At 70.6% G+C, this 115,343-nt stretch carries 93 protein-coding genes and 1 pseudogene (1 of these 94 running past the window's edge); 39 read left to right on the forward strand and 55 right to left on the reverse strand.

Annotated elements, in window-relative coordinates:
- Positions 1-85 precede the first annotated feature (85 nt).
- Both ACTMTJ_RS21565 and ACTMTJ_RS21570 read left to right on the forward strand, forming a co-directional pair.
- Complete coding sequence (locus tag ACTMTJ_RS21565) at positions 86-385, forward strand: GIY-YIG nuclease family protein (RefSeq protein WP_441219729.1); 300 nt, start codon at positions 86-88, stop codon at positions 383-385.
- Positions 386-771: 386 nt separating this feature from the next.
- Positions 772-885, forward strand: a pseudogene (locus ACTMTJ_RS21570) (transposase); the annotation flags it as partial.
- A gap of 6 nt (positions 886-891) precedes the next feature.
- Here ACTMTJ_RS21570 and ACTMTJ_RS21575 read toward each other — a convergent pair.
- From ACTMTJ_RS21575 to ACTMTJ_RS21605, 7 genes are all read right to left on the reverse strand, one after another.
- Entirely contained in the window at positions 892-1,146 is a 255-nt protein-coding gene (locus ACTMTJ_RS21575; protein WP_441219291.1) for a transposase, read from the reverse strand.
- A 536-nt stretch (positions 1,147-1,682) separates the two neighbouring features.
- On the reverse strand, positions 1,683-4,379 hold the full coding sequence (locus ACTMTJ_RS21580; protein ID WP_441219293.1) for an RICIN domain-containing protein: 2,697 nt from the start codon (positions 4,377-4,379) through the stop codon (positions 1,683-1,685).
- Positions 4,380-4,879: 500 nt separating this feature from the next.
- Complete coding sequence (locus ACTMTJ_RS21585; protein ID WP_441219295.1) at positions 4,880-6,331, reverse strand: leucine-rich repeat protein; 1,452 nt, start codon at positions 6,329-6,331, stop codon at positions 4,880-4,882.
- A 295-nt stretch (positions 6,332-6,626) separates the two neighbouring features.
- The gene (locus ACTMTJ_RS21590) at positions 6,627-7,529 is read right to left on the reverse strand and encodes an expansin EXLX1 family cellulose-binding protein (protein ID WP_441219297.1); all 903 of its coding nucleotides are present in this window, start codon (positions 7,527-7,529) and stop codon (positions 6,627-6,629) included.
- A gap of 91 nt (positions 7,530-7,620) precedes the next feature.
- Positions 7,621-7,908 (reverse strand): hypothetical protein, encoded by a 288-nt coding sequence (locus ACTMTJ_RS21595; RefSeq protein ID WP_441219299.1) that lies wholly within the window; start codon positions 7,906-7,908, stop codon positions 7,621-7,623.
- 490 nt (positions 7,909-8,398) lie between these two features.
- Positions 8,399-8,980, reverse strand: a complete 582-nt coding sequence (locus ACTMTJ_RS21600; protein WP_441219730.1) for a SigE family RNA polymerase sigma factor — start codon at positions 8,978-8,980, stop codon at positions 8,399-8,401.
- 609 nt (positions 8,981-9,589) lie between these two features.
- Positions 9,590-11,059, reverse strand: coding sequence for a carboxypeptidase regulatory-like domain-containing protein (locus ACTMTJ_RS21605; RefSeq protein WP_441219301.1), 1,470 nt, complete (start codon positions 11,057-11,059; stop codon positions 9,590-9,592).
- A 276-nt stretch (positions 11,060-11,335) separates the two neighbouring features.
- Here ACTMTJ_RS21605 and ACTMTJ_RS21610 point away from each other — a divergent pair, with 276 nt between their 5' ends.
- Together ACTMTJ_RS21610 and ACTMTJ_RS21615 are read left to right on the forward strand one after the other, a co-directional pair.
- Complete coding sequence (locus tag ACTMTJ_RS21610; RefSeq protein WP_441219303.1) at positions 11,336-11,623, forward strand: hypothetical protein; 288 nt, start codon at positions 11,336-11,338, stop codon at positions 11,621-11,623.
- Between the two features lie 135 nt (positions 11,624-11,758).
- The gene (locus ACTMTJ_RS21615) at positions 11,759-12,274 is read left to right on the forward strand and encodes a hypothetical protein (protein ID WP_441219305.1); all 516 of its coding nucleotides are present in this window, start codon (positions 11,759-11,761) and stop codon (positions 12,272-12,274) included.
- 530 nt (positions 12,275-12,804) lie between these two features.
- Here ACTMTJ_RS21615 and ACTMTJ_RS21620 read toward each other — a convergent pair.
- Both ACTMTJ_RS21620 and ACTMTJ_RS21625 read right to left on the reverse strand, forming a co-directional pair.
- Positions 12,805-13,521, reverse strand: a complete 717-nt coding sequence (locus ACTMTJ_RS21620; RefSeq protein WP_441219306.1) for a cation diffusion facilitator family transporter — start codon at positions 13,519-13,521, stop codon at positions 12,805-12,807.
- Entirely contained in the window at positions 13,518-13,835 is a 318-nt protein-coding gene (locus tag ACTMTJ_RS21625; protein WP_441219731.1) for an ArsR/SmtB family transcription factor, read from the reverse strand. Before ACTMTJ_RS21625 ends, ACTMTJ_RS21620 begins: the two co-directional genes overlap by 4 nt.
- A 183-nt stretch (positions 13,836-14,018) precedes the next feature.
- Here ACTMTJ_RS21625 and ACTMTJ_RS21630 point away from each other — a divergent pair, with 183 nt between their 5' ends.
- From ACTMTJ_RS21630 to ACTMTJ_RS21640, 3 genes are read left to right on the forward strand one after another with little or no spacing between them, the layout of a single operon-like run.
- Positions 14,019-14,354 (forward strand): hypothetical protein, encoded by a 336-nt coding sequence (locus ACTMTJ_RS21630; protein ID WP_441219308.1) that lies wholly within the window; start codon positions 14,019-14,021, stop codon positions 14,352-14,354.
- Positions 14,354-14,779 carry a MerR family transcriptional regulator gene (locus ACTMTJ_RS21635; RefSeq protein WP_441219310.1) on the forward strand — a complete coding sequence of 142 codons (426 nt, stop codon included), beginning with the start codon at positions 14,354-14,356 and terminating at the stop codon, positions 14,777-14,779. The genes ACTMTJ_RS21630 and ACTMTJ_RS21635 overlap by 1 nt, the downstream gene beginning before the upstream one ends.
- Positions 14,776-15,099 carry a hypothetical protein gene (locus ACTMTJ_RS21640; protein WP_441219312.1) on the forward strand — a complete coding sequence of 108 codons (324 nt, stop codon included), beginning with the start codon at positions 14,776-14,778 and terminating at the stop codon, positions 15,097-15,099. The genes ACTMTJ_RS21635 and ACTMTJ_RS21640 overlap by 4 nt, the downstream gene beginning before the upstream one ends.
- 150 nt (positions 15,100-15,249) lie before the next feature.
- Here the strand turns inward: ACTMTJ_RS21640 and ACTMTJ_RS21645 are convergent, their stop codons facing one another.
- Positions 15,250-17,025: a gamma-glutamyltransferase family protein gene (locus tag ACTMTJ_RS21645; RefSeq protein ID WP_441219314.1), complete on the reverse strand. Its 1,776-nt coding sequence runs from the start codon at positions 17,023-17,025 to the stop codon at positions 15,250-15,252.
- Between the two features lie 82 nt (positions 17,026-17,107).
- On the opposite strand from ACTMTJ_RS21645, the gene ACTMTJ_RS21650 reads away from it, so the two are divergent.
- Positions 17,108-18,223, forward strand: a complete 1,116-nt coding sequence (locus tag ACTMTJ_RS21650; protein WP_441219316.1) for a hypothetical protein — start codon at positions 17,108-17,110, stop codon at positions 18,221-18,223.
- A 134-nt stretch (positions 18,224-18,357) separates the two neighbouring features.
- Here the strand turns inward: ACTMTJ_RS21650 and ACTMTJ_RS21655 are convergent, their stop codons facing one another.
- The 3 genes from ACTMTJ_RS21655 to ACTMTJ_RS21665 form a co-directional block, all read right to left on the reverse strand.
- Entirely contained in the window at positions 18,358-20,088 is a 1,731-nt protein-coding gene (locus ACTMTJ_RS21655) for a carboxypeptidase regulatory-like domain-containing protein (protein WP_441219318.1), read from the reverse strand.
- A 1,098-nt stretch (positions 20,089-21,186) separates the two neighbouring features.
- Complete coding sequence (locus tag ACTMTJ_RS21660) at positions 21,187-23,901, reverse strand: hypothetical protein (RefSeq protein ID WP_441219320.1); 2,715 nt, start codon at positions 23,899-23,901, stop codon at positions 21,187-21,189.
- A 4-nt stretch (positions 23,902-23,905) separates the two neighbouring features.
- Positions 23,906-24,370 (reverse strand): hypothetical protein, encoded by a 465-nt coding sequence (locus ACTMTJ_RS21665; RefSeq protein WP_441219321.1) that lies wholly within the window; start codon positions 24,368-24,370, stop codon positions 23,906-23,908.
- Positions 24,371-24,567: 197 nt separating this feature from the next.
- On the opposite strand from ACTMTJ_RS21665, the gene ACTMTJ_RS21670 reads away from it, so the two are divergent.
- Positions 24,568-26,814 carry an EAL domain-containing protein gene (locus tag ACTMTJ_RS21670; protein ID WP_441219323.1) on the forward strand — a complete coding sequence of 749 codons (2,247 nt, stop codon included), beginning with the start codon at positions 24,568-24,570 and terminating at the stop codon, positions 26,812-26,814.
- Positions 26,777-27,070 (forward strand): hypothetical protein, encoded by a 294-nt coding sequence (locus ACTMTJ_RS21675; protein WP_441219325.1) that lies wholly within the window; start codon positions 26,777-26,779, stop codon positions 27,068-27,070. Before ACTMTJ_RS21670 ends, ACTMTJ_RS21675 begins: the two co-directional genes overlap by 38 nt.
- 93 nt (positions 27,071-27,163) lie before the next feature.
- On the opposite strand, the gene ACTMTJ_RS21680 is transcribed toward ACTMTJ_RS21675, so the two are convergent.
- From ACTMTJ_RS21680 to ACTMTJ_RS21690, 3 genes are all read right to left on the reverse strand, one after another.
- Positions 27,164-27,583, reverse strand: coding sequence for a hypothetical protein (locus ACTMTJ_RS21680; protein WP_441219327.1), 420 nt, complete (start codon positions 27,581-27,583; stop codon positions 27,164-27,166).
- Between the two features lie 163 nt (positions 27,584-27,746).
- A complete protein-coding gene (locus ACTMTJ_RS21685) occupies positions 27,747-29,360 on the reverse strand; it encodes a peroxidase family protein (protein ID WP_441219329.1) in 1,614 nt (537 codons plus the stop codon).
- 148 nt (positions 29,361-29,508) lie between these two features.
- Positions 29,509-30,492 (reverse strand): zinc-binding dehydrogenase, encoded by a 984-nt coding sequence (locus tag ACTMTJ_RS21690; protein ID WP_441219331.1) that lies wholly within the window; start codon positions 30,490-30,492, stop codon positions 29,509-29,511.
- 55 nt (positions 30,493-30,547) lie between these two features.
- Here ACTMTJ_RS21690 and ACTMTJ_RS21695 point away from each other — a divergent pair, with 55 nt between their 5' ends.
- On the forward strand, positions 30,548-31,309 hold the full coding sequence (locus ACTMTJ_RS21695; protein ID WP_441219332.1) for an AraC family transcriptional regulator: 762 nt from the start codon (positions 30,548-30,550) through the stop codon (positions 31,307-31,309).
- Here ACTMTJ_RS21695 and pdxR read toward each other — a convergent pair.
- The gene (pdxR, locus tag ACTMTJ_RS21700) at positions 31,287-32,678 is read right to left on the reverse strand and encodes a MocR-like pyridoxine biosynthesis transcription factor PdxR (RefSeq protein WP_441219334.1); all 1,392 of its coding nucleotides are present in this window, start codon (positions 32,676-32,678) and stop codon (positions 31,287-31,289) included. The two genes, ACTMTJ_RS21695 and pdxR, sit on opposite strands and share 23 nt — an antisense overlap.
- 46 nt (positions 32,679-32,724) lie before the next feature.
- Here pdxR and ACTMTJ_RS21705 point away from each other — a divergent pair, with 46 nt between their 5' ends.
- The gene (locus ACTMTJ_RS21705; protein ID WP_441219336.1) at positions 32,725-33,969 is read left to right on the forward strand and encodes an MDR family MFS transporter; all 1,245 of its coding nucleotides are present in this window, start codon (positions 32,725-32,727) and stop codon (positions 33,967-33,969) included.
- Here ACTMTJ_RS21705 and ACTMTJ_RS21710 read toward each other — a convergent pair.
- The 7 genes from ACTMTJ_RS21710 to ACTMTJ_RS21740 form a co-directional block, all read right to left on the reverse strand.
- Positions 33,962-34,570 carry a dihydrofolate reductase family protein gene (locus ACTMTJ_RS21710; RefSeq protein ID WP_441219338.1) on the reverse strand — a complete coding sequence of 203 codons (609 nt, stop codon included), beginning with the start codon at positions 34,568-34,570 and terminating at the stop codon, positions 33,962-33,964. The two genes, ACTMTJ_RS21705 and ACTMTJ_RS21710, sit on opposite strands and share 8 nt — an antisense overlap.
- A gap of 65 nt (positions 34,571-34,635) precedes the next feature.
- Entirely contained in the window at positions 34,636-35,457 is an 822-nt protein-coding gene (locus tag ACTMTJ_RS21715) for a helix-turn-helix domain-containing protein (RefSeq protein ID WP_441219340.1), read from the reverse strand.
- A 20-nt stretch (positions 35,458-35,477) separates the two neighbouring features.
- Positions 35,478-36,788, reverse strand: a complete 1,311-nt coding sequence (locus tag ACTMTJ_RS21720; protein WP_441219342.1) for an FAD-dependent oxidoreductase — start codon at positions 36,786-36,788, stop codon at positions 35,478-35,480.
- Positions 36,788-37,735: a phosphotriesterase family protein gene (locus tag ACTMTJ_RS21725; protein WP_441219344.1), complete on the reverse strand. Its 948-nt coding sequence runs from the start codon at positions 37,733-37,735 to the stop codon at positions 36,788-36,790. The genes ACTMTJ_RS21720 and ACTMTJ_RS21725 overlap by 1 nt, the downstream gene beginning before the upstream one ends.
- 10 nt (positions 37,736-37,745) lie before the next feature.
- Entirely contained in the window at positions 37,746-38,438 is a 693-nt protein-coding gene (locus ACTMTJ_RS21730; RefSeq protein WP_441219346.1) for an SDR family oxidoreductase, read from the reverse strand.
- A complete protein-coding gene (locus tag ACTMTJ_RS21735) occupies positions 38,438-39,211 on the reverse strand; it encodes a sugar isomerase domain-containing protein (RefSeq protein WP_441219348.1) in 774 nt (257 codons plus the stop codon). Before ACTMTJ_RS21735 ends, ACTMTJ_RS21730 begins: the two co-directional genes overlap by 1 nt.
- Positions 39,208-40,119: an ROK family protein gene (locus ACTMTJ_RS21740; protein ID WP_441219350.1), complete on the reverse strand. Its 912-nt coding sequence runs from the start codon at positions 40,117-40,119 to the stop codon at positions 39,208-39,210. Before ACTMTJ_RS21740 ends, ACTMTJ_RS21735 begins: the two co-directional genes overlap by 4 nt.
- Before the next feature lie 49 nt (positions 40,120-40,168).
- Here ACTMTJ_RS21740 and ACTMTJ_RS21745 point away from each other — a divergent pair, with 49 nt between their 5' ends.
- Positions 40,169-40,879: a GntR family transcriptional regulator gene (locus ACTMTJ_RS21745; protein ID WP_441219352.1), complete on the forward strand. Its 711-nt coding sequence runs from the start codon at positions 40,169-40,171 to the stop codon at positions 40,877-40,879.
- A 665-nt stretch (positions 40,880-41,544) separates the two neighbouring features.
- On the opposite strand, the gene ACTMTJ_RS21750 is transcribed toward ACTMTJ_RS21745, so the two are convergent.
- From ACTMTJ_RS21750 to ACTMTJ_RS21770, 5 genes are all read right to left on the reverse strand, one after another.
- Positions 41,545-43,491 carry a putative Ig domain-containing protein gene (locus ACTMTJ_RS21750; protein WP_441219354.1) on the reverse strand — a complete coding sequence of 649 codons (1,947 nt, stop codon included), beginning with the start codon at positions 43,489-43,491 and terminating at the stop codon, positions 41,545-41,547.
- Positions 43,492-43,499: 8 nt separating this feature from the next.
- Entirely contained in the window at positions 43,500-44,327 is an 828-nt protein-coding gene (locus ACTMTJ_RS21755; protein ID WP_441219356.1) for a carbohydrate ABC transporter permease, read from the reverse strand.
- Complete coding sequence (locus ACTMTJ_RS21760) at positions 44,324-45,295, reverse strand: carbohydrate ABC transporter permease (protein ID WP_441219358.1); 972 nt, start codon at positions 45,293-45,295, stop codon at positions 44,324-44,326. The genes ACTMTJ_RS21755 and ACTMTJ_RS21760 overlap by 4 nt, the downstream gene beginning before the upstream one ends.
- A gap of 4 nt (positions 45,296-45,299) precedes the next feature.
- The gene (locus ACTMTJ_RS21765) at positions 45,300-46,658 is read right to left on the reverse strand and encodes an extracellular solute-binding protein (protein WP_441219360.1); all 1,359 of its coding nucleotides are present in this window, start codon (positions 46,656-46,658) and stop codon (positions 45,300-45,302) included.
- 176 nt (positions 46,659-46,834) lie between these two features.
- Complete coding sequence (locus tag ACTMTJ_RS21770) at positions 46,835-47,494, reverse strand: DUF4360 domain-containing protein (protein ID WP_441219362.1); 660 nt, start codon at positions 47,492-47,494, stop codon at positions 46,835-46,837.
- Positions 47,495-47,964: 470 nt separating this feature from the next.
- Here ACTMTJ_RS21770 and ACTMTJ_RS21775 point away from each other — a divergent pair, with 470 nt between their 5' ends.
- The gene (locus ACTMTJ_RS21775; RefSeq protein WP_441219364.1) at positions 47,965-48,621 is read left to right on the forward strand and encodes a DUF4360 domain-containing protein; all 657 of its coding nucleotides are present in this window, start codon (positions 47,965-47,967) and stop codon (positions 48,619-48,621) included.
- 67 nt (positions 48,622-48,688) lie between these two features.
- Here the strand turns inward: ACTMTJ_RS21775 and ACTMTJ_RS21780 are convergent, their stop codons facing one another.
- Entirely contained in the window at positions 48,689-51,652 is a 2,964-nt protein-coding gene (locus ACTMTJ_RS21780) for a helix-turn-helix transcriptional regulator (protein WP_441219366.1), read from the reverse strand.
- Positions 51,653-51,781: 129 nt separating this feature from the next.
- Here ACTMTJ_RS21780 and ACTMTJ_RS21785 point away from each other — a divergent pair, with 129 nt between their 5' ends.
- The gene (locus tag ACTMTJ_RS21785) at positions 51,782-52,855 is read left to right on the forward strand and encodes an alpha-hydroxy acid oxidase (RefSeq protein ID WP_441219368.1); all 1,074 of its coding nucleotides are present in this window, start codon (positions 51,782-51,784) and stop codon (positions 52,853-52,855) included.
- 70 nt (positions 52,856-52,925) lie between these two features.
- Entirely contained in the window at positions 52,926-53,834 is a 909-nt protein-coding gene (locus ACTMTJ_RS21790) for a hypothetical protein (RefSeq protein WP_441219370.1), read from the forward strand.
- 361 nt (positions 53,835-54,195) lie between these two features.
- On the opposite strand, the gene ACTMTJ_RS21795 is transcribed toward ACTMTJ_RS21790, so the two are convergent.
- The gene (locus ACTMTJ_RS21795; protein WP_441219372.1) at positions 54,196-55,044 is read right to left on the reverse strand and encodes an alpha/beta fold hydrolase; all 849 of its coding nucleotides are present in this window, start codon (positions 55,042-55,044) and stop codon (positions 54,196-54,198) included.
- Positions 55,041-56,354: an FAD-dependent oxidoreductase gene (locus ACTMTJ_RS21800; RefSeq protein ID WP_441219374.1), complete on the reverse strand. Its 1,314-nt coding sequence runs from the start codon at positions 56,352-56,354 to the stop codon at positions 55,041-55,043. Before ACTMTJ_RS21800 ends, ACTMTJ_RS21795 begins: the two co-directional genes overlap by 4 nt.
- A 142-nt stretch (positions 56,355-56,496) precedes the next feature.
- On the opposite strand from ACTMTJ_RS21800, the gene ACTMTJ_RS21805 reads away from it, so the two are divergent.
- The 3 genes from ACTMTJ_RS21805 to ACTMTJ_RS21815 are packed head-to-tail and all read left to right on the forward strand — an operon-like array spanning position 56,497 to position 59,159.
- Positions 56,497-57,267 carry an FkbM family methyltransferase gene (locus ACTMTJ_RS21805; protein ID WP_441219376.1) on the forward strand — a complete coding sequence of 257 codons (771 nt, stop codon included), beginning with the start codon at positions 56,497-56,499 and terminating at the stop codon, positions 57,265-57,267.
- 21 nt (positions 57,268-57,288) lie between these two features.
- Entirely contained in the window at positions 57,289-58,539 is a 1,251-nt protein-coding gene (locus ACTMTJ_RS21810) for a cytochrome P450 family protein (protein ID WP_441219378.1), read from the forward strand.
- On the forward strand, positions 58,527-59,159 hold the full coding sequence (locus tag ACTMTJ_RS21815; protein ID WP_441219380.1) for a dihydrofolate reductase family protein: 633 nt from the start codon (positions 58,527-58,529) through the stop codon (positions 59,157-59,159). Before ACTMTJ_RS21810 ends, ACTMTJ_RS21815 begins: the two co-directional genes overlap by 13 nt.
- Here ACTMTJ_RS21815 and ACTMTJ_RS21820 read toward each other — a convergent pair.
- On the reverse strand, positions 59,143-60,387 hold the full coding sequence (locus tag ACTMTJ_RS21820) for an RNA polymerase sigma factor (protein ID WP_441219382.1): 1,245 nt from the start codon (positions 60,385-60,387) through the stop codon (positions 59,143-59,145). The two genes, ACTMTJ_RS21815 and ACTMTJ_RS21820, sit on opposite strands and share 17 nt — an antisense overlap.
- Before the next feature lie 146 nt (positions 60,388-60,533).
- Between ACTMTJ_RS21820 and ACTMTJ_RS21825 the strand changes: the two genes are divergently transcribed.
- Positions 60,534-61,907 (forward strand): FAD-binding oxidoreductase, encoded by a 1,374-nt coding sequence (locus ACTMTJ_RS21825; protein ID WP_441219384.1) that lies wholly within the window; start codon positions 60,534-60,536, stop codon positions 61,905-61,907.
- A 192-nt stretch (positions 61,908-62,099) separates the two neighbouring features.
- Positions 62,100-62,882 (forward strand): DUF2306 domain-containing protein, encoded by a 783-nt coding sequence (locus ACTMTJ_RS21830; RefSeq protein WP_441219385.1) that lies wholly within the window; start codon positions 62,100-62,102, stop codon positions 62,880-62,882.
- A gap of 1,062 nt (positions 62,883-63,944) precedes the next feature.
- On the opposite strand, the gene ACTMTJ_RS21835 is transcribed toward ACTMTJ_RS21830, so the two are convergent.
- Genes ACTMTJ_RS21835 through ACTMTJ_RS21845 form a run of 3 tightly spaced genes read right to left on the reverse strand, consistent with a single transcriptional unit; the run spans position 63,945 to position 67,606 of the window.
- Positions 63,945-65,168 (reverse strand): acyl-CoA dehydrogenase family protein, encoded by a 1,224-nt coding sequence (locus tag ACTMTJ_RS21835; protein ID WP_441219387.1) that lies wholly within the window; start codon positions 65,166-65,168, stop codon positions 63,945-63,947.
- Positions 65,169-65,181: 13 nt separating this feature from the next.
- Positions 65,182-66,006, reverse strand: coding sequence for a methyltransferase domain-containing protein (locus ACTMTJ_RS21840; protein ID WP_441219389.1), 825 nt, complete (start codon positions 66,004-66,006; stop codon positions 65,182-65,184).
- A 58-nt stretch (positions 66,007-66,064) separates the two neighbouring features.
- The gene (locus ACTMTJ_RS21845; protein WP_441219391.1) at positions 66,065-67,606 is read right to left on the reverse strand and encodes a methyltransferase domain-containing protein; all 1,542 of its coding nucleotides are present in this window, start codon (positions 67,604-67,606) and stop codon (positions 66,065-66,067) included.
- 243 nt (positions 67,607-67,849) lie between these two features.
- Here ACTMTJ_RS21845 and ACTMTJ_RS21850 point away from each other — a divergent pair, with 243 nt between their 5' ends.
- The 7 genes from ACTMTJ_RS21850 (at position 67,850) to ACTMTJ_RS21880 (ending at position 79,785) form a co-directional block, all read left to right on the forward strand.
- The gene (locus ACTMTJ_RS21850) at positions 67,850-69,217 is read left to right on the forward strand and encodes an acyltransferase family protein (RefSeq protein ID WP_441219393.1); all 1,368 of its coding nucleotides are present in this window, start codon (positions 67,850-67,852) and stop codon (positions 69,215-69,217) included.
- Positions 69,214-71,082, forward strand: coding sequence for a hypothetical protein (locus ACTMTJ_RS21855; RefSeq protein ID WP_441219394.1), 1,869 nt, complete (start codon positions 69,214-69,216; stop codon positions 71,080-71,082). The genes ACTMTJ_RS21850 and ACTMTJ_RS21855 overlap by 4 nt, the downstream gene beginning before the upstream one ends.
- A gap of 145 nt (positions 71,083-71,227) precedes the next feature.
- Positions 71,228-75,031: a type I polyketide synthase gene (locus ACTMTJ_RS21860; protein WP_441219396.1), complete on the forward strand. Its 3,804-nt coding sequence runs from the start codon at positions 71,228-71,230 to the stop codon at positions 75,029-75,031.
- Between the two features lie 17 nt (positions 75,032-75,048).
- Complete coding sequence (locus ACTMTJ_RS21865; protein WP_441219397.1) at positions 75,049-76,059, forward strand: methyltransferase; 1,011 nt, start codon at positions 75,049-75,051, stop codon at positions 76,057-76,059.
- Between the two features lie 15 nt (positions 76,060-76,074).
- On the forward strand, positions 76,075-77,769 hold the full coding sequence (locus ACTMTJ_RS21870) for an AMP-binding protein (protein ID WP_441219399.1): 1,695 nt from the start codon (positions 76,075-76,077) through the stop codon (positions 77,767-77,769).
- A gap of 439 nt (positions 77,770-78,208) precedes the next feature.
- Positions 78,209-79,318 carry a serine hydrolase domain-containing protein gene (locus tag ACTMTJ_RS21875; RefSeq protein WP_441219401.1) on the forward strand — a complete coding sequence of 370 codons (1,110 nt, stop codon included), beginning with the start codon at positions 78,209-78,211 and terminating at the stop codon, positions 79,316-79,318.
- A gap of 110 nt (positions 79,319-79,428) precedes the next feature.
- The gene (locus tag ACTMTJ_RS21880) at positions 79,429-79,785 is read left to right on the forward strand and encodes a YciI family protein (protein ID WP_441219732.1); all 357 of its coding nucleotides are present in this window, start codon (positions 79,429-79,431) and stop codon (positions 79,783-79,785) included.
- A gap of 50 nt (positions 79,786-79,835) precedes the next feature.
- Here ACTMTJ_RS21880 and ACTMTJ_RS21885 read toward each other — a convergent pair whose 3' ends face one another.
- The 4 genes from ACTMTJ_RS21885 to ACTMTJ_RS21900 are packed head-to-tail and all read right to left on the reverse strand — an operon-like array spanning position 79,836 to position 85,148.
- On the reverse strand, positions 79,836-80,996 hold the full coding sequence (locus ACTMTJ_RS21885; protein WP_441219403.1) for an epoxide hydrolase family protein: 1,161 nt from the start codon (positions 80,994-80,996) through the stop codon (positions 79,836-79,838).
- Positions 80,997-81,000: 4 nt separating this feature from the next.
- Positions 81,001-82,398 (reverse strand): NAD(P)/FAD-dependent oxidoreductase, encoded by a 1,398-nt coding sequence (locus ACTMTJ_RS21890; RefSeq protein ID WP_441219404.1) that lies wholly within the window; start codon positions 82,396-82,398, stop codon positions 81,001-81,003.
- A 2-nt stretch (positions 82,399-82,400) separates the two neighbouring features.
- Entirely contained in the window at positions 82,401-83,756 is a 1,356-nt protein-coding gene (locus ACTMTJ_RS21895) for a condensation domain-containing protein (RefSeq protein ID WP_441219405.1), read from the reverse strand.
- A gap of 30 nt (positions 83,757-83,786) precedes the next feature.
- The gene (locus ACTMTJ_RS21900; protein ID WP_441219407.1) at positions 83,787-85,148 is read right to left on the reverse strand and encodes an extracellular solute-binding protein; all 1,362 of its coding nucleotides are present in this window, start codon (positions 85,146-85,148) and stop codon (positions 83,787-83,789) included.
- A 196-nt stretch (positions 85,149-85,344) separates the two neighbouring features.
- On the opposite strand from ACTMTJ_RS21900, the gene ACTMTJ_RS21905 reads away from it, so the two are divergent.
- Complete coding sequence (locus tag ACTMTJ_RS21905) at positions 85,345-86,931, forward strand: MFS transporter (protein ID WP_441219409.1); 1,587 nt, start codon at positions 85,345-85,347, stop codon at positions 86,929-86,931.
- Positions 86,932-87,511: 580 nt separating this feature from the next.
- On the opposite strand, the gene ACTMTJ_RS21910 is transcribed toward ACTMTJ_RS21905, so the two are convergent.
- The 6 genes from ACTMTJ_RS21910 to ACTMTJ_RS21935 form a co-directional block, all read right to left on the reverse strand.
- On the reverse strand, positions 87,512-88,837 hold the full coding sequence (locus ACTMTJ_RS21910) for an FAD-binding oxidoreductase (protein WP_441219411.1): 1,326 nt from the start codon (positions 88,835-88,837) through the stop codon (positions 87,512-87,514).
- Between the two features lie 25 nt (positions 88,838-88,862).
- On the reverse strand, positions 88,863-90,353 hold the full coding sequence (locus ACTMTJ_RS21915) for an FAD-binding oxidoreductase (RefSeq protein WP_441219412.1): 1,491 nt from the start codon (positions 90,351-90,353) through the stop codon (positions 88,863-88,865).
- Positions 90,354-90,418: 65 nt separating this feature from the next.
- Entirely contained in the window at positions 90,419-90,838 is a 420-nt protein-coding gene (locus ACTMTJ_RS21920) for an SgcJ/EcaC family oxidoreductase (RefSeq protein WP_441219414.1), read from the reverse strand.
- Between the two features lie 21 nt (positions 90,839-90,859).
- Entirely contained in the window at positions 90,860-91,732 is an 873-nt protein-coding gene (locus ACTMTJ_RS21925) for a phytanoyl-CoA dioxygenase family protein (protein WP_441219416.1), read from the reverse strand.
- A gap of 5 nt (positions 91,733-91,737) precedes the next feature.
- The gene (locus tag ACTMTJ_RS21930; protein WP_441219418.1) at positions 91,738-92,007 is read right to left on the reverse strand and encodes a phosphopantetheine-binding protein; all 270 of its coding nucleotides are present in this window, start codon (positions 92,005-92,007) and stop codon (positions 91,738-91,740) included.
- Between the two features lie 177 nt (positions 92,008-92,184).
- Positions 92,185-93,366, reverse strand: coding sequence for an acyl-CoA dehydrogenase family protein (locus ACTMTJ_RS21935; RefSeq protein ID WP_441219419.1), 1,182 nt, complete (start codon positions 93,364-93,366; stop codon positions 92,185-92,187).
- A 239-nt stretch (positions 93,367-93,605) separates the two neighbouring features.
- On the opposite strand from ACTMTJ_RS21935, the gene ACTMTJ_RS21940 reads away from it, so the two are divergent.
- From ACTMTJ_RS21940 to ACTMTJ_RS21970, 7 genes are read left to right on the forward strand one after another with little or no spacing between them, the layout of a single operon-like run.
- Positions 93,606-94,754: an epoxide hydrolase family protein gene (locus ACTMTJ_RS21940; protein ID WP_441219421.1), complete on the forward strand. Its 1,149-nt coding sequence runs from the start codon at positions 93,606-93,608 to the stop codon at positions 94,752-94,754.
- Positions 94,755-94,756: 2 nt separating this feature from the next.
- A complete protein-coding gene (locus ACTMTJ_RS21945) occupies positions 94,757-95,674 on the forward strand; it encodes a cyclase family protein (protein ID WP_441219423.1) in 918 nt (305 codons plus the stop codon).
- Positions 95,675-95,687: 13 nt separating this feature from the next.
- Positions 95,688-96,845 carry a methionine adenosyltransferase gene (metK, locus tag ACTMTJ_RS21950; protein ID WP_441219425.1) on the forward strand — a complete coding sequence of 386 codons (1,158 nt, stop codon included), beginning with the start codon at positions 95,688-95,690 and terminating at the stop codon, positions 96,843-96,845.
- Between the two features lie 9 nt (positions 96,846-96,854).
- Entirely contained in the window at positions 96,855-99,971 is a 3,117-nt protein-coding gene (locus ACTMTJ_RS21955) for a non-ribosomal peptide synthetase (protein ID WP_441219427.1), read from the forward strand.
- A gap of 11 nt (positions 99,972-99,982) precedes the next feature.
- Positions 99,983-101,584 (forward strand): tyrosine 2,3-aminomutase, encoded by a 1,602-nt coding sequence (gene cmdF, locus ACTMTJ_RS21960; protein WP_441219429.1) that lies wholly within the window; start codon positions 99,983-99,985, stop codon positions 101,582-101,584.
- Positions 101,581-103,116: a 4-hydroxyphenylacetate 3-hydroxylase family protein gene (locus ACTMTJ_RS21965; RefSeq protein ID WP_441219431.1), complete on the forward strand. Its 1,536-nt coding sequence runs from the start codon at positions 101,581-101,583 to the stop codon at positions 103,114-103,116. Before cmdF ends, ACTMTJ_RS21965 begins: the two co-directional genes overlap by 4 nt.
- Positions 103,117-103,125: 9 nt before the next feature.
- Positions 103,126-103,899, forward strand: coding sequence for an SDR family oxidoreductase (locus ACTMTJ_RS21970; protein WP_441219433.1), 774 nt, complete (start codon positions 103,126-103,128; stop codon positions 103,897-103,899).
- An 84-nt stretch (positions 103,900-103,983) separates the two neighbouring features.
- On the opposite strand, the gene aroF is transcribed toward ACTMTJ_RS21970, so the two are convergent.
- Together aroF and aroH are read right to left on the reverse strand one after the other, a co-directional pair.
- The gene (gene aroF / locus ACTMTJ_RS21975) at positions 103,984-105,012 is read right to left on the reverse strand and encodes a 3-deoxy-7-phosphoheptulonate synthase (RefSeq protein WP_441219435.1); all 1,029 of its coding nucleotides are present in this window, start codon (positions 105,010-105,012) and stop codon (positions 103,984-103,986) included.
- Between the two features lie 44 nt (positions 105,013-105,056).
- Positions 105,057-105,446, reverse strand: coding sequence for a chorismate mutase (gene aroH / locus ACTMTJ_RS21980; RefSeq protein WP_441219437.1), 390 nt, complete (start codon positions 105,444-105,446; stop codon positions 105,057-105,059).
- Positions 105,447-105,634: 188 nt separating this feature from the next.
- On the opposite strand from aroH, the gene ACTMTJ_RS21985 reads away from it, so the two are divergent.
- Complete coding sequence (locus ACTMTJ_RS21985) at positions 105,635-106,438, forward strand: TIGR03084 family metal-binding protein (RefSeq protein ID WP_441219439.1); 804 nt, start codon at positions 105,635-105,637, stop codon at positions 106,436-106,438.
- A gap of 61 nt (positions 106,439-106,499) precedes the next feature.
- Here ACTMTJ_RS21985 and ACTMTJ_RS21990 read toward each other — a convergent pair whose 3' ends face one another.
- The 4 genes from ACTMTJ_RS21990 to ACTMTJ_RS22005 all read right to left on the reverse strand — a co-directional run bounded on the left by ACTMTJ_RS21990 (position 106,500) and on the right by ACTMTJ_RS22005 (position 110,741).
- Positions 106,500-107,138: a MerR family transcriptional regulator gene (locus ACTMTJ_RS21990; protein WP_441219441.1), complete on the reverse strand. Its 639-nt coding sequence runs from the start codon at positions 107,136-107,138 to the stop codon at positions 106,500-106,502.
- Between the two features lie 108 nt (positions 107,139-107,246).
- On the reverse strand, positions 107,247-108,089 hold the full coding sequence (locus tag ACTMTJ_RS21995) for a helix-turn-helix domain-containing protein (RefSeq protein ID WP_441219443.1): 843 nt from the start codon (positions 108,087-108,089) through the stop codon (positions 107,247-107,249).
- A gap of 448 nt (positions 108,090-108,537) precedes the next feature.
- On the reverse strand, positions 108,538-110,175 hold the full coding sequence (locus ACTMTJ_RS22000) for a GMC family oxidoreductase N-terminal domain-containing protein (protein WP_441219445.1): 1,638 nt from the start codon (positions 110,173-110,175) through the stop codon (positions 108,538-108,540).
- Positions 110,172-110,741, reverse strand: a complete 570-nt coding sequence (locus ACTMTJ_RS22005) for a DUF5987 family protein (protein WP_441219447.1) — start codon at positions 110,739-110,741, stop codon at positions 110,172-110,174. The genes ACTMTJ_RS22000 and ACTMTJ_RS22005 overlap by 4 nt, the downstream gene beginning before the upstream one ends.
- Positions 110,742-110,982: 241 nt before the next feature.
- Here ACTMTJ_RS22005 and ACTMTJ_RS22010 point away from each other — a divergent pair, with 241 nt between their 5' ends.
- Entirely contained in the window at positions 110,983-111,975 is a 993-nt protein-coding gene (locus ACTMTJ_RS22010; RefSeq protein ID WP_441219449.1) for a DUF1702 family protein, read from the forward strand.
- Positions 111,976-111,980: 5 nt separating this feature from the next.
- Here ACTMTJ_RS22010 and ACTMTJ_RS22015 read toward each other — a convergent pair whose 3' ends face one another.
- From ACTMTJ_RS22015 to ACTMTJ_RS22025, 3 genes are all read right to left on the reverse strand, one after another.
- Positions 111,981-112,739 (reverse strand): AraC family transcriptional regulator, encoded by a 759-nt coding sequence (locus ACTMTJ_RS22015; RefSeq protein ID WP_441219451.1) that lies wholly within the window; start codon positions 112,737-112,739, stop codon positions 111,981-111,983.
- 367 nt (positions 112,740-113,106) lie between these two features.
- Entirely contained in the window at positions 113,107-113,652 is a 546-nt protein-coding gene (locus ACTMTJ_RS22020) for a copper resistance CopC family protein (protein ID WP_441219453.1), read from the reverse strand.
- Between the two features lie 3 nt (positions 113,653-113,655).
- A complete protein-coding gene (locus ACTMTJ_RS22025; protein ID WP_441219455.1) occupies positions 113,656-114,246 on the reverse strand; it encodes a hypothetical protein in 591 nt (196 codons plus the stop codon).
- A gap of 231 nt (positions 114,247-114,477) precedes the next feature.
- Here ACTMTJ_RS22025 and ACTMTJ_RS22030 point away from each other — a divergent pair, with 231 nt between their 5' ends.
- A protein-coding gene (locus tag ACTMTJ_RS22030) for a hypothetical protein (protein ID WP_441219457.1) crosses the window boundary here: on the forward strand, positions 114,478-115,343 show its 5' portion. It continues 127 nt past the right edge of the window; 866 of the gene's 993 nt are visible here — the first part of the coding sequence; it begins with the start codon at positions 114,478-114,480; its stop codon lies beyond the right edge, outside the window.

Here is a 115,343-nt window from a genome sequence, read left to right on the forward strand (position 1 = left end):
CCTACTACGCTCAACACCAGCCTCGCGCGGTGGCTGGAGTCAACCACTGAAGTCTCCACAGAACCCGGGGCGGTTCAGCTCGACCCTGCGCCGTACCTTGGCCGGGCTTCTTGTGTCCGAGGGTTTTCGGACGACCTGGACCGATCGTGTTGTCCTGGTGGCTGAGGATGAGGCGCGGCTGACCGCGTGGATGTACGCGCACCTGCGCTTGACCTGGGCGGAGGACGCGGAGCCGGCAACCATCGAGGCCGAACTTGTCCGGCGTGTGCACCCGCCGCTCAACGTGCACGGTGTCGACCCCGAGCACGTCCAGGCGGCCGTGGTCGCCGCCAAGAACTCGTACAACTCCAGCAGCGACCCGGTCGAGCCCTTGCGAATGCCGTAACCTCGGTTGCCCGGTACGCGAACGGGTAGCCGATGCGCGCTCAGCCGCAATCCGCGCCCTGTTGGCCAAAGATCAGGCGCAGTGATCTGGCTCCCCTCTAGGTCAAGGGGTTGCGGCGAGGGATGTTTTAGGCTGGTGGGCAGCGGGTCCGGGTTGTGACTTGTCCGAAGAGTTGGCTGTTGGGATTGGGCTGGCCGCGGTGGATTGCAGAGTCGCTGCCTGGGGTCCTCCCGGGTCCGCCTCGCTGGTCTGGGTGCGTCGAGCGTCGAGGACCATTCGCTGGTAGACCACGTCGGACAGGTGGCGTTTGAGGGCGCGAAGGGCTTCCATCGTGGTCTTGCCTTCGGCGACGCGGCGGCGGTAGTAGGCGCGGCCGGGAGTGTCGTGCCGCTTTCGCCGCGCTCTGCGGCTTCAGCCCGATCGAGGCGTCCTCCGGCAAGACCATCCGCCACCGGCTGAACCGCGGCGGCGACCGACGAGCTAACAGCGCTCTAAACATAGGGGCGTCATCCCTGCTCCATCGCCAGCTCGGCGTTCTCCCGCCGCAACCGCGCCAGCTCGGCACGCTCGTCCTCACCGAGCCCGCCACCAGCGGCCGCCTCACCCCCCGCCCGCCGGTCCTGGTTGACCCAGTTGCCCAAGGTGCCCTCGTTGATCCCCAGGTCCCGAGCGACCTGCGCGATCGGCTTACCGGTCTCCCGCACGATCCGCACCGCACTCTCACGGAACTCCCGGTCGAACCGACGTCTCGTCTCAGCCATGAACCTCTATCCCTCAAGCTCTGGCCTCCACGCTATCGGGGGAAGATCAGACTTCGGCGATCTCGTCTTCGAGCTTCGGTCCGGGCGGTGGAAAGGTGTCCTCGATCATTGCGAGCGCGTCAGAGGTCGCGTTGCGCCAACCGTTCTCCGAAGTACTCTCGGTCGTCGTTCAATGTAGAGCGTAGAAAGCGAGGGGGAGCGGCCAAAGCGACGGCGGAGCTGTCCGAGGAGGCAGCCACAAGGATCGGCTACCTCACGCTGGCCGACGGGCGGCTCCAGCACACTGCGTTCCTACACCGAACATGTTGAGCGGCGGGGATTGGTGTCGCCTTCGAGGACCGTTGCTGGTTGTACTGGTGGGCAAACCTCAGAATGAGCAACCACCACGACAGCGTGCGGGGTCGCCTCGGGCATCGTCCAGACAGCCCCTCCAGGAGCTCGTGCAGGAGCTCGTGCAGGACGAGGCGAGCGAGGTCCCTGAGTCATGGCGGGGGCCGCAGGCTGTTGTGCCTGCGGCCCCCGCTCGGGGGTTGGGGTCAGGAGGGGTCGCCGTACTGGAGGCCGCGGCCGTTTGTGCCGACGTAGACGCGGCCGTAGGTGTCGGGGTCGCCGGTGATGACGCCGGCGCCGCTGATGCTGCCCCACTGGTGGGCGTCGTCGTTGACGCGGAGCCAGGTGGCGCCGTTGTCGGTGGAGCGGAAGACGCCGGTGGCGTCCTTGACGGTACCGATCAGGTACACGGCCTGGTAGGAGGCGCCCGGTGCGGCCTTGCCGAAGCCGAGGGCGGAGGCGGACTGCACCGTTGTGAGCGTGGTGAAGGTGCGGCCGCCGTCGGTGGAGTGCAGCAGCCCCTTGGCGCCGCCGGCGATCCACAGGTCTCCGGCGATGCCGGGCACGGCCGTGAGCCGGCCTGCGGGCAGGTTGGTGGCGCGGGCGGTGAAACTCGCGCCGCCGTCGGTGCTGGCGTACAGCGTGCCGCCGGCCAGTGAGTAGAAGGTGTTGGCCGCGGAGCGGTCGGCGACGACCACGGCGTCGGTGCCCAGGCCGCTGACCTTCGACCAGCTCGCTCCCTTGTCGGTCGAGCGGTACGGGGCCTGGCCGGCTTGGGTCCAGACGATGGTGGAGCCGTCCGCCGCGAGCGCGACGTGGCCGGTGTCGGCGCTGCCCACTGGCTCCGACTTGAAGCCGGTCCAGCTGGTGCCGCCGTCGGTGGAGTAGGCGCCGTCCTGCGCGCCGCCACGGCCGACGCGGACCATCACCGCGGGGTTGGACTGGGCGAAGTCGATGCTGGTGCTGTTGCCCATCACCGGGTTCTGCAGGTGTCGGGCGGGTACGTCGGACGGGGAGTCGTGGCGGAAACCGCCTTGGTCACCCATGGCGGTGATGACGGCGGCGCCGCCCGGAGGGGCGATCACGTCCAGCAGCGCGGTCTCTTCCAGCCCGCGGGCACCCACGGCCCAGTGGCTGGTACCGCCGCTGTCGTTGGCGGTGGCGTCCTTGCTGCGCCAGATGGTGTTGCCGGTGCCGTACAGCACGTGGCCGGAGTCGAAGGGATCGATGGCCAGGGCGGTCATCCAGTGCCCGGTGCCGGTGCCGACGTAAGGAGCGATGGAGGCGTCCCGCACCGATTTGGCGGCCAGTGCCTTCCAGGTCGTGCCGCCGTCGGTGGTCCGGTAGATCTCGTCCTCGGGCCACCAGCGGTCGAGGGTGGTGACCATGACCGTGGACGGCTTCTGCGGGTCGACGGCCAGACCGGAGAATCCGTAGCTGCCCTGGGACGGGGAGATGTCCTTCCACGCCCCGCCGGCCGGTGTGTACTTCCACACCGAGCCCGCCGTCACGTCGTTGGGTCCGACGTTGTTGGTGTACGTCAGGTACAGCGTGCCGTCGCCGGAGAGCACGCCGTGCTGCGGCATCTGGCCGGTGGGCTGCCCGGAGACGGCCTGCCAGGTGCTGCCGCCGTCGGTGGAGCGGTACAGGGAGGTGGATGTGTCGGCGACGCCGACGTAGATCGTCTCGCCTGCGGCCGGGCCGTACGTCACGAAGGAGATGCCCGCGCCGCTGCTCGCCCCGTTCTTGACGGGGAACGAGGAGACCTGGCTCCATGTCGCGCCGTGGTCGGTGCTGCGCCACAGGCCGTTCTTGCGGGTGCCCAATAGCAGGGTGTCGTGGTCTGCGGGGTTGACCGCCAGCCGTTCGCCCGCCCCGCGGCCGTCCTCGTTGGCGCCCAGTTTGAAGGGCAGATCGGTGCGCTGGAAGGTGCGGCCACGGTCGGTGGAGCGCAGGATCGCGCCGTTGCCCGCCCACTCGTTGGTGTATGTGCCCGCCCCGAGGTAGAGCCGGTTGGGGTCGACGGGGTCGGTGGCCAGCGAATCGATGCCCAGCAGGTTCCAGTCCTTCTCGCCGGCCCAGTCGGTCAGCGGGATCCACTGCTCGGCCGCGACGTCCCAACGGTAGGCGCCGCCCATGTCAGTACGCGCGTACAGCAGGCCCTTCTCCTTGGGGTTGAACACCAGCCCGGTGACGTAACCGCCGCCCACCACCTGGGCGTTCTTCCACACATACGGTCCGGTTGGGGTCTTGGGTTCCGTCGTGCCGGTCCCGGCCGTCGGGGCGGCGGTCGTCGGGGTCCCGGCCGTCGGTATCTGGGCCGCCGGGGCCTCGGCCAGTTTCACCAGCTTCCACTGCTGGTTGGTGCCGCCGTGGCCGGGCCACTGGATGACTGCGGCGCCGTCGGCCGTGGAGTTTCCGTGCACGTCCAGGACCTGGCCGCTCCTGCGGGATGTGAAGGTGACGGCGTCGGAACCGCGCACATCGTCGATCCGCCACTCCTGGGAGGTGGAGGCGCTGTCGGTCTGCTGCTCCGCGGCGGCCGCCTGGGCGGTCGAATCGCCCGCTATGCCGAGCACCTTGCCGCTGTTGCGGCTCACCAGCTCGAAGTAACCATTCCCGGTGGATCGCAGCTTCCACTGCTGGTTGGCGGTGTTCTGGTCGGTCCACTGCTGGATGTGGGCGCCGTCGGCGGTCGAGAAGGCGTTGACGTCCAGCGCCTTACCGCTGCGCAGGGAAACGAGCCGATAGTAGGCACCGCCGTCGACCGTCGCGGCCTGCGAGTCCACGTGAACGAACAGCAGGTACGGCACGAGAAGGGCGGACACGCCAAGCAGCAAGCCCATGGCGGTCCAGCGACGGCGGTAACGCCGGTGGCGTCCGCCGCTCGTGGGGTTCTTCATGAAGAGGTGTTCTCCTTATGCATGCCGTTCACCAGAGGAAAGCTGGATCCAGCACCGCAGTGGCCGGGTCCCACTCCTCTGTGGTTACCTGCCCCGCAAAGGTTGCCCCGAGCCGGGAACTTCTTGGTCACCTCGCTGTGCGGTAGGCGTTGATCACTCCCGGCCACCGCTGCGGCGAACTGGCCGCACCGTCCTACGCCGGCGCGACTTCGACTTGGCCGTGGCGGCGGCGACGTCGAACGCGCGATGAGACATCGCTGACCCGTACCGCGGGGTACCCGAGTCCACCCGGCGGCCGGCCACTGTCCCTGACAGCCCGGAGGCACGGGATCCGGGCCAACCCGCCGTCGACCTGGACAACTCCCGTTGCCATCCAACGGGAGTTGTCATGGACGCAAACCGGCTGCCAGTGGCCGGCATGACCAAACGCCTCGCCCGCTACCAAGCCCGCCGCCAACTTCCTACTCTGCCTCAGCCCTAACCCAGTTCCTCAAACGGTTCTAGTTTCGTGCCCGGATCGGTAGCGACGGGTTGCCGGCCGGGACGAAGCCGGCCCAGGCGGCGGCGGTGCCGGTGTGGTAGATCGTCGCTTGGTCGGTGCCGGCGAAGACGTCCGAGTCCTGCCGGGGTGGTTGGTCGCCGAGGTTTATCCGGGCGAGGGCCGGATTGCCAGCGAGGGCGCGCGGTCCGAGGTGGGTGATCTTCGGTAGGTGGACGGCACTGAGCTTCGGGTTGCTGGTGATCGAGTCGTGCCGGGCGGTGCTCAACCGCGGCGCGTACAGCCATCGGAGGTTGTCGAAGCGGATGATGGCGTTTTTGTCCAGCTCGGTCAGCGCGGGCAGCCGCAGGCCGGTCAGGGCCTGGTTGAGGTCGAAGCAGTTGATGCCCATGTACCGCAGGTTCGGCAGGTTGACCGACACGAGGGCGTGGCTGTCGTTGAGGGCGTTCCGGCCGATCCGTTCGAGCTGCGGGGCGTTGAGGTACCGCAGGCGCGACGCGTCGTCGAAGGCGAAGTCGGCGATCGTGGTGACCCGGGGCAGATTGACCTTTGTCAGGTACTGGTTGCGGCGGAACGCGTCGTGCGCGATCGCCCGCACACTCGGCAGGTACAGCACGCTCAACCGTGCGCGTGGCCCGTGACCGAACGCCATGACACCGATCGACCGGGCCGCGCGCAGGCTCATGTCCGTGAAGGTGTGGTTACTGAACGCCCCATCCGGCACCTCGATCAGGTCATCCAGGACCAGGTGTTTGACCCACGTGTCCCACCATCCGTTGAACCACAGATACGGGAAGGTGCCGCCGCGAGCGGTCTGACCGGCGCACGCCAGGCCGGAGGACGGCGTGCACTCGGTCCCACCCGCCAGTGTCCTGAGGTTGTAGACGTAGAGACGGGACAGGTTCGTCAGCCCCAGGTCGCGGTGCACGCCCTGCAACGCCCCCAGATCGGCGTCGCCAAGCGCCGTCCCGCCGGTCAGGTAGAGCGCGATTCCGGTCGCTGCGGCGAGGTTGGCCTTCCGCTCGGCCAGCCGCGCCTTGAGGGCTCCGGTGGTGACGTCGTACTGGAAGGCGAACGTGCCCGGCGCCAGGCGGTGGTCGCCCACCGTGGAGAAGCGATAGGTGTACGTCTCGGTCCGCCGCAGGTCCGCGTCGCGAGCGAAGACCGGGTCCCGACCCGGGTCGACGGTGATGTCCGCGATCACCGCGCCCGCGGCGTACGGGTTCCCGGCCGCCGTACCAGTCGTACGGCTGCTCGACGGCGACACGGACGCCGAAGGCGCCGGCACCGTGGCCGGCGACGAGGTCACCGGGGTTGCGGCCCCACCCGGCGGCACCCACGACCGCCCGGTGGTCACAGGATCGCGCGTTCCGTGCAGCGCCGCCGCGGCCGTCCCCGCCGCGCCCACCACGACCAGCACGAGCACGCCAGCCGCGATCTTGATCCACTTCATGCGTGTACTCCCGCCGCCGCCTTTGCCATGCCTTGGAGACCCGGCCGGGACCAACCGAATAACCGAGAACGCAGATCTGGTACGTCGACACAACGAACGAAGATCATTCCACCACCCCCGACTCGGCGGTCGCTTGGACTACGAGGATCACACCTACAGAGGACTCGGCGACGTGGCAGCACGCGGTCCCATTGGCTCGAAGGCCGGGGCACGCGGCAAGGGGTTGGTGGAGGACTTGCCCCGGCGCCAAGCCTCAACTTCGTGAAGTCGTCTCCACGATGTACCGCCGGCGTGGTCAGTGCTTGGCGAATTGGACCCGGGTCGGCTGCGCGACGTCCGGCTTCAGCGCGATCCCGTTGATGGTCAGCCGTTCTCCGTAGATGTCGGTGACCCTGATGGCGCCGCCGCACCCGCTGCCGTTGGCGGAGAGGAAGTGGTTGTAGTCGGTGCGGGGCAGCCGTTGCCAGCCGGTGCTGGTGCGGACCTCCAGTCGCGCTATCGGATTGCGGTGGCCGATCGCCTGGATGCCGCACCACCATTGGCTGGACCCGGTTTTGTATCGGATCGAGATCGTGTTGGAGATGCTGGGGCTGAGCAGTTTCCACGTGATCGGTACCTCGCCGCGCTTGGGGTCGGCCAGCTTGGCGAAGGCTTGAGGGCTGAGGTCGATCTGCCCGGGTGCGCAGGGCAATGGGCACAGGTTGGTGATCCGGACCGTGACCGAGGCGCCGTTGGCCGCGCGGACCAGCACGTACGCCCCACACGCCTTGGACGCCTCGTAGTCGGTCTGGTTCATCGCCCCGATCATGAGGTCACCGGCTGGGCCGAACAGGCAGGCGCCGTCGCCGTCCCCAGCGTCGTAGAAGGTAGCTTTTCCGCGGTACGTGACGTTAGGCCGGATCCGTCCCGCCAACGGTGCCGCGGCGGACGCCGTCCGCGGGCCGCTCTTCTTCGGCGATGGCGACGCTTTGATGCTCGGAGAGGTCGACGGCCGCGCCGTTGCGCTGCTCGCACCAGAGGCCGCGGTGGCGGTCCCCACCCCCGGCGGGACGGTCGCCTGGGTGCTGGCGGCGGCTGTGGCCGCGATAGGCCCGGCGGGAGATGGTTCGCCGCACCCAGCGCCGGCCGCCAGTATGGCCGCGGATACGGCGCTCGCGAACGCGAGGCGCGACCTGCGGCGCGGGTGCACAGGGGTCATGTCGGTGCTCTCCTTCAACCATTCCAATCGACCCGAACGATCTTCAGTGGTCCGGCAGACCGGAAAGGTTGCTCGACCGCCCCGAGAAAATTCAGAAGCCGCCCTCCACCTCTACCCGAGTACCGTCCGCGGTCGCGGTCGCCTGGTAGCTGTCCTGGCTCGGGTTCCTGCCGCCCACAGCGTGCCCGTACTGCACCGCGAAGACGTGCTCGGCCGACGGGAGGCGCGCTCCCGGCTTCAGCGTGAAGGTGTAGACCAACGCGTCGGGCTGCTGCTCGACGGTGGTCACCAGATCCTGGACCGGCACGGTGCTCCAGGCTCCGGTGCTGGACAGGTCCGGCGTGCGGGCGATCCGGACACGAACCTGCAGCGCCGTCACGGTCTGGCTGTTTCTGAGCGTCACGTTGCTCTGCGCCCAGTTGTCGATGCTATGCGGGTCGACGGCACCGCTCGACGACAGAAAGCCCTGGTGCGAACTGGTCTTTTCCGGAGAGGCCGCCGGTGAACGGGACGTATGGGCAGCGGACGGCGGGCGGATCGTATCCTGTCGGTTCGGTGCCAGTCCCGGAGCGGCGTTTGAGGCGAGGGTCGGGCCGGGACGCGCCGTTGCGGACGCTGCCTGGACCGGCTTCCGCGTCCCACCGTCGGACAGAGCGGCCCATGTGACAGCTACGCTGAGCCCGAGTACCGCGGCCACGGCCGCGGCCATCACGGCGGCACGCCCGACGGTACCTCGACGGCTGCGGCGGTACGACAGGCCCGGACCAGTCGCCTGGCCGCGTCGGATCCGGGCCAAGATGGCCGCGCGGTCCGGCTGGTGAGCCGCCGCGGCAGCGCGAAGTGCGGAGCGGGCTCGATCCGACGACATATCAGGTCCCCTCTCCGGACGGGCCGGGCAGACCCTGGGCACGCGAGACGGGAGCCAGCCACCGTCTCCGGATGGTCGCCGGTACTGGCTTGTCACCAAGCAACGCGGTCAACTGGGCCATCCCACGCGACGTCTGGCTCTTCACGGTGCCCACCGAGACGCCGAGGGTACGCGCCGTCTCCTGCTCTGACAGATCGAACACATGCCGCAGCACCACGCATGCCCGGCGCCGGTACGGCAGCCGGCGAAGCGCCTCCCGCACGTCGAGGACCACAGGCACGTCCACGTCCTGGGCGAACGTCCGCTCCGGCCGTAGCAACCCCAGGCCAAGCAGACCGCGCCGCTCCCGGCCCAATTTACGGATCCTGTTGCGGGCCAGGTTGGCAAGCACACCGCGGGCGTACGCGATCGGACTCTCGGCCGCAGCCACCCGCTCCCAATGTCGCCACACCTCCAGCAGTGCGTCCGCGGCGAGGTCATCGGCCACCTCCGCCTCGCCGGTGATCAGGTAGGCCAGGCGGGCCAATTCGGCGTGATGAGCCTCAAAGAACGAGTGGAAGGCGTCGTCACGCGATGTCGCCATGACCGCCTCCACCTCCTGGACCGTCTGCCGGCCACGGCCGCCGCGGCCGGCCCACGGGAGGGTACCAACACCACCCGCGATGCCACCGCGGCAGCAAACGAGGCTGCGCACCGGAGGCGGCTCACCGCCAGGGCGCTGTGTGCCACACTGCCAGACCGGCCGGTGGCGCACGGCAACCACGTCGTGACCGGGGACGACCGTAGCGCCCTACAGGTCCCCTGCCCATACCTGTCCGCACCTTTTGGGCGTACGCCGCTCGGGCGTACGGCATCGGTGATCCGAGCCCGATCATGACCGGCCTGCACCCCATGGTGCACGCGTACGCGGTCAGCGGCACCCCCTGACCAGGCCGCCCCGCCGGAGGCGCCCCCGCGCTGGCCGCCGCCATTGTGGATAGACCGGCAACTGGAGATCTGGTGGTTGCGTCGTTCGGGTTTGGGGTTGTCTCGCGGGCCTGGCGGCGGAGGTCGGGGATCACGGCGAGCGCAGCGAGCCGCCTATCTCCGCGGTGCCCGCCGGCATACGGTCTGCAACTGCCGCGGATCGGGGAAAATCTGCATTAAGAAACCCATGACCTCGATGCTGAAAGATCTCTAAAGGAGGTCGTGGCTAGAGCCGCGCGGTTAGCGCCGTCAGTTGGCCGGTGGCGACCCGCACGTCCGGGTGCACCGCCGCGGGGTGGACGTCGTCGGAGACCGTCACCTCGTACGCGCCGGCGCTCAGCGCGAGCTCCGCCGTACCGTCCTGCGTGCACGCGCGCAGGTACACGTACCGGGCCCATGCCGTGGCGCAGAAGGTGGTGAGCGCCGCGCCGCTGCCGCGGTCAACCGCGCGCACCGCGAGCGATCCGGTCGGGAGCAGCACCTCGTCGAGGAAGGTGGTGCCGCCGGCGGCGACGGTCACCGGATCGGCCGTCTCCGGGGTGCTCCTGCCGGTCGCCCACTGCGCCTGGCCGCCGGACGAGTACCGCACCGCGTAGGTGCCGGGCCACACCATCTTGAACCACGTGCCGTCGGCCGCCGTGGTGGCCTGGAACGTCCGGCCGCGCGCGGTGTCGTAGACGACGACGCCGCTGGCGACCGGTGGCTGGCCGGCTGCGTCGGTGAGCCGGCCGCGGACCATGCCGGTCGGCAGCTGCCGCTCCTCGAGCGTGACCGTCTGGCCGGCGGCGACCTGCACCGGTTGGGTCGCGGCCTCCGACTCGGCGCCACCGAGCCACTGGTCCAGGCCGGTGCCAGAGCGCACGACGAACTTCAGCTTGTACGAGCCCGGGTACGGCTTCAGCCGGAACACGCCCTCGGCGTCGGTCCAGTTGGAGACCGACTCGGCGGTGGTGGCTTGGGATGTCGCGTAGACGACGACGTTGGCGACCGGCACGCCGTCGCGGGTGAACCGGCCGGTGATGGTACCGGTGGGGAAGAGCTGGTCGTCCACTGTGGTGTGCTGGCCGGGGGTGATGGTGAACGGGTCGGCCTGCGTGTAGCTGCGGTGGCGGTACGCCCACTGGAGCGTTCCCCCGCGCTCGGCCGGGGCGACGGCGATCCGGTGCTGGCCGCTCGGCGGGTACCGGAACAGGTAGCCTCCGTTGGCGTCGGCCAGCACGGTGGCGAGCGGCCCGCCGGCGGTGATCCGGTGCAGCTCGACGCGGGCGCCGGCCGCGGGCGCGCCGGTGTCGGTGGTGATCCGCCCGCCGATGGTGCCGTGCGGCATCACCGCCTCGCCGATCACCGTCTCCGCGCCGGCCGTGACGGTGAACGTCCGCGCCTCGCCCAGGTCGACCACCCCGGGATGGAACTGGTTCAGCCCGCCGGGGAACTTGAAGCGCATGGTGTACTCGCGGGGCTGCACCTCGGGGATGCGGAAGGCGCCGGCCGCGTCGGTGCGGGTCTGCTTGACGAGGGCACCGTACGGCATGATCAAGAGTTCCACGGTCACGTCGGGCACGGGGGTCGCCCCGTCGGCGAGCGTGCCGGCCACGGTGCCGGTCGTGGGCGGGTCCGCGCGGGCGGCGGCGGCCGGAGCGAGGGTGAGGACGAGAGCGGCGGCGAGGATCCGGGCAATCCGGCGGCGGGTACTCATAGAACCACCATAGATGTGCATCTATCAATATCGGGAGTGCCCCCTCGGGCTAGGCGATAGCGGGGCGCCCTGTGGGCCGGGGAACCGGGCGGAGCCGTTTTCGGTGGCGGGTGTCCCGGCCGGCCGGCGGATGCTGATGGTTCTGGACAACGCGGCGTCGGCGGAGCGGGTCCGGCTGCTGGTTCCGGGTAGCGGCGCCCGCCTGATGCTGGTCACCAGCCGAGACCGCCTTGACCGCGGGTCGCCATGCAGGCCGTCCGCCGCCTCCGTCTGGGCGTGCTCGCCGCCGCCGACGCGATCACGCTGCTGGCCCGGATCGTCGGCCGGGACCTGGTGCGGGCCGAGCCGCAGGCCACGGCGGAGCTGGGCCGGCTGTGCGGGTTCCTGCCGCTGGCATTGCGGATCGCCGCCGCTCACCTGGCCGGCAACGCGGACACCATCGCCGTCCGTGACCCTTTTGCCAGGGATTTCCATGGCGTGGCCGGGGGCTGTGCACCTTCTCGGGGTACCGCACAATCACGCCATGGTGTGGTGGCGGACGTCGTGCCCCGTGCGGTCGGTTGAGCGGAGTTGGATCGAACAGTCGATGGACTGGCTCGTGGCGGAGTTCGGCGAGGAGCGTCTGCTCGGTGAGGTCGTGCTTCCCACCGATGACTACTTCCCCGGCGCCTACAGGGCAGTCGCGACGATGTGCGGGCCGTGCTCGAACGGTTGTGCAAGCACATGGACATCGATCCGGCCCGGGTGGAGCTGGAGCACGACGCCGCCGCCGAGGATCCGGGGCTGTCCGCGCATATACAAATCCACACCGCGTCGGCCGGTGCGGCCGGACACCACCGGCTCCGCGAGGGGCGGTCAGTGATCGGGATCCGCGACGACCAAGCCCAGCAGCCCGTGGCTCTCGTGGCGACCGTCGCGCACGAACTGGGCCACGTCCTGCTGCTGGGTGACGGCCGAATATTGCGCGAGCGGGAGGATCACGAGCCGCTGACCGACCTGTTGACCGTCTTCTTCGGACTTGCCATCTTCACCGCCAACGCCGCGTTCGAGTTCGGCCGGGAGAACCGGGGCGAGGACACCTACACAACACGTTCTCGGCTCGGCTACCTGACCGAACCGATCTACGGGTACGGGCTGGCCCGGTACGCGTGGCTACGCGGCGAAGCCGACCCCGCTTGGGCCAAATACGTCGACACCAACCCACGGCGTACCTAAAGCGCGGCCTTCGCCACCTCACCCAATAGAAATGTTGCGCCGTGCCGCTTCCTTGATCCTTACCCTCGAAATCTGGCCCCGATCGCCGTGTCAGATCGGAATGGGCGCTGACGATCAAAGTACTCACCCGGCGTACTCATTTAGCCGCGATCCGCGCGGGGTTTCGCCGAGATCGGGGTGCACGGGTGGCCGCCGCTGGCGCGAGTTGGGGGAGCCATGCCGATCCAGGGCGGTGGCATGGCTGGAGTTCTTGGGGGATGGGCAGGCCGCCGCGATGTCGCGTCCGCCTACGAAGGGCGACGCGGATGCTTCCGCCACTTCCAGCGTTCGTCTCGTGCCCAGGGCTCTTTCGTTGCGTACCGCGGTACCGCGACAAACGAGGTCTAATGTGGAATCCCTAACCCCGGGATGTCAGGACGTGGACCGTTGTCGCACCGGCGCGACCGCTACATCTGGCCCCTGAACTGGGCAAACGCGGTTCTTATTCTGACAAGTCAGGTCCACCACAGTTGTAAGGTCGCGTCGAGCAATCACGTGCGGCTTTCCTCGTCGCTGGTGCAGCAGGCGTCCGTGCAGCCACGGTCCGGCGCTTCTGTCTGGGCCGCGGCGGGGAGGGCGCAGTCGTCGCACTGTTCGCCCCGCCATGCCTCGATGCCCTCCCGGACGGCGACGGCGGCGATGACCAGGCCGGCGATGGGGTCGGCCCACGCCCAGCCGAGCAGCGCGTTGAGTCCGAGGCCGATGAGCAGGATCGCGGACAGGTAGGTGCACAGCAGCGTCTGGGTGGAGTCCGCTACGACGGTGGCCGAGCCGAGTTCGCGGCCGGTGCGCCGTTTGGCCCAGACGAGCAGCGGCATCACGACGACGGAAACGGCGGCGATGCCGATGCCCACTGTGGAGGGTGCGGCCTCTCCTTGGCCGAGCAGGGATCGGACCGCGTCCACGCCGATCCAGGCGGCGAGGGCGAAGAACGACACCGCGATCAACCGCAAGGCGAGGCGTTCGCGGGCCTCGGGCACCCGTGAGCGGAACTGCCAGATCACCACGAGCGCGGAGGAGACCTCGATGAAGGAGTCCAGGCCGAATCCGATCAGTGCGGTCGAGGAGGCGGCGGCGCCGGCCGCGATCGCCACGATGCCTTCGAGCATGTTGTAGCCGGCGGTGGCGTAGGCCAGGTGCAAGCTGCGCCGGTGGAGCTGGCCGCGCCGCCGAGCGGTCAGGACGGTGGTGGGGGCGGTGGCGCTCATCCGGCCACCGCCTCGCCGTAGGTGGGGCAAAGCGCGACCGCCGAACCGGTGGCGGTGAGCACGGCCTCGGCCGCCTGGAGGAGGTCCATCAGCTCGGGGCGGGTTAGCGCGTAGAACGACTGTCGGCCCTCGGCCCGGTAGTCGACCAGGCCGCAGTCGCGAAGGCACGCCAGGTGCTTGGACACCGTCGACTGGGCCATGCCCAGCTCACCGGTCAGATCGACCACGCGCGCCTCCCCCCGGGACAGGCGTTGCACGATCCGCAGCCGGGTCTCGTCCGCCAGCGATCGGAACAGAGCCACGGCCGGCGTCATCCCCGCCGCGATGTTCGCGGTCACGCACTCTCCACTATTCATCGCCACGGCGTGATGATAGCCGGTCTACACGATGATCGGTCTCGAGGTGATCGGAGGGTTGCATCCGGTACCCAGGTACAGGCTTATCGTCGATGGGACGGCGCCGCGCCGGGCGCTGACCAGCGGGTTCAGGGGTGGGTCATGTCATTTCAGGTGCCGGATGCGTGCACGCTGCCGGCGGCCGGGCGGCCGCTTCGGCTGGCGGCGTTCGACGAGCTGTTCGTGACCGCGGTGCGGCGGGTCGAGCCGGTCACGGCCGAGCACGTCCGGATGTGGCTGAGCGGACCGGCGGGACTGGTGAAGGCGGTGCGGGATCTGACCGCGCGGGAGGCACAGTGCTGCTCGTTCTTCACGTTCACCGTCACGCCGGAGCCCGCCGATGTGGGTGAGGCGTTGCGGCTGGACATAGCCGTACCGGCGCGATACACCGGTGTGCTCGAATCGCTGGGCCAGCGCGCCGCGGCGAAGGCCTCCTGATGGCAGGCCTGCGCACCGGGGAGGTCGCCGAGCAGGCCGGCGTCAACATCCAGACGCTGCGGTACTACGAACGCCGAGGCCTGCTGGCCGCACCGGCCCGGACCGCCGGCGGCCACCGCGTGTACCCGGACGACACGGTGGCACTGCTGGCGGTGATCAAGACCGCGCAGCGTCTCGGCTTCACCCTTGACGAGGTCGCCGAGCTGCTGGAGACCAGCCGCCGGCGGCATCCGACCCCGGATCTGCGGCAGCGCGCGACGCGGAAGCTTACCGAGATCGACGCGAAGATCGCCGACCTGACCGCCATGCGCGACACGCTGGCCCGGGTCGTCGCCGCCCGCTGCGACAGCCTTACCAACTGCACCTGCGCCGACTGCCCGATCCCGTTCGTCGACATCAGCCACCTCAAGGGAGCCAGCTCGTGAGCCGACCCACCGCCCAGCCCGTCGACGTCGTCCGCCGGCACGCCCCGCCGTTGACGGTGGACAACGCGCCGCCGACCCGTAGCAAGGTCACAGGTGCCTTGGCCGCCCTGGCCTGCGCGGCGTGCTGCGCGCTGCCCGTGCTCGTCGCCGCCGGGGTGCTGACCGGCGCCGGGGCCGCGCTCGCGCGGAACATGCTGGTCGCGGTAGCGGCCGTCTTGGGTACCGCCGCACTGGGCATGTGGTGGCTGCACCGCCGCCGCGGTGCACGAGCCGCCGCCGCGGCGCGCGGCGGCTGCGCCGACGGCAGCTGCGACTGCTGACCCGGGCACCCGCGTGCGGGCATACCGCCATGACGATCATCCGGTCCCATCGGCCTGTTCAGGGCAACGCGCGTGGCCGGTGCGGCACGAGTTTGGTGGTTCGGGCGGCGTAGACATCACAAGATCTGTACACGGAGCCCGTACCGCGGGTCAGCGGGGGCGGACCACGGCGGCTGCTCCGCCGCCGCGGCGGGTGGGTTCGGCTGAAGCGATGAGACGGCCGTGTGGGGTGAACTCGATCGCGGTGGCCGCGCCGAGTTCGGCGACGTCGGGGGCGAACGTGTGGCCCAGCGGTGTGAGCGACGGGCCGTACGTGGTCCGGAAGGCGGGCTCGGCCTGGACGCCCGCGGAGTTGCGCTGGGAGGCGCGCGGCGCCGACATCGCCTCGGGCAGCGACATGCCGAGGACCACGCGGTTGAGCAGCACCTGGAGCACGGTGGTGATGATCGTGGCGCCGCCTGGCGAGCCGAGGGCGAGGAACGGCTTGCCGTGCTTGAGCACGATCGTCGGCGACATCGAGCTGCGTGGCCGCTTGCCTGGGCCGGGAAGGTTGGGGTCGGGCGCCGCGCCTTGCGTTCCGGTGAAGTTGAAGTCGGTCAGCTCGTTGTTGAGCAGGAAGCCGCGGCCGGGGACGACCATCGCGTTGCCGCCGGTCTGCTCGATGGTCAGCGTGTACTCGACGACGTTGCCCCACCGGTCGGCCACCGTCAGGTTGGTGGTGCTCTTGCCTTGGTCGCTGTGGCCGCCGACCGTCGACGGGGTGCAGCCGGTCGCGTCGATGTCGCCCGGCGGCACCGGCTTGACCAGCGCCCGCGCCGGGGAGATCTGGCAGGCCCGCTGCGCGGCCCACGAGTCGGAGATCAGCCTGCGGAGCACGGGCCGCGGCGTGTCGGCTCCCACGTACCGGTTGCGGTCGGCGAAGGCCAGCGCCGTGGCTTCGAGGTACCAGTGCAGCGCCTGGGTGACGTCCTCTCGCGACAGCCCTGCCCGCTCGATGATGTTCAGCGCCTCGCCGACCGCCGTGCCGCCGCTGGACGGCGTGGACATGCCGTAGACCGTCAGGTCGCGGAAGCCGGACCTCGTCGGTGCGGGGAAGTTCACGCGGTACCCGGCCAGGTCCTCGAGGGTGAGCCGGCCCGGCCGGATCGGGTACGGCCAGGTGTCGGTCGGGGTGGCGGAGACCGGTGGTTGCCGCACGGTGCGCACGATGTCGCGGGCGATCGGGCCGCGGTAGAAGACGCCGGCTCCCTCGCGAGCGATCAGGCGGTAGGTGTCTGCCAGGTCGGGGTTGCGCAGGACGGTGCCGACCGCGGGTGGCTCCCCGCCCGGCAGGTAGAGCTCGGTGGTCGCGTCGAACTGCCCGAACGCCGTGGCGTTGTCGGCGACCTGCTGGCGGAAGGTCGCGTCGACCAGGAAGCCCTGGTCGGCGACCGCGGCGGCCGGCCGCAGCAGGCTGCCCAGCGGCCGGGTGCCCCACCGTTGGGCTGCGGCCTGCCAGGTGGCGAGCGTGCCGGGCACACCCGTGGACAGGCCGCTGACGCGGGCCTCGGCGAAGTCGTACGGCCGGCCGTCGGCGGGATCGATGAAGTATGTCGGTGTCATGCTCGCCGGGCCGGTCTCGCGCCCGTCGATGGTCGAGACCGTACGCCGCTTGGCGTCGTAGTAGACGAAGAAACCGCCACCGCCGACGCCCGCCGAGAACGGCTCGGTAACGCCGAGGGTGGCCGCGGCGGCGATGGCGGCGTCGACCGCGTTGCCGCCGCGGCGCAGCACTTCGAGCCCCACAGCGGTCGCGGTCGCGTCGACCGTGGAAATCGCGCCGCCGTATCCGGACGCGGTCGGGCCGAGCGGCGGAGCGGCCGTCGCCGGCGCCGAGACGGACAGGGACGCCAGGGAAAGCGCGGCAAGAGCCGACACGAGCCGCATCGAGCTTCCGAAGTAGAGAGATGACAAGATCGATCACCTGTCCCAGCTCGTGTGGCCATTCAAGAACGACGATAGCGGACCCGTGGCCTTCCACGCCGCCTTGGCACAGGTTGTGCTGGTCGACGGACAGCTGCGCGCGAAGGCCGGCCCGGATACCTGCGCCGCATATCCACCAGCTCTGGGAATGCAGGTTCTGTGCAGGATCGGTGACGGCCGGCAACAAGACTGGGCCGACCGACGGCTCGGATCTTCAGGAACGGAGCAGGACATGCCGACTTCGTCAGGCCGGCCTACCCGCTGGCGCAAGCTGGTAACGGTACTGGTGGCCATCAACGCGATCGCCGCGGCGGGCGTGGTCGCGGCCGCCTCGCCGGCTTCAGCGATCGAGGGACTGCGATTCATCCCCGCGTCCAGCAACAGCGACTCCAGCACGCTCAAGACCCTGCGCATCAACTGCCCCACGGGGGCCCGTGGCTTGGGCGGGGACATGTCGATAACCGGTAGCACACAAGTCCGCATCCACCGCATCAGGCCGTTCAACACCGGCGTCGAATTCGCCGCGACGGAACCGGAAGAAGGAGTTCCAGGCGACTGGTCGTTTACCGCGAAGGCGATCTGTGCGCCGGCCGCGTCCCTGCCGGGTTTGCAGATCATCACCGATGTCGTACGCGCCGATGTGCTTGCCCGCGGCGAGCCCGTTATCGTCAACGCGGTGGCGCGGTGCCCTGGCCGGACCGGCGCCATCGGCATGGGCGCCGAGGCGCGCGGGCTGGACACCGCCACGGACACCGACCCGACGTCGAAGATCCATCTTACGAAGATCGACACCCTCGGTCCGCCGGGAGAGGCCGGCGACTATGGCAGCGGCACGGCCGTCGGCGCTGGCTTCGAGGGCTTCGTCCAGGTGACCGCGACAGCGATCTGCGTCAGCTTCGATCAGGTACCAAGTCTTACCTGGAACCGCGACGAGACGGCCAGAAATAGCACCGGCGACAAGCAGATAAGCACCACCTGCCCGCAGGGCACCACGGTGCACGGCGGGGGCTTCGCCACCAACTGGACCACAGTCGAGCGAACCGGTGCGCACCTGGGCGCCACCCAGCTCAGAGTCGACACCGACGTCCTGGCCACCGTCCGGGAGAGCACCGCGGGAACCCCGAACGCCTGGAGTTTGTTCGCCGTCGCCATCTGCGCCTGACCCGGCCAAGCGACATCGCATGCGTCGACAGCGGCCGCGACCCCGGCGCCGTCCGGGTCCGGCTGACCGGTGGCAAGCGGACCGCGGCGTTCCTCCCCCGACGCGCGGTGGGAGGAACGCCGTCGGTGCGCGGGTTATCCGGAACAGTCGACCAGGTCGATGCCGGTGGTCGCGGCGCCCGATTGGGCGTGGACCGGGTTGGCGTTTCGTTCGTCGCGGTTTGCGTCGTACCAGCAGGTCAGTTCGCTCACGAAGTACTCGATCGTGACGTCCTGCGTGGCCAGGCCGCGCAGGACGTACCCGCCGGTCTGGAAGTCGGAGCTGCTCGTCGGTGATGCGGCGAGGTCGTCCGTTCGCACGTTGCGGGCGATGATGCCGTGGGCGAACGCCGTCTCGCCGGTCGACGTCAACGCGCGCCCGGTGATCGTGCCGCCCGGCACCATCGGGATGTCCGCTGTGGTGGTCTGGCCGGGCCGCACCGGGATGTACCTGGCGGCGAAGCGGTCGGACGCTCCGCCGGACCAGAGCCACGCGTACTGTGGCCGGAATACCGCGATGTGCAACACCGGCCACGCGTACGGCCCGAGCCCGTTGACGGTGTATGTGCCCGTCGAGTTGGAGCAGTGCGGCCCCACCTGCCGGTCGAGTGCGATCGTCGACGAGAGCGCGAAGGGGAACGCGCACACGCCTCCCAACGGAGCGCCCGTCACGCTGTCCCGGGCCACGCCGGTGATCGAGCCCGGCGGGTCGACGCGCAGCGCGGGAATCGTGATGGCCTTGTCGTTCTCGGCGGTGAAGAAAACGGCCTTGCGCTGGTCGCCGGTCCCTCCCCGGGCACCGACCCACTGAGCGCCGTACCGGTCCTGCGGATGCAGGGCGAAGAGTTGCGTCCGCACGGTGCCGTCGAGCGGACCGATGACGAGTCGACCATCTTCGGTGCTGCAACCCTTGCTGAACAACGCGGGGCTCAGGTTCGGCTCGCCGAACTGGACGCACACACCCGCGGCGGGCCTGCCGGTCGCGGACTCCTTGACGGTGGTGACGAACGCGGTCGCCCGCTCGACCTCGATGGTGATGCGCTGGGTCCGGCCCGGCTCGACGGTCAGCGCCGCGGTGGCTGGCCAGTGCGTGCCCTCGGGCTGCGCGCTGACCTCGTAGTCACCGGCCGGCACACCGCTGACGGTGAAGACGCCGTTGACGTTTTCGCACGACTCACCGCCGGGCCGATCGCTGACCCGAACGCAACCCCGCGTGATGCGCTTGCCGTTCTTCTCGTCGACCATGACGACCTCGACGGTGCTCAACGGCAGCATGGTGTCGTCGACCACCCGCACCTCGCCGGCGACGAGATCGAAGACCGTCGCGTCTTCGAACACCTTCGTGGCAAAGGCCCACTGGGAGCCCAGGTTGTTCGTGATGGTGAAGACCGTGTACTGCCCCGGCGCCAGGTCGACGATCGCGTAGGCGCCGTCGGCATCGGTGGTGGCGGACGTCTGGCTACCGTTCGCGACGCTGGTCGCCGTCACCGACGCGTTCTCGACGGGAGCGCCGTCGGATCGGACGATGCGGCCGGCGATGTCGGCGAAGCCGTCGAACAGGATGACGATGTTCGACGATCCGCTTTCGGTCACCTCCAACCGGGTCGCCCGCTCGAAGGTGCTGCTCCGGAAGAGCCACTGCTCCGGAAAGCCGGTCGCCCGCACGCGTACCTTGTACGTTCCGGGAGTGACGGGGATCGTGAACTGCCCGTTTTCGTCGAGGCAGTCCGTCGCCACCTCGACCGGCGTGTCCGCCTGAAACACCGTGACGCAGCCGTCGGTGACCGTGCCGCCGGTGGTGTTCGAAGAAACATGGCCTGTGATCACTGTCGGATCGTCGGCGTGCGCCGGCGCCTGTGCGAGCGCCGTCACGGTGACAGCTGTGGTGATTGTTGCCATGACACGCAAAACCGTACGAGTCATTGGCACTCCTTCCCCGTTTCAGGTGTGCGATGTCGCGGAGACCGGACACGACAAATCCGGTCGACGGGCTGCATGCTGTCAGATCTCCCGCCGAGTTGCTGTCGCGCAAACGACCACCCGACCCATCTGCCCCCGAACGCCCAAGATCAGGTCTTTGCTTCGACGCTGGCCACCCCACTAGGGACCTTTCAGGCTCAGGGGTCCGCGAGCTGTCCACAATGCACGGTCAAATCCGAGGCAGAATTTTTCCCAGGTCCGTGTCAGCGGTAGACCGTATGCTCCCGCGGGCACCGCTCCCGGCCGGCGGCTCGCGGGGCGAGCCGAAATCCCCGGCCGTCCACTGCCAGCTGCGCGGGGCAAGCCCCTACCTACGACATCCGGACGCGGCGTCATCGGCGTCGGGGTCGGACGTGGTTCACGCCCGCTGTGGCGGTTACTGGCGGTGGTGGCGCCTCTGTCGGGTCTGGTGCCGGTCGCTTCGGCAATGGACATTGTGGACAAAGGAGCCGTGTGTCCCTGGCGGTGAGCGTGACCGGCGGCGGAAGGGTGGGTCCGCGGCGGCAGCGGCATGGGCCGCGACGGCATCGAGCTTTCGAGACCGCGGCGTCCCTTTCCTCTAGTCGGCGGCGATAGCGTTGAGCGGCTTTCGTTGCCGCCATTAGCCATCGAGACGGCGTCCGCGGCGCGAGCTTCGAGATCTAGAACGTTTAGGGCGCTATATCAGCCCTAACCGTTCTAGATCCGGAAGCGCCTTTTCAGGCCGGTGACGCCGTGTAACCAAGCGGCGGACCGACCCCTGCGGGCACCCCGTCCGGCAAGGTCCGGCCCCCGGTGGGCTTGCGGCACGGGCCTGGCAGCGCGGGTCGGGGATCTCGGCGAGCGCCAGCTCGCCGCCGACCCGCGCGTACTCCGGCGGGAGCGGCGGTCCGCGGCTGACACGGACCCGGGCAAACTCAAGCTTGAGGCACACCACCGCGGCGCCACCCTGATCCCGAAAGATCTCTAGTCGACACGGCCCAGTTGCCGGAGAGCTTCAGACAGATAGTGGAGGGCAAGCATGAAGTCCTCGGCGTCGGCTTGGGTGTCCAGGGCGACAGCCTGCCGAAACCGGCTGACGGCTTCTTCGGCTGTCGCGATCGTCTCGATGTGACGGTGATGCGCCGTGTGAAGGGAGGTCAGGTCGGTCGGGGCCAATGCCTGCGCCGCCGTGGGATCGATGCTCGGGTCGAGGCGGGCGAGCCGGCGAGCTACCGTGATCGCCTCTTCTGCCGTGTCGGCGGCTTCGGCGTGACGTTGGGTTTGGGCGAAGCAGATCCCGAGATAGCAGAGCGCGGCGGCCAGGTCGGCGCCGAAGGCGGCGGGGTCTATTTCGGCCAGGTCCCGATAGATGGCCGCTGTTTCCGCCGCCACCGCGATCCCCTCGTCACCGCGGCCGAGACGCATGAGGGCTCGGGCCTGGTTGCCGAGCGATATGGCGAGGTCGGCGTAGTGTATCGCCGGTCCACTGCGTACCAGCCCGCGGCGGATCGACACCGCCTCTTCAATCGCCTTGAGGGCATCCTTGTCACGTCCGGCTTGAGACAGGCTGTTGCCGAGGGTGACCAACGCCGAGCCGAGCTCCGGCAAGCCCCACGTCGGACCCATGACGTTCATGCGGCGGAGGAGACGGACGGCTTCTTTGGCAGCGGTCAGGCTCGCGTCGACCTGCCCGGCCGCCAGTAAGCACAGGCTGAGGTTGTTCAGCACCAACGCGAGGGGCGGGGGAGGATCGGCGGGTTGGGGAGTGAACGATGACTTTCCCCTGCGGATCTTGCTGCGGCGTCGCTCGTTGTACCTCGTGAAAATCGATGGTCGGCGCTCGTTGGCGGCGAGAGTCCGGCACAGGTCTACGGCCTCCTGAGCGTTGGCAATCGCCTCGTCGTGCCGCCCGGCCTGGGAAAGCCGGTAGCTGGCGACGGTTAACGCCCCGGCGAGATCGTACGGGTCGATCTCGCGGTTGGTGGCCGTCTCCCGGAGCAGGGCCAGCGACTTCTCCGTCGCGGCGAGGGCTTCTGCCCGGCGGCCGGCGTGCTCCAACCGGTCGGCGTAGCCGCGATAGATGTCAGCGCGGGCCCGGCCATCGGACGTGGTGGCAAGCCGGTGCGCCGTCAACCTGTCCGCGATGGCCGCGGCGCCGCCGTCCATGTCGATGACCTGGACTTGGGGCATGTGCCTGTCGAAGGACTCGAAGACGTCCATGTCGATGTCGTCTATGCGAGCCAACGCGTGCATCGCCGCTCCGCCGGCCGCGACCAGCAGCCTCGGGCGCTGGCGCAGCAATGGATAGAGGTGGTCGGTGCCGACGTGCGGCCAGCGCGCGGCGGCGGCGGCGAGGAAGTTGATGGCCCGCGGGATCCAGAGATCGGTTTCGTCGGGAAAACACTCGGCGGCTGACAAGTTGGGGATCAAGCTGTTTTCGCCCTGCAACAGCGTGGGCACCGCCGACGATGCCCACGGCTGTTGCGGGTAGTCGGCATGGTGACCCGGCAGGGTCAGTGCGAGGAAGTCTTCGGCGAGCCGATCCGGATAGAGAGGCTCCAGCGCGGCGTTGGCGTCCGCCGGTGGGTAGCACAGGGCGTGGTCGGTGAGTATGACTTCGGGCGGTATCGCCGGGCTGAGCCGGTTTAGGGCGACCGCCGCAGCGTCTTGCGTCTGCATGCCGGTGAGAGCTGCCACGAAGACGGCCTGGTTCATCACCTCAGGTGGCGTAGCCAGGCGCTCGCCCGCTCCGCCGAGCTCGTGCGTGCCGTCGCCCGCCAACAGCGCCCAATGCAACTGCTCGCGGTCGAGCAGGTACACGGTCGCCCCGGCCATGTCGGCCGGCGGTCTGCGGCCCTCGACGTGTGCGTCGACCGCGACGAGCGCGGCTATGTGCAACGCGAGGGTGAGGCCCATGTCTGGGTCGTCGAGCGACCCTGGTGGGCCGATGCCTTGGGGGTCGGCCACGTCGTAGCGGGCGGCGAAGGCGTCGCGGGCCCTCGCGAACATGGATCGGCGGTCGTCGCCCTCGGCGCCGAGCGACCGCAGTAGCTGGCTCGAGGTGTCGGCCTGGTGGTTGGCCAGTGTGGAGCGCACTCTTGGCCAGACGCTGTCGCTGCGGGCAAGCAGCAGGATCCTCGTCGGCAACTCGTGGTGGAGGAGCTTGTTGCTCATCAACCAGGTGAGATGCGACAGCGGCCAGCGGTCCGCGTAGTCGACGATCAGCAGCACGCCGGCGTGGCCGTCGAGCCTGAGATCCTGCTGCGGGGGCACTCCCGCCAGCACCGTGCCAGGGCCATGTGTGGCAACCACGACCTTCCACCCGGCCGCGATGCGATCCTCGGCGAACGCCGCCGCGAGTCGGGTCTTGCCCTGGCCTCCCGGGCCGTGCAGCCAGCGCGCCGCCAACCTGTGGTCTTGCACCGCCCACCGCTTGAGGTCGTCGAGCTCCGCCGAGCGGCCGGTGAACTCGACGACCTCGTGACGGGCGTTGAGCATCCGGCTGGGCAACTGGCGAAGCCACCGCGCGTCGGTTGCCGGCGCGGACCGGTAGAGGGTGAGTAGATACACCGGCAGGCCGTCACCGAAGACGTGGATATCCGCGTCGCCGACGATGCCGTACGCGTTACCGGCGACCGCGGAGACGTTTTGTTCGATGTACCCCGGTTGGCGCTCGCCGCCGGAAGGGTCGCCGACCACGGACTCAGGCCGGTGGGCGAGCGGGCGGGTCGCCAGCGTGGGCGCCGTGATGGATGATGCTGCCGCTGCCGATGATGCCGGCCGCCATCGATCCGGGCCCGACCGCGATGTTGTTTTGGACAACGGTGTCGGCCCATTGCCGCTGCTCGGCTGGAAGCGCCCGCTGGATCTCGTCGACGAGCGCGTTGAGCTCCACAGCCGCGTTCGCGTCGTCGGCCAGCAGCCGCTCGATCTTGCGCCGCCACACCGGCACCAACTCGGCGCGGACTTGCGCGACCTCGCCCGCTCCCGCGCCGCTCACCAAATCCGCTTCGTCATCGAGCTGCGCTTCGACCGCCTCCGTCTTCGGCGGGCTGCCCCGTCCGAGTAGGCGGGCCACCCCCGCACGGGCGGCCTCCCAGGCGGTGGTGGCCATCGCGGCAACGACCGTCGTCGCCGCGGTCGACGCCAATGCGGTCAATTCGACCATTGTCGCTCCACTGAGGTCGTTGGTGGGTCGCTGTGCCTAGTCTCGCATCGAGGGTGCGTGGAGCGCGGGTCTTGATCACGACAGTTGACCCGAATCGTCATTGATCAACGTGACCGGTGGCGGCGTTTCGCTACTATCACCAAACACCGCATTGGAAAGCGCTCCGCATCCGGAGGGCACTAGCTCGGAGACGTTCGGTGACAGATCAGCGCCTCGCGGTAATTATCGGTGTGGACGGCCCCGGTAGTGCGGGCGATGCGGACAATAACGGCAAGTCGGCTGCCCTGCCCAGACTGCATCACGCCGAGGACGACGCCAAGGCCATCTACAAAACCCTCTGCGATCCGCGCACGGGCACCTTCGATCCGCGCGATGTCCGACTATTCGTCGGACCGGACACGACCGCGGAGCGGATCAAGCGCGCCCTGATGGAGATCATGAGCGAGTCGAGCACATCCGATGTGCTCGTCTTCTACTTCGCTGGTCATTCGTTGACGCCCGCGTGGAGCCGGGCTACCGACACCTACCTGGTGACGCCGGAGCTCAATCAGTCGGCCCTCGCGCGCGATCCTGACGCGGGGCTCCGGATGACCTTTCTGAAGCGCGACATCCTCGAGGCCTTTCCCGGAAACGCACTGCTGATCCTCGATTGCTGCCGCGCCGGGACGCTGTTCAGCGCGCCCGGCCGCGACGTCGACATGATCAGCGTGGGTGGCCGGGAGAGGGCACGCTACACCGCTTTGATGGCCAGCGCCGCCGATGAGTTCGCCCGCGAGGATCCGTCGCTGGGCCACGGTGTTCTGACGTATCACGCGCTTCAGGCCTTGCGTGGCGAGGCGGCCGACGCTAACGGCCATGTCACGTTCCAGAGCCTCGGCACCTATGTCACGAGCCAGGAAATCAGCCCGGACACGGGCTTCTTCACCCAGACATGGGGACGCGGCACGGTCTTGACCCGACCGGATCCGTCGAAGACGGGCCGCCATGTCGCACCGCCGCCTGCGGACTACATCACGACAACACCGCTGACGAACCCGCTCGACGGATTCGTTCCCGCTTTTCGCCGACTGATCGACCGGCTTTCGTACGGCGCCCGTGATTCGCGTCCGCGCGTCGAGTACCTGAAATCAGCGCTGGACGCCGATTCCGTGGCGGTTGTCGAATACTCGGCATCAGGATTCAAGGCAATCGACGCAACACTTGGGTTCGACGTGGAGTACGTCCAGGATCTGCTCCGGGCTGGAAACGCGCTGGACCCGCTCTGGACCGGGCATCACGCCGAAGACGAGCGGCGGTCCCTGCTGACGGTTCCGCTGAAACGCAACGGGGACACCATCCTCCTCCTCGCGGTGATGAACCCGTCGACAGAGCTTGTGAAAATGGGTGAGCCGCTCGCAAAGGTCCTCCAGAGCGTCTGGCGTACGGACATGGCGGCATCTCCCGACGAGGCGGAGATCCACGTGCTGACCGATCTCCGCAAGGCGTTCGGTCGCCTGCCCGGACCCCTCTACGAGCGATACCGCCAACTCCATAGGAAGGCGCTTGAATCTCTGACCATCGTCTTCCAGCCGATCATCACGCTCGAGAAGATCGCCCGACATGTCGGCGTGCACAGCTACGAAGCCCTCGCCCGTCGCTCGCCGACCGATCTGAGTGCGCCGGTCGCTCTGTTGCAGACGGCGCGTGCCTGGGGCGACCGCATGGTCGTCGAGCGAGACCAGATCATCGTGGCGAAGACGCTCTCCGCCTACGCCGACGCCCACGCACACCGCGACTGTCCCTGGGACATACCGAAGCCGGTATCGGTGAACGTCGCCGTCCGCTCCCTGCTCAGCGACTCGTACGTGGAGTCCCTCAAGCACGCGCTCGAGGCGGCCGAGCTAAACCCGGAGGGCGTCACGCTGGAGATCTCGGAGCAGGATCCGATCAAGCCGCGTACGGACGAGCAGTGGCCGGACGAGCCACACGCCTACTTCCACAAACGGTTGGTGCGGATCGGCCGCGACCTGAAGATCTCTTTCGCCGTCGACGACTTCGGCTCGGACAACGCGTCGCTCTCCCGGATGGCCGAGCTGCCACTGACGCAGATCAAGGTCGATCGTGCGGTCCTGCACCATCCCACCGCGCTCACGGAGCTCCAGTTCGTCGAGCGGATCGCGCGGCACTCGCGCGACCGAGGCGAAGCGAACGCCTCACGAGTGGTCATCGTCGAAGGCGTCGACAACGAGTCCCCGGTCACGCTCCGGCAGATTTACGACGTCCCTATCCGGCACGTGCAGGGCTACATAACGCAGGAACCCGCGGCGCCGACGCTGCGGCAGTTGAGGGACGACGTCCGTGAGGACATCGCCGCCCGAGTCCGAGGTGATGATGAGAAGCGTCAGACTGGCTTTGCCCGAGGAGATAGTGCGGGACGCCGGCATCCCGTACGAAGGTCTGCGTGACGTCCAAGGAGTCGTCCTGGCCATCGAGGAGGGCGTCAACGTCACCGCGAGCATCGTCACGCTTGTCGCGCTGAAGCAGTATGCGCCGCAGCTCGCCGCCGCGATCCGCCGCTGGCGGCTGAAACAAGCCCCCTCGTCGCGAACCCTCACGGTCAAGGGCGACGGGATCGATCTCACGATCGATCTGCCGCCCAATATCAGTACGCAGGAGCTCCTCCGGCGGCTCGCCCCGCTGCTCGACGAGGAAACGAACTGATACGGCGTAGGCCGCGGCCGGGCGAGTGCCCGACGCGTCAATTGCCTCACCCCAGGCCGGGTGAGGCAATTGATCAATCGATCCGGTTCGGAATCAGCACGGGCGAAGGTCTCGGATCTCGTTTCGCGCGGTGGACTCGCCGGCGATGACGGTTTTCGTCGGGTACTTTTGGGGCCCGCGAACCGTTACCGCCTGTCCTGGCCACCCGTACCACCTCCAGCCGCCATCTCTGGTGCTGAAGTAGTAGGGATCGGCGCAGTATCCAGCGCCGATGTAGAAGCCGCCGGCACCCTGCCAGTCGAGCACGGGACCGTCGGTCCGCTGGCCGGCGGGCAGGATGGCGTCGTAGTTGGCAGTGGTGGGCCAGGAGTAGATTACTCCGATCCCGATACGGTTTTCGGGCTTGTTGTAGATGTAGCTCATCGACGCCGGCAAAGCGATCGCCGGTGTGCCCATCGACACGACGGCGACTACTGGCAAGGCAAGCAGCAGCAACCTTTTCAGATACGTCATATTTCGCCTCTCCGATCAGCGCGATGCGGCGCATCGATCTAGGAAACGATCGTACGATCGAACAACTTCAAAGCTGTTTCACCGCCGCTTCGGGTGCGACGTCGAATCGGAGGGATGCGGTGGTGTCCTGGCCGCCCGCCGGCGGCCAGGACTCGACGGGTCGCTACTGGCGGCGGCTCGCGGGGTCGACGCGCGCCCACCGCAGCAGGTCGGTCATCGTGAACCTGCCCGCCGTACTACTCGGCAGCGACGGGCGGAACCCGGTGTTGAGGTACGAGAACTCGTCGCGGGCGAGCAGGCCCAGGATGGTCTCGGCGACGATGCGGCCGCCGACCGGTCCCAGCCGCACCCCGTTGTGCACCACGGCGGCTTCGCGCAGCACGTAGTACCAGAGGGGCGTGCTGGACTCCAGGCCGAGGCCGAACGCACGGAGTTCCGGGAAGTTGCTGGACGCGAGCACCGGCGAGCCGGTCGCCGCCGCGATGCGTTGGCCGGACGGCAGCGACCACGTGAGGTGGCGCAGCAGGTTGCGCTGGGGGAGCGCGGTCGGCGGGTCGCCGCTGGCGATGGCCTGGAGCGGCAGGTCGAACAGCGGCGTGGAGATGTTGGTGTCGATGCGCTTGTTCGGCCGTACGTGCTGGGTCTGGTCGCCGCCGAAGTCGAAGAACGTCTGCCAGCCGACGAACCGCCGGCGGGCCCGCGCCCGGCCGCGCAGGTCGACAGGGTCAGGCTGCCCAGCCCCGGCCCGGTCGAAGATGAACCCGAAGAACGGTGCCGGCGCGCCGGTGGCGTCCCGGTCTCCGGCCAGGTTGGCGCGGTACGACGGCCGCACCAGGCTGTGCCCGAAGCGGTACACGCCGGTCTGGAACTCCACCGGGATGGTGGGATTCCCGAAGCGGTACCAGCGCAGGCCGTTGCGGAAGATGTCGTCGACCAGCGGCTGGCCGACGATCTGCGGCAGGAACTCGTGCACGACGATCCACTGCCAATGGTGGATCATCGTCCGGCGGGCGTAGAACCACACGTCGCCCGGCAGGTTGTTGGCGCGCCGGAAGTCCACGGTGCGGTTGTGCGCCAGCAGGAAGGCGGCGTGCAGGCCGCTGATGATGAGGTTCTCGTCGTTGCGGGGGTCTCCGATGATCGCCGTGCGGTCACTCATGCGGGGCAGGTCCTCGAAGAGGCCACCGCTCTCCACCCGAAACTTCGCGGCGTCGGACGAGCTGTAGAGCTGGGGGCTGGCCGTGGGCCCGCCGCCGTACACGGAGTCGAGGTCGATCCGCGCGTCGCGGGTGTTGCGCGTCTGGGTCGGCTCGGTCGCCACCCCCAGCCGCGAGACCGTGTCGAACGTGACGTCGTGGTCGAGGAACTGGCCGACGAACGTCGTGCCGGCGGTCATGTCGCGCAGGTCCTGGTCGCGGTTGTCGGGGCTGAGCTCGGGGTTGGTGATCAGCCGGATCGGTCCTTCGTGCAGCGGGTCCTTGGCGTCCATCAGGCCGCCGGCCCGGCCCAGCTCCAGCATCGCCTCACGGACGGCCGCCGAGCCGGGGTTGGCGAACGCCGGAAGCTGGAACATCCGGCTGAAGCGGGGGTCGGGCGCCGCCAGCACCGCCGGGCCTTCGACGGTCTCGGCGAGCGGCTCGAGGCCAGGGCTTGTGTCGACGCCGGCCAGCGCCTCGGCTCGGGTCAGCGCGAGGGTTCCGGCGGTGCCGGCGACGGTGGCGCCGAGCCCGCGCAGCAGGCGGCGGCGGCCGATCGTCTGTTGGTCGGATCTTGGCATGGGTGTCTACCTCCCGGTCCGGCGCCCAGGCACCGGCTCCCGGTCGGAGAGCGCGCATACGCTGGGCGCTGCCGGGCAGTGTTCACCCCCGCCGACCCGGCCGACAGGTCCCTAAGGGAATCCCCGCCGGACGCCACGCGGTCAGCGCTCACGACGCGCCGCCGGGCAGCATGACCACCTTGCCCGCGGCCAGGTTGTCCTCCATGTACCGATGTGCGGCGGCGATGCCGTCCAGGCCGAAGACCCGGTCGATATTCGGCCGGTATACGCCGGCCTCGACGTTGCGGACGACCCGCTCCAGCGTGGCCGTGCCCGCGCCGCCCTTGACGTCGTCGCTGTGGAAGGCCGTGAGCCGGGTACCGGAGGGAATCATCGCGATCGGCTCGAAGTCCCGGATCAGCCATCCGCTGAGGGAACCGGCCACGCAGACGGTCCCGCCCCGCCGGACCAGGCGCAGCGAACTGACGGCTGTGCTCGCCCCGACGAGGTCCAGGACGTGGCTCGGGCCCTCCGACCACGGTGTGTGCAACGGGCCGCCCTCGTCGAGGAGCACGTGGTCGACGCCGGCCGCGGTCAGCCCGCCGGCCTTCTCCAGCCGGCGGGTCGTGGCCGCGACCTCGACGCCGTGGCCGTGCGCGATCGACGCGGCGGCCATGCCCACCGACGACGTACCGCCACGGATCAGCAACCGCCCGCCCGGCCGGAGGTCCAGCGCGTCGAGGGCGCCCTGCGCGGTCAGGTAGGTCTCCGGCAGCGCGGCCAGCACCTCCCAGGGCAGCGTGGTGGTCACCGGCATCAGCAGCGGGTTCGGCAGCAGCACGTATTCGGCGTAACCACCGTCGAACGCCCGGCCCATCTCTCCCATCACCGCCGCGACGGTCGTGCCCTCCGGCAGCGAAGGATCGGTCGAGGTCGCCACGACACCCACGCATTCGATCCCGAGCACACGCGGGAACCGCACGCTCGGCGAATGCCCTTGACGGGTACGCAGCTCCGAACGGTTGAGGCCGGCGCCCATCACCCGGACCAGGCTCCAGCCCTGCCGCACCCCCGGCACCGGCAGCTCACGAACCTCCAGGACATCGGGGCCGCCCGGCCGCACGCACACGGCCGCTCGCATCGTCGTATCCATGCGTCGAACTGTCGTCAGGCACCGGCGCGGCGGCCCACCGTTAGAATGCCAACTTATGCCGGTAGCCCGCCAATCCCGGATATGGCCCTCCGGTGGCGTGCACCTGTGGCCGTCGGGCGGGACCAGCCGGGCACACTCCCATCCACGCGGGCATCTGGTGTACGCGGCCGGCGGCGTGCTGTCCATCCACACCGAACGCGGCACCTGGATCGTTCCGGCCAACCGGATCGCGTGGATCCCGGCACAGTCCGTCCACCACCACCGCGCGCACGGCGAGACGGACATGCGGATCGTCTTCCTGCCGCCTTCGCTGGCTCGGCTCGCGCCCGCCCACCCCGCAGTGCTCCTCGCCTCCGGCCTCGCCCGCGAGGTCCTGCTCACCCTCACCGGCACCCGGCGGCTCGACCGCGGCGCCCGCGCCCGCCTGCACCGGGTCCTGGTCGACGAGCTCCGCGAGGCGCATGAACAGCCCACCCACCTGCCCGAGCCGCGCGATGACCGGTTGCGGGCCGTAGCTCGCATCCTGGACGACAACCCCGCGGACAACAGCCCGCTGGCCGTGCTCGGTCAGCGGGTCGGAGCCGGCGCCCGCACCCTCAGCCGCCTCTTCCACGACGAGCTCGGCATGACGTTCTACGAATGGCGCACCCAGCTGCGCATCGGCCACGCGCTCGTCCTGCTCGCCGAGGGCCACGACACGACGCGCGTCGCCCACGCCTGCGGCTGGGCGAACCCGAGCAGCTTCATCGCCGCCTTCACCGCGATCGTCGGCACCACCCCCGGCCGCCACCGCACTAGCCGGGTGGAACGGGATTGAGGGCGCCCGCGATCGCGGCGGCAGCGGCTCGCAGTCGGTCCGCCCCGACGTTGCCGTAGCCGATCACCAGGCCCGGATAGGGCGCGGTGGTCATGGCGTACGCCGACAGGGGTGCGAGCCGGATCCCCTTGCCCGCCAACCGCTTGGCCAACTCGCGGTCGTTCACGCCGTCCGGCAGGCGCAGCACGACGTGCAGCCCGGCCGCGATGCCGACCGGTTGCCAGTCCGGGAGTCGGGTCGCGAGCTCCGCCAGCAAGGCGTCCCGGCGCTGCCGGTAGAGGCGGCGGGTCTTGCGCAGATGCCGGTCGTAGCCGCCGGATCGCAGTAGCTCGGCGAACCCGGCCTGCTCGAGAACGCCGCTGCCCCGGTCGTAAAGCCGTTTGCTTTCGACGATCTGGGCTCTGCGCGGTCCGGCCAGCGCGAGCCAGCCCAGCCGCAGCGCCGGGGCGAGGGTCTTGCTCGCGGTGCCGAGGTAGGCGACGTGTTCGGGGGAAAGTGCTTGCAGCGCACCGAAAGCGGGGCGGTCGTAGCGGTGCTCGGCGTCGTAGTCGTCCTCGACGATCAGGCCGTCGACCGCCTGTGCCCACCGCACGAGGGCTCGGCGGCGTTGCGGGCTGAGCACCACACCCAACGGGTACTGGTGGGCGGAGGTCACGACGACCGCGCGGCAGTCGGTGCGCTCCAGGTCTGCCACCCGCAGGCCCTCGTCGTCGACCCGGACCGGCACCGGGCGCAGACCGTGCTCGATGATCAGCTCAAGCTGGCCCGGGTAGCTCGGATCCTCGACGGCGACTTCGGTGTGGCCCGAGTCCCGCAACGAGCGGACCAGAAGCACCAACGCCTCCGCCGAACCATGCGTGATCACGAGGTCGTCCGGCTGGGCGGCCATCGCTCTGACGCGGGCCAGGTAGCCGGCCAGCTCGTCGCGCAACGCCGGGAGCCCTGCCGCTTCCGGGTAACCAAGCTCGTGATCGGACAAGCTCTCCAGCCCGATCCGGCAGGCGGAAATCCACGCGGTCCTCGGAAAGGCGCCGAGCGCGGGCATCCCGCTGCGTAGGTCGTAGTGCCAACGAACCGGCGGCGCGGGTGCCGCCACGGCGGACGAGGAGGTGACCGAGGCGAGCGCGACACGGGTGCCCGAGCCGCGCCGGGCCGCCAGATAGCCCTCGGCGGCGAGCTGGTCGTAGGCGGCGGTCACGGTACCCCTGGCCACGCCGAGCTGCACGGCAAGGTCTCGGGTGGAGGGAAGCCTGATCCCGGCGGGCAGGTGGCCGGAGCGGATCGCCTCCCGCAGGGCGCGCTCGAGCCCGCGCGGTCCCACCGCGGTCGGCAGCAGCAGCTCGCGGAAAGTGGACCAATTTTCCTCCATCGAAGTGGAGCTTATTTTCGGGCCACTAGAACCACAAGGTCGTCCCATGGACGTCATCACGCGCTGGCTCCGGGAGACCACGGGCGGCTTGCCGAAGGTCTTCTGGTACCTGTGGAGCATCACCCTGATCGGCAACATCGCCTCGTTCGTGCTGATCTTCTTGACCTTCTACCTGCAAAGCGCGCGAGGCTTCACGGCCGCGCAGGTCGGCGTGGTGCTGGCGGTAACCGGGGTGGGCAGCGTCATCGGCAGCACACTCGGCGGTGTGCTGGCCGACCGGTGGAGCCGGCGCCGCACCGCGATCACGGGCTACCTCGTCGTCATGGTCTCGCTGCTCGGCACGGGTATGACGGACGACCTTTCGGTGATCATCGCGATGATGCTGGCCAACGGGATAGGCATCGCGTTCGCCGGCACGGCGAGCAGCGCGCTGGTCACGGACGTGGTCGCGGAAGCGGACCGGACCAGGGCGTTCAGCATCAACTACTGGTCGATCAACATCGGCACGGCGGTCGCGGCACTGCTCGCGCCGGTGGCGATGCGGGCGGACTTCTTCCTGCTCTTCGCGGTCGACGCGGCCGGTGTCGCGATACTGGCGATGATCATGTTCGCCCTGATACCGGAGACGCGGCCGACCGCGGACGGATCGGAGCCGACGTCCTCGATCACTCCGGGTTCGCTGCGCAACGTGCTGAGCGACCGGGTCTTCCTCACCTTCGTGGTGCTGTTCTTCGTGTTCCAACTGATCTTCAAGCAGAACAACGCCGGACTGCCGTTGGCCGTACAGCGCGACGGGCTGGACGCGACCGCCTACGGCTGGATCTACGTCGTCAACACCCTGCTGATCGTGGTCGGGCAGCTCTTCGTGCCCCGGCTGATCCGCGACCGGGCGCACTCGAAGGTCCTGGCCCTCGGCGTGTTCCTCGTCGGAGTCGGCTTCGGGCTGACCGCACTGGCCGATGTCGCCTGGTTCTACGCGGTGACCGTCGCGGTCTGGACGCTCGGCGAGATGGCCTACTTCTCCGTGCTCGACGCGAGCGTCGCCGGCCTCGCACCAAGCCACCTGCGGGGCCGGTACTTCGGGGTCTTCTCGTCGGCGAGCCAGCTCTCCAGGTTCGCCGCGCCACTGTTCGCCGGATACCTGCTGCACAGCCACGGGGAGTTGCTCTGGATCGCCTGTCTCGTCATGGGTGTCGGCGCCGCGGCCGCCTACCTACTGACCGCGCGACTCCGTGAGCACCGGATAGCGCGGCTCCGAGCCCCCGCACCCATCCCCGCGGTCGTCAGCTGACGTCGTACAGCAGGTGCGTGACGCGGTCGCCTTGGGCCACCCGGGTCGGGTTGTCCAAGGTGATCACGTCGCCGGAGCCCATCGCGCCGAAGAACGGGCGGCCCGATCCGAACACGACGGGAACGACGTTCATCACGATCTGGTCGACGAGCCCGAGGCGCAGCGCCTGACCCCCGATCTGCCCGGCGGCGACGTCGACGATCCGGTCGTCGCCCGCGAGCGCCCGCGCCTGCTCGATCGCCGACGCGACCCCGTCGGTGACGAAGGTAAACGGGGCGGTCCCCGCGTGCTTCCAGTCCGTCGGCGGCTTGTGCGTCACGACGAAGACATGCTCGCCGGCGGCCGGCACCCCACCCCAGCCGTCCGTGAGGTCGAAGGTCCGCCGGCCCATCACGACACAGCCGATGCGCGGGTACGTGGCCCTGATGAAGTCGATGGAGGGGCGCGTGCTGCGCATCGGGTGCTCCTCCGGCGCGCCGCTCCAGGTCCACTCGACGTCGCCGTTTCCCGCCCAGTCGAAGAGCGGGCCGACGTCGTCGCTTTCGTTGGCGATGAAACCGTCGATCGAGACGGCGGCGCAGCCCATGATGACCTTGCTCACTGGATCTCCTCGCGTCGTGGTGTGCCGATTCTGGTGCGGATGCCGGCGCGGGCGCTTGTAAGAAATCAATCGGCGGGCAACGGCCCGACGTCGAGGGCGTTGCCGGGGTGCTCGGCGAGGAAGCGCCGCCGCAGCGCCAGGTACGCCGTCGGCGTGCATCCGGTGAAGGCCTGGAACTCCTTGACGAAGTGCGACTGGTCGAAGTAGCCCGCGCGGAACGCGAGGTCGCCCCAGTCGACCCTCGCGGCGGCGTCGACGCTGAGCACGGCCTTCGCGAACCGGTAGGTGCGCGCGAGTCGCTTCGGCGTGATGCCGACGATCTGCTTGAACCGGTGGGCGAGGTGCGTGGTGCTCACACCGGCGTCCTCGCACAGGTCACCGATCGACACCGCACCGGACGCGCCGGCGATCCTCCGGCTCGCGTGCCGTACCAGCCCCAGGCCGGGCACCTCCGCGACCCGCCGCCGCAGCTCGTCTTCGAGCAGCGCGAGCATCTCGCCGGGGGTGGATGCCGCGTCGAGCCGGTCGCGCAGCTCGTCGCCGTAGCGGCCCCACACCTGCTCGACGGTCAGCGGCAGGTCGCAGGCCTCCGAGCCGGGTATCCCGACGAACGGCGCCCAACCCCACGGCTTGAAGTGCACGCCGACCGACCGGGTGAACGCCGGGTACGCGAAGTCGAGGTAGCGGGTAGCCGTGGTCAGCAGGCATCCGTCGGCGAACACTCCCGAGTCGCCGATCAGGAAGCGGTCGCCGAGATTGAGGATCAGCACCGCGGACGGCATGGGCGGCAGCTTGAAGCGCGGGTACGGCGGGGCGCCCTCGAGGTAGTACAGATCGTCGACCAGCCGGTCCAGCGGCGGCCGTGGCACCCGGGACACGTACCTCACAGTGGAACAGTAACCCCGCCCTACAGGATCGCGCCGTCGTCGCGGAGGCGGCCCTGGAGGGTCTTCACGTCGACCTCGCGCGCGGCCTTGCCTTCCGCGGCGCCGAGCGCGGCGAGCGTCCCCGCGGCCTGGCCCATCGCCATGCACTGGGCGATGGAGCGCGCGCTGGCATGCGCCTCGTGGCTGGCCGACAGGCACCGTCCGGCGACGACGACGTTGGGCAGCCCGACCGGGAGCAGGCAGCGCAACGGGATGTCGTACGTGCCGTCGTCGGGGATGTACCGCCAGAGGGTGTCGGTGCCGCCGCTGTGGTCCTCGATCGGGGCGCCGCACCGGGCGATGGCGTCCGGAAACCGCCGCGCGCCGAGCACGTCCTCGGCGGTGAGCCGGTAGTCGCCGTGGATCCGGCGGGCCTCCCGCACGCCGATGTGCGCCGACAGCCCGACCAGCGCCGCCTTCTCGTAGCCCGGCACGAGGTCGCGCAGGAAGCGGACGTACTCGCCGACCTGCCGCCGTCCGGCGATCTCGGCGCGGCTGAGCTGGTGGACGTCGGTCGGGTCGACGCCCTCGACCCGGGTCATGTTCGCCAGCGAAACGCCTTCGACCGGGGTGCGGTGGATGCTGCCTTCCTGGCGCGGCAGGTCGTAGTCGCCGCCGCGGGCGGCCCGCGCCATGAGCGCGAACAGCTCCTCCTTCGGGAACGAGCGGGCGCGTTCGGTGTCGACGCCCGCGACCCGAAACGTGGTGGTGAGCGCCTGTACCGGTGCGTCCGGCCGCGCCGAGTCGAACCCGGCCCCGGCGCGCGCGCAGATGTCCGCGTCGCCGGTGGTGTCCACGACGGTGTGCGCGGCGACCCGCAGCAGGCCGTTTCTGGTGGCGAGCAGGACGTCGGTGACGGCGCCGGTCTCCGGGTCGGTCGCCGTGTCGAGCGCGGTGGCGTGGAACAGCACGTCCGCGCCGCTGCCGGTGACGAGCTCGTCCCACAGCATGGTGAGGACCTCCGGCGAGTACGTGACACCGCCGCCCGCCCCGTACGTGTTGGGCCGGATGAACGCCGCGTCCCGCGCGGTGAGGTGGCCCACGACCTCCTGGGCGATGCCGCCGACGACGTGCAGGTTGGGCCCCGGCGTGTAGAAGCCGTAGAACGTGTCCAGCACGCTCGTGCCGATGCCGCCGAGGGTGCCGTGGCGCTCGACGAGCAGCACGCGGGCGCCGGTCCGGGCCGCGGCGATCGCGGCCACGCAACCCGCCGATCCGCCGCCGGCGACCAGAACGTCCACAGTGGGCAGTGTCCGGATCTCGTCGAGTACTGGGAACGCGGGTGCTGGCATCAGGAGGCGTCCTTCGTGGCGAGAAACCGGGCGGGGTTGGTGCGAGTGATCCGGTCGACCGGCTCGTCGCCGACGCGCCGCCTGAGCCGGGGCAGGAAGTCGCGGCCGAGCACGTCCATGCCCGGCCCGCCGCCGTACGACCGCAGCATCGTGCGGCGGCCGACGTCGGTGCCGAGCAGCAGCCGGTCGGCGTGGCCGCCGTCCAGCACCCGTTCGATCAGGGCGACGAGGTCGGAGTCGGGCCGGTACTTGACGCGGCCGACCGTGTCGTAGAGCAGGTACGCGCCGCGTCCGGCGAGTTCGCCGTGCAGTTCCGGATCGGGGTTGCGGTCCATGTGCGCGAGGGCCACCCGGTCGGCGGTCAGGCCGCCGGCCTCGGCGAGGTCGAGTATCTCGGCCGCCAGCGTGCCGATCTCGCAGTGCGCCGCGAGGCCGACACCGGTGAGCCGGGCCGCCTCGATGCCCACCTCGATCCGGAGCCGCTCGCCGGCGGTCATCCGCTGATAGGAGGCGCCGACCTTCACCACGCCGGCGCGCACCGCGGTCGGCCGCGGTGCCGGCCCGCGCCAGTCCCGATCGTCGATGCCGGTACGCAGGTCGGTCAGCACGACGTCCAGCAGGACGCCGGCGTCCTCGCGGTGCACCCAGTGGTCGGCGGCGTAGTGCGCGTCGCGGTGATACCCGGTGGCGAGCACGACGTGTACGCCCGAGCGCTCCGATATCTCGGCCAGTGCGGCGGGCCGGCGCCCGAGCCCGACGGTGGTCAGGTCGACCACGGTGTCGATGCCGCCGCGGGCGACGAGATCCAGCTCGGCGCGCATCCGGTCCGGGTCGTCGAAGTGCTCCCCGGCCAGGAACGGGCTGGACAGGAACACGTGCTCGTGCGCGTCGACGGCGCCGAGGCGGCCGGCGTCGACCTGTCCGCGAACCGTCTGGACGAAGGGCATGGCGGCACTCCTAACGCAGGTTCCAGCCGCCGTCGGCGGGCACGACCGCACCGGTGATGGTGCGGGCGGCGTCCGACAGCAGCCAGAGGATCGTCGCGGCGACCTCCGCGGGCTCCAGGGCCCGCCGGCTCAAGGGGTGGAGCGCGGCCATCGAGCGGGCGATGTCCGGGTCGCCCAGCGCGCGGGCGGCCATCGGGGTGTCGACAAGCCCCGGCGCGACGATGTTGACGCGAATGCCCGAGGGCGCCGCGGCGTACGCCGCCGACCGGACCAGCGGCACCAGCGCTCCCTTCGCGCTCGCGTAGGCGACCGTGAGGAAGTCGTCGGCGAGCGTCGTGGCGAGCGCCGAGCCCACCACGACGACCGCGCCGCCGCGGGGCAGCGCCGGGATGCCGGCCCGCAGCAGGCGGAAGACGGACTCGTGGTTGACCCGGTGCACCTCGGCCCAGGCCTGATCGGTGCACCCGGTGACCGGACCGTCCCCAATGGACCGGCCGCTCATCCCGATGGCGTGCACGATGCCGTCGAGGCCGCCGAGGCGCTCGGTCGCCTGCCGCACCGCGAGCTCGGCGCCGCCCGGCTCGGTGATGTCGACCGTGTCCCGGTCGACGCCGTGGGTGGCGTGGCCGCCGGCTTCCAGCGCCGCCATGACCGCGGCGCCGATGCCGCCCCGGGCGCCGGCGACGAGGACGCGCGACGGCATCAGCGCAGCTCCTTCTTGCGCAGCGCGGCGGCGGCCCGCGCCGCATGGTCGAGGTACGCGTCCTCGAAGAGCGCGGCCGACCGTTCCGCGCCGACGAGCTGCCCGCTGGTGAGCACGGAGGGCATGCGTCCGGCCGCCACGAGCAGCTCGGCCGTACGGACCTTGATTTCGTTGACGATGGCGACGGCGGCGAGGGTGCTTCCCGGGCCGACCGGGGTGTCCAGCCCGGGGATCGAGCAGAGCGCGTCGCCCACCGGTGTGCACAGGTCGATGACCACGTCGGCGTGGTCGCGGAGCTTGGTGCCGGAGGAGTGGCGGGCGGCGCCGGCGTCGGTCGCGGCCAGCGAGGTGACCGCGATGACCGGCAGCCCGGCCTTCCGCGCGCCCATGGCCATCTCGATCGGCACCGCGTTCAGTCCGGTCGCGCTGAAAATGATCATGCTGTCCCGCGGGCGCAGCTCGAAGTTCGCGAGGATGGCGTCCGCGAGGCCTTCGACCCGCTCGATGAACATCGCCTGGCGCTGGCCGTTCGCGCCGACGACCTGGGTGTGGAAGGTCATCGACAGCTCGGCCAGCGGGCTGAACCCCGGGTAGGAGCCGTAGCGGGGAAACAGCTCCTCGATCGGGATGCGGGAATGCCCCGTGCCGAAGGCGTGTACCAACCCGCCGGCGCCGATCGACCGGGCCGCGATCTGGCTCGCCCGCTCGATCGGGTCATGCTGGGTCCGGTCGAGCTCGTCGAGAACGCGGCGAGCCTGCTCAGTCCATCTCACGGGTGCTCCAAGCGTTGGTGGGTTTCGCGCGCGCCGATCGCGGCGCCGATCGCGGCGGAATGGTCGGTGAAGTGCGCGAGCCGGACCGTCGACGGCCCGATCAGCGGGGCCACCCGGGCGAGGTGCCGCCCCACGACCTCCACCAGGCCCGGGTACTGCCGGGCGAGCCCACCGCCGAGGACGACGTCGGAGATCCCGAGCAGGGCGCACGCGTTGGTGACGCCGTACGCGATCGCGGTGCGGGCCCGGTCGACGATCTCCGCCGCCGCCATGTCGCCGCGCGCGGCCGCGGCGAAGACGTCCGCCGGCGTGGGCCCGATCCCGGCGGCTCGTGCGGCCGCGACAAGCCCCGCGCCACCGGCGATGGCGTCGACGCAGCCGAGGTTGCCGCACCCGCACGGCGGCCCGCCGGGCTGGACGCTGACGTGCCCGACCTCGCCGACCCGGCCCGCCGCGCCGCCGAGCAGCTCGCGCCGCAGGACGACGGCACCGCCGACGCCGGTGCCGACCACGAGGAAGAGCGCGTCGGTGAGCGCGGTCGCGGCGCCGAGGTGCAGCTCGGCGAGGGCGTACGCGCGGGCGTCGTTGAGCAGCGCCAGGTGCCGTCCGGTGTCGCGGGCCAGGGCGTCGCGCAGGGGAAAGTCGCGCCACTGACCGGGCAGGTTCGGCACGATGCCGGTCCGCCCGGTGGCCTCGTCTACGTGCCCGGGGACCGTGATGCCGACGCCCCGCGCGTCGCCGGCCCGCTCGGCGATCAGCGCGGCGACCCGCGCCACGACGGCCCGCTCGCCGTCCTGAGGGGTCGGCGTGGCACCGGAGTCGGCCAGCGTTTCGCCGTCCAGGACCGCCCACTTGATGTTCGTCCCGCCGACATCGACGCCGAGCCAGCTATCTAGCCCTCTAGACATACGGTAGCGTGACCTCGACGGCGGTTTCGGAGAGAAGGGAACAACGGCTGTGGTTCGCGCCGGCACCCCGCGCTACATGGTGATCGAGGAGCATCTCCGCAAGCTCATCGGCGCCGGTCAGCCCGGTGACCCACTGCCCAGCGACAGCGAGCTGTGCGAGCGGTTCAGCGTCAGCCGGATGACTGCCCGGCAGGCCGTCATGCGCCTTGTCAACGAGGGCGCGATCTATCGCGTGCCGGGCAGCGGCAGCTTCATCGCCGACCGCCACATCCACCGCGGCATGAACAGGCTGCTGTCCTTCACCGAAGACATGCGGGCGCGCGGCCGCGTGGTCAGCTCGCGGGTGCTGAGCGCCGGGCTGCGTGAGGGCGCGCCGGACGAGCTGCGCGCGCTGCACCTCGCGCCGGGCGACCGCGTGGTCGCCGTCACCCGGGTGCGCCTGGCCGACGGCGTCCCGCTGGCCCTGGAGCGGGCCGTGCTGCCGCCCAGCATGGCACCGATCCTGGAGGCCGACCTGGCGACCACGTCCCTGCACGAGCTGTCGCGCGAGCTCGGCAGGGAGCCGACGAAGGCGCTCGGCTCGCTGACGGCGGTCACCGCGTCGCCGCTGGACGCCGAGCTGCTGGAGGTCAAGGTGGGCGGCGGGTTGCTGGTCGAGCGCCGCACGATCCTCGACCAGCAGGGCGCCCCGATGGAGTACACCGAGACGTCGTACGTGGGCGACCGGTACCTCTTCGACGTCGTGCTCGAACGCGGCTGACACGGACTTCACCTCGACCCCGTCAAGCTATCTAGACAGCTTGAATCTAAGTGATGCCGTTTCCAAGGTCAAGGCCGGTGCGTCGTGCTCCTGTATAGCGACAATGACCTGGCCAATGTCCGCGCCCGTCGCGTCAGCTTGCGATCTCAAGGGAGCTAGTCATCTAGAGGGCTTGGCGAGTGTTGTGATGAAGGATTCGGGTCGCTACAGCGACCCGAACCCCTCTAGAGACTTTTCGGAGTCGAGGTGGCCGGGCGCTAAGTTCCTTTTAGGACAAAGATTTGAGCTACCGCGATGTCCGTCGTGGTCCAGACCGCCGCTCCCGCGGCCTCGCCCGTCCGCCGCTGGTCGCGCTCACCCCGTTGGGCCGCCGCGACGGTCGCTGTTTGTCCACAATGCCTGCTCCCGGATCGGCGCTCTGGGAAAGCAACAGGGGTTTCGCCGCCGCCGATAACCGCCGCCGCGGTGTGAGCGGCGCGGGATTCGAGATCTAGAAGAGCTAGGGCGCTACTTCAACCCTAAGCCTCCTAGATCTCGAAGTCCCGCCCGTGGGCTGGTCACGCTATGTCAGGATGGTGCCCGCGGGAGCAAACGGCCCGCCGCTGACGCGGACCCGGGACATCCGCTACGAAGAAACCTGCCCCCGGAAGCTCTCCTGGTCGCTCTCAGCTGAACGCCTTCACCTCCAGTAGCCCCACGGACAAGTTCGGGGCGCTTTGCAGGAGCACGCGCAGCCGTGTGGTGCTCACGGCGGAGAAGGTGGCCGTGTTGTACTGGTTGCCGGCCACCGGGTACGTGCTGGCGCCGGGAACGTCCACGTAGGAGCTTCCGTTCCAGTACTGCAAGCGCCACGACGACGGCAGGTCGATGCCCTGGTTGTCGTCGAAGAAGTACACCTGCGCCTGGCTTAGCGACTGCGGCGCCGACCAGGTGAGCTCGGCCCACTGCTGGCCCTGCTCCGGCCACGTGCCCCAGCGGTTGCCCTGGTTGGGCGCGCCAATGTTGGAGCTCGCCGGGTCGCCGCCGGTGTTGATCGCCGCGCAGCTCTCCCACGACGAGGTGAACGAACACGACGTGGTCGCCTGCGTCGCGAGGTTTCCGCCGCCGGGGTTGCCGCCGCCGCCGACGGTGAGCTGGAACGCGCGCGTCACCGGCGTGCTGAGTGCGTCGTAGTCGCGCAGCTCGACGGTGAACGAGTACGTGCCGGCGGTCGTCGGGGTGCCGGTGATGGTGCCGGTGAACCGGTCGAGGGTCAGCCCGGCCGGCAGCGCGCCGGACGTGACCCGCCAGTCGTAGAACGGTACGCCGCCCTTGGCGGTGAGGGTTTGCTGGTACGCCTGTCCGGTGGGGGCATTGGGCAGGCTGGTGGTGACGATCGACGGGGCGAGGAAGGGGGTGAGGTTGCGGTTCAACGGCCAGCCGGCGTTCTCGGCGACCAGCAGCGCCAGCTTGGTGAGCATCCAGCGGCGGGTGGGGAACAGGTGGTTCCAGCCGCCGCTTTGTCCGCTGAGGCGGTCCCAGTACGGGGAGGTGCCGGGGATGTGGTAGCTGCTGTCCAGCGGCACCGTCCGGCCTTGGTAGGCGATGACCTCCGCGTCGTTCGCGCCCTGGGTGTTGACGTAGTTGCGCATGCCGGCCCAGTCGCTGTGGTAGGCGACCGCGTGGCCGTACTCGTGCATCACCAGCCCGTGCACGTCCAACACCGACCCGGCGATCTCGGTCCGGTACCAGTCTTCGTCCGCCAGTGAGGTGAACAGCTGCTTGCCCGCCTCGTCGTATTCGAAGATCATCGCGGTGGAGCGGTGGATCGGGCCGGGCAGTTGTTGCCCGTTGCGGGTGTGGTAGCGGCCGTTGTTGGCCGGGTAGCCGGTGGAGTACGGGGTTTGGATGCCGCGGAAGTACACCCACATGCCGTTGTAGGCGGCATTGTTGGTGACGTTGATGGTGTTCTGCCAGTCGTTGCCGGGTAGGTGGTTGGGTTCGGCGCCGGCCGCGACCGTGTCGAAGGGTTGCAGGTTGAAGAACCGGTACCAGTCCTTCACGGCCTCCTCCGCCGCCGTCCGGAAGGCGGCGTTGTTGAAGTAGCCGGTGATGTTGTCGTACCGGTAGTCGAAGTTGATCGGGATGGTGGGTTCGAGCGCCGTCTTCTGGTCCTGCTGCACCCGGATCGGCATGGTCTGGGCGAGCGTGCTGTTGTCCGCCGCCCGGATGTTGAGCCGCAGCGTGTAGAGCTCGTCGGCGCCGGGGCCGCGTTTGGAGTGGATGGCCAGCTTGAAGGTTTTCTGCTCCGACGCGTTCGCGAAGGTGAGCTGTTTGGTGGCACCGGTCGCGGTCAGCTGGCTGGGCAGGTCCATCATCAGCCGGGACGTGCCCTCGGCCTTCAGATCGATCGTGACCGGAAACGGACCGCTGGCCGGCGGCCGCACGGTCAGCTCGACGTACGGATTGGCGAGGTAGCCCTCCCAGTCCACGAGCTTGACGCCGTAGTCGTTGACGGTGCGGCCGAACCTGTCGACCACCGTGGCCGCACCCACGGCGTAAGCCGGCCCGGCGACGACGACCAGCAGGGAAGCGAGCAACACGAGCACCGCGGGCATGATGGCGCGTTTCATGTCGGACCTCAGTTCTTGATGCCGGTAAGGGTTACCCCTTCGATGAAGTACCGCTGTAGGAAGAAGAACAGCGCGATGATCGGGGCGATGACGGCGGCGGACGCGGCCATGAGGTAGCCCCACTGGGTGATGTAGATGCTCTGAAACGACGCCAGGCCGATCGACAGCGTGTACTTTTCCTCGTCGTTGAGGTACAGCAGCGGGCCGAGAAAGTCGTTCCAGGTGCCGATGAACGTGAAGATGGTGACCACGACGATGGCGGGTTTGGACAGCGGCATGACGACCATCCAGAAGACCCGCCACGGTGAGGCGCCGTCGATGTAGGCGGCCTCGTCCAGCTCGTACGGGATGGTCAGGAAGAACTGCCGCAGCAGAAACACGTTGAGCACGCCGCCGCCGGCGCCGGCGAACCAGCTGGGCACGGTCAGCGGCGCGATCGTGTTGAGCGCGCCGAGCTCCTGCCACATCACGAAGGTCGGGATCAGCGTCACCGCGTACGGCAGCATCACGCTGCTGAGCAGCACGCCGAAGACCACGTTGCGGCCGCGCCAGCGCAGCCGGGAGAAGCTGAAGGCGGCGACCGAACAGGTCAGCACCGTGCCGAGCACGCTGATGACCGCGATGATCACGGTGTTGAGGAAGTAGCGGCCGAAGGGTTGTGCCGTAAGCGCTTCGGTGAAGTTCGACCACTGGAACGGGTCGGGTATCCACTGTGGAGGCGAGATGAACATCTGCGCGTCCTGCATGAACGCGCTGCGCACCAGCCACACGAACGGCAGCAGCGTCGCCGCCGCACCGGCCGCCAGCGCGATGTACAAGGGGATTCGTGCTCTCATCGCGCGGCCGCCATCTCGTAGTAGACCCACCGCCGGGCGTTGCGAAACAGCAGGAAGGTGACGACCATGATGATCATGAAGAGCACCCATGCCAGGGCGCACGCGTAGCCCATCTCGCTTTCCCGGAACGCCTTGCGAAACAGGTAGTAGACGTAGAACAGCGTGGCGTTGTTGGGGCCTCCCTCGGTCATCACGTAGGCCTGGTTGAAGACCTGGAAGGTGCCGATGACGCCGACGACGAGGTTGTAGAAGATGGTGGGTGTCATCATCGGCACGGTCACGTGGCGAAACCGGTGCCACGGCCCGCCCCCGTCCACCGACACCGCCTCGTAGAGGTGCTGCGGCACGCCCTGAAGCCCGGCCAGGAAGATCACCATGGTGTTGCCGAAACCCCATGTACTCATGACGATCAGCGACGGAACGGCCGTGCTCTCGTCGTAGATCCACATGCCGGCCGGTAGCCCACCCTGACGCAGCAGCGAGTTGAGTAGGCCGAAGTCGGGGTTGAAGATCCAGATCCAGAGGACCACGTTGGCGATCGCGGGCACCAGGGTCGGCAGGTAGAAGATGGTCCGCCAGACGGGCAGCCCGCGCACCCGCTGGTTGAGCAGCATCGCCACCGCGAACGCGACAATCAGGGAGAGCGGGACCGCCCCGAGCGTGTAGTAGGTGGTGGCGCTCAACGACTTCCAGAACAGCTCGTCGTTGGCCAGGGCCGTGTAGTTTTCCGTCCCCACGAAGGAGGGCGTGGCACCGACCTGCCAGTCCGTGAGGCTGAAACCGAGCGACGCGAGCATCGGTCCGGCGGTGAAGATGACAAAGCCGAGGATCGCCGGCACGGCCATCAGCAGGCCCCAGCGGCGTTCCAGGCGCCGCTGGCCGGAGAGGCGCCGCGGGCCGGCCGGGCGCTGTGGGGTGGCCGGGCGCCGCACGCCGGGACGGCGCCGCAGGCCCGGGGGAGCCGCCATCGCGTCAGAGCCTTTGCGTGTGCTGCCAGCCCTGCATCTTGCTGGTGATCTTCGGAGCGGCCTCCTTGAGCACCGCCGCGGCGGGCCGCTTGCCGGTCTCGATCTCCTGCAAGGCGGGGGTCAGCACGTCGGTGCTGATGGCTGACAGGTTCTTCAGCCGCACGCGCAGGTCCGGCACGCCGTGCTCCCGCGCGTAGTCCACCACCGCCGTGCGGAACTCGGGCGGGTGGGAGTCGTTCTTCGTCCAGGAGTCGATGGCCGCCGGGTCCTCGTAGTACTTGCGCTCCTGCGGCATCCACAGGCCCTGCTTGTAGAGGTCGACGTAGCGCGGGTCGATGTGGAAGGCGAACAGCTCGACCGCCTCCTCGACGTGCTTTCCGCCCGCGAAGACGGCCGAGGCGCCGGCGACCTGGCTGGTGGTGAACGGCGTGTCGTATCTGGGCAGCACGCCGATGCCGTAGTCGGTCTTGCTCTCGTTCATGTCCAGCAGGCTCCAGTGGCCGTCGACCACCATCGCCACCCGCTTCGTTTTCAACAGGATGTTCGTACCCGGCACGTCGTCGCCGGTCGCGGCGAGCTGCCCCGGACCGGGAGCAACCCGGTGTTTGTAGATCAGATCTTGTAGGTTTTGAAACACCTCGATGGCCTCAGGCGTGTCGAGCAGGCATTTCGTGCCCGTCTCGTCGGCGAAGTCGGCGCCGTTGCTGCGCAGAAAGCCGTACCATGCCGCCGCATACGTGATGCTGCTCGAAATGCCGAACTGCCGCACCTGCTTGGGGTTGAAGCCGGACTCGTCGGGGTGTTTGCCGCTTTGGTCGATGGTGAGTTTGTAGGCGTTCTGGATGAGCTGATCCCAGGTCCAGGCGCTGGCCGCGTCGGCGGGTGGCGCGGAGATCCCGGCCTCGCTGATCGCCGACTTGCTGTACCACAAAAGCTCGATCTCGTTGGCGGTCGCCACCCCGTGCAGCTGGTCTTTGCCGTACCAGAGGTAGGCATCCGGGAGGTAGCCGGCCAGCTGCGGATACTTCTCGAGGTAGGCGAAGAGGTTTACCAGCTTGCCCTGCTCAGCCAGCCGGTAGGACATCGCCATCGGGACGTAGCCGACGTCGGGCACGCTGCCGCTGGCGACGAGCGTGTTGAGTTTGACGTCGTACTCGTCCGGGGTGAAGAGGGGTTTGACCTTCGTACCGCTGTTGCTTTGCTCGAAGGCCTTGAGCATCTTCTCAACGGCCTTCTGTTCGAAGGTGGAGCCCCAGTACATGAACTGCAATTGAAGGTTGTCCGCGGAGGAGCTGTCGTCGTCTCCACAGGCTGCCATCAGCGACGCCAGGCCGCCAAGGGCCAGCAGTTGCCGTCGTTTCATCACACACGTCCTTCGGGCAACTCAGGCTTGTACGAGTCAATGCCGAGTGGCCGCCCGGACCATTCGTGGAAAGAACCGTATGACGTTGATCGATCGCTGTCAACCGTGCTGGCGGGCCCGCCAGCGGCGTGGTCACGAAGGGCTGACGCCCTTCGTGACCACTGCGACGGCAGGAGTCAGCACCTCCGCCAGGTGAAGTTGAACAGGGTCTCCACGTCGGCTTCGCTGGAGCTCATCGAGATGGTGTTCTTCCGGCTCGACGTACCCTCGTCGACCCGCAGCTCGGTGTTGACGTTGAGGATCCGCTGCTCGTTGCAGGGCTTGTACACGAGCGCGTAGGCGCTGTCGGAGGCGCGCCAGGCACCGCTGGCCGGCCCGGAGAAGGGGTGGTCTTCCTGGTTGTTCTCCGAGGAACCCTGCCAGTAGTAGTTGGTGCGGTGCAGCGCGGTGGCACCGCTGTCCAGGCGGAGCCGGCCGCGGTACTCCGCCGAGGCGACGGCGAAGGTCCAGCCCGCCGGGACGCTCACCAGCAGGGCGGCCTGGCAGTTCTTGCGGCGGTCGGCCACGTCGGCGCCCCCGCCGGCCTCCGCGACGAAGGTCGTGTACCTGATCCGGAAGCCTGTGTTGTCCGCGTTGCCGATGACCCTGAGCGTGCCGGGCGGGCAGCCCGAGCCGGCCGCCGCCACCACGTCGATGGCGATCGCGGCGTCCGGTGCCGCCTCCGTCGCGGCCGCCTCGGTGGGCTCGGCCTGCGCGGAGCCGGGGAGGGACAGGGCCATTGCCACAGCGAGCGCGACGGTGATCGCGCGTCCGACGCCGATCGGTCCTACCGTCATGGGATCTCCTCGGGTAACGAAACTGATAGCCGCGCACCTTGTCGTCATATAGCCCTCGCGCCGACCTTCGGTCGCGGGGCTAGGGGACTACCGGTGGCCGCCTGGGGGTGAGGCGTCTCGCGTGGGATCGTAGCGACCCGTTTACAGATCACACAAGACATCGACAAAGGTCATATCGAAATGCCTGTCGAAATATTGCTTCGCTTGTGATCGCCGCGTCTGGGCTAGATCAAAACGGAAGTACCGGGGGAAAATGACGGGCGATTTGATGGCATGCGGGGCTTATCGAAGCCTTTGGTGTAGCTTGTTGCCGCAGACCAGAGCTACTGTGAAGAAAAGACCCAATCGAAAACACACCTAACTGATTTATTGAAAGAATCGCGCCCAGAATCAGCCATTGATAGCTCTCAATCTGACTTATAGCATTGGCCGGCGCGCGCGCATCATCGCACCGCTTCGAAAGGAGTCCCATGCGTAAGCTATTGGTGCGTAGTGGTGTTGTACTGGCGCTGTTGACCTCATCGCTGATCGGCATGTCGCCGGCGTCGGCCGAGGGCTTCCTGGACGACCCGGTCCCACCGCCGGACGACAAGGTCGTCATCGACCTCATCGCGATGGCCGGCTCCGGTTGCCGTCCCGGAACGGCGGACGTCGCTGTATCGCCGGACAACACCGCCTTCACCGTCATCTACAGCGACTACCTGGCACAGGTCGGTCCCGGCCTGCCGGTCGCGGACGGACGCAAGAACTGCCAGATCAACGTGCTCGTCCACGTGCCACAGGGATTCACCTTCGCGATCGCCAAGGTGGACCACCGCGGGTACGCGTTGCTGGAGCGGGGAGCCAGCGCCATGCAGCGGGCCAACTACTACTTCCAGGGCATGACGCAGGGCAGCTTCGTCACGCACCCGATCACCGCGCCACTGGACGACAACTGGATCGCCACCGACGAGGTGGAGGTCGCCGCGATGGTCTGGCGCCCCTGCGGTGAGCTGCGCAACCTCAACATCAACACCGAGCTGCGCGTGAACAAGGGCACGTCGACGGGCACCAGCTTCGTGACGATGGACTCGACCGACGGCGACATCAGGACGGTCTACCACTTCAACTGGCGGCGCTGCCCGTAACAGCGGGCATCAACGCTCCGATGTGGACACGCTGGGGGATCGCCGCGCGGGCGATCTCCCAGCTGGCCTAGGGATCGGGGTCGGTCAGACCGGCCCGCACGCCCACGGCCGCCGCTTCGGCCCGGTTGGCCACGTCGAGCTTTCGCAGGATGTTGCTCACGTGCACGCTCGCGGTCTTCGGGCTCATCAGCAACTCCGCGCCGATCTCCGTATTGGTGTAGCCCTTGGCGAGGAGCCGGAGCACCCGCCGCTCCCGGTGCGTGAGGCCATACGGGTCGTCCACCCCCGGCGGCACCGCCGGCGCCGGGCTGAGCGAAATCCGGGACCTGTGCGCAAGCCGGTGGATGGCCTCGGTCAAGGGCGCCATCCCGCTCGCCGCCTCGGCCGCCGCGCGCAACGTGCCGGCGGCGGCCATCGGGTAGCGCGACCCGGCCAGCAGCGCCTCCGCCTGCCGCGACAACGCGTACGCCCGGCGATGGGGGCGGCCCAGCCGCTGCCAGATCCCCGCCGCCTCGACCCACGCGTCGGGATCGCCGGCGCCGCGGGCCCGCCGCAGCTCGGCCTCCCAGTCGGCCCGATCGCCCGGAATCGTCGCCAGGAACTGATGCTCGGCGAACGGCCGGCCCCGCATCCGCTCCAGCGCCGCCAGAAGCCGGTCGGCGGCGGCGAGTGCGGCCGTCTCCGCGGCACGGTCGCGGCGCGCCCGCGCGGTCTCGGCCAGGTCGGCTATGGCCCGCGCGCCGAGCGCGAAGAGCTCGCCGCAGTACTGCTCCAGAGTGCGGCCGCCCAGCAGCTCCAGCGCGTGCTCGATGCGATCGAGCGCCATCGCCGGGTCGCCGGCCCAGAGCGCGATCCGGGGGAGGAGCCGCTGCCGCTCGTACACCCAGAGTCTCGGACCGGTCAGGCCGAGTGCGTCGACGGCGCGCATGCGGGCGGCGGCGGTGTCGATGGCACCGCGACAGACCTCGATCTGCGCCTGGCACAGGTGCAGATTCCAGTCGTCGAGCCTCGGCCCGCTGTCGAGCACCCCGGACAGGAGCGCGGCCGCGTCGTCGACGAGGCCGCGCTCCAGGAACGCCTCGGCCGCGTTGTGGTGCAGGACCGCCGCGGGGTAACCGGCCAGCGCACCGGCCCGGCGGGCCCGATCGAGGCCGTCCAGCGCGACCCGCTCGGCCTGCGCCAGGTGGCCCGTCTTGAGCAGCGCGTTGCTGTGGCACTCGGCGGCCAGGAAGTCGACCCGGAGGCTGAGCTCGCCGTGCGGCCCCGATCGGGCGTTGTCGCGCGCGCGATCCAGCAGCCTGGAGCCCTCGGCCGGGTCGCCGTGCACGAACTCGACCTCGGCGAGACCGATCAACGCGTGGGCGGCTTCGAGAGCGGCGCCACAGTGCTCGGCGACGTCGAGCGCCCTTCGATAGATCGATCCGCTGTCGCGGTCGCAGCTGTCCAACCACACGAAGGCCGCGTGGTCGGCGAGCAAGCGCGCGTACTCGGCCGACCGCGGCAGGGTCTCGTGGATGCGCGACGCCTCTTCGAAAAGGGCGTAGGCCGGGCTCGGCGGTCCCTCGCGCTGCCCGATGACGCCGCGATGCCACGCGGTGCGGTGCAGCACCGCCGCCAGCAGCGCGCCGCCGGCCGAGCCGCCGAGCCGCGCGTAGGTCTGCTCGGTGAGGACCGCCGCGTCCAGGTCGCGACCGCACGCCTGGAGCGCGTCGATGCTCCTGACCCGCAGCCAACCGGCTTCCAGCCCGGACCTCCCGGCCGCGCCGGGCACGCTCTCCAGGATGCCGGTCGCGCGCTGCCAGAGGTCGGCCGCCTGCGCGTACGCGCGCGTCCGGTGGCTGTGCTCGGCGGCCTCGAGCAGCGCCCCCAGCTCGTCGTGGGGCCGGCCGGCGGCCGACCAGTGACCGGCGATCTCGGCCGACAGCGCCGGGTCTCCCAGCGCCTGGAGGGCGGCGGCCAGCCCGGCGTGGGTGTCGCGGCGCTCGTCGGCCAGCAGGTCGCCGGCCACCGCCTCGGCCAGCAACGCGTGCTGTGTCCGGCAGCCGGCGCGGTCGGGGAGCGCGAGCTTGGCGTCGAGGAGCTCGTGCATGGCGGCGGCCACGTCCGCCGCGGCCATCCCGGTGACCCGGGCGACGACCGTCTCGGGGACGGGCCGGCCCGCCACGGCCAGCACCGAGAGCACGGTGCGGGCCGGGAGGCCGACCCGGTGTGAACGCGCCACGAGCAGCTCGGCCAGCGCGCGGGGCAGCACCTCGCCGGTGGCGCCGGCGGCCGCGACGAGCTCCTCCGCGAAGTACGGGTTGCCCTCCGAGCGCCGGTGCAGTCCCTCGATCATGGCCGGACGCGGTGGCTGGCCGAGAATCTCCTCGGCGAGCTCGGCCAGCGCCGGCCGGGACAGTCCGGCCAGCTCCAGCCGCACCGTCTCGGGCCGGCGGGCCTGCTCCACCCACCGGGCGGCCGGCGGATCGAGGGGAGCCTCGTCACTGCGGCAGGTCACGAGCAGGCTGATCGAGCCGCTGGCCGGCGCACGCAGGTAGGTCAGCAGGTCCACGGTCGCCGCGTCGCTCCAATGGAGATCGTCGACCACCACCACGACCGGACGGCCGCCGCCGGCGCCGCTCAGCACCTGGTCGATGGCGGCGAACATGCGCTGCCGCTGCCACTCGCCCGCTGGGAGCGCGTCCGGCCCGGCCGCCCGGCCGACCAGCTCCGGTACCAGCCGGGCCAGCTCGTCCACCGCGTACGGCGGGAGTCCGGAAAGGACCTCGGCGAACGCCGGCCGGCCCAGGGCCTTGTCGAGGCCGCGCAGGATCTCGATGGCGGGCAGCAGGGGCAGGCGTACGTCGAGCGGGAGGCACGACGCCTCGACCACGACCGCGCCCGCCTCCCGGGCCGCCTTGGCCGCCTGCGCGACGAGCCGCGTCTTGCCGAGGCCCACCGCGCCCGTCACCAGGACGTGCCGCGCCTCGCGGATGGCGAGAGCGATCCGCTCCAGCTCCTCGTCCCGCCCGACCAGGCGTGTCACCCCCACGCCGCCAGCAAATCGCCGTCCGGCGGTCCGGTCAAGCGCGAAGCTAAGTATCCGTCGCCCGCTTCTAAGGCCCAGGCATGGGCGATCTCCCGATGCGGGCGCCCGCCCGCTCGGCGCAACCTTGCCGCCATGGCCGCCGACGAGTTCGCCACCCTCGACGAGATCCGCGACGCCGCTCTCGCCAAGCTTTCCTCCGCCGCGTGCGACTTCCTGGAAGGCGGCGCCGGCGACGAGACGACGCTGCGCCGCAACCGGCGGGCGTTCGAGCGCTGGGCGTTCCGCCCGCGCGTGATGAGCGGCCTGCCGTCCCCGGCGACCGCGACCCACTTTCTCGGCGTCGACCTCGCGCTCCCGATCCTGACCGCACCGTTCGGCGCGGACGGACTGTTTCACCCGGACGGTCACATCGCGGTCGCCAAGGCCAACGCCGCCTCGGGCACGGCGAGCATCGTGCCCGAGGCGGGCTCACACTCGCTCGAAGAGATCGCGGCGGCGGCCCCCGCGGCGGCCGTGTTCGGGCAGTTCCATCCACTGGGGACGGAGGAGGGCTTCCTGGACATGATGCGCCGCTACGAGGACGCCGGCTACCGAGGCCTCTGCGTCACCTGCGACGTACCCGTCATGGGCCGCCGCGAACGCGACCTCCGCAACCGGTACCTGCCCGACTACGCCCTCTTCGGCGGCAACTACGCGAGCCTCGAACAGGCCTTCGGGCAGCTGGGCCAGCTCATCGAGCGGGAAGCCCCGGTGTGGTCCTGGGAAAAGCTGGGCGGCCTGCTCGGCCAGAGCAGCCTGCCCTGGATCGCGAAGGGCATCATGACCACCGACGACGCCCGCGCGGCGGTCGGCGCCGGCGCGAGCGCGCTCGTGGTCTCCAACCACGGCGGCCGGCAGCTCGACGGGCAGCGTGCGTCACTCGACGCGCTGCCCGAGATCCGTGCCGCCGTAGGCCCCGACGTCGGGATCGCGCTGGACAGCGGCGTCCGCCGCGGCGCGGACGTCGTCAAGGCGGTCGCGCTCGGCGCCGACGTCGTGGTCATCGGCCGGCTCGCCGTCTACGGCCTGGCCGCTGGTGGTGAGGCCGGGCTGACCCGCGTGCTCGAACTCCTCCGCGAGGAGATCACGACCATCCTCACCCTGCTCGGCCGCGGCGGCCTCGCCGACCTCGGCCCCGACGCGCTCGTCCCGGTCGAGGCGGACTGAACCTTCCATCGTGCTCAACCTCGCCGCGCCCTTCCGGACAAGCGTTCCGCGCCGGCATACTCAGGCAGACATGGCCGTCGATGTCGCGGAGGGGAAGGGCGTGGAGGTCGCCCCCGAGAGGTGGCTGGAGGCGCGGCTCGCGCTCCGCCGTGCCGCCGACAGGTTTACCGAGTTGCTCTCGACAGTGCCCGATCCGAGCGTACGCGCGACAAAGAGCTGGACTGTGGCACAGACCGCGGCCCACATGGCGTCGCTCACCTGGGCCTGCACCACGATCGCCGATCCCGGCGCGCGGACGTCCCGCGACGACCGCCTGAACAACCAGTTCGACAAGACCAATGTGGACAACGTCCGCGACTTCAACGACCTGCTGTTGCGGCAGTACGTCGAGGAGCGCGACCTCGGCGTGCTGACCGAGCGGATCCAGCGGGACGTCGCCGCCGTGCTCGCCGTGACCGACGGGCGCGTCCCCACCGAGGCGGTCGACTGGCTGGGCGGATCCCGGCTGCCACTGGCCGGGCTCGTCGCCCACCTGAGCAACGAACTGCACATCCACGGCTGGGACATCGCCCGCGCCGCCCGCGCGCCGTGGAAGATCCCGCCGCGGGACGCGGCCCTGTTCTTCGAGCTGTTCCTCGTCGGCGTCGTGCGGTACGGCTACGGCGGCCTGATCGACAGCACGCCACGGGCCGCCCGCCGGCGCATCGCCGTCCAGTTCCGGTCGAAGTACACGTCACCCACGACGCTCGTGCTGGACGGGACCCGGGACGGCACGGGCAACCGCGGGCGGGTGACCGCCGAGCCACCGGCGCGCGACGACGACGTGCTGCTCTCCTTCCACCCGCCGTCGCTCAACCTGATGCTGTTCGGGCGGTTCAGCCGGGCCCGGGTCGCCCTGACCGGCCGGGTCTTCGTCTGGGGCCCGCGACCCTGGCTGCTGCCCGCGTTCCTCCGCACCGTCCACATGCCAAACAACTAGAGACCTTTCGGGGCCGGCGTGGCCGCTCGTCGTGGCGTTTCTTCGAGGCAGATTTGCCCGCGTCCGCGTCAGCGGGGGACCGTATGCTCCCGCGGGCACCGCTCCCGGCCGGCGGCTCGCAGCGCTCGCCGAAACCCCCGGCCGTCCACTGCCAGGTCCGCGAGACAAGCCCGGGGCGCCAGGAGGGCTTGTCCCGCGCCGCTCATACCGCCGCCACCCCCAAACTCCGAAAGATCTCTAGAGACTGACCGGGTGCCACGATTGGATTGGCTGTCGACCTGGGCGCACAGACGGGGCAGCTCGACAGCTCGGGTGAGCGTGACCGGCAGCGGACGGGTGAGGCGCGTAAAGCCAGGATCTTTCAGTGCCTCAGATGGCGGTGGAGGAAGTCGGAGACAAGGGTGGCGCAGCGGTCCGGCGAGTCGACGAACGGCCAGTGTCCACTGTGGTCGAGGACGTGCGCCTCGACGTCCGGGAAGGCCACGTCCTGCCGCCGCGCGTGGGTGACCGGCAGGTACGGGTCGTGCGCGCCCCACACGACAAGTGCCGGCCGGCGCAGCGGTCTGAGCGATGTGGACAGACGCCGCGAAAAGTCCTCGATGTCCCGGGCCGAACGGTACAGCCGCAGTACCGCCCGCCTCGTGTCGCGGTCGAAGTCGTCGTACATCCGGTCGAGGAACTCGCGGGGGAGCCCGGACGGGTTGCCGATGCCGAGGATGGCCCGGAACGCGGGCCTGGTGGTGCCGGCCATGAAGAGCTCACCGAGGCCCGGCGCCTGCCAGACGCGGGCGAGGCGGTGCCAGCGGTACCCGATCAGCGCGCCGGTGTCGACGAGCACGGCGCTGGCGAACCGCTCCGGGTGCGCCGCCGCCCACGCCAGCCCCCACGCGCCGCCGAAGTCGTGCATGACGAGGTGGGCGCGTTCGACGCCGAGCGCGTCGAGGGCGCCGGCCACGTAGTCGGTGTGGCCGTCGACCGTGTGCGGGAAGTCGCGTGGCTTGTCGGCCTGGCCGAAGCCCGGCGCGTCCCACGCGATCGCCCGCGCGAAGCGGCCGGTCCGGGCCAGCAGGCCGTCCCAGTCGGCGCCGGAGCCCGGGTTGCCGTGGAAGAAGACGACCGCCTCGCGGTCGCCGGCCGGGCCGGCCTCCCGCAGGGGCGTGCTGATCCCGCCCACCGTAAGGCGGCGGGTGGAGACCAGCGTGCGGCTCATCGCGACCGCCGGAGGACGCGCCACATGATCCCGGGGGCGAGGAGCTTGTACGGCGGGTCGACCAGGTTGACCACGCGGAGAAACGCGGCGCCCAGTGCCGGGTCGGCCATCGCCGCCGCGTGCAGCCGGTGGATGTACGCGTTGACGAACCGCACCTTCGGCGACCGGGTGCCGACGACTTCCGGAAACCGCAGGTCGGTGCCGACCGCGACCGACCACGGCGCGTCGATCAGGCGTGCGGCGGACCGGAAGAACCGCCGCGCCAGGTCGTGCCGGCCACGGTCGAGCAGGCGGCGCAGGAGCAGCGCCTCCAGCGCCGCGACCGTCATGCCCTGCCCGTAGATCGGGTTGAAGCTGCACAGGGCGTCCGCGATGACGAGGTAGCCGTCGGGGAAACGGCGCAGCCGCTCGTACCGGCGCCGCCGGCTCGCAGGGAAGCGCATGCGGACGGGATCGCTGGTCGGCACGGCCGTGCGCACCACCTCGGCGATCTGCGGCGCGGCGAGCGTGCCGGCGAAGCGCGCGATGCCCTCGTCATCCGCCGGCGGCTCGTCGCCGAGGATGCCGCTGAGGGCCACCGCGAACTGGTCGCCCTCCATCGCCGCGAGGATGCCGGCCCGGGGCGCACCCGGCACCGCGTTGGTGAGCGCGCCGTAGAGGCCCTCGTTGTGATGCGGCTCCCGCCGGTACATGCGGGTCAGATAGGTGATGCCGATGTGCACCTCCTCCTCGGCGGGCCGCGGGTAGCCGAGGTGTTCGAGCCAGTACGGGGTACGCGAGGCACGCCCGCTCGCGTCGACCACGAGGTCGGCGGCGATCGCCCGGTCGTCGCCGCCCGCGGGCCGCACCCGCACCCCGGTGACCCGCCGGCGGTCGGAGGTGGCCTCCAGGCCCAGCACGTCGACCGGCGCGCACAGCTCGACGCCGGGCAGCGCGCCCACCCGCTCGCGCACCCGGTGCTCCAGCAACGCCCGGCTCACGCCGACCGCGATCAGGTCGGACGGTGCGCGCCGCATCCGGAACCCGTCGTTGTACCAGTGCACCTCGTCGTGCAGGTCGACCAGCGGCGCACCGAGCGCACCGAGCTCGCCGGAGAGGCCGGGAAAGAGCTCGTCGAAGGCTTCCCGCCCGCGGGCCAGCAGGACGTGCAGCTGGCGGCCCTGCGGCACGCCGCGGCGGGCGACCGGATCGTCCGGCAGCCGGTCGCGGTCCACCACGAACACCTTGCTGTACGCCTCGCTGAGCACGCGGGCCGCGAGCAACCCGCCCATGCTCGCGCCGACGACGACGGCAGTGCCGGCAGCAGCCATGGACATGACTCTATGGGCGGTGGTCGCCTGGCGCCTCTCCCTCCGTGCTGAGTCGGGCCACCCACCGCAACCGGGAAGGTGACGACCGGATCGGCGGTCGCCGAACCTGGGTGGGTATTCCTGACGACCGCGAGGAGACGTGATGGGGCTGATCCGGCGCCGGCTGCCGAACGGGCAGGATGTCACACAGGTCGACGCCGGCGAGGCGGCGTTGCTCTACCGCGAGATCTTCGTCGAGGAGAGCTACCTGCGCCCCGGCGATGCCCGGCCGGCGCCGGCGGTCATCTTCGACATCGGCGCCAACATCGGGCTGGCCTCGCTCTTCTTCAAGGCCCGCTACCCGGACGCGTTCATCGTCGCGGCCGAGCCGGGTCCGGACACCTACCTCGCCTTGGAGGAAAACTTCACGCGGCACGTGCCCGGTGGCCTGACCCGCAACGTGGCGCTCGCCGCCACGGACGGGCGGGCCCGTTTCGGGTACTACCCGAAGGCACCGGCGGAGTCCGGCCTCTACGTCGTACCCGACGACGACGTGGCGCTCGCGACCAAGTTGCTTGTGGACGGTGGCGTGCCGGAGCGCGACGCCCGCTATCTGGCGACCTCCCGGCATCAGCTGTCCTACGTGGAGTGCGAGACGCTCACGTTCTCCCGGCTGCTGCGCGAGTCCGGCGCCGACCGCGCCGACCTCGTGAAGATCGACGTCGAGAAGGCGGAGGCCGACGTGCTCGCCGGCATCGCCGACGGCGACTGGGCGAAGATCCGCGAGATCGTCGTCGAGGTGCACGACATCGACGGCCGGCTGGGCGATGTCTCCGCCATGCTGCGCGCGCGCGGCTTCGAGGTCACCGACACCCAGGAACGCCGCCTCGCCGACACCGACATGCACATGCTCTTCGCCGCCCGCGCGGCCTGACCGGAGCTAGGGGTTGTTGCCATGGACCACGAACCCCCCGTCGCCCTTGACCTGAGCGGCGCCGACATCCACGGCGAGGCGGCCCGGATCCGGGCGCACGGGCCGGTCGCCCGGATCGTGCTACCCGGCGGCGTGCTCGCCTGGTCGGTGACCGGTTACGAGGCCGGCCGGCAGATCCTCGCCGACGAGCGCTTCTCCAAGGACCCGCGCCGGCACTGGACCGCCTACGCGCGCGGCGAGATCGGCCCGGAGTTCCCGCTGATCGCGTGGGCCCGGATGGAGAACCTGACCAGCTCGTACGGCGAGGAGCACGCCCGCCTGCGCCGGCTCATCCTCACCGCGTTCACGCCGCGCCGGGTGCAGACGCTGCGGCCGGCGATCGAGGCGCTGGTCGCCGATCTGCTCGACGACCTGGCCAAGCACGCGCCCACCGACGTCGTCGACCTCAAGGCGGAGTACGGCCATCCGCTGGCGGCAAACGTGATCGGCGAGTTGATCGGCGTCCCCGCGGCGGAGCGGGTCGGCGTGCTCGGCGGCGGTGGCGGCGCGTACGCCACGGCCAGCAAGAGGATCACGCCCGAGGAGGCGGCGGCCGCGTTCGCCCGGCTTCGTGACCAGATGCGCGAGCTGATCGCCCGCAAGCGGCGGGCGCCCGGCGACGACCTGACCAGCGACCTGATCGCCGCCCGCGACGGCGGCACCCGGCTGGACGAGGACGAGATCGTCAGCACGCTGCTGCTGCTTCTCAACACCGGGACCGAGCCGGCGATGCACCTGCTGGTCAACGCGACCCGCGCGTTGCTGACCGCACCCGACCAACTGGCCGCGGTCCGGACGGGGCAGGCAACCTGGTCCAGCGTTATCGAGGAGACGCTGCGGGTCGACGCGCCGGTCGCCCACCTCCCGTTCCGGTTCGCGACCGAAGACGTCGAGGTCGCGGGGGTACGCATCGGGAAGGGCGAGCCGATCCTGATGAACTTCGCCGGCATGGGGCGCGACCCGGCGGTGCACGGTGCCGGCGCGGACCGGTTCGACGTGGGGCGGACCGACAAGCGACACCTGTCGTTCGGCCACGGGATCTACCGCTGCCTGGGCTCCGCGCTCGCCTGGCTGGAGGTGGAGATCGGGCTGGCCGCCCTGTTCCGCCGCTTTCCCACGCTCCGCCTGGCGGTGCCCGCCGGCGACCTGGCACCGCAGGGCATGTTCGCGATGAACGGGCCGGCGCGGCTTCCCGTTCACCTGGGGGAGGAGGACCCGCGATGGCGAGGGTGACCGCCGACATCTCGGTGTCGCTCGACGGCTTCGTCACCGGGCCGGACGACAGCCCGGCGGTGCCGCTCGGCCACGACGGGGAGCGGCTGCACCGGTGGATCTACAACCTGTCCACGTGGCGGGCCCGGGTGGGTCTCGACGGCGGTGAGGCGAGCCGCGACGCGGAGATCCTCGAGGAGGGCTTCGCGACGGTGGGCGCGCACGTGATCGGCCGCCGGATGTACGACCACGGGGAGAAGCCGTGGGGCGACGAGCCGCCGTTCCACCTGCCGGTCTTCGTCGTCACCCACGAGTCGCGTCCGGTGCTGCGCCGGTCGGGCGGCACGCGCTTCGAGTTCGTGACCGGCGGCGTGGCGGCCGCGGTGTCCCAGGCGCTGATCGCCGCCGGCGGCCGGGACGTGTCGGTGCTGGGCGGTGCGAGCGTGCTCCGGCAGTGCCTGCGCGCGGGCCTGCTCGACGAGGTCACGCTGCACGTGGTGCCGGTGTTGATGGGCGACGGCCAACGCCTCTTCGACCGCGTCTCCGGCGGCCCGCGGGAGTTGCCGGTGACCCGCGTGGAGCACTCTGACGAGGTCGTACACCTGAAGCTGGACCCGAAGGCGGTCAGCCCTCCTCGCTGAGCCGGGCGGCGCGCCCCTCCAGGTAGCGGCGCTCAGGGAGGCTGGTGGTGCGCTGGGCCGCGCGCAGGTAGCAGGCGCGCGCCCCGGCCCGGTCGCCGGCCATCTCCAGCAGGTGTGCCCGCACGGCGTCGAGCCGGTGGTTGGCGATGCGGTCGTCGAGCCCGTCGAGCATGAGCAGGCCCACCTCGGGGCCCTTGGCCATCGCGGCCGCCACCGCACGGTTGAGCGTGACCATCGGGTTGGGGTCGAGCTTTTCCAGCAGCTCGTAGAGGGCGACGATCTGCGGCCAGTCGGTGTCACCCGCGGTGGGCGCCTCGGCGTGCAGCGCCGCGATCGCCGCCTGGATCTGGTAGGACTCGACCGGCCCGTCCCGCAGGCTCCGGGTGACGAGATCGATGCCCTCCCGGATCGACTCCGCGTGCCAGAGGCGGCGGTCCTGCTCGGCGATCGGCACCAGCGTGCCGTCGGGCCGGGAGCGCGCGTCGCGCCGGGCGTCGGTCAGCAGCATGAGCGCGAGCAGGCCGGCGACCTCACCGTCGTCGGGGAGCAGGCGGTGCACCTCGCGGGTCAGCCGGATCGCCTCGCGGGTCAGCTCGCTGCGCTGTAGGTCGGGACCGGACGTGGCGGTGTAGCCCTCGTTGAAGATCAGGTACAGCACGTGCAGCACCACCCGGAGCCGCTCCCGGCGCTCGTCCGGCGGAGGCATGTCAAACCGCGTGCCGGTCGCCCGGATCCGCTGCTTGGCCCGGCTGATCCGCTGCACCATGGTCGACTCCGGCACCATGAACGCGGCCGCGATCTGCGCCGTGGTCAGGCCCCCGACGGCGCGCAGGGTGAGCGCGACCTGCGACGGCGGCGACAGCGCCGGATGGCAGCACATGAAGAGCAGCATCAAGGTGTCGTCGGGCTGGTAGGGCAGGTCGTCGGCGGGTGCCGCCACCGCCTCGTCGGCCCGTGCCATCACCGCGACGGTCACCTCGCGGGTGCGCCGGGCCTGGTCGCTGCGCCACTGGTCGGCCAGGCGTCGGCTGGCGACGGTGCGTAGCCAGCCCCGCGGGTTTTCCGGCAGCCCCTGCTCAGGCCACCGGATCGCGGCGTCGACCACGGCCTCCTGGACGGCGTCTTCGCACGCCTCGAACTGGCCGTACCGGCGGTAGAGCGCGCCGAGAACCTGCGGCGCCAGCTGGCGCAGCAGGTCTTCGACCTGAGCGTGGAGGTTGGCTTCCACTACGGAGAGCCTAATCCGGATGGGTGCGGACGAAAACTTGGGGGCTTCGTGCCTGGCGATGTCGAAAACCGCCCGGCGGCTACGACTACGGAGCGATAGGGTACGCGGCCTTCGGGTCGTACCGCCAAACCCAGGAGGGACTTCCAATGCAGGACGAGATCGTGTCGTCGGCCGACGTGACCGCGCGGCTACGTGCGGGCGTGACCGGCGAGGTGATCACGCCGGCCGACGAGGGCTACGACAAGGCCCGCACCATTTTCCAGGGCGGCATCGACCGGCGGCCCGCGGTGATCGTCAGGGCGGCGAACGCCGCCGACGTCGCGCACGTGGTATCCGTCGCCGCCGACTCGGGCCTGCCGCTGGCGGTCCGCAGCGGCGGCCACAGCCTCTACGGCGTCTGGGACGACGCGATCGTCCTCGATCTCTCGAAGATGACCGCGCTGGAAATCGACGTGGAGGGCCGCACGGCGTGGGCCGAGCCCGGTCTGGAGGCCGGCGACTACACCAACGCCGCCGGCGAGCACGGCCTTGTCACCGGCTTCGGTGACACCGCGTCCGTCGGTCTCGGCGGCCTGACCATCGGCGGCGGCATCGGCTACCTGGTCCGCAAGTACGGGCTGACCATCGACAACCTGCTCGCCGCCGAGGTCGTGACGGCCGACGGCCAGCAGCGCACCGTCGACGCCGACAACCACCCCGACCTCTTCTGGGGCATCCGTGGCGGCGGTGGAAACTTCGGCGTGGTCACGCGGTTCCAGTACAAGCTGCACTCCGAGCCGACGGTGCTGGGCGGCCTGCTGATCATGCCGGCCACGCCCGAGCTGATCACCGAGTACATGCGCATCTCGCTCGAGGCGCCCGACGAGCTGTCGAGCATCATCAACGTCATGCCCGCGCCGCCGATGCCGGGCGTCCCCGAAGAGGCGGTCGGCCAGCTGGTGGTCTTCGCCATCATCGTGTACGCGGGCGACCCGGAAGAGGGCGAGCGCGTCCTCGCACCGATCCGCGAGCTGGGCGTGCTGGTCGACATGGTCCAGCCGATGCCGTACGGCGGGATCTACCAGCCCGAGGATCCCGACTACCACCCGCTGACGTTCAGCCGCACCAATTTCGTCGACCACTTCGACATCGAGATCGCCGGCAAGATCCTCGACACCCTGCGCACGTCGTCGGCCTCGATGCCGGTCGCCCAGCTCCGCGCGCTCGGCGGCGCGATGGCCCGGGTGCCGGCCGACGCCACCGCGTTCGCCCACCGCGACCGCAAGATCATGTTCACCGCGGCGGTCGTGTTCGAAAAGCCCGACGAGGCCGACGAGCACCGCGCCTGGGTCGACGAGTTCGCCAAGGTGCTCCACGAGCCCGACGGCGGCACGTACGTCAACTTCCTCTACGACGACGGCCCCGAGCGCATCCACGAGGCCTACCCGGACGCCACCTACGCGCGCCTGGTGGAGCTCAAGCGCAAGTACGACCCCAACAACCTCTTCCGCCTCAACAACGGCACGATCTCGCCGAGCTGACCACCCGCGCAAGGCGGTCGTCGACAGCGCATCCTCGGAGATGACCGCCGTTTGCGCAGGTGCCAGAGTCGTAGGCGATTCGCGGGTGGCAGGCGCTCCGGCGCTCCCCGGTCCGGTCGGGGAGCGCCGGAGATCCCGCGCAGTCACGGCATCCCGCCAACCCCGCTGCCGACCTACGACCGAGGGACCTCCATGACGCAAAACGCGGAGAAAGCCAGCCTTGGGGTGGCCCGGTCACCCGTGATCGAGGCGACCGAAGCATCCACAGTGGCCCCACCGCCACGCCCCTCGCCGCCATCGATCTGGCGCCAGCCCTACCTGTGGCTCGTCGTCCTGGCCGGTGTCGTCGTCTTCAACTTCCTGTACGCCTTCCCCCGCTACTTCAGCACCGACTCGACCAACAGCCGCAGCATCCTCGACCAGGACGTCCAGATCCACTTTGGACTCCTCGTCGCCCACGTGGTCACCGGCAACATCGCGATGATCACCGTGCTGTTGCAGCTGTGGGGCTGGCTGCGCCGCAACCACCCGCGCGTCCACCGGTTCAGCGGCCGCGTCTACATCTTCGCGGGCGCCCTACCATCGGCCGCGCTCGGCGTTTTCGTGCTGATCCCGCTCCGTGCCGACCACCAGGGCAGCATCGGCATCGTGACGATGGGCGTCGCCTGGATCGCCACCACCATCACCGGGCTGGTCATGGCCCGCAAGGGCCGCTACGCCGAGCACCAGCGGTGGATGGCCTACAGCTTCGCGCTGGCGCTGGGCACCACCTGGGGCCGCATCCTGGTCGGCCTGTTCACGATCTGGCCCACGATGCCGCTCGCCGTCAGCGTGATCGTCGAGCTCGCCAACTGGCTCGGCTGGGTCGTCAATCTCCTGGTCGCCCACTGGTACATCGAGCGCCGCGCCAAGCGCCGCCACACCCCCAAGGGCGACGAGATCGTCACGTATCCCTCGCCCGCGGTGGCCCGCTAGGCCGTCTCGCGGCTCCCCTCAAGCGGTGGTGGCCGCTTGGGGGGAGCTTGCATGTTTGCCCACGTCCGCGTCTGGTCGCCGCCGCTGCTCCCGCGGCCTCACCCGTCCGCCGTTGGTCGCGATCACCCCTGCACGCAACCGGCCGGCAGGAAAAGGGGGCGTGGTGACGGGCTCGCGCCGGGCGGTGGTCGACGTTTGTCCACAATGCCCGTTCCCGGATCAGCGATCCGAGAAAGCAACGGGGTTGTCGTCGCCGCGGGTAACCGCCACGACGGTGCGAGCGGCGCGAGATTCCAGATCTAGGAGAGCTAGGGCGCTATTTCAACCCTAAGTCTCCTAGATCTGGAAGTCTCGCCCTTGGCTGGTGACGCTGCGTCAGGATGGCGGAGGTAGGGGCCGCGAAGACCGCCTTCGGGGCTTGTCTCGCGGACCTGGCAGTGGACGGCCGGGGGGTTCGGCGAGCGCTGCGAGCCGCCGGCCGGGAACGGTGCCCGCGGGAGCATACGGTCCGCCACTGACCCGGACGCGGGCAAATCTGCCTTGAAACAACGCACGACGAACGGCGACCCTGACCCCGAAAGGTCTCTGACCCCACCCGTCCGCCGCTGGTCACGGTCACCAGGTTCGTCCACAATGCCTGGTCCCGGATCGGCGATCCGGGAAAGCAACAGGTGTTTCGTCGCGGCGGGTAACCGCTGCGGCGGTGTGAGCGAATCTGGCTCTTTGGGTGGCTACGCTGCGTCAGGATGGCGGGAGGTAGGGCTCGCGAAGACCGCCTTCGGGGCTTGTTTCGCGGAGCTGGCGGTGGACGGTCGGGGGTTTCGGCGAGCGCTGCGAGCCGCCGGCCGGGAGCGGTGCCCGCGGGAAAGCACCCCAAGAAAACGCTCCGCCGCGCTCCACGTTTCCCCGGGGACCCCGCGCATACGGTCCGCCGCTGACGCGGACACGGGCAAATATGCCTCGAAGCGACGCGTGGAGCCCGACGACAGATGCGCGGTGACAGCGGAAACCATGTTTCCGCTGTCACCGCGTCCGATGCCGGCTTCCGCGGAGCCGGGGGTTCTAGAGTCGTCCGAAGTGGACTTGGGTGTAGAGGCGGGGGAGGGCGGTCGTCAGGAGCACCGCGAAGCCGGAGTGGCTGTGGCAGGTGGAGAGGTCGCGCCAGACGCGTTCGAGGCGCTCGTTGGCGGCCACCGAGCTCGTGCCGGCCGTGGGCTGGATGACCGCCTCGACGCCGCGCCACGCCAGCTCCGCCGCCTCGCGGCAGATCATCGCTATGCGCAGGTCCTCCTCCAGGGTGAAGGCGGCCGGGTCGCGGGTGGTCAGGTCGTGCCACTGGCGGATCGCGCTGCGGGTGATGGCCTCGGCCGCGGAGATCAAGGCCGCCGCTTGGCCGTACCAGCGCTGGTAGTCGGTGTCGTCCACGCGGAGGGTGATCGGCGGCGCCGAGGTCTTGCGGCTGGTGATGACGTCGCCGTAGGCCTCGAGCGCGCCCTGCGCGATGCCCACCCCGAGCGTCGCGCCCTCCAGGCACATCGAGCTCATCGGGGCGCCGCCGTACTGCGGATGGGCGTGCAGCGCGCGGCCTGGCGTGCCGGAGGTTACCGAGATCTCGCCCATGTGGGTGTGTTCGAGTCCGAAGTGGTCGGGGATCTCGGCCTTGTCGAAGCGGACGCTGTGCGAACCGCTGCCCTTGAGCCCCAGCTGCTGGCCCCAGTCGTCGAGGCGGGTCCACGTGCCGCGCGGGGCCACGAAGAGCAGCGGGTGTGGTGGTGCGCCGTCCTCGCCGGTGACCATCGCGTGGCCGATGAAGTGTGTCGCGTAAGGGATGCCGGAGCAGTATCGCCAGGTGCCGTCGATGATCCAACCGCCGTCGGGGGAGCGGGTCGCCGTGCCGCCGGGAGCGATCACGGCGGGGGCGATGAAGTCGCCGTCGCGGAACAGTTCGTCCTGTGCCTTCTCCTCGAAGAGCATCGCGGAGACCAGCGAGTGGGCCGCGCCCAGGCAGAACATCCAGGCGGTCGACGGGCAGCCGCGGGCGAGGATCATCACGACGCTCAGGAACGTCTCGAAGTCGAACTCGTACCCGCCATACCGCCGCGGAACCGTGATGCGGTAGAAGCCGGCGGCGCGAAACATCTCGTGTACGTCCTCGGCGTAGAACGTCTCGCGTTCCACTTCGGACGCTCGCGCGAGCAGCCGGGGCACCATCGCCTCGGCGCGGGCGATCAGGTCGGCCGGGCGCAGGTCCGGCTCGGGGACCGGAGGAAACCCCGGGTCGCTCATGCGTCTCTCCTCATCAGCGCGGCTTGCCGGCGGTGATGACGGCATAGCCGACAGTTCCCGCGCCGGCGTCGAAGTAGTAACCGAGGGCGTTCTTCAGCTCGTCGACCGCGCCGTCGCCGAACATTTCCGTCAGCTTGGCCCGCTGGGCTTCCGCCTCGGCCACGTACTTCGGTCCCTTGCCGAACACCCGGGGACCGCATTCCAGGTACTCGTGGAACTCGAAGCCGGCGGCGGTCAGCGCGTCGACCCACTCGGCGGGGGAGAAGAGGAACCGCGCGTTGAACGTGGCGGCGAACGACGCCGCGTCCTCCGGGGTCATCTTCCAGCGGGTGGTCTCGGTCAGCGACAGCCGCCCGCCGGGCCGCAGCACGCGGAGCAGCCCGCGCAGCACGGTGTCGAGGTCGTCGGCGTAGAGCAGGGTCTCCATGGCGACGACCGCGTCGAACGACCCGTCGGGGACGTCGAGCTTGTTCCAGTCGCCGTGCCGGAACGTGACCACTTCGGTGAGGCCCGCGTCGGCCGCGCGCTTGGTGGCCTCGGCGACCTGCACCGTGCTGATGTTGATGCCGGTCACCGTGACGCCGTAGTCGCGGGCCAGCTCCAGCGCGGGCGTGCCGAGACCGCAGCCGATGTCGAGCACCCGCTGGCCCGGCCGCAGGCCGAGCGAGTCGCCGACCCGGCGGGTGATCCGCTGCGACGCCTCCCGCATCGACGCCTCGTCGGCCTCGTCGTACCAGTAAGCGAGGTGGACCTGACCGTCGTTGAACGCGTTCGACATGGGCGTCGACTCGTCGTACATCGCCGCGATGTCGACCGGCGCGGCCGTGGTGTTCTCCATCTCTCCCCTTCTGTTGTCAGGCGGCCGGTCTCCGGACCGGGCGCTCAGGCGGCCGGTCTCACGACCGGCGTTCGGCGGTGATGAAGACGAAGGTGCCCGGGTAGGACTCGTCGGTGATCTCCAAGCCGGCGTCGTCGAGCCAGCGCTTGATCTCGTCGACCTCGAAGAGCACGAAGCCGTCGGGGCGGGCCGGGAAATGGTGGGACCGCTGGAAGTAGCGGTAGACCGGCGAGTCGTCCCAGCGGAACGTCATCAGCGTGAGCACCCCGCCGGCGCGCAGGCACCGGCCGATCTCGGCGAGGGCCTTGCCGGCGTCGGGCACGGCCTGGAGCGCGTTCCAGAAGTTGACCGCGTCGAGGCTGGCGTCGGGGAACGGCAGGTCGAGCGCGTCGCCGCGGACCGCCGGCACCTCGGTCAGCCGGCTGCGCAGGTCGTAGAGCATCGCCTCGTTGAGGTCGAGGGCGAGCACGCGCTCGGTGCCGACGGCCTCGCAGACCACGGACGTCCAGCGCCCGGCGGCCGCGGCCAGGTCGAGCACGGTGCCGCCGCGGTGCCGCAGGTGGGCGGCGATGTACTCGTCCTCGTCGGTCGGCTTGACCTCGCCGGACCAGTTGCGGCCCATGATGCGCAGGAAGTTGGGGCGCATGCCCTGCTCGTAGTGGAAGCCGATGCCACTCAGCACGGCCGCGTTCTGGAGCACGTCGTCCGCGGCGTCGTCCGCGGCGTCGCTCTTTCCGGCGCCCGCCCGGATCCGCCGGGACAAGTCGAGGACGCCGTGCGTGATGCCGTACGCCGCGGCGCAGTCCCGGCACGTCGCGCGCCGCGTCTCGAACGCGAGCGGCCCGCGGCACACCGGGCACTTGAGGGTGCTCGCGTGGCGGGCGAACGCGGCCGGATCGAGGTCACGCGGGTCGGTCTCGACCGTGGAGTTGTGCGGGCTGGGATCGGCGACCGCCACCGGCCGGCCGTTGTCCTGCGCCCACAGCGCCTTGGCGCCCATCGTCGCCAGCACCGAGCGGGTGTCGCCGTCCCAGGTCTTGCGGACCTGCGCGGGGGCCAGCGTGCTGATCCACCGGCGGTCGAAGTCGCGCTCCGCCTCGCTGATGTCCCACTCCGCCGGCGAGGGCCAGGCCCGTCCGATGTCCGGGTCGGCCTCGTCGAGGGTGTCGAGGGCTCGTTCCAGCCGGGTGCGGTCGGGCGCGCCGAGCGCGAGGTGGCGGGTGGCGTCGAGGATCCGGGCCCGGTCGGCCGGGAAGTGCGCGACAAGGTAGAGCAGGGCGAGGGTGAGCGGCGCGTCCGGCTCGGTGGCGGCGCGTAGCAGCGTGAGGTAGCGGTCGAGCCCGGCGGCGACCGCCGTGCCCAGCGGGCCGCCGGTCTCGGGGTGCTCGGACTCGGCGAGCAGGCCGAGCAGCACCAGCAGGTATCCGCGCCGGTCGCCGCCGGCGTCGTCGACGGCACGGATCACCGCCGGCACGGCCGCGGCGGCGCCGGGCCGGGCCGCGCCGTCCGCCCAGAGCGCGTCGACGAGGTCGTGGAAGGCGGCACGCAGCTGTGCCGTCGGGGCGCTCGCGTAGGCACTGAGTAGCTCGGTTTCGGTCATCGTCCCAGTCCCGTCTCGACCGTGTGCGGGGGGCAGCGCCGGCGCACACGTGCGACGGCGGCCTGCCCGACAGGCTTCCACCGGGCGACCGGACCAGGCACCTCTGACGTTGCGCTACCGCGACCGGACGGGTTCCACATAGGAACGCAAGCCACCGGAATCCAGCAATCTCGAAGATGAAGCCGGTGATGATCGCCTGAAAGATACTGCCTGCCACCCACCGTCCCGTGAGGGGAGCGTGTGATGACAGCAACCGAGGCGACGCACTCCGACGCCGATATTGGTACACGACAAAAGAAGCGGTACGCGCGGTACGACGGCCTTCGCGGTATCTGCGCGATTTTTGTGGTCATCTACCACATTGGGTACCAGTCCGGAATCAGCGAGCTTCCCGGACACGACGGCGTGCCGATCTTCGGCAGCCTCGTGCCCGCGTTCCGGATCTTCCTCCCACCCTTCTTCCTGCTCTCCGGCCTGCTGCTCTACCGGCCGTTCGCGCGGGCCATCATCGCGGGCACGCCGCGGCCAGCGGCCGGGCCGTTCGTCGTCGGCCGCGCGCTGCGCCTGCTGCCGGCCTTCTTCGTGCTGACGCTCGTCGTCTTGTTCACCCTCAACCGGTCCGCTGTGGACGGTGCGTGGGAGGTCATCAAGCCGTTCGTGCTGCTGCACTACTGGGCCACGCCAGACATGGCGCAGTGGTGGCCGGGCATGGAGCACACCTGGACCGTCCCGGTCGAGATGTCCTACTACGTCGCCCTGCCGATCCTGGCCTGGCTGATCCACCGCAACGCCCGCAAGGCGACCGATCCGGCCACCCGCGCCCGGCGCATCATCGTGCCGTTCTCCGTCATGGTGCTCGTGGGCGTCGCGTGGACGTTCTTCTGCTACCTGCCGTCGCAGGCCGCGCACAGCTACTACTGGGTCTTCTGGCCCCTCGGCTACGCCGGCTTCTTCGCCGCCGGCATGGTGCTCGCGACCATCTCCGCGTACCGCGACGTGACCGGCGTGGTGCCGGCCTTCCACCGCGCGGTCGCCCGGCACCCGCTGGCGTGGTGGCTCGGTGCGCTCGCCGCGCTGCTGCTGTACATCCCCAAGCCGTTCGCGCCGCAGGTCGTCGTCGGCACCTGGCCCGCGCTGACCCAACACATGATCGAGTACGTCCTGTTCTTCGCGTTCGGGGTCTTCGCGGTCGTGCCGCTGACCGTGCCCGAGGTGCGGTCGCGGTTCATGGACGTGGTGCTGACCAACCCGCCGATCCGGTACATCGGGCGCCTGTCCTACGGCGTCTATCTCTGGAACGTGCCGGTCATGTACTACTACTTCCAGTACGGCACCATCTTCGGCAGCGAGCCGCTGGGCCTCAACGACGTCCGCTCCACGCTGCCGTTCGGTGAGTTCTGGGCCTTCGTCCTCTATGTCTTCGCCGGCACCGCCCTCTTCACCGTGGCCAGCTGGTACCTGGTCGAGCGGCCCGCGCTGCGCCTGCGCCGCCTGTTCGGCGCGCCGAAGTCGGCGCTCGAGCTCGACTACGCCAAGGAGCCGGCGGGCCGGCCGGAGCCGGTCAGTCCCGCACCGGTCCACAACGAGCCGCACCGGAGCGCGGGCCGATGAAGCGACTGAAATCGGGCCTCGCCGTGGCGTTCGCCCTCGCCCTGCTCGGCCCCGCGTCCGGGTCACCCGCGTCCGCGGCACCCGCACCCGCCGGGCCCGCACCGGTGGCCGTCCGAGCCGGGACCGTAACGCTTGTCACCGGCGACAAGGTGGCGCTCGACCGCGACCGCGTCGTGGCCATCACGCCGGCCGCCGGCCGCGCGGGCATGCCGTTCCGCCAGTACCGCACGGGCGGCGAGCTGTACGTCGTGCCGGCCGACAAGACCGGGGCGGTCGCGTCGGGCCGGGTCGACCGGCGCCTCTTCGCCGTCTCCGCGCTGTCCCGCGCGGGCGTCACCGACGCGCGTACGGCCCGGCTGCCCGCCGCACCCGCCGCCCGGCAGCAGGCGGTGGCGGACGGCTTCTCGGTCACGCTGAGCTTCCTCGACCGGCGGGGCAACCCGACGCCCAACTATTTCGTCAGCCTGTTCGACGTCGCCACCGGCCAGGAGTACAGCGGGTACGACGAGTCCGGCACCGCCACGGTCACGGTGCCCGCCGGGCATTACTACCTGGAGGCCGGGGTCAGCGGCGACAGCGTCACCGACGTGGTGCCGTTCGACTTCTTCGCCGAGCCTGACGTCGCGGTGAGCGGCGACCTGGCACTCACGTTCGACAGCCGGGAGGCCAAGCCCCTCACGTTCGGGCTCGACCGGGCGGGTGCGACCGGCACGCTCGGCGTGACGCCCAGCCGCACGACCGGTGCGGGCGCCAGAGGGTCCACTGTGCACGGACCGCAGCAGGAGATCCGGGTACGCCCGTCGCGCACCACGGCCGAGGGCCAGTTCACGTTCAGCGTGGCCGCACACCTCGGCCGGCCGGACGGTAACGGCGGCTTCCTCGGTTCGCCGTACCAGTACCATCTACTGTGGAGTGCCGCCGGCGCGGTGCCGGCCGACCTGCACCGCGTCTTCCGCGACCGCGAGCTGGCCAAGGTGCGCAACGTCATCGCGGCGCAGGTGCCCGGCGCGATCGACCGCAAGCTCTACTCGGCCTACGTGCAGCCGCCGGCGACCGTCGTCGAGCTGACCTCGCCCGGTGCCGCCTTCTTCGAAGACGTGTACGAGCTGGACGCCGACAACAACCTCAACTGGCAGATCGCCGACCTGCCCCGGGCCGCCGGTGCCGCCGGCAGCGTCCGCACCGAGAAGTGGAACCTCGGACCGTTCGGGCCGGCGTTCGCCACCAGCCCGCAGCTGCCGGTGGTGTGGTGCGGCCGCTTCGGCGACCAGATGAACTTCGAGATCCCGCATTTCTCCGACCAAAACCCCGACCACTTCGGCTTCTCCCGGACGATCGCCGAGGAGATGCGGATGTTCCGCAACGGGCAGCCGCTCATTTCCCAGGACTCCGAGTTTGGCATCTTCACGGTGCCGCCGGCGACCGCCACCTATCGACTGGAAACCCGGTCCACCCGGAGCACCTCGCCATTTTCCACCGAGGTGCGCGGCGCCTGGACGTTCCGTTCCGGCCATGTGGCGGGCGGCCCGGCCAATGAGGTCGCATTGCCGATGGCGGCGCTGCGGTTCGCGCCCGCGCTCGACGAGCTCAACAGGGCGCCGGCCGGAAAGCGTTTCAAAATACCGCTCTACCTTCAGCCACAGCAGGGCGCCGTCATGGGCGAATGGGGCGGCGTGACGGTCGACGCCTCGTACGACGACGGCGTGACCTGGCACGCGGCTCCCGTGGTGAAGACCGCGACCGGCTTCACCGCTACCGTCAGCCATCCAGCGGCCACCGGATTCGTGTCGTTGCGCGCCAGTGCGACCGACACGTTGGGTAACAAGACCGAGCTGACGATTATCCACGCCTATCTATTGCGGTAGGAGTGCGAAAGTCGGCCCCGCATTCTCGAAGATGGCACGGCTTTCAGGGGCTGTGACGATGAGATGTGGTCCCGGGAATCAATTCTGACTGTCGATTTCCCGGGACCACTCGATTCGGCTGGACCCGAGAGGGGCGAGTGGCTGCATGACTTCTGTCGAAATCGATCGTGAGGAACCGATCGCGATCGTCGGGATGGGACTGCGCTTTCCCGGCGGCATCACCTCACCGCAGCAATTCTGGGACTTCATGGTCGACGGGCGCGACGCACTCCGCGAGGCGCCGTGGGAACGGTGGGACGGCTACGCGGCGATCAGCCCGGCACACGCCGCCGCCATCCGCCGCGCCATCAAGTACGGCAGCTACCTGGACGACGTGGCGGGCTTCGACGCGGAGTTCTTCGGCGTCTCACCGCGCGAGGCCGAGCTGATCGACCCCCAGCAGCGCATCACGCTCGAGGTCGCGTGGGAGGCGCTGGAGCACGCCGGCATCCGGCCCGACTCGCTCGCCGGCGGCGACACCGGCGTGTTCATGGGCGTCTGCACCGACGACTACGGCCGCCGGCTGCTGGAAGACCTGCCGCGCCTGGAGGCGTGGATGGGCATCGGCTCCTCGATGTGCGGGGTGGCCAACCGGGTGTCCTATGTGCTCGATCTGCGCGGCCCCAGCGTCGCCGTCGACACCGCCTGCTCCGCCTCGCTGGTGGCGGTACACCAGGCGTGCCAGGCGCTCCGGCTCGGCGAGACCGGCCTGGCCCTGGCCGGCGGCGTGATGCTCGTCGCCAGCCCGGCGTACCTGCTGGTGCTGGAAGCCGCCGGCGCGCTCGCTCCCGACGGGCGGTCCAAGGCGTTCGACGCGTCCGCCGACGGATACGGCCGCGGCGAGGGGTGCGGCGTGCTCGTCCTCAAGCGACTCTCCGACGCCCGCCGCGACGGCGATCACGTGCACGGGCTGATCCGGGGCAGCGCGGTCTGCCAGGACGGCCGCACCAACGGCATCATGGCGCCGAGCCAGGAGGCGCAGGAGGAGCTGGTCCGCCGGGCGTGCCGGGCAGCCGGCGTGGCACCGTCCACGCTGGACTACGTCGAGGCGCACGGCACCGGCACCGAGCTCGGCGACGGCATCGAGATCAACGCGCTTTCCGCGGTGCTCGGCACCGGCCGCCCGGCGGACGCGCCGCTCCTGGTCGGTGCGGTCAAGACCAACATCGGCCACCTGGAGGCCGCGTCCGGCGTCGCCGGGCTCGTCAAGCTGATGCTGTCCATGCGGCACGGCCAGATCCCGAAGACGCTCACCGCGACCGAGCCCAACACCGACATCGAGTGGGACCGGACCGGCCTGTCGGTGGTACGCGAGATGACGCCGTGGCCCGACCGCGACGGGCCGCGCCGCGCCGGCACCGGCAACTACGGCTACGGCGGCACGATCGCCCACGTCATCGTCGAGGAGCCCCCGGCCCGGCCGGCCGCGACACCGGGCACGGTGGGCACCGAGCGCGTGTACCCGCTGTCCAGCGCGACCCTCGACGGCGTCGCCGCCAACGCCGGCGCGCTCGCCGACTGGGTCGACCGGTCAGGCGCCGGCCTGGCCGACGTCGGCCACACCCTCGCCCACCGCCGGCAGCCGCTCAACGCCCGGGCGGCGGTCGTCGCCGCCGACCGCGACGAGCTCGTCGACGGCCTGCGCAAGCTCGCCGCCGGCACCGCCACCGCGGGCGTCGCGACCGGTGCGGTCGTCCGCGGTGCCCCCGCCGCCGCCGCGGTCTGGGTGTTCTCCGGGCACGGCGCGCAGTGGGTCGGCATGGGGCGCGAGCTCCTCGACAGCGAGCCGGCGATGGCCGCGACCATGGACGAACTGGGCCCGGTGTTCCGCGCCGAGCTTGGCTTCGACCCGCGGCAGGCGCTGCTCGAAGACGACTTCACCCAGGTCGACCGGGTACAGGCGATGACGTTCGCGGTGCAGGTCGCGCTTGCCCGGATCTGGCGGGGGTACGGGCTGCGGCCGGCGGCGATCGTCGGCCACTCGATCGGTGAGATCGCGGCCGCCGTCGCGGCGGGCATGCTCGACGTGCCGGCGGCGGCGATGCTCGTCTGCCGCCGGTCCTTGCTGCTGCGCCGGGTCGCCGGGCGCGGTGGGATGGCGATGGTCAACCTGCCGTTCGACGACGCGGTCGCCCGGCTCGCGGACGTGCCCGAGGTCGCCGCGGCGGTCGCGGCGGCGCCCACCTCCACGGTGATCAGTGGACCGGTCGCGCTGGTGTCCGAGATCGCCGATCGGTGGCGCGCCGAGGGCCTCGTCGTCCGCCGGGTCAACTCCGACGTCGCGTTCCACAGCCCGCAGATGGACGAGCTCGTCGACGACCTGCGGGCCGGCCTCGCCGACCTGGCCTGCCAGCCGGCCACCGTACCGGTCTACAACACCGCGCTGACCGACGCGCGCTCGACGGCACCCCGCGACGCCGGCTACTGGGTCACCAACCTGCGCAACCCGGTGCGCTTCCAGCACGCGATCCGTGCCGCCGCCGAAGACGGCCACCGGGTCTTCCTGGAGGTGTCGGCGCACCCGATCGTGCAGCACTCGATCGTCGACACGCTCGCCGCCGTCGGCGCGGAGAACGGCGTGGTCGCGCACACGCTGCGCCGGGAGCGGCCGCAACGGCGGACGCTGCTGGAAAACCTCGGCGCGCTGCACTGCGCCGGCGTGCCGGTCGACTGGGCGACGCTGCAACCCGACGGCGGCCTGGCCGACCTGCCGACAAGAGTGTGGCAGCACCGTCCATATTGGATCAACACGGCGCGGCCGGCGTCGGCGAACCTCGAGCACGACGCGGAAAGCCACACGCTGCTGGGCGCGCGCACCGCCGTGCAGGGCACCACTCCGGTCACGATGTGGCGCACCTTCCTCGACGACACCAACCGCCCCTACCCCGGCGGGCACGCCGTGATGGGCACGGAGGTGATCCCGGCGGCGGCGACGCTCAACACGCTGTTCCAGGCGGCCGAGAGCGCGCCGCTGCGCGAGGTCACACTGCGCGTGCCGATCGGCGTGCTGGTGCCGCACGAGATCCAGGTCGTCCGCCAGGAAGGCACGGTCCGGCTCAGCTCGCGGCTCACCACCCAGCAGGACGACCAGTCCTGGCTGACCCACGCCCACGCCGAGATCGCCGACCCGGCACCGGCCACGCCACGGGTCGACCTCGAGGCGTTGCGCGCCGAGCATCCCGAGGAGCTCGACCCCTCGTGTGTCTGGGACCGGCTGGCCGCGATCGGCGTGGTCGGGATCGGCTGGCCATGGGAGGTCGAGGCGGTGCGGCGGCACGCGTCCGGCATGCTCGCCACGGTCGTCGCCGACCCCGAGGGCGGCCGCTCGGCGGAGACCTGGGCGTCGCTCACCGACGCCGCGCTGTCGGTCGCGCCGGTCATCTTTCCCGGCGATCCGCTGCTGCGGATGCCCGGCTGGCTCACCGAGGCGGCGCTGCTCCTGCCCCCGCCGCCGCGGGCGCTGGTCGCGGTACGCCTCGTCAGCAGCACCGGCGACGACGTCGAGGTCGACGTCGACGTGCTGACCCTCGACGGCGAGCTGGCCGCCCGGTTCACCGGTGTCCGCTTCGGCGCGGTGCGCAAGGAGGTCCTCGTCGACCTGGGCCCGGAGGAGGAGCAGCCCGCGGACGAGCAGGAGTGGACCGGGCTATCCGGCCCGGAGCTGCGCGAGCACGTGCTGGCAACGGTCCGCGAGGTGGCCGCCGCCGAGGTACGGATCGCGCCCGGCGACCTCGACGTGCACCGGCCGCTGGCCGAGCTGGGCGCCGACTCGCTGATGACGGTGGCGATCCAGCTGCGGCTGGAGCGGCGGTTCCGCACTCCGGTGCCGTCGACGCTGCTCTGGAACAGGCCGACCGTCGCGGCGGTCGCCGAGTATCTGGCCGACGAGCTGACCGCCGACACCAAGTAGACAGGGGAGCGACCACCGTGCCTGAGCCCAGCCCGCACGCCCGGATGATGGCGATCCTGCACGCGCCGCTGGTCACCCAGATGGTGGTCGCCGTCGCCGAGCTCGGCATCGCCGACCTGCTCGCCGACGGGCCCCAGCCGGTCGAGGCGTTGGCCGCCAAGGCCGACGCCCGGCCGGACGCCCTGCACCGCATCCTCCGGGCGCTGGCCGGCGCCGGCGTGGTCGCCCAGCCGGCGCCCGGCGTCTACGGTCCGACCCCGGTGCTCGACACCCTCCGCACCGACACGCCGGGCTCGCTGCACGCGTGGGCCCGGCTGTGGGGCCTGCCGGAACGGCAGGCGGCGATCACCGAGCTGGTGCGCTCCGTGCGCGACGAACGGCCGCCGTTCGAGCAGATCCACGGCCGCGGCTGGTGGGCACACCTGGACGAGCGGCCGGAGCAGGCGGCCGTCTTCCGCGACGCGATGGGCGACCTTTCGCGCGAGCTGCACGCGCGGGCGCTCGCCGCTTACGACTTCTCCGGCGTACACCGGATCTGCGACGTCGGCGGCGGCACCGGCGACCTGGTGGCCGCACTGCTGCGGTCCTACCCGGGGCTGACGGCCGTGGTCTTCGATCAGCCGGCGGTCGTGGAGCACGCCGCCGCGGTCTTGGAGCGCGCCGGTGTCGCCGACCGCGCCACCGTCGCCGGCGGCGACTTCTTCGAGGCCGTGCCGGCCGGCGCCGACGCGTACCTGCTGTCGATGATCCTCCACGACTGGACCGACGAGCAGGCGGTCACCGTGCTCGCCAACGTGCGCCGGGTGATCCTCCACAGTGGACGGTTGTTCGTCGTCGACGCCGTCATCCCCGAAGACGACCGCCCGCACGACGGCAAGCTGCGCGACATCATCATGCTCGCCCTGCACCCCGGCCGCGAACGCACCGAACGCGAGTTCGCCGCGGTGTTCGAACGCGCCGGCTTCCGCCTCGCCGGGACGCACGCGGTCTCCGGCTCCACCGGCCTGCTAGTCGCCGTCCCCGTGTAGGACCCAGGAGGAGCGATGACCATAGAGCACGAACGGCACGTCACGCGCCAGCGCTGGAACACCGTGCCCTACCCGCGCGCCACCGCCGAGCGCTACCGCGCCGAGGGCCTGTGGCGGCCGCGCACGATCCCGGCGGAGCTGCGTGAGGTGGCGCGCACCCACCCCGGCCGCACCGCCGTGGTCACGCCCAGCGCCCGTCTCACGTACGCCGAGCTCGACCAGCGGTCCGACGCGATCGCGGCCGGCCTGTGCGAGGCGGGTCTGCGGCCGGGCGAGACGGTGATCCTCCAGATCACCAACAGCGCGCTCGCGGTCGCCACCTGGTACGGCCTGCTCAAGGCCGGCCTGATCCCGGTCTGCACACTCGCGATCCACCGCCGTCACGAGATCGAGGAGATCGCCCGGCAAACCCGCGCCTCCGCCCACCTCGTGCAGGCCGACCTGCGCGGCTTCGACCTCGTCGCGTTCGCCGGCGAGATCCGCCGCCTGGTGCCGACCATCCGGCTGCTCGCGACGATCGGGGCCAAGGAGGCCACCGCGGAAGCGGTGCGGATCGAAGACCTGGCCGACCGCCCGCTCACACCGGCCGACACGGGACAGCTGGCGGCGATCGACGCGGCGGCCGACCTCGACGCGCCGGCCGTGTTCCAGCTTTCCGGCGGTACCACCGGTGTGCCCAAGGTGATACCGCGACTGCACCCGGAGTACTGGTACAACGCCGTCGCCACCGCCCGCTGGTGGCGCCTCACCGCCGACGACCGGCTCGGGTTCGGCCTGCCCCTGGTGCACAACGCCGGCCTCACCAACGCCATGCACGCCGCCCATGCGGTGGGCGCCGCGCTGCTGCTCGCCACGCCGGTCGCCGACGACCTGCTGGCGCTGATGGACGACGAGCGGGCCACCTGGTTCATGAGCCCGCCGGGCCTGATGAACGACTACCTCCGGCACACGCGCTTCGACGGCGCGTTCGCCAGCGTCCGTACCTGCGTGCTGACCGCGGCCAAGGTGTCGCGCGACCTGTTCGACGCGATCGAGGCGCGCGGCGTGCGGGTCACCCAGGCGTTCGGGATGACCGAGGGCCTGTTTCTCTTCACCCCACCCGACGCCTCGCGCGAGCTCCGCGCCACCACCGTCGGCGTGCCGATCAGCCCCCTGGACGAAGTCTGCGTGCTGGAGCCGGGCACGCTGCGGCCGACCCCGCCCGGCGAGGTGGGCGAGCTGTGCGCCCGCGGCCCCTACACCGTGCCCGGCTATCTCGACTCGGCCCAGGGCAACCTGCGGGCTTTCACGCCCGACGGCTTCTACCGCAGCGGCGACCTCGTGCGCGGCCACCAGCTGGACGGACTGACCGCGTACTCCATCGAGGGCCGGGTCAAGGACCTCATCAACCGCGGCGGCGAGAAGGTCAACGCCGAGGAGGTGGAGCGCATCCTGCTCGACCACCCGGCGATCACCGACGCCGCGCTGGTCGCCATGCCCGACGAGCGGCTCGGCGAGCGCGCCTGCGCCTACCTGGTGTGCACGCCCGGCATGCCCGCGCCGGCGCTGGAAGACCTCCGCGACTACCTGGAGTCGTTCGGGCTGGCCCGCTACAAGTGGCCAGAACGCATCGAGATCGTGGACGCGCTGCCCCGTACGGCGATCGGCAAGATCTACAAGCAGTCGCTACGCGAAGACATCGCCCGCCGCCTCGGCGTCGCCCCCGCCTGACCCACGACCCCGGCCCTCGTCGCCGATCGCCCCCGCCGGGCCGCCGCCGCATCACCGGAGAGTAGATCCAGAGCCAGGTTTCCCGGGTTCGCGTCAGCCGCGGGCCGCTGCTCCCGCCGGAGACCGCTGCGGCCGGCGGCTCGCCAGGGCTCGCCGAGACCCCCGGCCTCCGCTGCCAGGCCCGCGCCGCAAGCCCCACGCCCGTCCGTTTGTGGCCCTTGGTTTGCGTGAAGGATCCGGGCCGGCTGCGGCTGGTCTGTCGGGAAGGCTGTCGAGCTGCGCGCACCACCGCGCGCCATCCCCTGCTGGCGGGGCGCGAGTCACCCCTCCCGGGTGAGACGGACTTGTCCAGATCGCGTTTAATGTCGAGATGTCGGCCGCGGCTCCGACTGCCAATGAGAGGGGCACGCCGCGAGTGCCATGGCGAAGGGGGTTACCGGTGAAGGATCTTCAGACACGCGTGCGAGCGGTGGTCGACGAGATGGTCGCCGCCGGGGCCGAAGACGGTGTGCAGGTGGCCGTCTACCGCCACGGCGAGCCCGTGGTCGACGTGGTCGCCGGCGAGGCCGACCAGGGGCGCCCGGTCGCGCCGGACACGCTGTTCTACTCGGCGTCGACGGGCAAGGCGGTCGCGTCGACGGTGGCACACGTGCTGGTCGACGACGGCGTGTTCGACTACGACACGCGGGTGGCCGAGATCTGGCCCGAGTTCGGCGCGCGTGGCAAGGACGGGGTGCGGATCAGGCATGTCCTGACCCACTCGAGCGGGGTGCCGGCGGTGCCCGCGGACACCAGGGTCGCGGACCTCGTCGACTGGGACGGGATGTGCCGGGCGATCGCCGACGCCGAGCCGTGGTGGCCGCCGGGTGAGCGGGTGGGCTATCACGCCGCCACCTTCGGATACCTGATCGGCGAGATCGTGCGCCGCGCCACCGGCAAGCCGATCTCCAGGGTCCTCGCCGAGCGGGTCGCGGGGCCGATCGGGATGGGCGACGAGCTGTTCTTCGGGGTGCCGAGCGACCGGCTCGACCGGGTGGCCCGGCTGAACGACGACCCCGCCGGGAAGGCGGCGTTCGCCTCGCTGCCGCCGGAGTTCCCACTCTTCAAGGCGGTGCCGCCGGCGATCGTCCCGGACGCCGACTTCGGCAACCGGACGGACGTGCTGACCACGGACCTGCCGTTCCAGGGCACGATGAGCGCCCGCGCGCTCGCCCGGATGTACGCGGCGCTGGTCGGCGAGGTGGACGGCACGCGCCTACTCTCCGCGCAGCGCCTCAAGGAGGTCACGGAGTTCGCCACGGCGGGCTTCGCCGACGAGATGACGCCGGGCGCGTCGGCCTGGGCCATGGGCTACTGCGTGGGGTGGCCGGGCACGTCGGACGCGGGCGCACGGCCGACGATCTTCGGGATGGTGGGCATCGGGGGGAGTGCCGGGTTCGCCGACCGGGAGACCGGTGTGGCCGTCGCGGTGACGAAGAACCGCTTCAACCCGATCGAGATGAACGTCGTGCAACGGGTGGCGGAACTGGCCGACGAGACGTTTGCCTGATCGGCGAAAGCACGGCCCGCGGATGGCAAAATTCGCGGCGCGGCTCCGACTGCACTATGAAGGGTGCCGATACGGCACACGACGTCCGAAGGAGTCTGCCCGTGAAGTACATGCTGCTGATCCACGCCAACCCCGAGACGATCATGGGGCGGTCCGAGGAAGAGACCATGAAGGTCTACGCCGAGATCGACGCGATCACCTCGGAGCTGTCCAAGTCTGGCGAGCTGATCGGCGGTGAGGCGCTGGCCGACGTCTCGCAGTCGAAGGTCGTCCGCGCTCCGGGTGGCGTGCCGGTTACCACCGACGGGCCGTTCGTCGAGGCGAAGGAGCACCTCGCGGGCTACCTGATCGTCGAGACCGAGAGCGTGGAGCGCGCCATCGAGATCGCGGCCCGGTGGCCCGACGCCCGCGAGGGTGGCGCGATGGAGGTTCGCCCGATCATGGACACCGGCGGCACCGAGATGTGACATGGCGCGGGCCGGGCCCCATGGCCCGGCCCGCGTCTGGTTCCCCACGGTCAGTCGGGAAGTCCGCGTACGAACGTCCGCAGGTCTCCGACGAGCAGCTGCGGCTGCTCCAGCGCGGGGAAGTGCCCGCCCCGGTCGAACTCGGTCCAGTGCGCCAGCGTGGGCAGGATGCCTTCGGCAAAGCGCTTCACCGGCCGCACCGCGTCTTCCGGGAAGGCGGCCACGCCGACCGGCATCGCCAGCGGCCACGGCCCGCCCCAGGTGCGGGCGAAGTCGGCGTCGAGGTGCGTCGACTCGTAGTAGAGCTGTGCGCTCGACCCCGCGGTGGCGGTCAGCCAGAAGATCGTGACCGTGGTGAGCATGTGGTCGCGGGCGATGGCGTCTTCCGGAGTCTTGTCGGCGGCCGACCACTCCTTGAACTTTTCGACGATCCACGCGAGCTGTCCGACCGGCGAGTCGGTGAGCCCGTAGGAGAGGGTCTGCGGCCGGGTCGACTGGATCTTCTGCCAGCCCATGCCGTCCTGCTGGAACTCCATCGCGAAGCCGAGCTTGGCCTGGTCGGCCGGGTCCAGCTCACCGAACGCGGTGAAGTCGGGCGGCGGAAACGTCACGCACATGTTGATGTGTACGCCACGGACGTGTTCCGGGTCGGCGAGGCCGACGCGCAGCGAGATCGGGCTGCCCCAGTCTCCGCCCTGCGCGACGTAGCGGTCGTAGCCCAGCGAGGCCATCAGCGACGTCCACGCGCGGGCCACCCGCTCGGTGTCCCAACCCACCTGCCGGGTCGGTCCGGAGAACCCGTAGCCCGGGATGGTGGGCACGACCACGTGGAACGCGTCGGCCTCCTCGCCGCCGTGCGCCACCGGGTCGGTCAGCGCGTCGAGGATGTCGACGAACTCGAAGCCGGTGCTCGGCCAGCCGTGCGTGAGCAGCAGCGGCGTCGCACCGGCCACGCGCGACCGGACGTGCAGGAAGTGCACGCCCACGCCGTCGATCTCGGTGAAGAACTGCGGGATCCGGTTGAGCCGCCGCTGGGTGGCCGGCCAGTCGTAGCCGGTGCGCCAGTAGTCGGCCAGATCGCGCAGGTAGCCGACCGGCACGCCGCGGCTCCAGCCCGTGTCCGGGATCTCGTCCGGCCACCGGGTGGCGGCGATCCGCCGGTGCAGCTCGTCGATGTCGGACGGTGGGATGTCGATCTGGAAGGGGCGCATCGTCCTACCTCTCGGGTCGTGGCGGGCTGGCCGGTGCGGCCGCAAGGGAGTCCGCGGTGGGCGGTGTGGGGCGGCCGGCCTTCCGTAGTACCCGGACGATCCGGTCCGGGCGCAGCAGGGAGGTCGGCTCGTCGATCAGCCCGGCCACCCGGATGAACGCGTTGGTGAGCTCGGCGTCGTGCACCGCCGCCCGCTGGTAGCGGGCGACGTAGGCGTTGATCGTGCGCACCTTGGCGGTACGCCGGCCCTCCACGCCGGGGTAGCCGAGGTCGGCGCTGGCCGAGAAGTCCCACGGCGAGTCGATCTCGGCGGCGATGAGCCGGAAGAACTCCCGCCAGTCCGGGATCGTGCCGCGCCCCAGCAGGTCGCCCAGCACCAGCGACTCGGCCGCGGCCACGGTCATGCCCTGCGCGTAGATCGGGTTGAAGCTGCACACCGCGTCGCCGAGCACGAGGTAGCGCGCCGGAAAGCGGGTCAGGCGCTCGTAGCGGCGGCGGACGCTGGCCGGGTAGCGGAACATCACCGGGTCGTCGAGCGGCTCGCAGTCGGCGAGCACCTTGGCGATCTCGGGCACCGGGATCGAGCGTACGAACTCCAGGAAGCCCTCCGGATCGGTCGGCGGGTGGTCGCCGAGGATGCCGGTGAGCGACAGCTCCAGCCGGTTGTCGTCGCCCGGCAGGCGGTAGAAGAACGCGCCGCGCGGGTGCGACGGGGTGGCCGCCGGGATGATCGCCAGGTCGCTGCCGAACGGGTCGTACGGCGCCTGGTAGTGCCGGGTCGTGTAGGCGAGGTCGATCTTCACGCGGTCTTCGGCGGGCCGTTCGTAGCCCAGCTCCGCCAGCCACGCCGGGGTACGCGAGCCCCGCCCGGTGGCGTCGATGACGAGATCGGCCTCGATCACCTCGGGGGTGCTGCCGGGCGTCTGCTCCTGGACCAGCGCGCCGGTCACCGTGGCGCCCTCGCCGGTGGTGACCAGGCGCAGGATGTCGCGGCTCTGCATGAACCGCACGTTGGGGATCGCCTGCACGCGCTTGCGCAGGTGGTACTCCAGCACCGGCCGGGTCGCGGGCACCGAGAGCAGCCCCGACGTCGACGGCTTGAGCCGCCGCCCGCCGAAGATCCACTGGATGTCGCCGTTGAAGTCGCCCGGCTTGACACCGGCCCGCACGAGGTCGTCCATCAGGCCGGGAAACTGCCGCTCGAAGATCTGCTGCCCCTTGGCGACGAGGCCGTGCGCGTGCCGGCCGTGCGGCACGCCCCGGCGGTACGTCGGGTTGTCGACCACCTCGTCGCGGTCGACCAGGAGCACCTCGCCGAACGCGGCGGACAGCGGCTTCGCGGCGAGCAGCGCCCCGAGGCTCGCACCGAGGACGACCACGCGGTCGCCAACCTTCGCCGGCACGGTCACCACCCCACATCCACAGTGGACAGCTGCGCGTCCGGCCGGGACAGCAGCGTCGACAGCAGCGTCAGGTAGCGCTCGACGAACACGTCGACGGTCTTCTGCTCGAAGAGATGGGCGCTGAACCCGAGCGCGCCGACGATGTCGTCGGACGGCCCGAGGTGCAGCGACCACAGCATCCCGTCGGGCATGTCCGAGCCGACCGGCTGGGAGATGACCCGGCGCCAGATCGCCGTGTACTCGAGGTCGCCGACCCGCTCCCGCTCCATCACGAACGGCGGCTGGATGACCTGGAAGAGACACGGCGCGACGCCGGGCGCGACCGACGCCATCAGCTCGGGCGCCTCTTGCAGCACGTGCAGCAGCGGTACCTCGTGCGAGTACGCGCCGAGGCAGGTGGCCCGGGTACGCGCGACGACGTCGCGGAAGGTGGCGGCGCCGGACAGGTCGGTGCGCAGCGGCACGAAGTTGAAGAACGAGCCGACCGTCTCCTGGAACCGGCCGTGTCCCCGGCCCGGCGTGAACGTCGGCACGGTCACGTCGTCGCTGCCGGTCCAGCGGCTCGCCATCACGTAGAACGCCGCGAGCAGCACCATGAACGGCGAGGTGTGCGTGTCGGCCGCGAGCGCGGTGGTCGCCGAACGCAGTTGGGCGTCCGTCACGAAGCGCTGCCACGTGGTGGTCGGCGTCGTGTCCGGGTCCGGGGTCCGGTCTACCGGGATCACCATGATCCGGGCGCCGGCGAGCTTGTCCCGCCAGTACGCGCGGGCCGCCTCGAGCCGCGGGCTTTCCGCCTCCGCGTGCTGGGTGGCGATGTACTCGCGGTACTGCGGCGCGGTGGACGGTGCGGGCTCCCGGCCGGCCGCCCGCTCGGCGTAGCAGTGCGCCAGATCGCGGAGGATCACCTGCATCGACCAGGCGTCGGCGGCCGAGTGGTGGGTGGTGAGGATCAGCACGGAGTCCGTCTCGTCGAAGCGGCCCAGCGTGACGCGCAGCAGCGGCAGGTCGTGCACGGCGAGCGTGCCGGCCTCGATCTCGTTGATCAGCTCCTCGGCCCGGCGGTCCCGGTCGGCCGGGTCCACACCGGACAGATCCCGCACCTCGACCGCGGGCGGCGCGGGGTCGAGCACCCGCTGCCCGTGCTCACCGCCACGCAGCACCGAGGTGCGCAGGGCCTCGTGCCGCCCGACCACGTCCGCCAGCGCCCGGCCGAGCGCGTCGACGTCGACCCGCCCGTGTACCCGCCAGCCTTCGCCGATCAGGTAGTGCGGTCCGAAAGGGCCAGTGGCGTCACCGGTGTCGAACAGCAACAGGAACTCCTGTTGCAGGGAGAGCGGAAGGTCGTGCGAGGTGGTCATGCTGCGCTCCTCATGGGTTGGATGCGGGTGTCAATCCACGACGAACCGGCGCGGGCCGGGTGGCCCCGGCCGCTCGCCCAGGCAGTCGGCGTTGTACTCGTCGAGCAGGCGTTGGGCGTCCGCGGAGGCGTTCGTGAAGCTGCGCAGCGGTTCCACGCCACGCACGAGGACGTCCTCCATCGCCTGGGTCATCACGCCCTGGATGCGCGGAAACTCGCCGAGCAGCGCACCCCGCGCGGCCGGCGAGCCGTCGGTGGCCAGCAACTGGTCGATCGCCACCCGCTGGTGCGGCCGCTCGTCGAACCAGCCCTCGCCGTGCAGCAGGTCGATCGCGGTGGTGGTCACCGGGATGAACCAGGTGGCCTTGTGCCGTTCCGCGGCCGCGTGCGGCGCGAGCAGGTGCTGGAGGAACGCGAGCGCCCCGTCCTGTACCGCCGGGTCCGGGCTGTCGGTGAGCCAGATGGCGTCGCCGCCGACGATGTTGCCGGCGTAGCGGACCTCGCCGTTGTGCGGCATCCGGCCGACGGCGACTCCGAAGCCGCGGTCGCGGCCGGCCTGGATCAGCCACTCGGCCTCGACCGACGAGCTGAGCACGAACGCGACCCGCTGCTCGGCGAACGCGACGAAGTTCTCTTCCCAGGCCCGGCCGGTGTTGTCGCCGTACGCCTGGCCGCCGATGTAGTGGTAGATCCCGTCCTGGTGCAGGCCGCGCCACCACTCGGCGAACGCCACGAGCTCGGGCGCCGCGAGGTCCACCCGCTCGGCGCGGCCCTCCCGCCCGTTGGCGTGGTCGGCGAGCAGACCACCCTGCTGCGCCACCGCCTGCTGGAAGATCCAGCCGTGGTTGGGCCAGGTGATCGCCGCCCGGCCGGTGTGTGCCAGGACCGCCTTGCCGGCGGCGGTCAGCTCGGCCCAGGTGGTCGGCAGTTCGGTCACCCCGGCGGCGGCCAGCAGGTCGGTGTTGGCGTAGAGCAGCGTGGTCGAGACCAGCGGGGGAGCGGCGAGCAGCGTGCCGCCGGCCGAGTAGTAGCCGCGCGCCGGCGCGATCACGTCGCCCGTGACGACCGGTTCGCCCAGCACCCTGGTACGCCCGTCCAGCGCGGTCTCAAGTGGACGGATCAGCGGCGCGCCGCCCGGGCCGCGCATGTCGCGGGCCAGCTGCGTCGAGGTGTGGAAGTACTGCACCAGGGCGGGCGCCTCACCGCGGCGCGCCGCCGCGTCGACATCCGCGGGCAGGGTCTTGTAGCTGGACTCCCGGACCCGGACCTCGTAGTCGGGGTGCGCCTCGTGGAAGCTCGCCGCCAGCGCCCGGATACCACCCAGATAGTCGGGCACGGCGGGGTAGCTGGGTAGCCAGACATCGATGACGGTGCGCGCGTGGTCCAGCCTCATGTGACGGTCCTCCGGGCGGGCGGCGGGGGTCGCCAATAGGGTGTCCGCCGCCCGGCGGGCGGTTCATCTCCCGGCGTGCTCCGGCCGGGCACGCGCGGTGAACTGCGCACGAAGGAAGTCGTGGATGGATGTCGAAATCCAGCGGCCGGCTCCGACCCCCAGTTGAAGGGCTTAATGCCGAGAAGGGACTGACGACATGGACAACTCCGCGTCTGCGCCGCCCGCGGACCTGGCGGGGCGCAAGGAATGGATCGGGCTGGCGGTGCTGGCGTTGCCCGCGATGCTGGTGGCGATGGACATCGGCGCGCTGTTCCTGGCACTTCCGCACCTCAGCGCCGACCTGGGAGTCTCCGGCGTCGAGCAGCTGTGGATCATAGACATCTACGGCTTCCTGCTGGCCGGCTTCCTGCTCACCATGGGCACGCTGGGCGACCGCATCGGGCGGCGCCGGCTGCTCATGATCGGCGCCACCGCGTTCACGCTCGCGTCGATCCTCGCCGCGTACGCGAACTCCGGCACCACGCTGATCATCGCGCGGGCGCTGCTCGGCGTCGCGGGCGCGACCCTGTCGCCGTCGACGCTCGCGTTGATCACCAACATGTTCCGCAACGAGAAGCAGCGCGGCATCGCGATCTCGGTCTGGGCGGCCTGCCTTTTCGGCGGCACCGCGCTCGGCCCGATCGTCGGTGGCGTGATGGTCGACCACTTCTGGTGGGGTTCGGTCTTCCTGCTCGGCGTGCCGTTCATGATCGTGCTGCTGGCCACCGGCTTCGTCCTGCTGCCGGAGTACCGCGACCCCAACGCGGGCAGGTTCGACCTGCTCAGTGTGGTGCTTTCGCTGGCCTCGATCCTGCCGATCGTGTATGGGGTGAAGGAATTCGCGGCCGGTGACTCCGACAACCCGGCCCTGGCGGCCGGCGCGATCGCGGTGGGCCTGGTGATCGGCGCGATCTTCCTACGCCGCCAGTCGCGGCTGGAGCATCCGCTGATCGACCTGAGCATGTTCCGCAACGCCTCGTTCAGCGGCGTGCTGGTCACGATGATGTTCGCGTCCGCCGCGCTGGCCGGCATCAGCCTGATGAGCACGCAGTACATCCAGAGCGTCGAGGGCCTGTCGCCGGCGGCGTCCGGCCTCTGGCAGGCACCGACGGGCCTGGGCATCGCGATCGGCACCGGGATCACGCCGATGCTGATGAAGGCCCTCAAGCCGGCCACCGCGATCATGATCGGCCTGACGATCTCGGTCGTGTCGATGCTGCTCCTCACCCAGGCGGGCAGTTCCGGCTGGCTTGTCGCGATCGTCGTCCTGGTCGCGATCGTCGCGCTCGGCACGGGTCCGTTGTTCACCTCGGGCACCGGGATGGTGGTCGGCTCCGTCCCGCCGGAGAAGGCCGGCTCGGCCGCGTCGCTGTCCGAGACCAGCAACGTGTTCGGCTCCACGCTCGGCCTCGCGCTGCTCGGCAGTGTCGGCGCCGCCGTGTACCGCAACCAGATGGCCGACGCACCCCTCAACGACGTGCCACCCCCGGTGGCGGAGGTCGCCCGGGAAAACGTCGCCTCGGCCACGGCGGCGGCTGACTCCCTGCCACCCGCGGCGGCCGACAACCTCGCCGACACCGCCGGCGAGGCGTTCACCACCGCGATGAACGTGGTCGCCTGGGCCGACGCGCTCCTCATCCTCGGCCTGATCGTGCTGGTCGCCCTGACGGTCCGCGGCAAGCGCGGCCAGCAGCCGGCCGAAACGCCGCAAGCCGAGGCCGTACCCACCACAGGCACCGCGTAGACCACCGCTTTCCGGTCCGCCCGCGACGCGGGCGGACCGGAAGGCTTCCCACGGCCACCGTTGAGGTTCCCTCGACCAGGTTTCCCGGGTGCGTGTCAGCTGCGGACCGCTGCTCCCGCCGGAGACCGCTGCGGCCGGCGGCTCGCCAGGGCTCGCCGAGACCCCCGGCCTCCGCTGCCAGCTCCGCGCCGCAAGCCCACATGGCGTAGGTCCGCGGCAGCTGCGAACCCGCTGCGAGGCAAGCCATGATCATTGGCTGGCGGGCACGTCCTCCACGATCCTCGCTGACGCTCGCCGCAGGCCCTGCCCGCGGTCCGTGGTGGGGTCGGGACGTCGAGATCTAGGAGACTTGGGGTTGAAATAGCGCCCTAACTCTCCTAGATCTGGAATCTCGCCTCGCGCACACCGCCGCGGTGGTTACTCGCGGCAACGAAACCCCTGTTGCTTTCCCAGATTGCCGATCCCGCAGCGGGCATTGTGGACAAACGTCGACCACCAGCCGGTGGCGCGCAGAAGTGAGCGCGACCAGCGGCGGACGGGTGAGGCCGCGGGAGCAGCGGTCTGGACAGATAGCCCCTCTTCAGAGGGCTGTCGAGCCGGGGCTGGCGTCGCCGCGGAAGATGCCGGTCGGGTCGACGCGAGCGCGGACGTGGTCGGCACGGTCCACATCGGACGGAGCTAGGTGGCGTTGGGGTTGGCGCCAGCTCTCCACGAAGGTTGGCGCTGTGCGGCCGGTGTCCCAGGGTGCGAGTGCCGAACGGATCACCGCGCAGTGTTTCTCGATCACCGCGGCCGCCTCCGGGCTGTCGGGGATCGCGTTGCCGAGGTACGAGTAGTCGGCCGCGTAGTGGTCGAGCGCCCCGCCGTCCGGGTGTGGCACGGCCAGCGCGCCGCCGAGCTGCCGCAGCTCCGCCGTGACCAGCGGCGAACCCGAGGTGGTCAAGTCGAGGAAGGTGGCCTGCCCGCGTGCGTCGAGGGCGCCGAGGAGCATGTGGTCGCCGACGATGGGCAGCGGCTCGTCGGGGCCGAGCTGGGCGCGCACCACCTCCGCCGCCGTGCACGGCATCCACACGTCGACCACCGGCTCGGCCACCGCGCGGAGCTGGGTGAGCAGGTCGGCGAGCCCGCCCGTCGCCTCGCCCACCTCGGTCGCCGCCACGCCAATCATCGTCCCGCTCTTGAGCTCGGGCGGCACGATCGGTACGTCGGGCAGGTTGAGCACCTGGAACGCGCTGGTCACCGCCCACGGTGCGGCGTTGGCCCAGCGGGTCCAGCGGTCGAGGAGCGCTTCGGCGTGCCGCGCCGGCCAGTACGCCGAGCCGGTGACCACCGGCCGGGCCGGCGACAGGCGCAGCTCGACCGCGACCACCACGCCGAAGCCGCCACCGCCGCCGCGCACGGCCCAGAACAGCTCCGGGTCGTTGGCCGCGTCGACCCGGCGCAGCTCGCCGTCGGCGGTGACCAGCTCGACCGCGGTCACGCTGTTGACCGCGAGCCCGGTCTCCCGGCCGTAGACGCTGACGCCGCCGCGCAGCAGGTAACCCACCACGCCCACGTCGGCCGACGAGCCGTGCGGCGCGGCCAGGCCGTGCGGTGCGGCCGCGTCGACCACGTCGCCCCACCGGGTGCCGGCCGGGACGCGGGCGGTACGGGCGACCGGATCGATCTCCACGCCGCCGGCGAGCTCCGTGCGCAACAGGAACGCCCCGTCCATCGGCCGCGCGGCCGCCGCGCCGTGACCGGTGCTGTGCACCCGCACGGTCATGTGGTGCGACCGGGCGTACGCGATCGCGGCACGGACGTCCTCGACGGTGCGGACCGTCCGCGCCGCGGCCGGGTGTGGGCGGCCGTGGAGGTTGAACACCTGGGTGGCTTCCTCGTAGCCCTTGTCGTCCAAAATGGACACGTCGCGTTCCTCCTCTGTGGACGGCTCAGTCGGGCAGCCGCACCGACAGCGCGTGCCGGAACACGTCGCGCGGGTCGTAGCGGAGCTTGACCCGCTGGAGCCGGGGATAGTTGTCCTTGAAGTAGAGGGTGTGCCAGGGCACGCCGGAGGTGTTCCACTCTGGATCGGCGAGGTCGACGTCTGGATAGCTGATGTACGAGCCGTCGCTCACCTCGCCGGCCACCGGCACACCGCCCGTCTCGGCGTAGACGTCCCGGTACATCGCCCGCACCCACGCGATGTTCGCCGCGTCGTCACCGGGCGACTGCCAGGCGCCGGCGCTGTACGAAGCCTTCACCACGCTGTCGCGCTGGGCCGCGGCGGTCGCGTCGGGCGCCACCGCGTTGACCTGACCGCCGAACGCGGTGAGCACGATGCCCGCCGCCGGGTTGGCGTAGTCGGGGTCGGCGAGGTAGCGGTAGAGCGTGGCCAGCTGCTTGTCGGTGTAGCCCGCGCGGAGGTACCCGGCCTTGTTCTTGTAGCGCCCCCGCGGATCGCTGGGCCAGCTGTAGGAAGGCATCCAGCTCGCCATCCAGTCGACGACGTCTTCCGCGTCCGTGTGCGGGGTCAGGCCGGTGCCGTCGACGATCGCGTCGAACTGGTCGGCGAGCAGGCCCGACGCGCCGCTGACGGCGTCGTCGACCACCGCGGTCAGCGCGACCATGTCGGCCGAGCGGTGCATGACGATGAGGTTGCTCCACAGCTGGGTCGCGGGCGCGCCGACCGCGCTGTTGCGCTCCAGCCAGCCGCAGTAGTTGGCGAGCAGCCGGGGCAGCGTGGTCTCGTCCATCGCATCCCACGACCACAGCACGTCCCGCCGGCGGATCCGGCGGGGCGCGGCGGGCAGGAGCCGGGCGGGGTCGTCGCCCTCGGTGCCGGGGCTGCGCAGCCAGAACCGGGTGACCACACCGAAGCTGCCGCCACCCCCGCCGGTGTTGGCCCACCAGAGGTCGTGGTGCGGGTCGTCGGGATCCCGTGTCGCGACGACCGCGCGGGCTCGGCCGCCGTCGTCGACGACGACCATCTCCACCGCGTACAGGTGGTCGACGACGAGGCCGTCGCGGCGGGAGAGGTGGCCGTAGCCACCGCCGGTGATGTGGCCGCCGACGCCGACCTCGAAGCAGGTGCCGCCGGGGATGGTGACGCCCCAGCGGTCGTGCAGCGCGGGGTACAGCGCGCCGAGTGTCGTGCCGGCCTCCACCATCACCGCCCGCCGTGCCGGGTCGTAGGCGATCGCGTCCATTTTGGACATGTCGATCAGCAGCCGGACGTCGGGCGCGGCGAAGAAGTCTTCGAAGCAGTGTCCGCCGCTGCGTACGGCCACCCGTCGCTCGCCGGTGACGGCCTCTTGGACGGCGGCGACCACCTCGTCGGTCGTCCGGACCTGCCGGACGGCGTCAGGTTGGCCGGTGAACCGGTGGTTGTAACCCTCGACCAGGGCCGCGTAACGGGGGTCGTCGGGCAGGATGTCGGTCATGCGGTCGGTCCCTCCGTGCGCGACCGGCCGCCCGGCCGCACATGCGCCGGGCGGCCAGGGATCGTCTAGTTGGTGCCGATCGGGGTGTTCTGGTAAGCGGTGACTCGCCATTCGCCGGCCTTCTTGGCCAGGATCCACATTGCCCGGATGGCGCGCTCCGGCGACACCTCGGTCTCGCCGGGCGCCAGCACGCCGCCCTTGGTGATGAGCACGCACGCCTCGGCGCCCAGGAACTTCACGGAGATCGGCTCGCCGTGCACCTTGGTGCCCTTGTAGGGGCCGGCGTACCCGCGCGCCATGAAGGCCTCGATGCCGTCGCGGCCCTCGACGAAGACGCCGCCCGGCAGGATCATCGTGGCGTCGTCGGTGAACACCTTGGCGAACGCGGTGGCGTCGTTGTCGGCCCAGGCGGCGATGATGCGCCCCGGCACCTCGGCGACGGCCGCCATCTGCTCCGGCTGGACGCTCGTGTCGGAAATGGTCATGCTGACACCTTTCTCTGCGGGTCAGGCCCGCACCGGGGTCTCCCGCAGCGCCGGTTCGGCGTGCGGGTCGGTGAGCAGGATGTGGGGGTCTTCCATCTCGTACCAGCCCACGCCGGGCGGGCACCGGTCGTAGCCGAGGAGCCGCTGCACCTCCTCGGGCAGCGTGCGCACGACGTCGCGCGGCACGGCGAGGAACTGGTTTTCCTCCTGGCGCAGGTTGCCCAGGTCGTACGAGACCGTGAGGCTCGTGCGCGGCTTGTCGGAGACGTTGCCGCCGCCGCCGTGGTAGACGCCGCCGAGCCAGAGCAGCCCGGACTTCGCGGGCATCGCGGCGGGGATCGCCTCCGCGTACCGGGGCGCGCGCTCGTCGTCCCAGTGGTGGCTGCCCGGGATCACCAGCGTGGCACCGTTTTCGGCGGTGAACTCGCTGAGTGCGAGCATGAGCTGCACCCGCGAGGTCGGCCCGGGGTGCCGGCGCAGGTGCAGTGAGTCGTCCCGGTGCAGCGGCTGGCGGCCCTGGCCGGGATCGATCTGGATAGCCTGCGTCGCGCTGATCTGGATGTTGGGCGTCATCTCGATGCGGGCCTGACCGACCCACATGTGTACCGGCTTCTCCATGATCCGCCGCGCCGCGCCGAGGTAGAGCGGCTGGAGGAAGACCGGCGTCAGGTGGGTGGTGCGGCGAAACAGCGACGAGACCCGCCGGGTCTGGTGGCCGTCGTAGCCGCTCTTGCTGTAGCGCGTGCCGTCGAGCAACGGGCCGAGGTCGGCCCAGAGGCCCTCGAACGTGGCGTCGTCGACGAAGTTCTCGATGATGATGCAGCCGTCGCGCTCCAGCACCTCGACCACGTCGTCGAGCGGGGCGTCGGGCTGCACACGGACGAAGTCGACCATCTCGGCTACCTCCCCAGCGTCTGAGCCTTCGCGACGATGTCGCGGGTGAACGTGGCCAGGTTGGGGTCCTCGAAGAGATCGCCGAGGTCCACCTGGACGCCGATCTCCTCCTGCACACGGGCCACGATCCGGACCGCTGAGATTGACTGCCCGTTGAGCTCGAAGAAGGTGGCGCCGTCCTCGCCGGGCGGCACGTCGAGCACGTCCCGCCAGATCGACGCGACCTGGTTCTCGATCTCGGCGACGCTCAACGCGCGGGTTTGGTCGATCGGCATGGGAGTCCCTCCCGATGTAATGTGATGGGTGTCGATTCGGGCCGGCCGGTGAATGCGGCGACCCCCACGCATATGATGTCGGTGAATTCGCCGAATGCGTTCTCCGCTATTGCGCTATTAACCTCGACATCGGAAAAGCGCGGCGGGGCCCCACGCGGGCCCCGCCGCCATCTTTTTCTACAGGTACTGCGTATTGGGCCCGAGGCCGCAGAGGATCCGGCCGTAGAGCTCGAGGTTGGTGTTCGGGTGCATGATCGCGTGCAGGTTGACCGTCTGCACGTCGCGTTCGATCCGCTGGATCGGCACGTCCTTGTAGATGGAGGAGCCGCCGCTGGCGGTGTTGAGCACGTCGACGGCCTCCTTGGCCGCCTGGCAGGTCGCGCCGAGGTCGAGCCGGGCCCTGGCGCGCTCCTCCAGCGTCCACTCCGCGCCCGCCTTGCCCTTGCTGTCGACGCGGTCGGCGGCCCGCAGCGCGTGGAACTCGGCCTGGTCGAGCTTGATCTGCGCGCTGGCGACCTGAAGGTGGGTCAGCGGCGCCTGGCTCTGGTCGGCGTAGTCGGTGTAGGTGATCTTGCGACCGGGCAGCCGCTCGAAGAACGCCTCCTTGCCGGCCTTGGCCAGCCCGTACGCCGTGGCGCCGACGGTCGCGCAGGCCACCGGCATGAACGGGCCGCGCCACATGGTCGCCGTCGGGTGCTGCTGAAGCGGGTGCTGGCCCATGATGATCGGCACCATCGGCAGGACCCGCTCCTTGGGCAGGAACACGTCCTTCGCCACCGTCGAGACGCTGCCCGAGCCGCGCAGGCCCGAGGTGTGCCAGTCGTCGACGACCATCAGGTCGGACATCGGGATCAGGGTCAGGATCGGCTCGTGACCGCCGTCGGGGGTCGCGAGCACCGCCGCGTTGGCGTTCCACTGGCTCTGCGTAGCGCCGGTGTTGAACGCCCACTTGCCGTTGAGCACGTAGCCGCCGTCGACGGGCACGGCCATCGCGGTCGGGCTGAGGATGCCGCTGATCCGCGTCGACGGGTCGCCGAAGACCTCCTGGCGCACGGCGTCAGGAAAGAGGCCGGTGATCCAGCTGCTGATGTGCCAGACCGCGACGGTCCACGCGGTCGAGCCGTCGCCGCGGGCCAGTTCGGCGATGACCTCGACGACGCTGCGCGTGTCGGCCTCGTAGCCGCCGAACTCCTCGGGCACCCGCATCCGCAGGATGCCGGAGTCGCCCAGGGCCGCCACGACGTCGTCGTGCAGGCGGCGGTTTTCCTCGCCCCACTGGGCGTGTTGGGCCAGCAGGGGCACCAGCTCCGCGGCCCTGCGCACGAGATCGGCGCGGGGCGGAGCATCGGTGATCGACATCGGTCCTCCTCGAAGGGGCTGTTTTAGCGCGCGAACTGTGCGCCGGAAGTCACGGCGGACGCCCACCTGACCCTGGCACCACCGGTGGTGGCGCGCATCTTCCCCCGTGCGTTTCTCGATCGCGCAGCGATATCGGCGACCGGCGCAATCTGAAAGGTGCGCTCTTCTAGCTGGCGCAGGGATATTGACTTTTGTCTCCGCATCTGTCGCGTCCCCAGACGGCGAAGGGAATTCACCCAATGGAACGGTTCCGTGTAGAAATCCCTCAGGAGGACGTGGCGGACCTGCGTCGCCGGCTGAGCGGCACGCGATGGCCGGCGCTCTTCGACGCGGGGTGGGACCGGGGCGTACCGACCGACTATCTGCGCGAGCTCGCCGCCTACTGGCGCGACGAGTTCGACTGGCGGGCCGCCGAGCGGCGGATCAACGCGGTGCCGCAGTTCGTCACCACCATCGACGGCGCGACGGTGCACTTCCTGCACGTGCGCTCGCCGCACCCGGACGCCGTGCCGATGATCGTCACGCACGGCTGGCCGGGCTCGGTGACCGAGTTCCTCGACGTGATCGGCCCGCTGACCGATCCGGTCGCGCACGGCGGCGACGCCGCCGACGCGTTCCACCTGGTCATCCCGTCGATGCCGGGATTCGGCTTCTCCGGACCTTTGCCGGCGCCCGGATGGAACAACCTCCGGGTCGCCCGCGCCTGGGCCGAGCTGATGCGGCGGCTCGGCTACGAACGGTACATCGCGCAGGGCGGCGACTTCGGTGCCGGCATCTCGTACGCGCTGGCCCAGGTCGACGCCGACCACGTGCTCGGCCTGCACCTCAACACGCTGGTGACCACTCCGGCGGCGGACGGCTCGGACGCGCTCGACGACGAGGACCGCTGGCGGCTGGCCCGCTCGAAGCGATTCCTCGACGTGCTCGCCGGCTCGATGAAGCTCCAGGCGACCCGGCCGCACACGGTGGCGTACGCGCTGACCGACTCGCCGGTCGGGCAGCTCGCGTGGATCGTCGAGAAGTTCAAGGACTGGGCCGACACCGGGAAGGCGCCCGAGGACGCGGTCGACCGCGACAAGATCCTCACGATCGCCTCGATCTTCTGGTTCACCGGCACGGCCGGCTCGTCCGCGCAGTTCTACTACGAGACCGTCGACTACCTGCCGATCTCGACGAGCACCATCCGGTACGCCCCGATCCGCCAGCCGCTCGGCGTCGCGGTGTTTCCCGAGGGCGTGTTCCTGCCGATCCGCCGCTTCGTCGAGCGCGACTTCCCGACGCTGGCGCATTGGTCGGAGTTCGACCGTGGCGGGCACTTCGCGGCCCTGGAGGAGCCCGACCTGTTCGTCGGCGACGTGCGGGAGTTCGCCCGTATCGTGCGGGGCTGACGGTGACCGACTTCCGGGTGGTCGGTGAGCGGCTGCGCAACTGGGGCCGCTGGGGCGACGACGACGAACGCGGCACGGTCAACCTCATCACGCCCGAGCGGCTCGCCGCCGCCGGTCGGCTGATCCACAAGGGACGGATATTCGACCTCGGCATCGACCTCGACGGCACGGGGCCGCAGAACGGCCGGTTTCGCATCAACCCCGTGCACCTGATGTCAGAGACGGGTGCCGAGCAGGTGTTTCCCGGCGGCTTCCGCTACGCCGACGGCTACCTGTTCATGCCGATACAGGCGTCGTCGCAGTGGGACGCGTTGGCGCACGTCTTCTACGACGGCCTGTTGTACAACGGACATCCGGCCGACGAGCTGACGGTCAAGGGCGCGGCGCGATGCGGGATCGACAAGCAGGGCAAGGGAATCGCCGGCCGCGGCGTGCTGCTCGACATCCCGGCTGTGCGCGGCGTCCCGTGGCTCGAGGCCGGCGAGGTGATCACGCCGGACGACCTCGACGCGGCAATCGCCGCGCAGGGCGGCGTGTCCGTCGGCGCGGGCGACATCCTGCTCGTCCGCACCGGGTGGCGGCGCAAGTTTCTGGAGCAGGGCCAGGAAGCCGGATTCATGGCCGGCGAGCCGGGTCTCGGGCTGGCCAGCTGCCAGTGGCTGCGCGACCGGGACGTCGCCGCGGTGTGCGCCGACAACTGGGCGGTCGAGGCGCTGCCGGGCGAGGACCCCGGCGCGTTCCTCGCCGTGCACATGGTGCTGATCCGCGACATGGGCATGACGCTCGGCGAGATCCTCGACTTCGAGGAGCTCACCGAGGACTGCCGGGCCGACGGGCGGTGGGAGTTCTTCTTCGCGGCGCCGCCACTCAAGATCACCAGGGCCGCCGGCTCGCCGATCAACCCGCTCGCCATCAAGTGACCTGGGAGACTTCATGGGACGCCACATGTTCACGTCCGAGTCGGTGACCGAAGGTCATCCCGACAAGATCGCCGACCAGATCAGCGACGGGATCCTCGACGCCCTGCTGGCCCAGGACCCGCGGAGCCGGGTGGCGGTCGAGACGCTCATCACCACCGGCCAGGTACACGTCGCCGGCGAGGTGACGACCGCCGCGTACACCGACATCCCGGCGATCGTGCGGGAGACCGTGCTCGGCATCGGGTACGACTCGTCGCGCAAGGGCTTCGACGGAGCCTCCTGCGGCGTCAGCATCTCGATCGGGGCGCAGTCGCCCGACATCGCGCGCGGTGTCGACCAGGCCGGCGCCGCGCAGGGCGCGGGCGACCAGGGCATGATGTTCGGCTTCGCGTGCACCGAGACGCCCGAGCTGATGCCGCTGCCCATCGCACTGGCACACCGGCTGGCGCGGCGGCTCACCGCCGTGCGCAAGGACGGCACGATCCCGTACCTGCGGCCGGACGGCAAGACGCAGGTGACGGTGGAGTACGACGGCCGGCGCCCGCTGCGCGTCGACACCGTCGTCGTGTCCGCCCAGCACGCCGCGGACATCTCGCTGGAGTCGCTGCTCACCCCCGACGTGCGGGAGAAGGTCGTGCTGCCCGAGCTGGCGGCGCTCGACCTCGACACGGCCTCGTTCCGGTTGCTGGTAAACCCGACCGGGCGCTTCGAGATCGGTGGACCGATGGGCGACGCCGGGCTCACCGGCCGGAAGATCATCGTCGACACGTACGGCGGGTACGCGCGGCACGGCGGGGGAGCCTTCTCCGGCAAGGACCCGTCCAAAGTGGACCGTTCAGGTGCGTACGCGATGCGCTGGGTGGCGAAGAACATCGTGGCGGCAGGCCTCGCCGAACGCTGCGAGGTCCAGGTCGCCTACGCGATCGGCGTCGCCGAGCCGGTCAGCCTGTCGATCGACACCTTCGGCACGGAGACGGTGGCGCCGGAGCGCATCGGCGCGGCGGTCACCGACGTCTTCGACCTGCGGCCGGCGGCGATCATCCGCGACCTCGACCTCATGCGCCCGATCTTCCAGGACACGGCGGCGTACGGCCACTTCGGCCGGGAACTGCCCGCGTTCACCTGGGAGGACACCAGCCGGGCCAAGGATCTCCTCTCCGCCGCGGGCTAAGGGGTACGAATGTCCACGGACGTCCAGTACGGCCTCTGGTTTCTCGACCGCCTGACGCCCGCGTCGCCGGCCTTCCACCACACCCGCGCGTACCGGATCTCCGGTCCGCTGGAGGTCGCCGCGCTGCGGGCCGCCTGGAGCGCGCTCGCCGACCGGCACGAGGTCTTGCGCACCCGCTTCGACGCGGTCGGAACGCCGGTCTTCGACGCGGCCGTCCCCGATCTCTCCATCGTGGACGTGTCGATCGTCGGGCGCCACGGTGAGCAGGCGGTGGAGCGGTTCGTCGCCGACCAGGCGGCGGCTCCGTTCGCCCTCGACAGCGGCCCGCTAGCCCGGCTGTCGCTGGCCCGGTTGGCCCCGCTGCGGCACCTCCTGGTGCTCGTCGTGCACCGGATCGTCGCCGACGAGCGGTCGATGTGGACGCTCGTCGACGAACTGGGCCAGCTCTACGCCGCGGCGCTGGGCGGCGAGCCCGCCGATCGCGTGTTCGCCGCGCCCGCACCGCGCTGGTCCGACCACGCTCGGCCGGCCCGCGGGGTCGAGGCCGCCGCCCGCCGCGCCGAGCGGTGGTGGCGCAAGGCGAGCGCACCGGCGCCGGTCGAGCTGCCGACCGACCGCGACCGTGGCGCCGCCGCCGACTGGCGGGCCGGTGTGGTTCCCTTCGACTGGGGCGTCGAGCTCGCCGACCGGATCCGCGGGCTTGCCGACGCCGCCGGCACCCGGCCGCTGGCCGTGGTCCTCGCCGCGGTCCTGGCGGTGCTGGCCCGCTACAGCGGCGAGTCCCGGATCGCGGTGGCGACGCCGGTCAGCACCCGGGGCGCCGACACGCCCACCGGGCTTGTCGGCCCGCTCGACAACCTCGCGCTCGTCGACGCCGACCTCGCCGCCACCCCTACGTTCCGGGAGCTCGTCGCGCAGGTGGCCGGGCGTCTCGATGCCCTCGGCGACCACCGGCACCTGCCGTTCAGCCGCCTTGTCGAGACGCTCGGCGCGCCCCGCGACCCGCGCACGGTCCCGCTCGTCGACGTGCTCGTCGCGCACCTCGACGACGATCCGGCCGGTCTGCGGGTCGCGCACGCCACCGCGACCCGCCAGGAGGTCGACCCGACCGCGACGGTCGCCGACCTCGAACTGCGGGTACGGACCGTACCGGCGGTGACCGGCACGCTCGCGTACCGCGCCGAGCTGTTCGACGAGGGGTCGGTGGAGCGGATCGCCGACCAGCTGCTGACGGCGCTCACCGCCGGCGTGGCCGACCCCGAGTCGCCGCTGGCCGAGCTGCCGCTGGACGACCCGGCGCGGGCCGCCACCGCGCTCCGTACCGGCGACCGGATCGCCGCGGGGCCACCCGCGGGCGTACCGGTGCACGAGCTGGTCCGGCGGATCGCCCGGCGGGCCCCGGACCGGCCGGCCGTGGTCTGGGAAGGCGGCGGCCTGAGCTACGCGGGCCTGTGGCGGCGGGCCGAGGAGATCGCGGCGGGTCTCGTCGCGCGGGGCGCGTCCGGCCAACCGGTGGTGGTCCGCGTCCCGTCCGGCCCCGACCAGACCGCGGCGCTGCTCGGCGTGCTGGCCGCGGGCGCACACGTCTGCTGGCTCGGGACCGGCGACCTCGGCGGGCGCGGCCGGGCGATCCTCGCCGACCTGAAACCGGCCTGCTTGCTGGTCTCCGGCGATCCCGACGACGACGAGGTGGCCCGCTGGGCCCGCACCGACCTCGACACCCCGGCCTACGACGTCGCCACGCTCGTCGAGGCCGGGCCGCTGCCGCCGGGCGACCCCGGCGCGACCGCGTACGTCGCGTACACGTCGGGATCCACCGGCCGGCCCAAGGGCATCGCCCAGCCGCACTCGGCGTTCGGCCAGTTCGTGAGCTGGCTCGGCACCCGGTTCGAGATGGGCCGGGACGCCCGTGTCGCGCAGTGGGTGGCGGCCGACCACGACCCGGCGCTCTGCGAGGTGTTCGCCACCCTCGTCGCCGGCGGCACACTGTGCCTGCCCACGCCGGCCATCCGGCTCCACGCGGAGAAGCTTCTCGACTGGATGGCCGCGGAGGAGGTCACCCACCTGCAAACCGTGCCCAGCTTCGCGCGGGAGCTGCTGCGCGCGCTCGGCGGCCGCACCGGCGAGCCGATGCGGGAGCTGCGCCACCTGCTGCTGATGGGTGAGGCGCTGCCCGGCGCGCTTGTCGAGCAGCTTCGCGCCGAGCTGCCCGGCGCGGCACTGTCCAATATCTACGGTCCAACGGAGACGATCGCGGCGACGTGGCATCCGGTCGACTCGACCGTCGAGGGCACCACGCCGATCGGCCGGGCGATCCCGGGCCGCCAGGTGCTGGTGCTCGACGAGGAGGACCGTCCCTGCCCGGCCGGCGTGACCGGCGAGATCGTGATCCGCAGCCCGTTCGTGGCGGCCGGCTACCTCGGTGTCGAGGGCACGGCGGCGGCGTTCGCCCCGGTGCGCGGGCTGCCGGGGGTCCGGTGCTACCGGACCGGCGACCTCGGCCGCTGGCGCTGGGACGGCGCGCTCGAGTACCGGGGCCGCCGGGACTTCCAGATCAAGGTGTACGGCGTCCGGCTCGAGCTGGGCGAGGTCGAGGCGGCGCTCCAGGCCCACCCGTCGGTGCGAGAGTGCGGCGCGGTGCCGGTGCGCGGGCCGGACGGGCTCGTCAACCGGCTGGACGTGTACGTCGTGCCGGTCCGCCGCGGCGAGGGCGCGTCCGAGGTATGGCGGGCGCACCTGCGCGAGCGTCTGGGCAAGGTGGTGCCGGTCGTGTTCCGCACCGTGCACGGCCGGCTCCCGCGCAACGCCGGCGGCAAGGTCGACCGGCGCCGCCTGCCCGAGCTCGCCCCGGTGGCGACGGCCGGCGCGGCGGCGCCGCTGACCGGCACCGCGCAGGCCCTCGCGTCCCTGTGGGCGCGGGTGGTCGGCGGCCCGCCGCCGGGCCTCGACGACCGCTTCTTCGCGGCCGGCGGTCGTTCCGCGCAGATCCCGGTCCTGCTCCACCACGTGTCCGAACGGTTCGGCGTCGACGTGCCGATCCGCGACTTCTACGCCAACCCGTCGCTGCGCGCCTTGGCCGCAGCGGTCGCCGACGCACAGGTCCATCAGGCACCACGGCTTCGATGAGGTGAGGGAAAGTGACCACGACCGAGACCACCGTCCTGCTGGACGGCGAGACCCTGGACATCCCGGGTGTTCGCCGGATCGCCGACGACGACCGGCCCTGCGAGGTGGCACCCGCGGCGCTCGCGCGGGCCGCCAAGAGCCGCGCGATGTTCGAGGACATCGTCCGCCAGGACATCCCGGTGTACGGGGTGACCACCGGCTACGGCGAGATGATCTACATGCTTGTCGACCCCGCCAAGGAGGTCGAGCTCCAGACCAACCTCGTGCGCAGCCACAGCGCCGGCGTCGGGCCGCTCTTCAGCCGCCGCGAGTCGCGCGCGATCGTGGCTGCCCGCCTCAACGCGCTCGCCAAGGGCCACTCCGCGGTCCGCCCCGACGTGCTGGAGCGGCTCGCGCTCTACCTCAACCTGGGCATCACGCCGGCGATCCCGGAGATCGGCTCGCTCGGCGCGAGCGGCGACCTGGCCCCGCTCTCGCACGTGGCGTCCACTGTGATCGGTGAGGGGTACGTGCTGAGCGGCACCAGCAAGGTGCCGACCGCGACCGTGCTGCGCCGGCACGGGATCGAGCCGCTGGAGCTGCGTTTCAAGGAGGGCCTCGCCCTGATCAACGGCACGTCGGCGATGACCGGCGTCGGCGCGCTCGTGGTGGACCAGGCGCTGATCCAGGTACGCCAGGCGGAGATCGTCACCGCGCTGGTGGTCGAGGCGCTGCGGGGCTCGACGAGCCCGTTCCTGCCCGAGGGGCACGACATCGCGCGGCCGCACCAGGGCCAGATCGACACCGCCGCGAACCTCCGCGCGCTGATGCGCGGCAGTCTCTCCACTGTGGAGCACAGTGACCTGCGCAAGCAGGTGGCGGCCACCAAGGAGGAGGGCAAGGACGTCACCCGCACGAACGTGTACCTCCAGAAGGCGTACTCGCTGCGGGCGATCCCGCAGATCCTCGGCTCGGTGCGCGACACGCTCGCGCACGCCACCAACAAAATCCACATCGAGCTCAACTCGGCCAACGACAACCCGCTCTTCTTCGAAGGCCAGGAGATCTTCCACGGCGCCAACTTCCACGGGCAGCCGGTCGCGTCCGTGATGGACTTCGTCACGATCGCGCTGACCCAGCTCGGCGTGCTCTCCGAGCGCCAGTCCAACCGGCTGCTCAACCGCCACCTGAGCTACGGCCTGCCCGAGTTCCTCGTCGCCGGCGACCCGGGGCTCAACAGCGGCTTCGCCGGCGCGCAGTACCCCGCGACCGCGCTGATCGCGGAAAACCGCACCATCGGGCCGGCGAGCACGCAGAGCGTACCGTCCAATGGGGACAACCAGGACGTGGTCAGCATGGGCCTGATCGCCGCCCGCAACGCGCGCCGGGTGCTGCGCAACAACGACACCATCCTGGCGCTGGAGTACCTGGCCGCCGCGCAGGCCGTCGACATCTCGGGCCGCTACGGCGACCTCAGCCCGGCGGCCCGCGCGACCTACGACCACGTGCGCTCGATGGTGCCGACGCTCGACCGCGACCGCTACATGGCAGACGACCTGGAGACGGTCACCGCCGCCCTGGCCCGTGGCGAGTTCGCCGACGCCGTCCTGCCGCACGTGGGTCAGCTGCGATGACCCGGCCGTTCACCGGCGCGGAGTACATCGACAGCCTGCGCGACGACCGGGAGATCTACCTCTACGGCGACCGGGTCAAGGACGTCACCACGCACCCGGCGTTCGCCAACGCGGTGCGGATGACCGCGCGGCTCTACGACGCGCTGCACGACCCGGCGCAGAAGGAGGTGCTGACCGCGCCGGTCGACAGCGGTGGCGAGGGCTTCACCCACCGGTTCTTCACCACGCCGTACAGCGCGAGCGACCTCGTGGCCGACCAGCGCGCGATCGCGGCGTGGGCCCGGATGAGCTACGGCTGGATGGGGCGCAGCCCGGACTACAAGGCGTCGTTCCTCGGCACGTTGGGCGCCAACGCCGACTTCTACGGCGAGTACGCGGGCAACGCGCGGGCCTGGTACCGCCGGTCACAGGAGCAGGTCCAGTTCTGGAACCACGCGGTCGTCCACCCACCGGTCGACCGCAACCGGCCGCCCGACGAGGTCGCCGACGTGTACGTGCACGTCGAACGCGAGACGGACGCGGGGCTCGTCGTGAGCGGCGCCAAGGTGGTCGCGACCGGATCGGCGCTGACCCACTACAACTTCATCGCCCACCACGGCATGCCGGTGAAGAAGCGGGAGTTCGCGCTGATCGCCACCGTGCCCATGGGCGCCCGCGGGATGAAGCTGATCTGCCGGCCGTCGTACTCGGCGACTGCCGCGGTGATGGGCAGCCCGTTCGACTACCCGCTCTCGTCCCGGCTCGACGAGAACGACACCGTGCTCATCCTCGACAAGGTCGAGATCCCGTGGGAGAACGTCTTCGTCTACGGCGACCTCGGCAAGGTGCAGATGTTCGCCGGGCGCTCCGGCTTCACCGAGCGGTTCACGTTTCACGGCATGACCCGGCTGGCGGTCAAGCTCGAGTTCATCGCCGGCCTGCTGGCCAAGGCGCTGGAGCTGACCGGCACCAAGGACTTCCGTGGCGTGCAGAGCCGGCTCGGCGAGGTGCTCGCCTGGCGCAACCTCTTCTGGGCGCTCTCGGACGCGGCCGCGCGCAACCCGGTGCCCTGGGTCAACGGCGCGGTGCTGCCGAACCCGCAGTACGGCCAGGCTTACCGGTGGTTCATGCAGGTCGGCTACCCCCGCATCCGCGAGATCATCATGCAGGACGTGGCGAGCGGGCTCATCTACATCAACTCCAGCGCGGAGGACTTCAAGAACCCGGAGATCCGGTCCTACTTGGACACCTACCTGCGCGGCTCGAACGGCAGCGACGCCGTCGAGCGGGTCAAGCTGATGAAACTGCTCTGGGACGCGGTCGGCACCGAGTTCGGCGGCCGGCACGAGCTCTATGAGCGCAACTACTCCGGCAACCACGAGAACACCCGGGTCGAGCTGTTCTTCGCCCAGCTCGCCTCCGGCCAGATCGACGGGTACAAGCGGTTCGTCGAGGAATGCATGAGCGAGTACGACCTCGACGGCTGGACCGTGCCCGACCTGGCGTCGTTCGCACACCTGCGCGCGGCGCGCGACGATCTCACGACCACCTGAGGAGGCACGATGTTGCAGGACAAGGTAGCGGTCGTCGCCGGCGTCGGCCCAGGGCTGGGCCGGGCCATCGCGTTGGCCTGCGCCCGCGCCGGTGCCGACGTGGTGCTGGCCGCGCGCAGCGAGCCGGTGCTCGCCGACGTCGCGAAGGAGGTCGAGGCCCTGGGCCGGCGCGCGCTGCCGGTGCCGACCGACCTGACCGACGACTCGGCGGTCGACGCGCTGGCGAAGGCCGCGGAGGACAACTTCGGCGGCGTGGACGCGTTGCTGTTCAACGCCTTCGCGGTCCCGACCTTCGAGGAGCTGGTCGCGATCGATCCCGCGGCGATGAAGGCGAGCCTGGAGCTGGACGTCTTCGGCGCGCTGCGCATCACCCAGCGGTTGGCGCCCACGCTGATCGCCCGCAAGGGCGCGATCGTCGTGACCAACGCGATGGTGGTGCGGCAGTCGAAGCCGAGGTTCGGCGCGTACAAGCTGTCGAAGAGCGGCCTGCTGTCGCTGGCGCAGAGCCTGTCGACGGAGCTCGGTCCGTCCGGCGTCCGGGTCAACACGGTGATGCCGAACTACGTCTGGTCCGAGCCACTGCGGGGCTACTTCGCCTACCTGGCGGGGGAGCGCGGGGTGACCGAGCAGGAGGTCTACGACGAGGCCGCCGCCACGCTGGACCTGCGCCGCCTCCCGGAGGCGGCCGAGGTCGCGAACGCGGTGGTCTTCCTGGCCTCGAGTCAGGCCAGCGCCATCACCGGCCAGTGCTTGCACGTCAACGGTGGCGAGCTGCACGCCTGACCGCGCATGAAGCCGCCACGGTGGCTTCGGGTCGATCAGGGAGTTTGGTGGACGCCCACCAGCTCCCTGATCGACAGCAGTGGCTCAGCCGACCGGGACGGTGGCCGGCTCGGGGAGCTGGCGGCCCATGAAGCCGGTCAGGTCGCGCAGGTCGCGCGCCAGCACCGCGAGGTCGTCCGCGATCAGCGCCTGCGGCCCGTCGCACAGCGCCACGCTCGGCTCGGGGTGCACGTCGACCACGAGGCCGTCCGCACCGGCGACGACCGCCGCGCGGCTGAGTGGGAGCACCAGGTCCCGGCGGCCGCCGGAGTGTGACGGGTCGACGATGACCGGCAGGTGCGAGAGGCTCTGCGCCACCGGTACGGCCGAGATGTCGAGCGTGTTGCGGGTGGCGGTCTCGAAGGTCCGGATGCCGCGCTCGCAGAGGACGACGTCGAGGTTGCCGCGCTGCGCGATGTACTCGGCGGCCATCAGCCACTCCTCGATGGTCGCGGACAGGCCGCGCTTGAGCAGCACCGGCTTACCCACGGCGCCCAGCGCCTGGAGCAGCGCGAAGTTTTGCATGTTGCGGGCGCCAACCTGGAGCATGTCGGCGTACTGGGCGACCATGTCGACCTGGTCGGCGTCGAGCACCTCGGTCACGAACGGGAGGCCGGTCTCCGCGCGCACGTCGGCCAGGATCCGCAGGCCCCGCTCACCCAGACCCTGGAACGCGTAGGGCGAGGTGCGCGGCTTGAAGGCACCGCCGCGCAGCAGGACGGCGCCGGCGCGCTGGGCCATCCGGGCCGCGGCGAGCGTCTGGTCGGGCGTCTCCACGGCGCACGGGCCGGCGATCAGCGTGACCGTGTCAGGGCCGATCGGCACGCCGCCCACCCGCACGGCGGAGCGGGCCGGATGGTGTTCGCGGCTGACCAGCTTGTAGCCGGCCGAGATCCGGGTGACGTCGCGGACGCCACGCATGCCGCGGATGTTGAGCCGGGCGAACTGCTCCACGTCACCGACGAGACCGATGATGACGCGACTGATGCCCCGGCTGACGAACGCCTCGCCGCCTGCCGACTCCACGAGGGCAACGACGGCCTGGATGTCCGAGGGCTTGGCATCCGATGCCATGACGACGACCACTGTGTGCCCCTTTCAACCGGGCGGAACGCCCGCTACGAGCGGTGCCCCACGCCCGGAGGCCCTTGGAGGTCCGGACGCAACCGGGTGGCACCGCGAAGATAGACATGCTCCACATCGGATGGTGAACGATCGGTGTGTACGTGTGCCAGGAGCCGGATCACCCGCCGCATGGCGCCCGGGACGGCGATCTCCACGGCGCACAGCAGCGGCACGTCGGCGAGGCCGAGGCCGCGGGCCGCCGCGGCGGGGAAGCGGCTGACGAGGTCCGGCGTCATCGTGAAGAGGACGCTGATGATGTCGCCGGCCGCCAGCCCGTTGCGGCCGATGACCTCGGCCACGAGAAGGCGGGTGCCGGCATCGATCGCGGCCGGATCATCGCGGTCGACCTGGATCGCGCCGCGGATGGCGCGCACGGAGCTCACCATGTCCTCCTTGGACAGACATCCCCCGCCGGCACCGATGCTATCGGCGCGGCGGGCGGGTTTCTTCTCCTGAAATGCCTGTGGCATAAGGCAACGACAGAGATGACGGCGCTCCGTGCCGCGCGCATGCTCGAAGGAATCACGAAGTCCAACGTGGACACGCACCCGTCGAGTGAGAGGGCAGACGTGTGACAGAGCAGCCTAACGTGATCTCCGACCTGGCCGCCGAGGGCGACGATCTCGACCGCCTGGTGGCCGGCCTCGACGCTGCCGGATGGGCACTGCCCACACCGGCCGCGGGTTGGACGATCGCCCACCAGATCGCCCACCTCGCCGCGACGTTTCGCATGGCCGGGCTGGCGGCCGCCGACCCGGAGCGGTTCACGGCCATGGCCTCCCAGCTGAGCCCAGACTTCGACAAGAACGTCGAGGGAGCTCTCGCCGGCTTCCTCGCGCAGCCGCCGGACGCGCTGCTCGCCAGCTGGCGAGCCGAGCGTGCGCGGGCGGGGCAGGCGCTCAGCGCCCTCCCGCTCGACCACATGGTGCCCTGGCTGGTCCGCCCGCTGCCGGTCGCCGTCCTCGCGGCCGCCGGCATGATGGAGCTCATCGGGCACGGACAGGACGTCGCGGACGCGCTCGGCGTGCGGCGGGAGTTCACCGACCGGATCGGGCACGTCGTGGCGTTCGCGGTGCGCACCTGGGACTTCGGCTACCTGGCTCGTGGCCTCAAGGCTCCCGACGTGCAGTTCCGGTTCGAGCTGACCGCGCCCTCCGGAAAGCTGTGGGCCTTCGGCCCGCCCGACGCGGTGCAGCGGATCACCGGCCCGGCGGCCGACTTCTGCATGCTGGTGACCCGGCGCCGGCACCACGCCGACCTCGGGCTCACCGCCACCGGGCCGGACGCCGAGCGGTGGCTGGACATCGCGCAGGCCTACCGCGGCCCGGCCGGACCGGGACGCGCACCGGGCCAGTTCGCGGCCGCCGCCCGGTAACCGGGTCGCCCGTGCCCAACGCTCCTCCCAAGCGGCTCCGGCTGCTTGGGAGGAGCTTTGGTCACGGGCGGGTGACCGGCGCGAAGCGCAGCGCGAGGTGGTGCTCCTGGGCCATCCGGCGCAGCGCGGACAGCGCGACGTCGAGCAGGATCGTCCGCACTACCGCTGCCGCCCGGTCGGCCTCCTCGCCGTCCGGCGGGAGCAGGTCGAGCTCCTCGACCGCCAGCCGCTCGGCCGCGATCGCGTACTCCGTGAAGAAGTCGGCGCCGAACTCGCAGCCGAGCTGCTGCAACGTCGCCAGCACGTGGGCGAGCCGGTCGCGGCCGGCCGCGCCGGGGCCGACCCGCCAGCCGAGCTCTCCGATGAACCGGTCGACGTCGGCCCGGGCCCGCCGCCTGGCGCCGGTCTCGCGAGCCGCCGGCTCGGAGGGGAAGACCGCCTGGTTGACGACGTCGTACAGCCCCGGCAGGGGCAGCTCCTCGTCTTCGATGGCGGTCAGCAGCTCGCGGACGGTGGAGAGGTCGAGCTGCCCGATGACGGTGAAAGCCCGGATCAGCCGCAGCCGCCGCACGTGCTCCTCGCCGTACTCCGCCTGGTTTCGGCCGGTCGGCGTGCCCGGCGGGAGGAGGCGCTCGCGGAGGTAGAACTTGATCGTGGCCACGGGCACGCCGGTGTGCTTGCTCAGATCGGAGATGCGCATGGACTCCCCCCGCCATAGCTCACCGGGAGCGCGTCGCCGTGGCGGCGGCGTCCTCTCAACCACGGTACGAGCGACAAGCGGACAACGTCCTCTTCATTGTTGCGGCCGCTAGGCCGCGGTGCGGCCAGCGTGGACGTGCGTGAAACGCGCCGCGGCGATCGACGGCACCGGATGCGTCTCGTCGCCGGACGACCTCGACAGGGCCAGCTTGCGGGCGTCGAGCAGGGCCAGCAGCACCGGCGGGTCGAGTGCCTGCGCGGGTTGGAGCCGCAGGTCGGCGCGGATGACGCCGTCCTTGTGTACGGTCAGCGGCCCGTGGCTGGCGACGGAGACGAGCCGCTCGGCACTGTCGGCGGCGGCGCCCGGCTCGTCGAAGTCGCCGGCGACCGACTGCGCCAGCAGGTACCAGGTGCCGGGCGGCACGTCGTCGAACTCGTACAGGCCCGGTCTGGGCAGGATGGAGCACCGCACCGGCAGGCCCTCCGGCACCCGGGTGGGAAACAGGCCGGCGAACACCAGGCCGGGCGCCTCGCCGGGCGGGAGGGAGATACTGCCGTACACCTGGGCGCTGGCGGCCTTCGCCATGCCGAAGCGCGGGTCGGTGGGGATCTGGTGGGCAAACCCGGACAGCTTGCGGTAGGTGGTCGGCGACATGCCGACGCTCCTGGTGAACCGCGAGCTGAAGGTGCCGACGCTGTTGTAGCCGACCCGCATGCTGATGTCGGCGACATTCAACGAGGTCGACACCAGAAGGTCCTTTGCCCGCTGTAGTCGCAGGGCGGACAGAAAACGACCGGGGGATATCCCCGTGGCGCGCTGGAAGATGCGCGTGAAATGAAACTTGCTAAACATCGCCGAGCGCGCCATATCGTCGACGGTAAGCTGCTCGCCGAGATTTTCCCGCATTGTTGCGATGGCGCGCCTAACGGCTTGCTCGATTGAGTCCGCCACGATACCTCCATCGACCGAGAATGCCGTACGGCTTTGCGTATTCGATTCCCGCGGAAGTCGTCCCCCCGCTGGCGAGGTCGGAGTTTGGAGTATCAGGAAGGCACCGTGAAAGGTGCTGACTTCTGTTTGATAAATGACGTGAGTCGCATTTTCTGCGACCCCGCTCCGCATCCCGACCAGGCACTTGTCTTGCCTGCGTCGAGGCTAGCGGAGTCCCGCCCTGTTAGCAATGCGGAGGATAGTCAACCGACCACGAAGCGCAATCGTGAAGTGGGCGCGAGCCGGTCCACGCGGGCGACGTGTCGGAATTGGGCCGGATTGAGATGCGCGCCCGGATAGTATTGCATCCCACTCTCCATAGCGGCAATCGCCGATCAAGACAGGTTCCTCGGCACGCCCGGATGAATCGGGTGGCGCCGGCGCTCCTGGCCACGCCGGCGCCAGCCCGTCACGCCGTGGGCACCACGGCTCGGCGGCCCGCGGTCTCGCCGTCGGGGGAGGGCGCGCCGTAACGCACCGCCACGCCGCGTTCCTGTGCCGCCCGCACGATCGCGGGCATGGCCCGTTCCGCCAGGGCCGCGATGGTCAGCGCCGGGTTGACCGTCAGCCCGCCCGGCACCGCGGAGCCGTCGGTGACGAAGATGCCGGGATGGCCGCGCAGCTCGTGCCGGTCGTCCAGCGCCGAGGTGGCCGGGTCGTCGCCGATCCGGCAGGACGCGAGGGGATGGACCGTGTACGCGCCGACGAGGTCGTTGGTCCACGGCGCCACGCGAGCCAGCCCGTCCCGTTCCAGGATGTCCTTGACCTCCGCGTCGGCCAGGGCCCACCCGCGCCGGGTGTTTTCGGTCGGCCGGTAGCGCAGCGGGCCATGGCCGAGCATCTGCTGCGAGAGCCGCAGCGCGTTGCCGGTCTCCGGCAGCGGACCGAAGACGCCCTCGTTGTCGTCCTCGGACATGATGAAGATCGTCAGCCAGGACTGCCAGCGGCGCAGCATCTCCTTCTTCTCCACGCCGAACCAGCTCGGGCCGGGCGCGCCCGGCACCTGGGCGAGGATCGTGCCCAGCCCCGGCGGGAAGTACAGCTGCTCGAGCGAGAAGCGCTCGTACTCCGGGAGGCTGCCGTCGAGCTTGTCCCAGCTGGCCACGGTCGGGCCGCGGCCGATCTGGTTGGCGGCGTAGGCCAGCCCGTCCGCCCGGGTCAGGCCGAGCACCTCGCGCACCCGGTCCTCGTCGAGGATCGCGGTGTTGAGCCGCTCCCCGTTGCCGGAGAAGTACCGGCCCACCGCCGGTGGCATCGGGCCGAGCGTCGACTCCGAGCGCTTCAGGATCACCGGCGTCGCGCCGGCGCCGGCGGCGACCACCACGATCTTCGCGTCGATCGCACCGCTGGCGTGCAGCACCCGGTAGTCCTCGTCGTCGACGATCCGGTAGTGCACCCGGTAGCCGCCGTCATCGGTGCGGGTCAGGTGCTGCACCTCGTGCATCGGGCGGATCTCGGCGCCGTGCGCGAGTGCCGCGGGCAGGTAGTTGAGCAGGAGCGAGCGCTTGGCGTCGAACCTGCACCCGGCCATCATCCAGTTGCAGTTGGTGCACATGTCGACGTCGACGGCCGACGGCACCGGGTTGGCGGTACGCCCGGCGTGCGCGCAGGCCGCCGCCCAGAGGCCGCCGGCGTACGGCACCTTCTCCCAGGTCTGCTGGGTGACCGGCAGGGCCTCGACGACCCGGTCGTACCACGGGTCGAGGCTGTCCCGGTCGATCGACGCCGGCCACATGCGGCGGCCGATGCTGCCCATCCGCTCGAAGACGAACCTCGGCGCCCGGGGCATCGTCGCGAAGTAGACGACGCTGCCGCCGCCGACGCAGTTGCCGCCGAGCACGCTCATCCCGTCGCCCACGACGAAGTCGAAGACCCGGGTGTACGACGAGCCGAGCTTGAAGTCGTGGTCGAACTCGTCGGCGGTGAGCCAGGGACCGCGCTCGAGGACCACGACCCGGGCGCCGCCCGCGGCGAGGTGGTAGGCCGCGATCGCGCCGCCGAAGCCACTGCCGATCACGAGAACGTCGGTCTTTTCGATTGTCGTCATGCTGGATCGCCCATCGGTGTGGTGTGGGGATGGATGGGGGACAGGGGCCGGCCGTAGGAGAACTCGTCGAATTCGAAAAGGCCCTCGGCGTTCGGCCGGAAATAGCCAATCGCGATTAGTCCGGGATGAGTGGACGCGAAGGCCTCGACGGTATTCATGTGGGCCGCGCTGTCGAAGGCCATGTTGCTGAACAAGGCCAGCCCGACCCACATCGGCTTCTCCGGATGGTCCGGTGCGGTGAGGCGCTGGACGAGCGCGGTCCGGTGCGCGAACGGCAGCGCCACGAACGCCGGCACGTCGCCGTCGAGCGTCACGCCCTGCTCGTCCGCGTACTGCTCGGCGTGGGCGTTGAGCCCCAGCGCCAGCGCCTCCAGCGTCGGGGCCAGGCCACCGCCGGGCTGCTCCAGCAGCTCCATCGCACCCGCCGCCACGGCGCCGCCGCCCGCCGCCGCGCCCGCCACCGCCCGGTCCTCCGGTGACCGTTTCTCTCCCGGAATGATGGTGTCGGCGAACGCCTCTATCGTGAGCGTCTTCGCCCTTACTCTGTCGTTGTCGCCCGGTTGCACGACATCGCCTCCTTCTCGCCGGTGACTTGTGCCGCAGGACGTGCGCGATTCGTCGAAGAATCGGGATAAATCAAATTCGCGGCAGCACCATCGTCCCGAGGGTGGCGGTGGGCGATCGTCTCCCTGCGTGCGCAAGGGAGCCTCGACTGGAATCTTTCCAAGGAGCGCACTTAGAGAGAAGAAACCGTCGGCCGGGCGCCACCACCATGGGAGGGACGACATGGAGGGGAGAGGCGCCCAAATGCCATCGGCACTCGGTTCACTTCGCAGGTTGGTGTTGACTCCGTCGTTCGACCACGTCAGCTTTTCGGGGCTGGGTTTTCCGGTACGGCAGACGGCGGCGACCGTACGACTCGAGGCCATTCCCCAGGCAGTCGTCTGCGGCTTTGAATGGGGCATCGAAGTACGCGGCCAATGGGAGCTGGAACGCCGCTTGGAACTCGTCGAAGCGGAGATGCGCGGATTCGCCTACGAAGGGGCGACGATGGCGCTGACCGTGCGGGACGCCATGGCGGCCGGGCGCGGCCACCGGGCCCGCGACCTGCTCCGCGGCCCCGCCGTGCCGCACACGTTCCTCACCTACATCGGGATCGGCTTCGCCATGGCCCGGCTGCCCCGGCCGCTCTGGCGCAACGTCCTGCCCGACCTGACCGGCACGCCGTACTACCCGACGATGAGCTGGCTGGCGGTGGACGGCTACGGCTTCGACCGTGCCTACTTCGACCGCGACCGCTGGGTGACCCGGCAGAAGCGACTCCCCGCGTACGCCTGGGACGGCCGCGCCGACTACTTCCCGCGCGCGGTCGACCAGGGCATCGGCCGGGCGCTCTGGTTCATCCACGGTGGACAGGCGCCGGATGTGGCCGCGGCGGTCGGCGCGTTCGCCGCCGACCGGCAGGCGGACCTGTGGAGCGGCGTCGGCCTCGCCGCGGCGTTCGCCGGTGGCAGTGACGCCGGCGGCCTCGGCGTGCTGTGCCGGGCCGCCGGCGAACACCGGCCGCATCTGGCCCAGGGCGCGGTCTTCGCGGCCAAGGCGCGGGCCTTCTCCGGGTTCGAGCCCGAGCACACCGAGGTCGCGGTGGGCGTCATGGCCGGCATGTCGATCGCGGCGGCGTCCGAGCTCGCCGACGTCGTCGCCGTCACCGGAGCGGACTCGTCATCGGAGCCGAACTACGAGGTGTGGCGGGAGAGGGTGCGCACGCACGTCGCCGCCCGACTGGGCATCGCGGGCTGACGCCGTCAGCCGGGCGTACCCGGTGCCCCCTTGAGCATCGCCATCAGGACCGGCGGATCGGTCGGGCGTACCGGGGTGAGCCGCACGTCGGCGGAGCGGACCCCGTGCCCGGGACCGATGACGAGCGGACCGTGGTTGCCGACGGAGACGTCCTGCTCACCGGAGAACGCCGGATGTGTGGTGAACTCGTTTTCGGAGCTCACCGCGTGCGCCAGCACGTACCAGGTGCCCGGCGGTGGGTTTTCCAGGACGAACTCGCCCGGCCCGGTCAGGACGGTGCAGGCGACCGGGAGGCTCTGCGGGATCCGGCCGGGGAAGAGCCCGACGAAGATCAGGCCCGGCTCGTCCGTGTGCTGCGCGAAGATGTCGCCGCGGATCAGGGTGGTCGGCGCGGCCGGCTCGCGCCGCGGCTCCTCCGGCAGCCCCGGCAAGTGGCCGCCGAGCTGGCGAAACCGTATCGGCGAGACACCGACGCTCGCGCTGAACCGGGTGCTGAAGGTGCCGACGCTGGCGTAGCCCACCTCGTGGCTGATGTCGGCGACGTTCAACGAGGTGGCCAGCAGCAGCTGCTTGGCCCGCTGGATGCGCAGCGCGGACAGGAATCGGCCCGGCGAAATTCCGGTTACCCGTTGGAAAATGCGCGTGAAATGGAACTTGCTGAACATCGCGGTCCGGGCCATGTCCTCAACGGTGATTTGCTCGCTGAGATTTTCGTGCATAATCTTGATGACCCGGTGCACCGCCTTCTCGATGACTTCGTCCACTTCTGCCTCCCCCGTGGCACAGAGTTATGTGCGAGACTCCCACGAATCCCGCATTCATTCCGAATTTTTGATGTGGGCTCGACAAGCCCTGTGTCAGGCGGATCTCAGGCTGCGGCGAGGTTTCCGGCATGTCTCAACGTCGGGTGGCGGCGGCTACCGGACGGCCGCTGCGGTATGAAGCAGATGCGGCGAAACCGTCTTCTGGGTGATGACCATAGCTCAGCGTGCGCCACGTGGCAACGCGCAGTGCATGTCATCAGATCGACATGCACTAATCGCGATTCGCGCGTCGGATTGGCGATAGTTGATAAGCCGTCTCGGCTCGTGAAAATGCACGTGCAACGTGAGTGAATTTCGGGACTGTGGCTCAGGCCGGGGGCAGCCGCACCGGTCGCCGGAGGTACAGCAGTCCCACCACGACCAGCACCACGAGCCCGTCGATGACCAGCAGCGTCGCGCCGATCGGGTCGACCCCGTGCCCGTGCGTGTCGCTCACGGCGGCGGTCGCCACCTCGACGGCCCGGTCCGAAGCGGGCGGCGGTGCGCCCGTGCCGACGCTGAAGCGCAAGATGCCCTTCGCTTCGCCACCGCCCTCGAACTCCACGTGGTAGGCCACCGTGTAGTCGCCGGCGGCGCCGATCGACACCGGCCGCCGGAGCGTGCCCGCGGCCACCAGGGCCAGCTCGCCCGTGTCGACCTTGGCGCCGCTCTCGTCGACGACCGCGACGTGCGAGTCGGCGGCGGCCGGGACGGCGGAGAACGTCAGCTCGACGGCGGCCGGTGCCGCCGCGAGGGCCGCCTGGGCGGCCGGGGTGCTCGCGGTCAACCCACCCTGGGCGGCGCCGGCGGGCGGCAACCCGAACACGGCGACGCCCAGGGTGAGGACCAGAAGCGCCGAGGCACGGCGGAGCATGCGCTACGCCACGGACGGCGCCGGCGAGCCGACCCGTTGCGGCTTGGATCTCGCCACGCAGCTGCACGACATCGCGTCCAGCTCGGCCCTGTTGGGGCGGAGGTGGTAGTACATCGCGATCATCATCGGGATGAACACGATCGAGTTGTAGAACAGGTGCAGCTCGACCCGGGTGATGACGAGCTGGAGGACGCTGGTCGGCTGGGCGGCGCCGAAGAAGGTCACGCTCGCCTGGGCCTGGATGAGCAGCAGCAGGTGCTCGATGTGGTGCCAGAACTGGATGACCAGCGCGATGGTCCACCAGACCTTCGCCCGTCCCACGAATCCCGGCCGGAGCAGGAAGAGGCCGGCGAGCATCACGATCGCGTACCCGTAGTGCAGCCACTCCGACGTGACGAGCCACGGGAAGACCTGGCCGAACACGCCGCGCGCCTGCGGTCGCGGCCGTCCGAGCACCCAGATCTGGTACGCCTGCACGAGATGCTCTGACCAGTGCGCTATCACGACGAAGAGATAAATGTTGAGGGTCGCGCGATGGTGCCTCTTGATCCAACCGACGATCCCGGGAGCGGAAGCGGTCTGAAGACCCGCCATGAGGTTCTCCATCCTGTAGTGGCTGACACACTTCCGTGCCGACGCTAGTGACGGATCCCCGCCGGCCTGTTCTTCGAAATTGCGGACCGTGCGGTCGGTTTTGGAGGTATCTGGGCGCGGAGCGCGCGCCGCAGTGCGCACTTTCGAAGAACGCCCGCGCGCCGTGCCGCCAGCATGCTGGTGGCAGCGTGCGCCGGCCGGTGCACGTCCGCTACCTCCTGGGGGATCGCGATGGCGCAGACCGGCATTGCCCGCGGCGGGCGGTCGACCCGCGACGACCTGCCTGGCCTCCGGCCGCGGGCGACGTCCACGTTCGTCAACGGGCACTTTCCCCGGCGTCGCGGGCTGATCGTGCTGTTGGCCAGCCTCGCCGGCTTCCTGCTGACGGTGGTGTGGTCGGCGGAGTTCGTCGACTCGACGATCGGCGACAACGTCGCGAACACGCTGCTCGGCCACGACGCCAAGGAGACGCCGATCGCGGGCATGGCGGCGGGGATCGCGTTCGCGTTCGTCTCCGGGCTGGCCGGTACGTTCACGGCCTGCAACATCGCGGCCTTCGGCGCGATGGCGCCGATGCTGGGCGGTGGCAGCCGATGGAGCCGCGTCGGGCGGTCGCTCAAGCCCCTCGGATGGCTCGCCGTCGGGATGATCGCGGTCTCCGCCACGTACGGCGCGATCGTCGGACTCGTGGGCACGTCGATGCCGCAGTTCTCGACCGCGCAGAGCACGGCCGGCGTCCTGTCGCCGCGCAGCGTCCAGTCGATGGTGGTATTCGGGCTGATCGGCCTCGCGATGTTCTACCTGGGCCTCGCGGCGCTCGGCGTCGTGCCCGACCCGTTCGCGCGCGTCGCCCGGCGCTTTCCCAACGCGCCGATGGTGTTCATGGGCGTGCTGATCGGCGGGTTTCTCGTCGGCCGCCCGTTCAGCCTCTTCCGGCAGATGTTCCGGGACGCCGCGGAGAGCGGCAACCCGTTGTACGGCGCGGCGGCGTTCACCCTCCAGTCGCTCGGCAACATCGTGGTGATGGGCGTGCTGTTCCTACTTCTTGTGGCGGTCGCCGGGAGCAGGCTGCGCGACTGGTTCGCCGCCCGCCCGGC

Source organism: Phytohabitans sp. LJ34 (assembly GCF_052068095.1).
GTDB lineage: Bacteria > Actinomycetota > Actinomycetes > Mycobacteriales > Micromonosporaceae > Phytohabitans.

What these genes read in the sequence shown, in the direction of transcription:
- ACTMTJ_RS21575 (WP_441219291.1), bottom strand. Translation starts at nt 1,146, where the DNA reads ATGGCTGAGACGAGACGTCGGTTCGACCGGGAGTTCCGTGAGAGTGCG.
- ACTMTJ_RS21580 (WP_441219293.1), bottom strand. Translation starts at nt 4,379, where the DNA reads ATGAAGAACCCCACGAGCGGCGGACGCCACCGGCGTTACCGCCGTCGC.
- ACTMTJ_RS21585 (WP_441219295.1), bottom strand. Translation starts at nt 6,331, where the DNA reads ATGAAGTGGATCAAGATCGCGGCTGGCGTGCTCGTGCTGGTCGTGGTG.
- ACTMTJ_RS21590 (WP_441219297.1), bottom strand. Translation starts at nt 7,529, where the DNA reads ATGACCCCTGTGCACCCGCGCCGCAGGTCGCGCCTCGCGTTCGCGAGC.
- ACTMTJ_RS21600 (WP_441219730.1), bottom strand. Translation starts at nt 8,980, where the DNA reads ATGGCGACATCGCGTGACGACGCCTTCCACTCGTTCTTTGAGGCTCAT.
- ACTMTJ_RS21605 (WP_441219301.1), bottom strand. Translation starts at nt 11,059, where the DNA reads ATGAGTACCCGCCGCCGGATTGCCCGGATCCTCGCCGCCGCTCTCGTC.
- ACTMTJ_RS21620 (WP_441219306.1), bottom strand. Translation starts at nt 13,521, where the DNA reads ATGAGCGCCACCGCCCCCACCACCGTCCTGACCGCTCGGCGGCGCGGC.
- ACTMTJ_RS21625 (WP_441219731.1), bottom strand. Translation starts at nt 13,835, where the DNA reads ATGACGCCGGCCGTGGCTCTGTTCCGATCGCTGGCGGACGAGACCCGG.
- ACTMTJ_RS21630 (WP_441219308.1), top strand. Translation starts at nt 14,019, where the DNA reads ATGTCATTTCAGGTGCCGGATGCGTGCACGCTGCCGGCGGCCGGGCGG.
- ACTMTJ_RS21635 (WP_441219310.1), top strand. Translation starts at nt 14,354, where the DNA reads ATGGCAGGCCTGCGCACCGGGGAGGTCGCCGAGCAGGCCGGCGTCAAC.
- ACTMTJ_RS21645 (WP_441219314.1), bottom strand. Translation starts at nt 17,025, where the DNA reads ATGCGGCTCGTGTCGGCTCTTGCCGCGCTTTCCCTGGCGTCCCTGTCC.
- ACTMTJ_RS21665 (WP_441219321.1), bottom strand. Translation starts at nt 24,370, where the DNA reads ATGGTCGAATTGACCGCATTGGCGTCGACCGCGGCGACGACGGTCGTT.
- ACTMTJ_RS21680 (WP_441219327.1), bottom strand. Translation starts at nt 27,583, where the DNA reads ATGACGTATCTGAAAAGGTTGCTGCTGCTTGCCTTGCCAGTAGTCGCC.
- ACTMTJ_RS21685 (WP_441219329.1), bottom strand. Translation starts at nt 29,360, where the DNA reads ATGCCAAGATCCGACCAACAGACGATCGGCCGCCGCCGCCTGCTGCGC.
- ACTMTJ_RS21690 (WP_441219331.1), bottom strand. Translation starts at nt 30,492, where the DNA reads ATGGATACGACGATGCGAGCGGCCGTGTGCGTGCGGCCGGGCGGCCCC.
- ACTMTJ_RS21695 (WP_441219332.1), top strand. Translation starts at nt 30,548, where the DNA reads ATGCCGGTAGCCCGCCAATCCCGGATATGGCCCTCCGGTGGCGTGCAC.
- pdxR (WP_441219334.1), bottom strand. Translation starts at nt 32,678, where the DNA reads ATGGAGGAAAATTGGTCCACTTTCCGCGAGCTGCTGCTGCCGACCGCG.
- ACTMTJ_RS21705 (WP_441219336.1), top strand. Translation starts at nt 32,725, where the DNA reads ATGGACGTCATCACGCGCTGGCTCCGGGAGACCACGGGCGGCTTGCCG.
- ACTMTJ_RS21720 (WP_441219342.1), bottom strand. Translation starts at nt 36,788, where the DNA reads ATGCCAGCACCCGCGTTCCCAGTACTCGACGAGATCCGGACACTGCCC.
- ACTMTJ_RS21725 (WP_441219344.1), bottom strand. Translation starts at nt 37,735, where the DNA reads ATGCCCTTCGTCCAGACGGTTCGCGGACAGGTCGACGCCGGCCGCCTC.
- ACTMTJ_RS21730 (WP_441219346.1), bottom strand. Translation starts at nt 38,438, where the DNA reads ATGCCGTCGCGCGTCCTCGTCGCCGGCGCCCGGGGCGGCATCGGCGCC.
- ACTMTJ_RS21740 (WP_441219350.1), bottom strand. Translation starts at nt 40,119, where the DNA reads ATGTCTAGAGGGCTAGATAGCTGGCTCGGCGTCGATGTCGGCGGGACG.
- ACTMTJ_RS21750 (WP_441219354.1), bottom strand. Translation starts at nt 43,491, where the DNA reads ATGAAACGCGCCATCATGCCCGCGGTGCTCGTGTTGCTCGCTTCCCTG.
- ACTMTJ_RS21755 (WP_441219356.1), bottom strand. Translation starts at nt 44,327, where the DNA reads ATGAGAGCACGAATCCCCTTGTACATCGCGCTGGCGGCCGGTGCGGCG.
- ACTMTJ_RS21760 (WP_441219358.1), bottom strand. Translation starts at nt 45,295, where the DNA reads ATGGCGGCTCCCCCGGGCCTGCGGCGCCGTCCCGGCGTGCGGCGCCCG.
- ACTMTJ_RS21765 (WP_441219360.1), bottom strand. Translation starts at nt 46,658, where the DNA reads ATGAAACGACGGCAACTGCTGGCCCTTGGCGGCCTGGCGTCGCTGATG.
- ACTMTJ_RS21770 (WP_441219362.1), bottom strand. Translation starts at nt 47,494, where the DNA reads ATGACGGTAGGACCGATCGGCGTCGGACGCGCGATCACCGTCGCGCTC.
- ACTMTJ_RS21775 (WP_441219364.1), top strand. Translation starts at nt 47,965, where the DNA reads ATGCGTAAGCTATTGGTGCGTAGTGGTGTTGTACTGGCGCTGTTGACC.
- ACTMTJ_RS21785 (WP_441219368.1), top strand. Translation starts at nt 51,782, where the DNA reads ATGGCCGCCGACGAGTTCGCCACCCTCGACGAGATCCGCGACGCCGCT.
- ACTMTJ_RS21790 (WP_441219370.1), top strand. Translation starts at nt 52,926, where the DNA reads ATGGCCGTCGATGTCGCGGAGGGGAAGGGCGTGGAGGTCGCCCCCGAG.
- ACTMTJ_RS21795 (WP_441219372.1), bottom strand. Translation starts at nt 55,044, where the DNA reads ATGAGCCGCACGCTGGTCTCCACCCGCCGCCTTACGGTGGGCGGGATC.
- ACTMTJ_RS21800 (WP_441219374.1), bottom strand. Translation starts at nt 56,354, where the DNA reads ATGGCTGCTGCCGGCACTGCCGTCGTCGTCGGCGCGAGCATGGGCGGG.
- ACTMTJ_RS21805 (WP_441219376.1), top strand. Translation starts at nt 56,497, where the DNA reads ATGGGGCTGATCCGGCGCCGGCTGCCGAACGGGCAGGATGTCACACAG.
- ACTMTJ_RS21810 (WP_441219378.1), top strand. Translation starts at nt 57,289, where the DNA reads ATGGACCACGAACCCCCCGTCGCCCTTGACCTGAGCGGCGCCGACATC.
- ACTMTJ_RS21815 (WP_441219380.1), top strand. Translation starts at nt 58,527, where the DNA reads ATGGCGAGGGTGACCGCCGACATCTCGGTGTCGCTCGACGGCTTCGTC.
- ACTMTJ_RS21825 (WP_441219384.1), top strand. Translation starts at nt 60,534, where the DNA reads ATGCAGGACGAGATCGTGTCGTCGGCCGACGTGACCGCGCGGCTACGT.
- ACTMTJ_RS21830 (WP_441219385.1), top strand. Translation starts at nt 62,100, where the DNA reads ATGACGCAAAACGCGGAGAAAGCCAGCCTTGGGGTGGCCCGGTCACCC.
- ACTMTJ_RS21835 (WP_441219387.1), bottom strand. Translation starts at nt 65,168, where the DNA reads ATGAGCGACCCGGGGTTTCCTCCGGTCCCCGAGCCGGACCTGCGCCCG.
- ACTMTJ_RS21840 (WP_441219389.1), bottom strand. Translation starts at nt 66,006, where the DNA reads ATGGAGAACACCACGGCCGCGCCGGTCGACATCGCGGCGATGTACGAC.
- ACTMTJ_RS21845 (WP_441219391.1), bottom strand. Translation starts at nt 67,606, where the DNA reads ATGACCGAAACCGAGCTACTCAGTGCCTACGCGAGCGCCCCGACGGCA.
- ACTMTJ_RS21850 (WP_441219393.1), top strand. Translation starts at nt 67,850, where the DNA reads ATGACAGCAACCGAGGCGACGCACTCCGACGCCGATATTGGTACACGA.
- ACTMTJ_RS21855 (WP_441219394.1), top strand. Translation starts at nt 69,214, where the DNA reads ATGAAGCGACTGAAATCGGGCCTCGCCGTGGCGTTCGCCCTCGCCCTG.
- ACTMTJ_RS21860 (WP_441219396.1), top strand. Translation starts at nt 71,228, where the DNA reads ATGACTTCTGTCGAAATCGATCGTGAGGAACCGATCGCGATCGTCGGG.
- ACTMTJ_RS21870 (WP_441219399.1), top strand. Translation starts at nt 76,075, where the DNA reads ATGACCATAGAGCACGAACGGCACGTCACGCGCCAGCGCTGGAACACC.
- ACTMTJ_RS21880 (WP_441219732.1), top strand. Translation starts at nt 79,429, where the DNA reads ATGCTGCTGATCCACGCCAACCCCGAGACGATCATGGGGCGGTCCGAG.
- ACTMTJ_RS21885 (WP_441219403.1), bottom strand. Translation starts at nt 80,996, where the DNA reads ATGCGCCCCTTCCAGATCGACATCCCACCGTCCGACATCGACGAGCTG.
- ACTMTJ_RS21895 (WP_441219405.1), bottom strand. Translation starts at nt 83,756, where the DNA reads ATGACCACCTCGCACGACCTTCCGCTCTCCCTGCAACAGGAGTTCCTG.
- ACTMTJ_RS21900 (WP_441219407.1), bottom strand. Translation starts at nt 85,148, where the DNA reads ATGAGGCTGGACCACGCGCGCACCGTCATCGATGTCTGGCTACCCAGC.
- ACTMTJ_RS21905 (WP_441219409.1), top strand. Translation starts at nt 85,345, where the DNA reads ATGGACAACTCCGCGTCTGCGCCGCCCGCGGACCTGGCGGGGCGCAAG.
- ACTMTJ_RS21915 (WP_441219412.1), bottom strand. Translation starts at nt 90,353, where the DNA reads ATGACCGACATCCTGCCCGACGACCCCCGTTACGCGGCCCTGGTCGAG.
- ACTMTJ_RS21920 (WP_441219414.1), bottom strand. Translation starts at nt 90,838, where the DNA reads ATGACCATTTCCGACACGAGCGTCCAGCCGGAGCAGATGGCGGCCGTC.
- ACTMTJ_RS21925 (WP_441219416.1), bottom strand. Translation starts at nt 91,732, where the DNA reads ATGGTCGACTTCGTCCGTGTGCAGCCCGACGCCCCGCTCGACGACGTG.
- ACTMTJ_RS21930 (WP_441219418.1), bottom strand. Translation starts at nt 92,007, where the DNA reads ATGCCGATCGACCAAACCCGCGCGTTGAGCGTCGCCGAGATCGAGAAC.
- ACTMTJ_RS21935 (WP_441219419.1), bottom strand. Translation starts at nt 93,366, where the DNA reads ATGTCGATCACCGATGCTCCGCCCCGCGCCGATCTCGTGCGCAGGGCC.
- ACTMTJ_RS21940 (WP_441219421.1), top strand. Translation starts at nt 93,606, where the DNA reads ATGGAACGGTTCCGTGTAGAAATCCCTCAGGAGGACGTGGCGGACCTG.
- metK (WP_441219425.1), top strand. Translation starts at nt 95,688, where the DNA reads ATGGGACGCCACATGTTCACGTCCGAGTCGGTGACCGAAGGTCATCCC.
- ACTMTJ_RS21955 (WP_441219427.1), top strand. Translation starts at nt 96,855, where the DNA reads ATGTCCACGGACGTCCAGTACGGCCTCTGGTTTCTCGACCGCCTGACG.
- ACTMTJ_RS21965 (WP_441219431.1), top strand. Translation starts at nt 101,581, where the DNA reads ATGACCCGGCCGTTCACCGGCGCGGAGTACATCGACAGCCTGCGCGAC.
- ACTMTJ_RS21970 (WP_441219433.1), top strand. Translation starts at nt 103,126, where the DNA reads ATGTTGCAGGACAAGGTAGCGGTCGTCGCCGGCGTCGGCCCAGGGCTG.
- aroF (WP_441219435.1), bottom strand. Translation starts at nt 105,012, where the DNA reads ATGGCATCGGATGCCAAGCCCTCGGACATCCAGGCCGTCGTTGCCCTC.
- ACTMTJ_RS21990 (WP_441219441.1), bottom strand. Translation starts at nt 107,138, where the DNA reads ATGCGCATCTCCGATCTGAGCAAGCACACCGGCGTGCCCGTGGCCACG.
- ACTMTJ_RS22000 (WP_441219445.1), bottom strand. Translation starts at nt 110,175, where the DNA reads ATGACGACAATCGAAAAGACCGACGTTCTCGTGATCGGCAGTGGCTTC.
- ACTMTJ_RS22010 (WP_441219449.1), top strand. Translation starts at nt 110,983, where the DNA reads ATGCCATCGGCACTCGGTTCACTTCGCAGGTTGGTGTTGACTCCGTCG.
- ACTMTJ_RS22020 (WP_441219453.1), bottom strand. Translation starts at nt 113,652, where the DNA reads ATGCTCCGCCGTGCCTCGGCGCTTCTGGTCCTCACCCTGGGCGTCGCC.
- ACTMTJ_RS22025 (WP_441219455.1), bottom strand. Translation starts at nt 114,246, where the DNA reads ATGGCGGGTCTTCAGACCGCTTCCGCTCCCGGGATCGTCGGTTGGATC.